The organism is Stenotrophomonas sp. AG209 (assembly GCF_003550055.1).
In the GTDB taxonomy this organism is placed as follows: Bacteria; Pseudomonadota; Gammaproteobacteria; order Xanthomonadales; family Xanthomonadaceae; genus Stenotrophomonas.
In genome coordinates this window covers 530,479-641,886 of the sequence record NZ_QXDB01000001.1, presented here as the reverse complement: position 1 = coordinate 641,886, position 111,408 = coordinate 530,479, and the positions used below count along the sequence as shown (strand labels likewise).

Sequence of the window (111,408 nt, the reverse complement as noted above, 5' to 3'; positions counted from 1 at the left end):
ATGCCGGCGGCAATCCGAACTATCGCCGGGTCACGCTCGGCGCAGGCACCGGCACCACCACCATCGGCAACCTTGCCGCCGGTGCGGTCACCGCAGGCAGCCTGGAAGCGGTCAACGGCGGCCAGCTGGCGGCGACCAACAGCGCCATCGCCAGCTTCTTCGGTGGCCGCGCGGCCTTCGATCCCGCCAGCGGCATCTTCACCGCACCGCTGTTCGAGATCAGCACGATCTCCACCGGCGGCGCCATCGCCAAGGGCCTGTACACCAACGCCACCGATGCCTTCGCGGCGGTGGATGGCTCGCTGGTCAACCTCAACTCGCAGATCACCGATATCCGCAATGGCGGCACCAAGTACCTGCGGGTGAACTCGACCGGCACTGAAGCGGTGGCCAGTGGCACCGATTCGATCGCGGTCGGCACCAATGCGCGGGCGACGGCGGCCAACAGCATCGCGGTGGGTGCCGGCAGCCTGGCCGATCGTGCCAACTCCGTGTCGATCGGCGCCGCCGGTGCCGAGCGCCAGGTCACCAACATGGCGGCCGGTACCGCGGCGACCGATGCGGTCAACCTGGGCCAGCTGCAGGCCTCGGAGCAGGGCGCGTTGCGCTATGACGTCAATGCCGATGGCAGCGTCAACTACGCCAGCGCCACGCTGGGCCAGGCCGGTACCGCCACCACGCTGCGCAACCTTGGCCCGGGCCAGGTCAGTGCCACCAGCAGCGAGGCCATCAACGGTGCCCAGCTGTTCGCGGCCAACCAGGCCGTGGCCACCCACCTCGGCGGTGGCGCTGCGGTCAACGCCAGCGGCGTGCTGACCGCACCGACGTACTCGATCAACAACGTTGCCGCCAACGGCACCGTGACCAAGGGCAGCTACAACGACGTCGGCACCGCCTTCGACGCGGTCAGCAATTCGCTGGCCAACGTTGCCGACCAGACCGGCGAGATCGACAAGCTGGCCGTGAAGTACGACGTCGATGGCAGCGGCAATGTGATCAACAGTGTGACCCTCAAGGGGACCGGCACGGGCGCAGTGAAGGTGACCAACGTTGCCGCGGGCAGCATCCTGGCCGGCAGCAGCGACGCCATCACCGGCGACCAGCTGTTCAGCACCCACAGCACCATCGCCAACTACTTCGGCGGCACCACTGCCTTCAACGGCACCACCAATGTGTGGACCGCGCCGACGTTCAGCATCTCCAGCATCGCCACCGATGGCACCTTCTCCAGCGGCGATTACAACAACGTCACCGCCGCCTTCACTGCCGTCGATGGCTCGCTGAAGGTCCTCAACCAGCGCATCACCAACGGTGGCGGTGGCAGTGCCTACCTGGCGGTGAACTCGACGGCAGCCGCAGCTACCGCGGCCGGTGCGGAAGCGGTTGCGGTCGGTCCGCAGGCCAGTGCAGCCGGTGCCAACAGCGTGGCGGTCGGTAACGGCGCCAGCAGCAGTGCCGGCAACAGCGTGGCGCTGGGTGCCGGTTCGGTGGCCAGTGTCGGTGCACAGAGCGGCTACACCGGCGCCTACGGCCAGACCGGTGCCAGCAACTCCGCTGGCGAGGTGTCGATCGGCAGCAGCGGCAGCGAGCGCAAGATCACCCATGTTGCCGATGGCTCGGACGACCACGATGCGACCAATGTCGGCCAGCTGAAGAATGGCGTGAACTACGCCATTGACCAGTCCAAGTCCTACACGGACCAGAAGATCCAGAACATCACCAACGTGGCCGGCAGCTTCCGTGCCAACAACACCAACAACCTGGCCGACCCGTCCGCCAGCGGCGCCAACTCGGCCGCCGGTGGTGCAGGCTCCACCGCCGCCGGTGCCAACTCGACCGCGCTGGGCAATGGTTCGCAGGCGCAGGCCGACAACTCGGTGGCGCTGGGTGCGGGTTCGGTGGCGAACCGGGCCAACACGGTTTCGGTGGGCGCCAGCGGTGCCGAACGCCAGGTGGTCAACGTGGCCGACGGCTCGCAGGCTACCGATGCGGTCAACGTGCGCCAGTTGCAGGCCTCTCAGCAGGGCACCATCCGCTACGACACCACGGTCAACGGTGCCACCAACTACAACAGTGTCACCCTGGGCAGCACCAGCAGCGGCCCGACCACGGTCCGCAACGTTGCCGCCGGCACCGCCGGTACCGACGCAGTCAATGTGGACCAGCTGAAGTCGGGCATGGCGCAGACCCTGGACTGGTCGAAGGCCTACACCGACGAGCGCATGGGCGGCTTCGAGCGCGACCTGCGCAAGACCGACAACCGTGCCTCGGCCGGTATCGCCTCGGCGATGGCCACCGCGGCGCTGCCGCAGCCCAGCGAGGCGGGCCGCAGCATGGCCTCGATCGCCGCTGGCAGCTACAACGGCGAATCGGGCGTGGCGCTCGGTATCTCCGGTGTCTCCGAAGGCGGCCGCTGGATCTACAAGTTCAGCGGTTCGACCAACAGCCGTGGCGAGGCCGGTGTGGCCGTCGGTGCCGGCATCCAGTGGTGATCCCCGCCGCCGGGCCGCACGCGCGGCCCGGCATCGCGGAAACGTCTACAGGGGGAATGACATGAAACAGCATCGCATCGCCCGCGCCGGCCAATGCGCCACCACGCTGGGCCTGATCCTGGGGATGGGCCTGCTGGCCGCCTGCCGCAGCCATGCGCCGGCCGCCGAGGGTCCTGCCGAAGCCACCGCCGTGCACTTCCCGGAGGCCTCGAGGGCCTCGCTGAAGGAGGGCATCTATCCCGACGTCGCCGACCTGCGCCGCTTCGCGCCGGGCATGAGCAAGCGGCAGCTGTACACGCTGCTGGGCACGCCGCATTTCAATGAAGGCATGTGGGGCGTGCGCGAGTGGAACTACCTGTTCAATTTCCGCACCGCACAGGGCGCGGAGTACTTCACCTGCCAGTTCCAGGTCCGCTTTGACAGCAAGGGTATTGCCCAGGCGGGCTACTGGAAGCCGGAATCGTGCGCGGCCGTGCTGGAGCCGCCGCGTCCACCGGCCCCGCCGGCACCGGTACCGGCACCGCTGCCGGAACAGCCGCTGCGGCTGTCGGCCGATGCGTTGTTCGGTTTCGACAGCGCGGTGCTCAGCGCCGAAGGCCAGCATGCGGTGCAGGGCATCCTGGCGCAGGTACGCGAAGCCGCGCAGGTGCAGTCGATCCGGGTAACCGGCTACACCGACCGTATCGGCAGCGCCAGTTACAACCAGACGCTGTCGCAGCGTCGCGCCGAGGCCGTACGCAGCGCGCTGGTGCAGGGTGGCGTGCCTGCAGCCAGCATCAGTGCCGAAGGACGCGGCGCGGCCGAGCCGATCGTGCAGTGCGGGCAGCGCAACCGGCGCGAGCTGATTGCCTGCCTGGCGCCGAACCGGCGCGTGCAGATCGCCGGGATGGCACTGCCACGTTGACCTTCCTGCGCCGGGGCGATGCCCCGGCATCCCGAGTCCCCCCTGACCGCCGGCAGGCGTGGCAACGTCTCCCCCGTCGTCCACGCCTGCCTGCGGCTCAGGTTTTCAAACGGTGCACGCGATGAATGCCCAATTCCTGCCCCTCTCCATGAAGACGGAAGCCACTCTCAGCGTGTACGGCCAGCTCGGCAACCATGCCGTGGTGCGCATCCCCGGGCGACGCCTGCCGGGCCTGATCCTGCAGGCCGATACCGTGGCAGGGTTCCTGGCCCAGCTGCAGGAAGCCCAGGCCTGCCTGCGCAGCGGCCGCGCACAGCGCACCGATGCCGAACTGGACATGCTGATCGACGTGCTGCAGCAGTGGTACGCACTGATCGAATCGCGCCTGGCCGACGCCGGCGAGGCGCTGTAGAAGAAAAAGGGGACGGAGGGGATTAAGTCGTTTCCGGCACACCCGGGGCGAGAACGACTTAATCCCCTCCGTCCCCTTTTCCTAGGCGCGGGCGCGGACCAGCCAGCAGGCGGCATCCACGCGTACACGGTCGCCTTCGATGAACGGTGCAAATGCAGCCAATGCCTTTTCGCGAAGCGTCGCGGCGCGATCTTCCGGCATTGCGCGCAGGGCCAGCCCCAACGGGCCCAGCTGGCCGACATAGGTCGGCAGGTCTTCGCGGGCGATCGAGCAGGGCAGGTCTACCGCAACCAGCTCCACATCCTTCCAACCGGCGGCCTGCAGCAGCCGCTGTACCTGCCCGCCATCGGCAAAGGCGAATTGTCCCGGCGCGCCGGGCACCCGGGGCGGCAGATCCAGTGCATCGCCAATGGCGCGCTCGGCCGTGGTCATGAATGGGTTCTCGTCGGCACTGCGCCAGGCGATGAAGCGCAGCCCCGCGCCCGGTGTCGAGGCACGATGCAGGTTGGCGAAGGCAGCCTGGCTGTCCTCGAAGAACATCACGCCCAGCCGCGACTGGATCCAGTCGAAGTGCGCGGACGGCAGCGGATGCCGCTGCGCGTCTGCCACGATGAAGTCCGCGTCCAGTCCCACCGCCTCGGCGCGCTGGCGGGCCAGCGCCAGCATCGGCGCGGAGATGTCGAGACCGGTAGTGTGGGCGGCCGGGCGTGCCGTGGCTGATGCCAGCAGGCTGGCGCCGGTGCCGCAGCCGATGTCGAGCAGTTGCGTGACGGTCTCCGGAAGTTCGGCGACCAGCAGGTCGGCCATCGGCTGGAACAGTCCATCGAGGATGGCCTGCTGGGCGACCCAGATCTGGCCGCCAGGGCCATTCCAGAGCGTATTCTGATCAACGGGGGATGTACTGGCCATGGCCTTGTCCTGCCGGGAAGTTGCCCATAGGTTGGTGCTTGAAGGCGACTTGAGGTCAAGCCCGTGCGTGAACTGGATATCGGCGAGGTGGTGAAGCGCAGTGGCGTGCCGGCCTCGACCCTGCGCTACTACGAGCAGCTGGGGTTGTTGCAGGCCCTGGGTCGTCGCGGCTTGCGCCGGCAGTACGACGAGCAGGTGCTGGAGCGGCTGGCGCTGATCGGCCTCGGCCAGGCGGCCGGGCTGTCGCTGCAGCAGATCGGGGCATCGCTGCCGCCGCAGCGCGGATGCCTCACGCTGGATCGTGAGGCCCTGCTGGCGCAGGCTGATGTGCTGCAGCAACAGATCAGCCAGCTGCAGCGGATACGCCGTCACCTGCAACGCGCCGCGGCCTGCCCGGAAGCGCAGGATGCACGCCAGTGCGGTTCGTTCCGCAGGTTGTTGAGGGCCCAGCAGCGCATCGCGGGAGGGTGAGAGAAGAGCATCCACGCATGGCGTGGATCTACTGCACCACGCTATGCGTGGGTGAATCAATCGCGGGTGCTGACTTCCCAGGTGGCATGCAGCACGCCCGGCACGTGTTCCATCCGTGCCAGCACCACGTCCAGCTCGTCGGCACTGACCGCCGTACTGACCAGCACCGCGATCACATCGGTGGGCGCGTCGGCATGCTCGACCACCTGCACATCACCCACCGGGTACTGCGCAGCCTCCAGCGCATCGACCAGGCGCTCGCGCACCCGCGGCACGGCTTCGGCATCCACGCTCAGGCGCACCTCGTAGGTGGCTTCGGTCGCCGTCTCGTTGATCGGGATACGGTTGATCGCATTCACCAGCGGCCGCAGCAGGGTGTTGCCGGCGATGATCAAGACCGTCAGCAGCACGCCTTCGGCCAGCATGTCCGCACCGGTGCAGCTGCCGACCGCCGCCGAGCACCACAGGGTGGCGGCAGTATTCAGGCCGCGCACGTTCATGCCTTCCTTCATGATCACGCCGGCGCCGAGGAAGCCGACCCCGGAGACCACGTAGGAGATCACCCGCACCGCCTCGGCGCTGCCGGCGATACGCATGCCCAGGTCGACGAAGGCGGCTGCACCCACCGCCACCAGCACGTTGGTGCGCAGGCCGGCGGTGCGTTGCCGGTACTGGCGCTCGGCGCCGATCAGCGTGCCGAGCACGAAGGCGGCCAGCAGGCTGACCACGGTGTCGGCGAAGGGGCCGGCCTGGAAGGTTTCAATGAAGCGCATGGCGGGAGTCTACCCGGTCGAAGTGACAGTAGATCCACGCCATGCGTGGATTTCCAGCGTGCCAGAAACGACTTAATCCCCTCCGTCCCCTTTTTGCGGGTCAGTCGCTGTCCTCGACGCGCTCGCCCATCAGTTCGCGCTGGCGCTTGTCCAGTTCCTCGGCGTAGCGCTTGCGCACGAAGGCTTCGGAGACCACGCCCAGCACCTGGCCGTCGGCGGCGACCACCGCCAGTTCGTCGGCCTGGGTCTGGTCGAAGCGTTGCATCACGCTGACCACGTCGGCGGCCGGTGACAGTGACACGTCACGGTTCTCGGCCAGCTCGCCGATGATGGTCTCCGGTTTCACGCCATCGCCGTACACGCGTGGGATCTGCACGATGCCGGCATAGTGGCCTTCGCCATCGATCAGCACCACCCGGCTGCCCGAACCCAGCGGGAAGCGCTGGCGGAACGCGGCAGCGTCGAGGTCGGCCGGTGCGGTCGCCACGCCCTTGCGCATCAGCCGGCCGGCATTGAGGTTCTGCACCCAGCCGACGTCGCGTGCGCTCTTGATGGTCTCGCCGCGCAGGTGCATGCGCCAGGTCGAGAACGAATAGCCGAACCACTGCCGCACCAGCGTGCTGGAGACCAGCACCGCACTCATCACCACGCTGGTCAACAGGAAGTCATGGGTGCCTTCCAGCACCAGCATGGCCATGGTCATCGGTGCGCCGACCACGGCGGCGGCCAGCGCCGCCATCCCGGCCAGGGCGGCCGAAGTTGCATCAATCACCGGCACGCCGGTGGCCATCGCCAGCAGGCCGGCGAACAGGGCGCCGACCAGGGTGCCCATGAACAACGAGGCGAAGAACAGTCCGCCCCGGAAGCCGAAGCCCAGCGAGATGCCGGAGGCCAGGCACTTCAGGGTCAGCAGCCCGCCGATCCAGATCAGCGGCAGATGCGTGGTCAGGTCCAGGTGCAGCGCGCCATGGCCGGACGACAGCACCTGCGGGCTGGCCAGCGCCAGCGGGATCAGCAGCAGGCCACCCACCACCGGCCGGCCCCACAGCGGCAACGGACTGCGCTTGACCGTGCCCTCGATCGAGGCAATCAGCCGCATCACCGCGATGCCGACCATCGCGCAGCAGCAGCCGAGCAGGCCGTAGATGGCGTAGTCGGCGGCGCGGACATCAATCGTCGAGGCAGCCGGCAGCAGGTAGGCCTCGATGCCGGCCTGGTCGGCCACGAATGCACCGGCCAGGGCGGCAACGGCCACCGGGGCCAGCGCGGCCGGGGTGTAGGCGCCGATGACGATCTCGAACGCATAGAACGCACCCGCCAGTGGCGCCCCGAAGGCGGCCGCGATGGCGCCGGCGGCACCGGCGCCGACCAGGATGCGCACGTCGTTGCGGCGCAGGCGCATCACCCGGCCCAGCTGCGAGCCGCTGCCCGCGCCCATCTGCGTATACGACGCCTCCAGCCCGACCGAGGCGCCGCAGCCGTTGGACAGCAGGGTCTGGGTCAGCACGATCAGGTTGTCGCGCATCGACATGCGGCCGCCATGAAGGGCATTGGCTTCCACCGCATCGAGCAGGGGCCGCTTGAGCCGGGTCGCGGCCAGGCTGACCAGCCCGACCAGCAGGCCACCCAGCGGCAGTACCAGCAGCGCGGTCCAGGTCAGCGAGGGCAGGGAACTCAGGCGCATGCCGTCGTCCAGCCCGTACAGGGTGCCCTGCAGCCAGCGTGCGATGCCGGACTGCAGCAGGGTCAGGTAGCCGGCGATCAGGCCGACCAGCAGGGCAAGCGCGATGAACCACAGGTCGCTGCCGCGCAGGCGCAGGCGCAGGCCCTGGAAGGCCAGATGCAGGCGCGATGGCGAAACAGGCAATGACATGGTGGCGGCATGATACGCCGCCACCGTGATCGCCGCCGTCACTGCATCGGGCGGTTACTGCGTCAGAAGCGGTAGCGGCCCTGCACGTAGAAGGTGCGCGGCGCGGCCACCACGCGGCCGGCATTGCCATCGACGTTGCGGGTGTACCAGCGCTTGTCCGCCAGGTTGTTGACGCCCAGCGCGATCTCGCTGTCGGCCAGCCCCGGCACCTGCCAGGCCACCTGCGCATTCCACAGGCGTACGCCCGGCACGCGGCCCACGCGTGCGTCGGCGGTCTCATCCCAGGTGTTGGCCGCATCGGAAAACTGGCCGCTCTGGTGGGTGCTGGAGACATTGAAGGTCCAGCCGGCCAGCGCGTAGCGGGCGCCGACGCTGTCGGTGTCGCGCGAGTAGAACGGCACGTCCAGGCCACGGTTGTCGCCGGACTGCTGGATCGCCTTGGTCCAGGTGTAGTTGGCGTACAGCTCCAACCCGGCCAGTGCGCTGTCTTCGCTGAAGTGGTACTCCAGCGCGCTTTCCACGCCCTTGTGGTCGGTGGCGCCGATGTTCTGGAAGGTCGGTGGGGTGATCCCCGGTACCTGCAGGATCTGGTTGTCGAAGCGCATCTTGAACACGGTCACTTCCGCGCGCAGTGCGCCGTCCTGCCAGCGCGCACCGAGCTCAGTGGTCCTGGCGATTTCCGGGTTCAGCGGGTTGCTGGCGGTCTGCGAATTCAGCTGGATGTTCTGCACCGGCCCGAACGAGGTGGTGTAGTTGCCGAACACGGTCAGCTGCGGGGTCAGCAGGTAGGCGATGTTGAGCGAGGGCAGCGCCTTGTCGTTGCGGCTGCTGAAGGTCGCCGCGCCACCCGCCTGGCGGCGGTCCATGTCGATCCATTCCATGCGCACGCCCGGGGTGATCCGCCACTGGCCGATCGCGATGCGGTCGTCGATGTAGAAGGCGTGCGCGTCGGTGGCGTTGTCGAAGCGGGTGGTGGCGCTGGCCGCGCCGGTGCGGCGGGTGACGGTGTAGCTGCGGTCGTTGCCGCGCTCGCGCAGGAAGCGGTAGCCGGTGGTGATGTCATGCACCGTACTGCCCCACTGCAGGCGCTGGGTGTAGCGCGGCTCGATGCCGAGCACGCGGTAATCGCGCGGCTGCACGGTCAGCTGGGTACCGGCCGTGTTGATCAGCGAGCTGGCACGGCTGCTCTCGTTGTAATAGGCCAGCACCTCGAACTCGCTGTTGTCCGACAGCGTGTTGGTGTAGCCCAGGTCGATGCCGGTGCGGTGGCCCTTCCAGAAATCGGTCGGGCGGGTGTTCTGGAACGGGTCGGCCTCGTACTGCGCGCGGGTCAGGCCGCCCGGGGTCAGCGAGCGCACATCGTAATAGGACAGCTTGGCACGCAGTTCCTGCTGTTCGTCGATGGCGTACGCGAACTTCAAGGCGAGATCGTTGAAGCGGTCATCGCTGCCCTGGCGCCAGCCGCGGCCGTCCTGGCCGGAGTACAGCAGGGCGGCGCCCAGCCCGTTGTCGCCGGTGCCGCCGAGGAAGGCGTTGTACTGGGTGCTGTCACCGCCGCCGTGATCGTAGGCGGTGTAGCGCACACCGGCCCCACCGTGCAGGCCGGTGCCGGTCGGAATGGCGCGAGTGCTGAAGTTGATGATGCCGCCCACGTTCTGCGGCCCGTAGCGCACCGCGCCGCCGCCGCGCACCACGTCGATCGATTCGATGTTGGACAGGCTGGTCGGCGCGAACGACAGCTGCGGCTGTCCATACGGCGCCACCGCCAGCGGTACGCCGTCCAGCAGCACGGTCGAGCGCGGCGAGTAGCGCCCGGTCAGGCCGCGCACGCCGATGTTCAGCGACACCGAGCTGCCGGCGGTACCGGAGTTGTCGGTGACCTGCACGCCGGGAATGCGGCGCATGGCATCGCCGATGCTGGCCGCCCCGCTGGCCTCGATGCGCTGACGGTCCACCACGGTGCGCGCGCCAGCGAAGTTCTTCACGCTGTCGTGGAGGCCGGTGCCCAGCCAGCTGCCGGAGACCTGGATGCTGTCCAGCGTGGTGGCGCCGTTCTGGGCGAAGGCGCTGGCGGCCGGAAGCAGGCACAGGGCGAGGGCGGCGGCCAGGGGCAGGCGGGCCGGTCGGAGGGCGTTGATGGGCATCGGTGCAGGTTGTGGAAGGTCATAAATGAGAATTATTGCTGATTCCATTCGCCAATGGAATGCGTCTGCGGTTTCTGCCGGCGGGCCGGTGGTAAAGTGCGTGATTGCTTCCTGACTCGCTGAGATCCGCCATGTCCCAAGCCGCTTTCTACCCCGTCGGAACCCCTGGCCAGCCGTGGGGAACGGCGGAACGGGAGGCGTGGCGTGGCCGCCAGCAGCGCCTGCGTCGCTACGACGAGGAGGTGCTGCCGCGTATCGAAGCGCTGGCCCCGCGCTTCGACAAGATGGCCTATGGCCAGCTCGATTACGCCGGCGAGACCTACACCCTGTTCGCCCTGCGCAGCCGCGACTGGAACCCGGCGCTGCCGGCTGCGCTGGTCACCGGTGGCGTGCACGGCTACGAGACCAGCGGCGTGATGGGCGCGCTGGAGTTCCTCGAAAAGCACGCCGCCGACTATGCCGGCAAGGCCAACCTGCTGGTGGCGCCGTGCGTGAATCCGTGGGGCTTCGAGCGCATCAACCGCTGGAACTTCGATGCGATCGACCCGAACCGCAATTTCCGCGCCGATGGCCCGGCCCGCGAGTCGACCGCCCTGATCGAGCTGATCGCACCGATCAAGGACCAGTTCGTGCTGCACATCGACCTGCACGAAACCACCGACAGCGACGAAAGCGAGTTCCGCCCGGCGCTGGCGGCGCGTGATGGCAAGCCGTTCGAGCCGGGCCTGATTCCCGATGGCTTCTATCTGGTGGACGACAGCGAGAACCCGCAGGCGGCCTTCCAGCAGGCAGTGATCGCCGCGGTGGAGAAGGTCACCCACATCGCCCCGGCCGACGATAAGGGCGAGATCATCGGTTCGCCGGTGGTGGCCCATGGCGTGATCGAGTACCCACTGGTGAAGCTGGGCCTGTGCGCCGGCATTACCGGCGCGAAGTACACCACCACCACCGAGGTCTACCCGGACAGCCCGCGCGCGACCCCGCAGCAGTGCAACGAGGCACAGGTGGCGGCGGTGTGCTCGGCGCTGGATTACGCGCTCGCCCATCGCTGATCGGTTCGGTAGTGCCGGCCGCTGGCCGGCAGCCACGGGACAAAGAGATTGCCGGCCAGCGGCCGGCACTACCTCAGCCCAGCGCGTCTGCCCACCACAGTGCGGCTGGCCCTGGCGGCGTGTCGCGGCGCCACAGCAGGTCGCTGTGGATGCGCCGTGGCCAGCCGGGCAGCACCAGTTCCAGCAACCGCCCGCGGTCGTAGCGCTGTACCAGCGCCCGCGGCAGTTCGGCCCAGCCGATGCCGTCCTCGGCCATCTCCATCACCATCAGGTAGTCGGTGGCGGTCCACGCCAGGCCGGTGACCACGCGCGCGTGGTCGACCTCGGCGCTCAAGCGCACCTGCCGGTGCCGCGCCAGCTGTGCGGCGGCGCGACGGCCGGCGCTGGCCAGCGGATGCTCGCGCGCTACATACACCGACAGTTCGCTATGGTGGGCCAGCGGCCGTGCCACCAGCCCATCCGGATAGTGCTCCTGCCGTGGCAGCAGGCCCAGCGCGGCGCGACCGTTGCTCACCAGTTCCAGCACGTCCTCGCCCTCGGCATCCAGCCATTCCAGTTCGATCTCCGGGAACGCTTCGGCGAAGCGCTGCAGGATCCGCTGCTCCGGGTCCAGCTGGTAGACATCGGAGAACGCCACGGTCAGGCGCGGTTCGACCGGCGCGGCCAGGCGCACGCTCAACTGCTGCAGGCGGCCATCGGCGGCAAGGATCTCCTGCGCGTGGCCCAGCACCTGGCGGCCGGCCTCGGTCAGCTGCGGGTAGCGCCCGCTGCGGTCGAACAGGCTCACGCCCAGGTCAGCTTCCAGGTGGGCAATGGCGGTGCTGACCGTCGACTGGGTCTTGCGCAGGCGTCGCGCCGCCGCCGAGAACGAGCCCAGCGCGGCGGCTTCGACGAAGGCCTGCAGGGATTCAGGGGAGTAGGGCATTGATCCATCGCTCCTGTCGATGGAATCCATTTTGATACCACCGTAAAAGACGATGATACTGGCTTCCGTCGCCCCCGTCTGCGGGGCGTTCCGGACCCTCCACGCACGGCGTGGATCCATTGATGAGGCGGCGCGGTCCCCGCCCTGCAAGGAGTTTCACATGTCCCGTACTGTTTCCGCCCGTGGCGCGCTGGTCGCCTGGGCCTGCCTGACCGTGGCGATCGTCGCCGAAGTGGTCGGCACCTCGTTCATGGCCCATGCCGCCCGCGATGGCGGCTGGACCGGCTACCTGATCATGGCCGGCGCGCTGGCGCTGTCCTACTTCTTCCTGGCGCAGTCGGTGCGCCGTATCGCCGTTGGCGTGGCCTATGCAGTCTGGGAAGGCCTCGGCCTGACCCTGCTGACCGTGGTCGGCCTCACCGTCTTTGGTGAAAGCCTGTCGCTGCAGCAGCTGGCCGGCCTGGTGCTGGCGGTGGTCGGCATCGTCTGCGTCACCCTCGGGGAGGCGCACTGATGAATACGCTCGCTCTGTTTTTCGTGATCTGTTCTGCGCTGATCGACGTCGCCGCCAACATGATGGTGGCCAAGTCGGAAGGCTTCCGCCGCTGGCGCTGGGGCGTCGGCGCGATCGTCATGGTCTGGATCGCCTTCGCCCTGTTGGGCCAGGCGGTGCGCTACATGGACCTGGCCACCGCCTATGCGATGTGGGGTGCGATCGGCGTGATCGGTACCGCTACCTGCGGCCGCCTGTTGTTCGGCAACCGCCTGCGTCCGATTGGTTGGATCGGCATCGCGCTGGTCACTTTCGCGGTGCTGCTGCTGAGTACCGCGAAGTAACGCGTCGCTGTGCCAACCAAGGTTGGCACCCACCTGTGCGGAGTCGCGGTGCCAACCCAGGTTGGTATCTGCCAGAGCGTGAGCCGCCGCAGGCAAGCGCCCCGGGGATGATCTCCCCGGGGCGGAGCTGTTTCTGAAGCACTCAGAAGCGTGCGGTGAAGTTCAGCCGCGTGGTGCGACCCGGGCCCGGCATCAGGCTCATCGCCAGCGTGTCCATGTAGTAGGTGTTGCGCAGGTTGCTGACCACCAGCTCCACTTCGCTGCGCGGGGTGAACTGCCAGCGTGCGTAGAAGTCATAGATCGCGGTCGGCAGGTAGATGTTCTGCAGGCCGGTCGAACCGGTGGTGTTCCAGGGCTTGTCCAGTTCGTGGGTGGGGCCGCTGTTGTAGGTGCGGCGGATGCCGGTATCCAGCCGCTTGTCGAACAGGCGGAAGCCCAGCGTGCTGTGGATCGAGTACTTCGGCGGGTTCTGTGCGTTGACGAACGAGGTGCCGAAGCCGCCATCCACGCAATCCGGCGTGGTGTCCAGCTTGCTCCATTTCGCATACGGGTCTTCGCGCAGGCGCTTGGCGGTGGCCGCATCGCAGGTGCGCGCGCGCTGGTAGTAGCTGGCCGACAGGTCCAGGTAGGCGATGCCGGCGTCATAACCGGACTGCAGCTCGTAGCCGGACACCGTGTAGTTGTCGACGTTGTCGACGTAGAACCCCCAGTTGCTGGAATCGAAGCGGCGGGTGATCGCGTTGTGGATATCGTTCTTGAACCAGGCGACCTTGAACGCCAGGCGATCACCGTCGCGCCACAGGTCCTGCTTGAGCAGGCTGAAGCCGATGTCCCAGGAACGGTTCTTCTCCGGCTTCAGGTCAGCCACCGGCGCCGAGGTGCTGTTGCCCAGCGTCGACTCGAACAGGCTGGGCATCTTCCAGCCCTGCGCGTACTTCACGTAGAAGAACATGTCCGCGTCGAGGTTGAAGCGTGCTTCGGCATAGGGCGCGAAGCCGTGGCCGGAGCGCCGGATCGCCGGCTTGTAGCCCCAGGCGGTGGGAATCTGCTTGGTATAGAAGCCGTTGGCACCGCGCGGATCAGGAATGAAGCCGTCGAAGTCATAGGCCTGGCCCAGCGTGCTGTCGCCGTAGGGCGTGGCGCGCAGCGAGTCATAGGTGTAGTTGCCCTGTGCATCGGGGTACCACTCCTTGTACCAGCCCGGTAGCAGCTGTCCGCCCTTGCTCAGGCGCGCGAAGGTGTAGCGCAGGTCGCGCGATTCGCTGACGAAGGCCACGCGGTTGCGGTCGCGGGTGCGGTAGTCGATGAAGCGGCCGCCGGCGGTCAGCGACAGCCAGTCCCACGGCTGCCACTGCAGCGACGCCACCACGCTGGCCTCGCGGCGCGTGCCCGAGCGCAGGTAGCGGTTGTTGTTGTAGTCCACCGGCAGCACCGGCGAGTTCGGTGCGGTGTCCTCGTGCTGGAAGGAGGCGCCATAGCGCAGCGTCCAGTCACCCAGGCCGTTGCTGAAGCGCGTGGTGTTGCTGCTGTCCACGCCCCAACGCTGGGTCTTCACGTCCGACTGCAGGCCGGGGCCGTAGGTCTCGCCCAGCGTGTCGGGCATCTGGTCGGAGGCCATTTCCTTGAACAGCGGCGTGTTGGCGATGTTGCTGTTGAACATGCGGCTGGTGGCGGTGGTGAACCACAGGGTGCTGCTCAGATCCAGCCATGGATGTGCCTCGGGCCGGTAGCGGTGGCGCAGCGAGGTGGCGTTGACCCGCATTTTCCCCGGCTCGAACTCGAACATGGTGTTGGCCTTGTCCACGTAGGTCACCCATTCGCTGGACTCGCCCACGCGACCGATCGCCGACGGCATGATCTCGCCGAAGCTCGAATTGAAGTAGCGGTGGCTCAGCTCCAGGCGCTGGTCGGGGTTTGGGGTCCAGGTGAATTTCAGCAACGCCGATTCGTTGTCGGTGTGCGTGTTGAGTACCTCATCGCCGGGGTGGTACATGTCCGAGACCGCCTGGCTGGACATGCCCGTGCCGCCGCTGGACAGGTGCTGGTCGTCGTAGCGATGTGCACCGTTGCTGCCGGCGAAGTAGTTGCCCTGGCGGCGCCGCGCATAGGCCGCGACCAGCTGCCAGTCTTCGCCGCGCTGGGCGAAGGCCACGCTGCCGTTCCAGTCGCGCGGGTCACGCAGGCTGTTGCGGTTCTCGCTGCCACGCGCCACCTGCTTGAACACGCGCGTACGGTCGATGCTGTTGTCGGCCACGCCGCCGCGCACGCGCAGGCCCCAGGCCTGGTCGTCGTCGAGGATGTCATCGACATTCAGCGTTTCCATGTAGACCACGCCACCGATCGCGCTGGCCGCGTTGGCGGCGAGGCTCGGGCCCTTCTCGATGCTGACCGCGCTGATCAGATCGGGGTCGAGATAGCTGCGCTGCTGCACGCCGGCATAGCCGCGGTACACGTCGATGGCCTGCTGGCCACCGTCGATGATCACCGGCACCCGGTTCTGGCCCTGCAGGCCGCGGATGTTGACGTCGAGTGCGCCGCCATTGCGCACGTCTGCGGTATGCACGCCGACCGCACCGGCCAGCACATCGCCGATCGACTGGCCGCGGAAGCGTTCCAGCTGCTGGCGGTCCAGGTGCACGCGCGAGCCGCTGTCACGGTAGACCGCATCGGCATCGGCCAGCCCCCACGGCGAAGCACCTTCGCTGGCCTGGCCGGCCACGCGCAGCGTGCCGATCTGGCGCACGCCGGCTTCAGCGTCGGGTGCCGTCTGCAGCACCACGCCATTGGCGTCACGCTGGAAGGTCAGGCCGGTACCGGCCAGCAGCTGCGCCAATGCGGTGTCCGCGCCGAGCGTGGCCTCCACGCCGTTGCTGTGGCGGCCGCGGGTGAGGCGCGCGTCGGCGGCGATGGACAGGCCCGATTGCTGGCCGAACGCGGTCAGGGCCTGGTCGAGCGCACCGGCTGGAATCTGCCAGCGAACCGCAGCGGCGGTCTCTTGTGCATGGACCGTGGCAGGCAGCAGGCAGGGGGTCGCCAAGGCCATGCACAAGGCGATGGCCAGGGGACGAGGGGAGGGGCAGGGCAGTTTCATGGGGGCGGCAACATCCGCAATGGGTTCCCTTGTAGGGCCCGGTGAGCGCGCAGAAAGGGAACCGCGATTTCAAAGCGGACGCACGACGGTCCACCACGGCCAGCGCTGCTCGATGCGGATCGGCAGGGCGCGGGCCAGCAGTTGCAGAGCCTGCAGGCTGTCCAGGCGCGGCAGTACAGCGGTGACATTCAATGCGGCGAGCGCCGGATCACAGCCCAGATAGCCCTGGTGGTGGCGGGCCAGTTCGTCGATGACGCGGATCAAGGGTGCGTGCTGCACCTGCAGTCGGCCGTCCTGCCAGTCGCCACGCAGTGGATCCGCATCGACCGTCGACAGTCCACCCATCGGGCCGATCCGTGCCGCCCCGCCTGTGGGTACGTCAAGGGTCGCGCCGAACAGCGGCAGGCAGCGCACCACGCCCTCGAACACATCCAGGCGACTGCCCTGCGCCTCGCGGCCTACCGCGAAACGGGTGCCGATCGGCTGCAGGCGCGCGCCCGGCACGTGCACGGTCAAGGGCAGGCCGGCATGGGCGGGGTGGTGGCCGGTCTGCAGCAGCAGTTCGCCGCGCAGCAGATGCAGGGCGCGGCGGCCGTTTCCGATGTCGATGGTGACTTCGCTGTCCGCGTTGAGCCACAGCTGGCTGCCATCCATCAGCGTCCAGTGCCCGATATACCCGGCAGCGGTGAGCTGTGTCTGCAGGCCGCGTTGTTCGCGCAGCCCGTGCAGGCCGAGCAGGGAAACCGCACCGATGCCGAGGGCGCCGCCGAGACTGCGAAGCGCGCGACGGCGGCGACGTCCGGCAGCATCGAGCGCCGTGGCAGCAGCCGGTGCAGACAGCGGGGCGAATGATTGCCAGACCGACTCGACCCGGCGCCATGCATCGGCATGCCCGGCATCGGCCTGCAGCCAGGCGTGCCAGCGCTGCTGGTCGCTGTCACTCCAGCCCTGTTGGCGCAGCGCGAACCATTCTGCCGCCTGCTCCAGCGCCGGGCTGGCCAGTGCGGCATTCATGCCGTGGCATCGCCGGACAGGCGCAGGCAATGCAGCATCGCCTGCGCCATGTACTTCTTGACCATGCGCTCGGACACGCCCAGTTGTTGGCCGATCTCCGCATAGCCCAGGCCAGACAGTCGTGCCAGCAGGAACGCACGGCGTGGGCGTTCGGCCAGGCCGGACAGCATGTCGGCGATGGCGTGCAGCAGCTGCAGTGCCTGCGTGCGTTCTTCCGCGGATGGATGCACTGGCTCCGGTTGCGCGGCCAGTGCGGCCAGGTAGGCACGCTCCAGGTCCGCACGCTGCCAGTGGTTGACCAGCAGGGCGTGCGCGATGGTGCTGAGATAGGCGCGTGGCAGGCGCAGTTCGGATGGATCGACGCGACGGCTGAGCAGGCGCAGGAAGGTGTCCTGGGTAAGGTCGGCAGCGCAGTCGGCGTTGTGCGTGCGGCGGCGCAGCCAGCCCAGCAGCCAGCCATGGTGTTCGCGGTAGAACCCCGCCAGTGCAGTGCTGGAGGCGGCGGGCACGGCCATCGGCATCGGTCATTAATGAGAATGATTCCCATTATAGAATGATCGAGCGGCGCACGACAAACCCTGCGCACGCAGCAGCAGGCCGGAGGCGTGCATTTGCGATGCCCGCCGGGCTCGCCGACACTGCGGTTTTCCACAAGGAGTGCCCGCATGTTCAGCCACATCACCGTTGGAACGAACGACATGGACGTCGCGCATCGCTTCTACGATGCCCTGTTCACCGCATTGGGCGCCCGTCCGGGTGTCTTCGATGACAAGGGTCGGCTGGTGTACTTCAAGGATGGCCGCATGTTCATCGTCACTGCACCGATCGATGGGCAGCCGGCATGCCATGCCAACGGCGGCACCATCGGGTTCACCCTCGACAGCGCCGAGGCCGTGCGTGGCTGGCAGGATGCGGGCGTGGCCCATGGCGGCACCGCCATCGAAGACCCGGCCGGCATCCGCACCATGGCCGGCCGCCAGCTGTTCCTGGCCTACCTGCGCGACCCGGATGGCAACAAGCTGTGCGCGGTACATGTGATGTCGTGATTGGACAGTATGCGCGTGGCCGCGATGCACGCGGTCCGCGCGCGGCTGCGCTCGCAGGCAGGCTTCGGCGCGCGCGTGATAACACGGATTGATGGGCCGGGCCTGTGACCACGGGCCGCAACTTCATGCTCTGTCCACTGCGGTTCAGCCAGAATCGGTCGGCTAACCCTTTGATCTACCGGAGAACGCCGCCCCATGGAAGTACTGGAGCCGCAACAATCCCCGGTGCGCACCCTTCGACCTGTGTTCGCCTTCGCGGCGATCGTTGTCGTGGCGTTCGCGCTGTTCGTCAGCCTGTTCCCGCTCGGTGCGGGCCGCCTTCTGGTCAAGGCGCAGGACTGGGCCGCGCTCAACGTCGGCTGGTACTACCTGCTGGCGATGACCCTGTACCTGGTGTTCGTGGTCGGTGTGGCGCTGTCCAAGTATGGTGGCATCAAACTAGGCGCAGACCATGACGAGCCGGAGTTCAGCTATCTCTCCTGGGCCGGCATGCTGTTCGCCGCCGGCATCAGCATCACCCTGTTCTTCTTCTGCGTTTCCGAACCGCTGACCCATTACCTGCAGCCGCCGCAGGGCGACCCGGCTGCGGGTGAGGCTGGGGCGCGCCAGGCCATGCAGTTGCTGTTCCTGCACTGGGGCCTGCATGGCTGGGGCGTGTTCGCGCTCGCTGCGATGGCGATGGCCTACTTCGCCTACCGCCACAACCTGCCGCTGGCGCTGCGTTCGGCGCTGTACCCCCTGATCGGCAAGCGCATCAACGGCCCGATCGGCTACACCGTGGACGCGCTGGGCATCGTCGCCACCGTGTTCGGCATCGGCGCCGACATGGGCTTCGGCGTGCTGCACCTCAACGCCGGCCTGTCGCACCTGTTCAACATCCCGCACTCCAACCTGGTGCAGATCATCCTGGTGGTCAGCATGATGGGTGCGGCGGTGGCCGTGGCCGTCTCCGGGGTGGAGAAGGGCGTGCGCTGGATGGCCAACATCAACATGCTGCTGGCGATCGCGCTGGTGCTGTTCATGCTGTGCGCCGGCCCCACCCAGTACCTGCTCAGCACGCTGATGCAGAACCTGGGCGACTACCTCGGCAGCGTGGTTGGCAAGAGTTTCGACGTGTACGCCTATGGCGGCCGACCGGAATGGCTGGGCGGCTGGACGGTGTTCTACTGGGCCTGGTGGATCGGCTGGGCGCCGTTCGTCGGCCTGTTCATCGCGCGCATCTCGCGTGGCCGCACCATCCGCGAGTTCGTGTTCGGCGTGCTGCTGATCCCGCTCGGCTTCACCCTGGCCTGGCTGTCGATCTTCGGCAACAGCGCGCTGGACCAGGTGCTGCATCACGGCCAGCAGCAGCTGGCACAGCTGGCGGTGGATGACCCACCGACCGTGTTGTATGCACTGCTCGATGGCTACCCCTGGAGCCGCACGGTGATTGCGGTGACGGTGCTGGTCAGTTTCATCTTCTTCGTGACGTCGGCGGATTCGGGGGCGGTGGTGTTGTCCACGCTGTCCTCGCACGGCGGTGCGCCGGAGGATGATGGTCCGCGCTGGCTGCGCGTGTTCTGGGGCACGGTGATCGCCGTGCTGACCGCCGGGCTGCTGCTGGCCGGCAGCATCGATGCGCTGAAATCGGCGGTGGTGCTGGCGTCGCTGCCGTTCTCGGCGGTGTTGTTGCTGATGATGTGGGGCCTGACCCGCGCCTTCAGTGACGAATCGCACCGCAAGCGCGCGCTGCAGTACCGGCCCTCGCCGCTGATCGGTGACGACCGCCACCACCAGGGCTGGCGCCAGCGCCTGAGCCAGGCCATGCACTTCCCGGTGCGCGACCAGGTCTACCGCTTCATGGACGACACGGTGAAGCCGGCGATGGAAGCGGTGGCCGAGCAGCTGCGCGGGCAGGGTTGGGACGTGGCGACGCGCTTCGAGGCCGGCGACATGGAGCTGACGGTGAACCACGGCGAGCAGCAGGACTTCCTGTACCGGGTGATCCTGAGTGGCTACCTGACGCCGTCGTTCGCCGCGCAGCAGCTGCGCAACCAGCGCTACTACCGCGCTGAAGTGCACCTGTTCGAAGGCAGCCAGGACTACGACCTGGTCGGCTACAGCCGCAAGCAGATCATCAACGACATCATCAGCCAGTACGAACGGCATCTGCAGTTCCTGCACCTGAGCCGCTGATGCACGACCGCCGGGCTTGCCCCGGCGGTCGGTGGTAGTGCCGGCCACTGGCCGGCAGCACAAATGGGGCGGCACATCACCGCCGCCCCGGCACCGCGTCAGAACCGGTAGCGCGCCCCCAGCGAGACGAACTGCCCGCGCAGGTTGTACTGGCTGATGTCGAAGCCATTGGAGCCACCGGCCGGGTCGAACGGCGGATCCTTGTCGGTCAGGTTCAGCACCGACAGCGACAACGTGGTGTTCGCGATGCCTTCGTAGGCCACGTACAGGTCCAGCTGGTGATACGGCTTGATGCGGTCGCGCAGGCCCGGGTTGCTGGTCGCTGTCGCCACGCGCTGGTCGTAGCCGCTCACGTACTGCAGGCTCAGCGTGCTGCTCCAGTCGCCCACCGCCCAGTTCAGCGAGGTGGTGCCGCGGGTACGCGGCAGCGCGCCGTGGCGGTTGTTGCCGGCCCCTTCGTACGGTGCCTGGCCGGCCACCAGCGGCTGCTTGAAGCTGAGCAGGTGGGTCCAGCTGCCGGCCACGGTGAAGCTGCCCCAGCCCTCGGTGCGGAAGGTGTGGTTGGCGTCCAGGTCCAGGCCCGAGGTGGTCAGTTCGCCCTGGTTGGCGTACTGGTTGGTGATGAACTGGATGCGCCCCTGTGCATCGCGCTGCACGCGCCCCGGGAACAGCGTCGGGTTGTCGACGATGAACTGCGCGCTGTCCGGCTTGACCAGGTTGTCCTGCTCGATGCGGTACCAGTCCAGGCCGATGCTGGTGTCGCCATCCGGCGACCACACCGCGCCGACGTTGAAGTTGCGCGAGCGCTCGGCCTTCAGGTCCGGGTTGCCGGTGCGGATGTTGGTCACGCCACGGCTGCCACCGGGCTGCAGCGGATCCAGCGGATCGATCACCGAGCCGTAGCTGACGGTCTGGCCCGGTGCGATCTCCGGCAGCGAAGGCGCGCGGAACCCACGCGAGAACGAGCCGCGCAGCAGCAGGCTGTCCAGTGGCTGCCAGCGCAGCGCCACTTTCGGCGAGAACGCTTTGCCGAAATCATCGTAGTGGTCGCCGCGACCGGCCAGCTGCAGTTCCAGCGTGCGGAGCAGCGGCACGCTCAGTTCGGCGTAGGCGGCACTGACCTGTCGCTCGCCGTTCACCACGTTGATGGCCGGGCGCAGTTCGGTGCCCGACAGTACCTGCGCACTGGTACGCGCATCCAGCGATTCCTTGCGGAATTCGGCACCCCAGGCGAAGCCGACCGTGCCGGCCGGTAGTTCCCAGAGCGAGGTCGATGCTTTGACGTTCAATGAGTGCAGCTTGTACCAGCCCGGTCGCTTGGTCTGCAGGCGCAGGGCATCCAGCGCCCCCGGCGTGCTGGACGGGTTGAGGAAGTTGTAGCTGCCATCGCGCAGGATCTGCTCGAACGCGTAGCGGTTGACGAAGTTGTCCACGTACTCCCGCTGCGCGCTCTGCGAGGTCAGTGCCGCCACTTCCCAGTCCCAGCGCTCGCCGCTGCCACGCACGCCGGCCAGGGCGCGGTAGAACACCTGCGTGTTGTCCTTCAGGCGCGGGCCGAGGTCGAAGAAGGTGTACTCGAACGGCAGCGGCGTGCTGCCCGGGTTGTTCGGATGGCCGACCGGCAGCACCGCCGGTACGTCGATCAGGGTGCCGGTGGCCGGGTTGTACGCGCGCAGGCCGGGGCCGACGGTCAGTGGCGCGCTGAAGATCTGGTCGGCCTTGTTGTGGCTGTACAGCACGTCGGCGAAGGCCTCGACGCTGTCATTGAAGCGGTAGGTCGCACTCAACGACGCCTGCAGGCGCTCGGCGCCGGGCTGCAGGGTCTTGAACGGTTGCGCGTTGAAGGCGCAGGCCTGGCCGGGCAGGGTGCTGCCGAAATCGCTGTAGGGGCGCAGCTGGCTGCCCTCGGGGCAACTGGCGAACGGCTGCGGTGCACGCGGGTTGGACAGCCAGTTGCCGCCGGCGGTGGACCAGCCGGCCAGGCGGCCGCCCGGCTTGTCGCGGAAGTCGCCGCTGCGGGTATAGGCGCGGTCATCGCCATCGAGGCGGTCGCGCTTGAGCAGGTCCAGCCCGAACAGCACGTTCCAGCCCTGCTGTTCGAGGTCGCCGAAGCCGGCCAGCAGGTTGGCCTTGCGCTCATCGAGGCCGCCCTGGGTGGCGGTACCGAAGCCGCCGCCCACTTCCACGCCCTGGAAGTTCTTGCGCAGGATGATGTTGATGACGCCGGCGATGGCATCGGAACCGTACACCGCTGAGGCACCATCCTTCAGCACTTCGATGCGTTCGACTGCGCTGATCGGCAGCGCGTTGAGGTCGACGAAGGTGTCCTGGGTATTGAGTGCGAAGCCGAAGTTGGAGACTCGATAGCCGTTGACCAGTACCAGCGTGTTCTTCGGCGACAGGCCACGCAGGCCGATCGACGCCGAGCCGGCGGCGAAGCTGCCGGTGTACTGCTCGTCGAAACTGTTGCCGGCATTGGCCGACAGGTTGCGCAGCACGTCGGTGAGGGTGGAGCGGCCGGTCTGTTCGATCTGTTCGCGGCTGACGATCTGCACCGGGTTCGGCCCGGCGGTATCGCTGCGCTTGATGTTGGAGCCGGTCACCAGCACGGTGCCCAGGGTGGTGCTGTCCTTGCCGGTGTCGGCGGTTTCAGCGGCGCCGGCAGCGCCGGCGGTGAGGCCCAGCGCGATGGCGCCGGCAAGCAGGTTCAGGGTGGTGCGGTACATGGAAGCGACAACGCCGAACGGGGGAGGAGCCGTCAGTACCGCACGCAGCCGCGTGCACCTTCCAATGACGAAAGCGCATTCAGTTATACATCACAGGTTCTTAACGAAATGAATGCTTCCTGCTCGCGGTGGGTGCGGACCGTTGGTCCGCACGTTCCTGTAGAGCCGAGCCTACGCTCGGCTCCGCCCACTGACCGGAAAGCAGCCGAGCATGGCTCGGCTCTACAGAAGGCAATGCCAGCCCATCAAGGGCGCAGCAGCACCTTGCCATTGCGGCCCGAACCCGCACCGGCCTTCACTGCCTGGGCGATGTCGTCCAGTGCGAAGACCTGCTCCACCGGCAGCGTCAGCTCACCACTGGCCGCACGCTTCAGCAGTTCGCCAACCAGCCGGCGCTTGTCCTCCACCGCCATCGCCTGGCTGACCTTGCTGCCCCAGAAGCCCTTCACCGTGGCCTCCTTGTAGATCAGGCCGCCGGCGGGAATGCGCATCGGCTCGCCGCTCATCACCCCGAACGAGACCAGGGTGCCGTGGTGGCCGAGCAGGTCGATCAGGTCACCGCTGGCATCGCCACCGATGGAATCCACCGCGGCCGCCGCCTGTGCTTCGCCGGTGGCGGCGCGCACGCGATCCTTCCAGCCGTCCACCGATGTATCGAACACGTGATCGATGCCCAGCGCCTGCAACTGCGCGACCGCGTCGGCGTTGCGCACCAGGTTGGCCACGTGCACGCCGCGCGCCCGCGCCAGCATCGCCAGCGACTTGCCCACCGCGCCGTTGGCGGTGTTCTGCACGATCCACTGGCCCGCTTCGACGTCCAGGAATTCCAGCAGCATCAGCGCGCTCAGCGGCATCGCGATCAGCTGTGCGGCCATTTCGTCGGGGATCGCGTCCGGCATCGGAATCACCATGCGTGCCGGTGCAATGAACGCTTCGGCCCAGGTGCCGTGCACCGAGGCGGCGGCAACCCGCTGGCCGATCTGCAGGCCGTCGACGCCTTCGCCAAGCGCATCGACCACGCCCAGCGCTTCACTGCCACCGATGGCCGGCAGCGTCGGCTTGTAGCCGTAGAGGCCGCGCACGGTCAGCAGGTCGTGATTGTGGATGGACGCCAGCACGGTGCGGATGCGCACCTCGCCGGGGCCGGGCTGGGGCAGGGCGGCGTCAGCAATCGAAAGGACGTCGGCCGGGTCGCCGAAGGAAGGGTACTGGGCAGCGCGCATGGGCGATGTTCCGGGGAAAGTGGATGTTGTATCGAAATGGGGACGCTGGGGGTGTCGACAAGGCGTCGCCACTGCAACACGGCATCCTGCGACGGATCGTCGCGTCATGTCGTGATTACCGCATCTTGTGTTGACGGCTCGGAACATCCCCACTATGTTGTGGCTGTCACTCCCGGTCAGCCGCCGCCGCCGGACATGCAGCAAACGTCCCGCGGCCCGCCCCTGAAGGCTTGCCGTGTCGACGCGGCCGCCATCGTGCGGACACAGGTCGCCCCCACGGCCCGGATACCGGCCGCAGGCGTAGGCGCATGCCGACGACCTGGTGTTCCCGCGCTTTGGCATCCCACCCCGATCGCCCCGTGCGCCGGTATCGCGTGCAGGGCTGCCACGGCATCGACGCCACCGCGCGTGCGAGCCTGGAGACGCAGGACCATGACCGACAACACCTACCGCGCGGCCGATCTGGCCGGCGCCGGCGACGCTTTGCGCGCTGGTGGCGAGCGCGTGCCGACCTGGATCACCAAGGAGGCCGGCAACCGCCGCCTGCCGTTCGATGCCGAGCGCCTGCAGCGCAGCATCGATGCGGTGCATGCCGAGTTCCCGCAGCTGGATGTGAGCGACTACCGCCGCGTGGTGCAGGCGATGGTCGAGCGCAAGCCGAGCATCAGCGCCGACGACCTGGTCGATCTGCTGATCCGCGAGGCCGAATCGCGCGTGGACCTGGTCGCGCCGGAGTGGGAGCAGTTCGCCGCGCGCATCTACCTGCGCCGTCTGTACAAGCGTGCCAGCCGCAACCGCTTCTACGACGTCAGCCTGAAGTACGGCTCCTACGTGGGCCTGCAGGAAAGCCTCGCCGACCGTGGCATCTACAGCAACGACATCCTGCGCTGCTATTCGAAGGAAGAGCTGCAGCAGGCCGGCGAGATGATCGACCCGGACCGCGACCGCCTGTTCGCCTACAACGGCCTGTACCTGCTGGCCACGCGCTACCTGGCCAGCGACCGCAGCCGCGAGGTCTATGAGCTGCCGCAGGAGCGCTGGCTGACCATCGCGCTGTACCTGATGCAGGAGGAAAAACCGCGCGAGCGGCGCATGCAGCTGGTCGGCGAGGCGTACTGGGCGCTGTCCAACCTGTACATGACCGTGGCCACGCCGACGCTGGCCAATGCCGGCAAGGTCGGCGGCCAGCTGTCCAGCTGCTTCATCGACACGGTGGACGACAGCCTGCAGGGCATCTATGACTCCAATACCGACATCGCGCGCGTGTCCAAGCACGGCGGCGGCGTCGGTGCTTACCTCGGTTACGTGCGCAGCAGCGGCGCGCCGATCCGTGGCGTGGCCAATTCCTCCGGCGGCGTGGTGCCGTGGATCAAGCAGCTCAACAACACCGCAGTGTCGGTCGACCAGCTCGGCCAGCGCAAGGGCGCGGTGGCGGTGTACCTGGACATCTGGCATCGCGACATCGAAGCCTTCATGGACCTGCGCCTGAACAACGGTGACCAGCGCCTGCGTGCGCACGATGTGTTCACCTCGGTCTGCGTGCCCGACCTGTTCATGGAAGCGGTCGAGCGCCGTGCCGACTGGTACCTGTTCGACCCGCACGAGGTGAAGCAGGCCAAGGGCTGGTACCTGCAGGACTTCTACGATGAGAAGCGCGGTGCGGGCAGCTTCCGCGACCGCTATGCCGAACTGGTGGCCGATGAGCGCATCAGTCGCCGCACGGTGAAGGCCATCGATCTGTTCAAGCGGATCATGCTCAGCCAGCTGGAGACCGGCAACCCGTTCCTGTTCTACCGCGACGAGGTCAACCGCCGGAACCCGAACAAGCACGCGGGCATGATCTATTCCAGCAACCTGTGCACCGAGATCCTGCAGAACATGAGCCCGACGCGGATGATCCAGGAGATCGTCAGCGGCGACCAGATCGTCACCACACGGCGTGCCGGTGACTTCGTGGTCTGCAACCTGTCCTCGATCAACCTCGGTCGGGCGATCAGTGCGCCGGATGACCTGCTGGCCACCGATGTGCTGGAGCGCCTGATCCCGATCCAGGTGCGCATGCTCGACAACGTGATCGATCTCAACGCATTGCCGGTACCGCAGGCCACCATCACCAACCGCAAGTACCGCGCCATCGGCCTGGGCACCTTCGGTTGGCACCACCTGCTGGCGCAGCAGGCGATCCAGTGGGAATCGCCGGATGCCGAACAGCTGGCCGACCGCCTGTATGAGCGCATCAACTTCCTGACCATCCAGGCCAGCATGCAGCTGGCAAAGGAGAAGGGCAGCTATCCGATGTTCGCCGGCAGCGATTGGCACAACGGACGCTACTTCAGCGACCGCGACTACAGCGGCGCGGCCTGGGACAGCCTGGCCCGCGAGGTTGCCACGCACGGCCTGCGCAACGGCTGGCTGCTGGCGGTGGCGCCGAACATGAGCACCGCGCAGATTGCCGGTTCCACTGCATCGATCGATCCGATCTACAGCGCGTTCTACTACGAGGAAAAGAAGGACTTCCGGCGGCCGGTGGCCGCACCGGGGCTGTCGCTGGAAACCTGGCCGTACTACGAGAAGGGCGCCTACAAGGTCGATCAGTTCGCCAGCGTGCGCCAGAACGCGCGCCGCCAGCGCCATGTCGATCAGTCGATCAGCTTCAACCTGTACGTGCCCAGCACGATCCGCGCCAGCACCTTGCTGGAGCTGCACCTGAGCGCCTGGCGCGAAGGCCTGAAGACCACCTACTACGTGCGCTCCAACGATATCGACATCAGCGAATGCGAGTGGTGCTCCAGCTGACCGCCGGCGACCCACGGTAGTGCCGGCCGCTGGCCGGCAACCCCGCGATCTACGGTAGTGCCGGCCGCTGGCCGGCAACACGATAGAAAGAGAACGAAGGCAGAAACCCATGGCAACCCCCCTCGACCGCATCAAGATCCTCGAACCGCGCCATCCCAACCGCAGCACCGGCATCATCAACGGCCGCACCAGCGGCATCCTCAACTGGAACGACATTCCGTACCCGTCGTTCTATCGGGCCTACAAGGAGCTGTCGACCAACTTCTGGATTCCCGACGAGGTCGACATGAAGCTGGACGCCCGCCAGTACGGCGAGCTCAACGCGCGCGAGAAGAACGCCTACGACTCGATCATCGGCCTGCTGGCCACGCTGGATTCACCGCAGACGCGCTTCATCTACAACGTGGCCGAGTACATCACCGACCCGGCCGCGCATGCCAATGCCGCGATCATCGGCCAGCAGGAAGTGATCCACAACGAGAGCTACAGCTACGTGCTGGCCTCGATCACCGACCTGCCGAACCAGAACCGCGTGTTTGAACTGGCGCGCACCCATCCGACCATCATCAAGCGCAACGCACCGATCATGGGCGCGTATGACGACTTCATGCGCGAGAAGACCGCTGAGACCCTGCTGAAGTCGCTGATCCAGTCCTCGATCCTGGAGGGCATCAACTTCTATTCCGGGTTTGCGTACTTCTACAACATGGTGCGGCAGAACCGCATGACCGGCACCGGCAAGATCATCAGCTTCATCAACCGCGACGAGCTGGCCCATACCAAGTTCATCAGCGAGCTGATCCGCGCCATCATCGGCGAGAACCCGGAGCTGCAGACCAACGAGCTGACCGCCTATGTGCACCAGGCGTTCGAGCACGCCATCGAACTGGAGACCCAGTGGTCGTCGGAGGTGCTGGACGGTATCGATGGCATCGACGTGGACGAGATGGTGCGCTACGTGAAGTACCGCGCCAACAAGATGGCCGGCATGCTCGGCATCGAGCGCCTGTACAGCGACACCACCGACAACGTGATGCCGTGGATCAAGGCCTACGCCGACAACTTCACCGAGACCAAGACCGACTTCTTCGAGATGCGCAATGCAAGTTACAAGAAGACCAACGTCGACAACGGCTTCGACGACCTCTGAGCCCGGCGCTGCGCTGCGCATCCTGCTGGTGGTGGCCTCGCTGAGCGGCAATACCCGCGAGCTTGGTCGGCAGATTGCCGAGCGTTGCCGCGCTGCGGGTCATGCCGTGCATTGGCAGGAGGCCGACGATCTGCGCCAGGCGCCTCCCCTGGCGGCCGACGAGGCCGACCTGGTGCTGCTGGGCTGCTGGACCGACAACGCCGGCCGCACGCCAGCGGAGATGAAGGCGTGGGTGGCCAGCATTGCCGAGCGCGGCGAGCGGCCACGGCAGCTGGCGGTGTTCGGCACCGGCGAAACGCAGTGGGGGCAGGAGTACTACTGCGGTGCCGTGCACCGGCTGATCCGCTATTTCCGCAGCGACTACCCGCCGCTGGAGATCGAACAGATGCCGCATGGCGAGCGCCATGCCGGGGCCATCGAGGCCTGGACCGACGAGGTCCTGGCCCATTACTGGAGCACCACCGATGCAGATCATCGACGCCACCACGCCTGAGCAGTTCCAGCAGCTGCTGGCCGAACACCCGCGGGTGCTGGTGGACTTCCACAAGGACCAGTGCCCGGGATGCCGGATGCTGGAAATGTCGCTGCACCGCGTGGCCAACAGCGTGGCGGGGCAGGGCACCACCTTGCTGCGCGTGCAGCTGGAAGTACTGGGTGAGGCGTTCTTCAGGGAACTGGGGCTGCGGCAGACGCCGACGCTCTCGCTGTTCCGTGACGGCGACGAACGCACCCGCCTGGCCGGGTTCCAGTCGCCGCAGCAGATCGAGGCCGCGATCGCGTTGCATCTGTAGCGTGGAGATGCCGGGGTCGGATCCCTTGCCAGCGGCAAGGGCTCTGACCCCCACGCCGCGTAAAGTCATCCATGCATGGCGTGGATCTACTGGGGCAGGACCGACCCCGGCAATTGGCATCACCCGCCGCTGAAGGTATCCACCAGCAGCTTTACGTTCAACACCACGATCACCAGCGCGATCACCCAGGCGATCGCGCCCAGCCAGCGCGGTGCCACCAGCGCCCCCATCGTCACCTTGTCGGTGACGATCCGCACCAGCGGGATGATCGCGAACGGCAGCTGCATGGACAGCACCACCTGGCTCAGCACCAGCAGCTTCACCGCGCCCTGGTCGCCGAACAGCATGATCACCACCACCACCGGAATGATCGCCAGTGCACGCGTGATCAGTCGCCGCAGCCACGGTGGCAGGCGCAGGTGCAGGAAGCCTTCCATCACGATCTGGCCGGCCAACGTGGCCGTCACCGTCGAGTTCAGGCCGGAGGCCAGCAGCGCGATCGCAAACAGCGTCGCTGCCGCGCCGACGCCCAGCATCGGTGCCAGCAGCTGGTGCGCCTGCTCGATGTCTTCCACGTCGAATCGGCCATTGGCATGGAACACCGCCGCCGCCAGGATCAGGATGCTGGCGTTGATGAACAATGCGAGGGTCAGCGCAATGGTGCTGTCGGTCACCGCCCAGCGCAGCGCGCTGCGGCGGCCTTCATCGGTACGCGGATAGGCGCGGGTCTGCACGATGGACGAATGCAGGTACAGGTTGTGCGGCATCACCGTGGCGCCGATGATGCCGATCGCGATGTACAGCGCATGCGGATCGGTCACCACCTGTGCGCGCGGTATGAAGCCGCCCAGCACCGCCATCACCGGCGGCGCCGCCATCGCGATCTGCACCACGAAGCACGCGAAGATCACCATCAGCAGCGCGATCACGAAGGCTTCCAGTGCACGGAAACCTCGGTTCATCAGCAGCAGCACCAGCAGCGTGTCCAGCGCAGTGATCACCGCGCCCCACAGCAGCGGCAGGTCGAACAGCAGCTTCAAGGCGATCGCAGTGCCGATCACCTCGGCCAGGTCGCAGGCGATGATCGCGGCCTCGCACAGCGCCCACAGCGCCAGGTTCACCGGCTTCGGGTAACGCGCGCGGCAGGCCTGCGCCAGGTCCATGCCGGTGGCGATGCCGAGCCGCGCCGACAGCGCCTGCAGGATCACCGCCATCAGGTTGGAAATCAGGATGACCGACAGCAGCAGGTAGCCGAAGCGCGAACCGCCGGCGAGGTCGGTGGCCCAGTTGCCCGGGTCCATGTAGCCGACCGAGATCATGTAGCCCGGGCCGAGGAAGGCCAGCAGGCGGAACCACCAGTGTCCCTTGTCGGGCACCGCGACCGAGCCGTTGAGCGCACCGAGGCTGGCCGGAGTGGAGGCCGAAGGGTCGCGGGGCGCCAGGGTGTTCATGGGTCCGAATATAGCTCCTGCTATAGTCATTAGCAATGTGAAACAATCGTCTTTATCGCGTTACTGGTCCAGAATTCAGGTTCAACACCGGAGTACACCGGAAGGACAGGCGCAGGCGTGGGCAAGACCGACGATTCGACATCGCTGAAAAGCACCCCCTTGATCGAGGCCGAGCGCCAGGTCGAGAGCTTCCGGCAGGTACGCGAGGCGCACCGGATGGAGCTGGTGGAGGACTATGTCGAGCTGATCTCGGACCTGCTGGCCGACGGCGGCGAGGCCCGCCAGGTCGACATCGCCACCCGCCTGGGCGTGGCCCAGCCCACCGTGGCGAAGATGCTGCGGCGGCTGGCCCGTGATGGCTGGGTGGTGCAGCGGCCGTACCGAGGCGTGTTCCTGACCCCGGAAGGCGAGGCGCTGGCGCATGCCAGCCGCCAGCGTCATCAGACCGTGGAGCGTTTCCTGCTGGCGCTGGGCGTGGACCCGGATACCGCACGGCGTGATGCCGAGGGTATAGAACACCATGTAAGCGAGCAGACGCTGGCGCTGTTCGAAGCGTTCGTGCGCAAGGCGGAGGGCGGGGCGCCGTAACGGTTGCGTCGGGCCATGCCCGGCGGCATTTCGCGCGATCCTACAATCCAGGCGGGCAGCGTGCGTGCTGCTGCGCGCACGCGCGTTTCGTCCATTCCTTCAACACCGGCTGCAGGCCATCGTAGCGGCGCCCGTGCCAGCCATTGGCAAGTACATTTCCGTCGGCATCAATCAGCACCAGGTTCGGTGGTGCCATCCCGGCCAAGGCCTGCAGTGCCGGCATGCGCGCGGCGCGGCGCGGGTCCAGCACCGGCCACGGCATGTCCTGTGCGTGCATGTAACGGCGCAGTGCGGCCTCGCTTTCATCCAGGCTGACGTACACCACCTCGGTATCGGCGCCGGCCTCGCGCAACGCATCACGCACGCTGCGGAGGGTGGGCACGAAGGCATGGCAGGGCGCGCACCAGTCGGCGCCGAAGTACAGTGCAACCAGTTTCGGTGGCGGCGACCACTGCATCGGCCGCAGCGAGCGCTGTTCCGGCCGCATCAGCGAGGCCGAGACCTGCGCATGCAGGTCCGCAGCCATCGCCGGTGCGGCCAGCAGCACGGCACAGGCCAGCAACAACGCTCGATGCAGCTCAGAACGCATAGCGCAGGTTGACGTACCACGAGCGCGCGAAACGCGGCCCGTAGACATAGTCGCTGTCGCGCAGCGCGCCCACTTCCAGATCCTTCTGTCGCTGGTCGAAGACGTTCTTGACGCCTGCGGCCACCGACACTTCCTGTTGCGCCTGCGCGCCCAGATGCCGGTGCCAGCGCGCCCCGAGGTCGGTGACCAGGAACGAGCGCGTGCGGTGCAACTCGCCCAGCCGGTTGTTCAGCACCGACATCGGGCCCGTGTGGCGCAGCGCGACGAAGGTCTCCCACGGCTCGGCCGGCATCCAGCTGAGCTGGGCCAGGCCGGTCCAGCGTGGGGTCTTCAGGTAGTCGCGGCTTTCGATCACGGTGTCGCCACCGTCGCCGGTGTCGTCGAAGATGCGCTGCGGTTCGCGGAAGCGCGAGCGGTACCACGAGGCACCGGCGGTCAGGCGCCACTGCGGCGACGGCTGCCAGCCGAGGTTGGTTTCCGCGCCCAGCACATTGGAGCCGGAGGCGTTGTAGCGCAGCTGGCTCAGTTGTCCGTCATCACCGCGCTGGATCTCGCCCAGTGCGAAGGTGTCGCGGATACGGGCGTATGAGGCGGTGGCATCCCAGCTCCACACCGGATTGGCCGGGTCCGAACGCCAGTCGAAGCCGAACAGGGTGGTCAACGCGCGCTCTTCCTTCAGGCCGTCGATGTTGCGCACACGCACCTGTTCGCCACCCAGGGTATCGACATGCACGTCCTCGACGAAGATTTCCGGTGCACGGAAGCCAGTGGCAACGCCTGCCCGCCACTTCAGGTTCGGCGTGGCCTGCCAGGCCAGCGCGATGCGCGGCGAGAACACCGCGTTGTCCAGCTCCGAGCTCTTGTCCACGCGTGCGCCCAGCACCAGGTCGACGTTGTCGCGCAGGCTCCATTCGTCCTGGATGAAGGCGCCCAGGTTGTGGAAGGTCGCATCCTCCAGCACGGCGAGACGCTGCCCGTCACCGGTGCGGTTGTCGTCGCGCAGCGCCTCGTGCTTGTACTGCACGCCGAAGGCGAGCGCGTGCGCGCCCAGCCGCCAGTTCAACTGGCTGTCGATGTAGTGCAGCGGGTTGTGGGTGCGGCCGTACTGGCGCCACGAACGCGAAGCCGCGCTGCCGGCGACGTTGGGGTCCAGCTGCGACGGGTCATAGCCAGGGGCAGAGGGATCGGTGACCACGTCACCCAGACCGCCATAGAAGCTGTCACGGTCGATGTCGGCGAAGGCGTAGGCCAGGCGGAAGTCGACGTCGGCATTGATCTCCTGGTCCCACGACACGCTGCCGCGCCGGTACTTCGTATCCAGCGATTCGGCGATGTTGGCCAGGTATTCGGGCTGGTCCAGGCGGTTGCCGCCGCGGCGGGTTTCATCGGTCACCTGCAGGTCCAGGCGAAGCCGCGTGCCCGGCGTGGGCGCATACCAGGCCTGCAGCCCGCCGACCTTGAGGTTCTTGCGGGTGATCTCGGTGTAGCCGTCACCGTTGTAGTCGATGCCGCTGTTCCAGTTGCGCTGGGCAATCACCGACAGGCCGGCGTCTGCGTCCTTGGCGACCAGGTCCAGCCGCGCGTCGGCGTTCTTCTGCGGTGTTCCCTTCAGTACATCCACGCCGGCCTGCACATGGCCACCGCTGCGCGCCGGCAGCGGCGGGATCAGGTTGATCACACCGGCAACCGCGCCTGGGCCGTACAGCGCCGAGCCGCCGCCCTTGACCACTTCGATGCGGTCGACGAACCCGGCCGGGATCTGTTCCAGGCCGTACACGCTGCCCAGCGTGGACAGCAGCGGGATGCCATCGAACAGCAACTGGTTGTAGGCACCGGGCAGGCCCAGCAGCTGCACTTCGCTGGTGTTGCAGTTCTGGCAGTTGCTCTCCACGCGCAGGCCGTTGATCAGCTCGGCGGCACGCGAGAAGTCGGTGGCCGCACGTAGTGCGATGTCTTCCTTGCGCAGCACTTCGGTGCGGATCGGCACGTCCGACAGCAGGCGTTCGCTGCGGGTGGCGGTGCTGACTTTCACCTGCACCCGATCCAGTTCGGTCGGTTTCGGGGTGGCTGCCACTGCGGGCAGTGGCAGGGTGAGGGCAATGGCGGCAGCCAGTGGCAGGCGGCGAAGGAGGGAAACGGGCATGAGGCGTCGTCCTTGGGGAGGGAGGGCGGCGAGGGCGACCTGGCTGGCGCATATGAAAGCAGTGGCTTATCAATATAGCAAGAGCTATATAACGAAGCCGCGGCAATTCGGTGAGGAGCACTCATCCAGGTGGATCATGCTGGTGTTATAACATTACATTAAGCGACCACAACCCTGCCGGTGGTCATGCACGGAGAATGGCGTTGCCGTGTGGCGCAGGGAGACGGGGTCAGAGCCCTTTCCTTTGGAAAGGGATCCGACCCGGGAAGCGGGATGTCAGCCGCGGCGGAACGCGGCGGGGGTACGCGCGCCGACGATGATCATGCGGATCATCGTGGAGATCTGCTCGACCAGCTCCGGATCCTTCTCCGGCGGCAGGTCCATGGCGGTGGCGCCCATCGCGAACACCAGCCGGGTGATGGCCTTGGCCACCAGTTCCGGCGCATGCAGTACCGCGCCGTCCAATGCAGCCAGGCGCACCAGGTCGTGCTGCAGCTCTTCCTCGAAGTAGTGCAGCTCGCGTTCGACCGCGTGCTTGAAGTCGTCCGAGCCGACCGCGCCCTCGCGCAGCAGCACGTGCAGCAGCTTGTCGTCGGCGCGCAGCTGCTCCATGAAGGTCTCCACCGAGACCCGCACCACGCTGGTGGCGGTGGAGGTGGCACGCTGGCGGGCCTCGCCGATGATGGTGCGCAGCGAGCGGCCGGCCGCATCGATCAGCGCCACGGCCAGTTCGTCCATGTCGCGGAACTGCCGGTAGAAGCTGTTCGGCGCGATGCCGGCCTCACGTGCCACTTCGCGCAGGCTGAGCGTGGACAGGCTGCGGTGCGGCCCGATCAGTTTCAGGGCGGCGGCCAGCAGATCCTCGCGGCTCACCGTACGGCGGGCCGGGCTGTTGGCATCTTCGGGCGTCGACAAGGCGGTGGCAGCGGCCATGGGGGTTCCGGTGGGGCGAGGCTGAATCATACCCAATCCGGTTCAATATACACATGTATACACAGGTGTATGTGCGCCCGTATAGTTCGCCCATGAGCGCTGTCGTCCGTCCGTCCCTGTTCTCTCCTTACCGCTGGGTCTCGCCGTCGCTGTTCGATTTCTGGGCGGGCCAGCTCAATCCCCTGTGGACCCTGCGCGAGCCGGTGGCCCGCCTGGTCCGGCGCGAGCCGGCCGGCGAGGGCGCGGCAACCCTGGTCCTGCGCACCAACCGGCACTGGGCCGGCATGCGCGCTGGCCAGCACGTCACCCTGGGCGTGGAGATTGAAGGGCGCCTGTGGCAGCGCAGCTACAGCCCCACCGCACTTGGCCCGCGCGAGCTGGCGATCACCGTCAAGGCGGTCGACGGCGGCCGGGTCAGCCAGCACCTGGTCAACCATGCGCAGGCGGGCGAGCTGTTCCGCCTCGATTCCGCCTTCGGTGAATTCCATATGCCGGCCGCGGCGCCGGTGCTGCTGCTGGCGGCCGGCAGTGGCATCACGCCGATGCGCAGCCTGTTGCGCGAAGCCTGCCAACGCCCGCTGGCCGCCCCCGTGGATCTGTTCTACTGGGAGCGCAGCGCTGCCCACCTGCAGTTCCGTGATGAGCTGCAGGCATTGGCCGCCAGCCAGCCGAACCTGCGTGTGCACCTGCTGACCACCCGCGAAGGCGATGTACCCGCCGCACGCATCGATGCCCACGACCTGCAGGTGGCCGGCGATGACACCCCGCTGGCGCAGCGCCATGTACTGGCCTGTGGCCCGGATGGATTCGTTGCCGTCGCGCGCGAACGCCTGGCGCACCAGGTCGCCGGTTTCCAGGCAGAAGCGTTCACTCCGCCGGCACCGCTGCGTGACGCCAGCAGTGAAGGGCAGGTGGTGCTGACACTGGCGCGCAGTGGCCGCCAGCTGAGCGTGCCGCGTGGCAGCTCGTTGCTGGAAAGCCTGGAAGCGCATGGCATCAAGCCCAAGCATGGCTGCCGCATGGGCATCTGCAACACCTGCAGCTGTGACCGCGTCAGTGGCGCCACCCGCCACCTGCGCACCGGCGACCTGCAGTCCGAATCGGCACAGCCGGTGCGGATCTGCGTGAGCGCACCGACCACCGACCTGACCCTGGATCTCTGAGGACGCCTGCCATGACCCGCGCTACCGACCGTGCCCTGAGTACTGCCGAGATGCATGCCTTCGGTGAGGAACTCGACGCGATCCGCGACCGTGTGATCGGCAGCCTCGGCGCCTCCGATACCCGCTACATCCGTCGCGTGGCCGCTGCCGTGCGCTGGTTCGGCGTGGGGGGCCGTGGCCTGCTGTTCCTGGCGGCGTTCTCGCCGCTGTTCTGGATGCCGCTGCTGTGGCCGGCCGCGATCACCGGCACGCTGCTGCTGGCGCTGTCGAAGATCCTGGAGAACATGGAGCTGGGCCACAACGTCATGCACGGCCAGTTCGACTGGACCGGCGACCCCAAGCTCAACGGCAACACCTACGAGTGGGACATCGTTGCCACCGCCGACAACTGGCGCAAGACCCACAATTTCCGCCACCACACCTACACCAACGTGCGTGGCATGGACGATGACATCGGTTATGGCCTGCTGCGCATCTTCCCGGAGCAGCGCTGGAAGCCGTTCTACCTGCTGCAGCCGATCATCGCGCCGATCTTCGCGCTGCTGTTCCAGTGGGGCGTGGCCGCGCAGGACCTGCGCCTGGGCCGCTGGCTGAAGGGCCGCATGAGTGCCCGTGCGATGTGGCTGCAGACCCGCCCGGTGGCGCGCAAGATGCTGCGCCAGGTGCTGAAGGACTACGTGTTCTTCCCGCTGCTGGCCGGCCCGTTCTTCCTCACCGTGATGCTGGGCAACCTGGTTGCCAACGGCCTGCGCAACATCTGGACCTACGTGATCATCTTCTGCGGCCACTTCACCGCCGAATCGGAAACCTTCCCGAAGGAATGCCTGCGCAATGAATCGCGCGGCCACTGGTACCTGCGCCAGCTGCGCGGTTCGTCCAACATCAGCGGCGGCTTCCTGATCAACGTGCTTTCGGGCAACCTCAGCCACCAGATCGAGCACCACTTCTACCCGGACCTGCCGGCCAACCGCTACGCGGCCATCGCCAAGGAAGTGAAGGACATCTGCCGCCGTTACGGCCAGCACTACAACAACGGCTCGCTGCCGCGCCAGTTCGGCCAGGTGGTCTGGCGCATCCTGCGCCACGCATTCCCGAGCAAGCCGCGCCGCCTGCCGATGTCGGACATCATGTCCGCACCGGCATCGGCCAACGCGGGCTGATCGACTCAGCCCGCTTTCGCCAGGTCCGCCTGCTCGCGGTCCAGGCGCCGCAGGAACACCTGCATTTCCTTGCGTGCCTGCTGGTCGCCCTTGCTGCCGGCCACGCTCAGCCCGCGCTGCCATGCTTCGCGCGCGGCCTGCGGCTGGCCACTGGCCAGCCAGGCCTTGCCGAGCAGCTTCCACGCCGCTGAATACTGCGGATCAAGCACCACGCAACGGCCAAGATGGGTCGCCGCACGCACCGGGTTGCCGGCATCCAGCCAGCCTTTGCCCAGGCCGAAGCGCAGCAGCGCGCCGTCCTTGCCGGCGGCGAGCATGCATTCCAGAGCCTCGATGTTCATCCGCGCACCTCCACCAGCAGTTCGGCCGGTCCGGGCTGGAAACGGCCGCGATGGAACAGCAGCGGCGCACCGCCGTTCTCGTGTACCTCGATGATGCGACCGGCCAGCAGCAGGTGATCACCCACCGGCCACTGCGCGTGGCGGGTACAGGTGAGATGGGCCACCGCACCGGCGATGCGCGGTGGTGCGTCTTCGTCGTCGTCCAGCAGTGGCAGGTCGTCGAAGCGGTTGCGTACCTGCGGATCGGCGAAGCGCCGTGCCAGTGCTTCCTGGTCGGCCGCCAGCACGCTGATCGCAAAGCGGGTGGCGCGCTGGAAGGTGGACAGGCTCTGCGCGTGCAGCGCCAGGTTCCACAACACCAGCGGCGGCTGCAGCGACACCGGCACGAACGAGTTGATGGTCAGGCCGACCGGTTTTCCCTGCGCATCGCGTGCGCAGACGATGGCGACGCCGGTCGGGAAATGGCCGAGCAGCCGCCGCAATGCACGCGGCGGCATCTCGACCGACGGCACCGGGGCCGGAGCGGGGAAGACCCCCGCCCACGGCCCGGCGTACGGCAGTGTCTCGCCGCTCATGAGGCCCGGGCCTGGCGGTAGCGCCGGCCGACCTCGGCCCAGTTGATGATGTTGAAGAAGGCGCCGATGTAGTCCGGGCGACGGTTCTGGTAGTGCAGGTAGTAGGCGTGCTCCCAGACGTCCAGTGCGAGGATCGGGGTATTGCCGGACAGGCCGACGGCTGCACCCATCAGCGGGCTGTCCTGGTTGGCACTGCTTTCCACCTGCAGGCCGCCATCACGATCGCTGGTCAGCCAGGCCCAGCCACTGCCGAAACGGGTCTGCGCAGCCTTGGTGAAGGCGTCCTTGAAGGCGTCGAAACTGCCGAGGTCACGGTCAATGGCCGCGGCCAGCTCGTCATCGGGCGCGCCGCCGTCGGTGCTGAGCACGGTCCAGAACAGGCTGTGGTTGGCGTGGCCGCCGCCGTTGTTGCGGACCGCGCCGCGCTGCGCCTCGGGCACGGCATCGAGGTTGGCGATCAGCGCCTCGACCGGTTGTTCGGCGATGCCGGCCTGCTCGATGGCGGCATTGAGGTTGTTGACGTAGGTCTGGTGGTGCTTGCTGTGATGGATTTCCATCGTGCGCGCATCGAAATGCGGCTCGAGGGCGTCATAGGCGTAGGGGAGCGGGGGGAGCGAGTACGACATCGAAGCAATCTCCGTGGGGAAGGCCAGGGGGTTGGCCGTGCGGAGATCGTTATCGCACCTCAACATTGGTTTAGGTCAATAGATCAAGAGGTCAAGACGGAGGCATGGTAGTGCCGGCCGCTGGCCGGCATTCAGCGACGGTCGGGTTGCCGGCCAGCGGCCGGCACTACCAGAACCCGCTTTCCGAACCCTCACCGGCGCGCTGATGCGCTGCCCGCGCTCGCAGGAAACTGTCAGGAGGGGGCGGGGGCCGCTGGACAGGACCGTTGGCGCCAAGGATGGCGCCATCGAGCACCATGGAGGGGCTTTTTCGTGTCCTGGCCAGCGGCCCCCGCCCCCTCCCACACGGATCAACAAAAGCGCCGGCCGGCGAACCAGCCGCCAGCGCTTTCATCAACTCAGCTCAACCAGTCCTTACAGGCGCCATCCACCTGGTCACCGCACGCCTGCTGCATCCGCTGCTGCAGCCGTGCCAGCGTCTCCGCACCCTGGTGCTTGCTGCTCCACGCCTTCAACTGCCCGGCCAGGCGCTCGAAGCGCTGGCGGGTGCGCTGGTGATAGCCCGAAGGCTGTGCTTCCAGTTCGGCGATCAGCGAGGCGGTAGCCTGCTCGATGCGCGGCGCATCGTCCGGCGCCAGCCTGAGCAGGCCCTCCACGTACAGCACGCCCCACTGCACGCGCGTCGCGGGGCCCTGCGCACCATCGTAGGCGCGCTTCAGCCACTCCAGCGCCCCGGCGGTGTCGCCACGCTGCTCGGCCAGTTCGGCCAGCTCGGGCATGTAGTAGTACGGCTGCTCGCTGCGCTTCAGTTCGGCCAGTAGCAGGGCCTCGGCACCGGCGTCGTCACCGACCTCGCGCAATGCGTACACCGCGCTGCTGATCGTGGCCTGGCGTGCATGCGCATCGGTGGCGGCGGCATCGGCCGCGGCCACGCGCTGCTTGACCCGCTCCACGAGTGCTGCGGGCAACGCGCCCTTCGGTTGCTGCTGGCGGGCCAGCGAAACGTCGGTCAGCGCGCGCGACAACGCATCGTCGGCGCGGTCGCCGCGTTCGGCATCTGCCCGCTCCAGTGCAACCAGCAGCTGCTGCCCCAGCGTGTTGGACGTGGCCGGGCCCGCGCTGGCCCGCTTTACGAGCTTGGCGCCGGCATAGCCCAGCAGCTCGCGGTTGCGACGCACCTCTGCAGGTTGCGCCAGCACGGCCTGCAGCAGCTCGCGCACTTCGGTGGGCGAGGCATCGGGCTTTTCGGCTGTAGCCAGGGCCAGCAGCGCGAAACGGCGCTGCAGGGCGGCGTCGGGTGCGGCCTTGGACAGCTGGCGCAGCACGTCCTGGCTGTTTCGCTCGCCGGCCAGGCGGTTGGCGTCGACCTCCCAGCCGTAGTCGCCAAGCACCTGCCAGTCTTCGGCGGCCAGTCGGTCCGGCGTTGCCAACGCGGTGGCCAGGGTGGCAGCAACAGCACTGCGGCGGCCTGCGGCCACGGTCAGGGCCCGGGTCAGTTCGGCGGCGTCATTGCCACCGGCGACGCGGGTGATTTCGTTGCGTTGCGGGTCCAGCACGATCAGCGTCGGGTAGCCGCGTACGCCGAAGCGCTCGCCCCAGGCCTGCGCACCTTCCTCGTCGCCATCCAGGTAGACCGGCACGAACTTGCTGGTCAGCGCGATGAACGCCGGGTCCTTGAACAGGCCGGCCTTGAGCTGGTTGCACGGCGGGCACCAGACCGCGCCCCAGTACAGCAGCACCGGCTTGCCGCTGTCGGCGGCCTCGGCGAAGGCATCGTCGACGTCACCCTGGCGCCAGGCGATGGAGCTGGCCGGCGCGGGCGCCTCGGCGGAACTGGCGGTGGAAACCGGGGCCGGAGTGCAGGCGCTCAGCGCCGAAGCCAGCAGCAACACGGAAAGCGCGACGCGCATCGGCAGCATCTCGAAGGGCGGGGTGACAGGCCATTGTAGGAACGGCCGGCGCAGGTGCTGATTCAGTTTGCTTATATCGGACACGCTGCAGGGAATGTGGGCCGGAGGTCAATGCGGACCAGGGGCTGCCCCTGCCGAAGGCGGCGCCGCCCGCACCATCTGCTGGTACACCAACCCGTTGAACTCGCCGACTTCGCCATCCAGCACGAAGCCATAGCGCAGGTAGGTCGGCACCGCATTGAGCGAGGCACGCACGGTCAGCATCGGTTCGCGCACCTGCGGCAGCACCGCCTCGAACAACGCATGGCCGATGCCCTGGCCCTGGCAGGCGGGATCGACGAACAGCATCGCCAGGTGCCGGCCCTCCTTCAGCTCGACCACGCCGACCACGCGCGCATCCTGCTCGGCCACCAGGATGTGGTTGTCACCCTGCAGGCGCGCAGCGAACGCATCGGCTGCAGCGACACTGCCGAAGGTGGCGATGCCGGCCGCGCCGAGCGACGGTGCCACTGCCTCGTTGAACGCGGCCAGGCACACCGCACTGATCGCAGGCAGGTCATCGACATGAGCGGGGCGGATCTTCGGCATGCAGCGTTCTTCCTGTGGTGTGTGGCGTGTCATCGTCGCCGGGTACCTGCACGCTAAGCTGGTGGCATGAGTGAATTCAATCCCGCCTACGCATCGTTGTTTCCGCAACAGGGACTGAGCCTGGGCCTGATGACGCCCGTTGCGGCGCACGGGCTGGCCGATCCGCGCGAGGCGCGGCGCATCGCACGGCTGGCCGACGATCTTGGCTTCGCCGCGTTGTGGACGCGCGACGTGCCGCTGATGGTCCCACAGGGACCAGACGCGACAGCGAGTGCACTGGACGATCCGTTCCTGTGGCTGGGCATGCTGGCGGCCGCGACCGGGCGCATCGTGGTCGGCAGCGCAGCGATCGTGCTGCCGTTGCGCCAGCCGTTGCAGGTGGCGAAGTCGGCACTGAGCCTGGACCGGATCAGTGATGGGCGCTTCGTGCTGGGCCTGGGTTCGGGTGACCGCCCAGAGGAGTTCGCCGCGTTCGGCGAGGACCTGGAGGGCAGGGCGGCGACCTTCCGTGAGCGTTGGTCGTTGCTGCGCGCGGCGCTGTCCCCCGATACGAACGAACGGGCGACCGTGCTGGAGGCGACCGGCGGCTTCGATGTGCTGCCCGCGCCGGCCACGCGCATCCCGATGCTGGTGGTGGGCACGGCACGGCAGAGCCTGCAGTGGATCGCGCGCGAAGCCGAGGGCTGGGCCACCTATCACCGCGAGGAAGCTGCGCAGGAGGGACGGATCGGCCTGTGGCAGCAGGCGCTGGTGCAGCGTGGTGGTCCAGGCAAGCCGTTCGTGCAGTCGATGTTGCTGGACCTGCAGGCCGATCCGCAGGCGCCGGCCGAGCCACTGCCGCTGGGCCTGAAGGTCGGCCGCGATGGCCTGCGTGACTACCTGCTGCGCGTACATGCGCAGGGCGTGGCGCATGTGATGTTCAATCTGGTCGACAACGGGCGGCCGATGGATGCAGTGCTGCGCGAGATCGGCGAGCAGGTTCTGCCGCATATGCTCCGGTAGGTGTCCACCTTGGTGGACACGCTCCTGCCGTTGCGCTCGCTGAACTGCTGATGCTCTCCTTCAGCTGCCGAGGCAGAAGCAGTCGAGCATGGCTCGACTCTACAGAGTGTGCGCATCTGCGTATCATTCGCATTTGATATCCCGATGCCGGAGCCCCGCGTGACCCAACGTTCCCCCATGCACCCGACCGGACGCCTGTTCGCGGCGGTCGCTTTCATCGAGGCCGTGACCTGGGCCGGCCTGCTCATCGGCATGTGGATGAAGTACGGCCCCATGGCGAACGTGGCGCTGGTGAAGCTGTTCGGGCCCCTGCACGGTGTGGCCTTCCTGGTCTACGTGGCGGTCACCCTGTTCGCGGCGGTACGCCTGCGTTGGCCGTGGTGGGCCAGTGCCCTGGCCCGGCTGGCGGCCATCCCGCCGCTGGTGACGCTGCCGCTGGAATGGTGGTTCAAGCGTCGTGGCCTGCTGGGCCTGCGCGCCGTGCGCTGAAGTCGCTGTTGCGTGCCCGTTCAAGAGAATGGGTATCAAATGCAAATACGAGCCGTTATCATTTGAGGCTGGCGTCCGGTCCTGAACAGGGCTGGTGCCAGGCAGGGCGCAGGTGCGCCCGGCGATCCCTCCCCGTTACGGCTGGTGTTCCATGCATGCACGTCCCGTCGTTCCCGGCTTGCCGGCGCTGGTGTTGGTCGCCCTGATCGGCACCATGGCGATGATGTCCTTCGTCGCCGTGATCGGCCCGGTGGTCCGCATGCTCGGTCTGTCCGAGTGGCACGCTGGACTGTCGGTGACCGCTGCGGGCGTGCTGTGGATGCTGGCGGCCCGTCCATGGGGTCAGCTCAGCGACCGCATCGGCCGCAAGCGCGTGCTGATGCTGGCGATGAGCGCGTACACCGTGGTCTACATCGCGCTGGCGGTGTTCATCGACGTCGCCCTGCAGGCGGTGCCGCCGGTACTGGTATCGGTGCTGGTGCTGGTCGGTGCGCGTGGCCTGATCGGCCTGTTCTATGCGGCGGTGCCGCCTACCGCTGCCGCGCTGATTGCCGACAAGGCGCCGACCGGGCAGCGCGCCCGCTTCCTCGCCCGTCTGGGCAGTGCCAACGCGCTGGGCATGGTGCTGGGTCCGGCCGCTGCCGGCTGGCTGGCCTATACCAATCTTTCGCTGGCGCTGTACGTGGCCGCGTTGCTGCCGTTGCTGGCACTGGCATTGCTGGCCTGGCGGCTGCCAGCGACGCCGCCGGTGCTGGGTGCTTCCGCGCAGCGCCGCGCGCCGATGAGCCGTCTCGACCCGCGCCTGCGCCTGCCGCAGCTCGCGGCGTTCATCGCAATGGTCTCGGTGACCATCGCGCAGGTGACGGTGGGCTTTTTCGCGATTGATCGCCTTGGCCTGGATGCGGCCGCCGGTGCACGCATGGCCGGCATCGCGCTGACCGCGGTCGGTGTCGGCCTGATCCTGGCGCAGGCGCTGGTAATGAAGCTGGACGTGCATCCTCACCGCTGGATCATCCTCGGCGCCTTGATTTCCGGCATCGGCTTTGCCTCGGTGGCGGGCGTGCAGCAGGCCTGGCAGTTGCCGGCGGCGTACGCGCTGGCCGCGTTCGGCATGGGCTTCGTGTTCCCCTCGTTCCAGGCGCTGGCCGCCGACGCGGTGGAAGCGCACGAGCAGGGTGCCGCCGCTGGCACCGTCGCGGCTGCGCAGGGCCTGGGCATGGTGGCCGGGCCGATGCTGGGCACGCTGTTGTATCGCGGCGGGCCCAGCCTGCCATACCTGCTGGTCGGCGCGCTGCTGCTGTTGCTGTGCGCGCTGGCGGCTGCGCATCGGATGAAGGAGACCCCATGAACGATTCCCTGATGCAGGGCGCGTGGCCGGAGGCTGCGCCGGCGCCGCTGGAAAACACTGACGACGCGTCGCTGTTCCTGCTGCAGCATGCCGGCCAGCACGTGCACGCACGTGGTTGCCGGGCCGCGCTGCCGAATGGCGCGCTGGCAACCCTGGCTGAGCGGGTTGCGGCGTTCTTTGCCCAGCAGCGTGGCGGCCCGGGGCTGCTGGTCGGTGCAGTGCCGTTCGAGCCGCGTGCCGACGATGCGCTGTACCAGCCCGAGCGCCTGTTGCCGGCCCTGCCGCTGCAGCCGCAGGCGGCACCGGCGCTGCAGGGCGGGCTGCAGGCGGAGCCCGCAGCGCAGGACTATGCCGCTGCGGTTGCCGCGGCAGTGAAGGCGCTGCGCGCGCCCGACCAGGACCTGCACAAGGTGGTGCTGGCGCGCAGCCTGTTGGCACGCACCCGCGAGGCGTTGTCTCCGGACGTGCTGCTGGCACGCCTGGGCGCGGATCCCTCGGTGGCGACCTATGCGGTGCCGCTGCCGGTCGAGCTGGGGCAGGCACCGGCCTGGCTGGTCGGCGCAACGCCGGAACTGCTGCTGCGCAAGCGCGGTGCGGAGCTGCTGTCGCATCCGCTGGCCGGGTCCGCGCGGCGCAGCGCCGATGCCGCCGAGGACGAGCGTGCCGCGCAGGCATTGCTGGCTTCAACCAAGGACCATGACGAGCACCGCCATGTGGTCGAGGCCATCGTCGAGGGCCTGGCACCGTATTGCAGCCACGTCGATGCACAGCCGCGTCCAGCGCTGCATGCCACCGCCAGCATGTGGCATCTGGGCACCCGCATCCATGCCACCCTGAAGGATCCGCAGACATCGGCGGCCGAGCTGCTGGCGCAGTTGCATCCCACGCCGGCGGTCTGCGGTACGCCGCGGCTGGCGGCACTGCAGCGCATCCGAGAGCTGGAGCCGGTGCCGCGTGGCTTCTATGCCGGCGCAGTCGGCTGGCTGGATGCGCAAGGGGATGGCGACTGGTACGTGGCGATCCGCTGCGCACGCCTGCAGGGTACGCAACTGCGCCTGTACGCCGGCGCCGGCATCGTCGCCGAGTCGCAGCCCGAGGCCGAGGTGGCCGAGACCGCAGCGAAGTTCGCTGCCCTGTTGAACGCGCTGGGTGTCCATGAATCCGCGCCTGCCATCGAGCCTGCCGCATGAACACGCCTACTGTTTCTTACCGCCTGCCACTGCAGCAGGTATGGCCCGATGCACTGATGGCGCGCTATCGCGAGGCGGGCCACTGGCGCGGTGAGACCTTCCCGGCGTTCCTGCGTGAGCGTGCGGAACGCTACGCGGATGACATCGCGGTGGTCGCTGGTGACGTGCGCCTGAGCTATGCGCAGCTGTGGCACGAAGCCGGTCGCATCGGTGCCGGACTGTTGGCACTCGGCCTGCAACCGGGCGAACGCGTGCTGGTGCAGCTGGGCAACACCGCCGGGTTCATCGCCACGGTCTGCGGGCTGTTCCGCGCCGGACTGGTGCCGGTGTACGCGCTGCCTGCGCACCGCATCACCGAGCTGGTGCACTTCGCCAACAAGGCCGAGGCCAGTGCCTACATCACGACCGACCTGCACGATGGCTTTGATCATCGCGGGCTGGCGCGGGCGCTGGAGGCCGAAGTGCCGGCTGTGCGCCATGTGGTGATCGACGGCGATGCGGCGGAGTTCATCGCACTGGAGGCGCTGCAGGGAGACCGCAGACAGCTGCCGGCCGACCCGGACCCGCAGTCGGTGGCGTTCCTGCAGATTTCCGGAGGCAGCACCGGGCTGTCCAAGCTGATTCCGCGCACCCACGACGACTACATCTATTCGTTCCGTGCCAGCAATGACCTCTGCGGCATCGACCGCGACAGCGTCTACCTGGTCGCGCTGCCGGCCGCGCACAATTTTCCGATGAGTTCGCCCGGCTTCTTCGGCGCGCTGTATGCCGGTGCGCGCGTGGTGCTCAGCCCTGGCCCGGGTCCGGATGCGGCGTTCCCGCTGATCGCCCGCGAAAAAGTGACCTGCTGTGGCCTGGTGCCGCCGCTGGCGTTGCTGTGGGCACAGGCCGCGGCTACGAGCAAGCATGACCTGTCCAGCCTGCAGGTACTGCAGGTAGGCGGCGCCAAACTGGTGCCGGAAGCCGCGCGGCGCGTGATCGACGGCCTGGGCTGCACCTTGCAGCAGGTGTTCGGCATGGCCGAGGGCCTGGTCAACTACACGCGCCTGGATGATCCGGAGGAACTGATCGTGGCCTGCCAGGGCCGGCCGATCAGTCCGGATGACGAAGTGCGGGTGGTCGACGACCATGATCAGCCGGTGGCCGAAGGCGAAGTGGGGCATCTGCTCACCCGTGGCCCGTACACCATCCGTGGCTACCACAACGATGCGGTGGCCAATGCACGTTCGTTCACCGACGACGGCTTTTACCGCACCGGCGACCGCGTACAGCAGCTGCCCGGTGGCTACCTGGTGGTGCAGGGCCGCGCGGGCGACCACATCAACCGGGCCGGTGAGAAGATTTCCGCCGAGGAGATCGAAGACCATCTGTTGGCCCACCCGGGCGTGTTCGACGCCGCCGTGGTCTCCATTCCCGACGAGTATCTCGGTGAGCGCAGCTGCGCGTTCGTGATCCAGCACGGTGAGCCGATCAAGGCGCCGGCACTGAAAGCCTGGATGCGTACGCGCGGCCTGGCCGCCTTCAAAGTGCCGGACCAGGTCGTGTTCGTCGACAGTTTCGATACCACCGCGGTCGGCAAGATCAGCCGCCGCGAACTGCGCGCGCAGCTGCGCGCGCGTCATCTGCAACAGACAGGAGGAACGCGCTGATGGCGCTGCCCCGTATCACCGATTACCCCTTGCCGACCGTCGCCGAACTGCCGCAGGCCCGTGGCCCGTGGCGCCCACAGCGCGGTCGAATTGCGCTGCTGGTGCATGACATGCAGCGCTACTTCCTGGCCGCCTTCGACGCCGGCAGCACGCCACTGCGGCCGGCGGTGGACAATATCGTGCGCCTGCTGGCGCATTGCCGCGCGCACGGCATTCCGGTGTTCTACACCGCCCAGCATGGCGACCAGGATCGCCGTGACCGTGGCCTGCAGGCCGACCTGTGGGGGCCGGGAATGCGTCGCAGCGCCGACCATGAACCGATCATCGAGGCGCTGGCACCGCAGCCGGGCGAGCACGTGCTGGTGAAGCACCGCTACAGCGCATTCCAGCGCAGCAACCTGGAAACGCTGATGCGGGTGCGTGGGCGCGACCAATTGCTGGTGACCGGCGTTTACGCCCATATCGGCTGCACCGCGACCGTGGTCGAGGCGTTCCAGCGTGATGTCGAGGCCTTCATCGCCGCCGATGCGGTGGCGGACTTCTCGCGCGCCGACCACGATCAGGCGCTGCACTGGATCGCGCGCACCTCCGGTGTGCCGATGACCACCGATCAGCTGCTGGAGGTGCTGTGATGGCTGCCACGGGTGAGATGCTGGATCTGGAGCGGATGCGTGCCGACGTGGCGCGCGTTCTGGAATGTACGCCGGCCGAGATCGGTGACGACGACAACCTGATCGATCTGGACCTGGATTCGATGCGCATGCTTGGCCTGGTCCTGGCCTGGGGCAACACCGGCCTGCCGCTGGAGTTCTCGCAGCTGGCCGAACACACCACGCTGCGCCAGTGGTGGGGTGTGGTGCAGACGCTGCAGGCCGCGCAGAACGCATGAACGCCGCCGCGCTGGCCACGCCGGTGGCACTGACCGAGGCCCAGGCCGGACTGTGGTTCGCACAGCGGCTGGCACCGGACAATCCGTCGTTCAATACCGCACATGCGGTGTGGATCGACGGTCCGCTGGATGTGGCCGCGTTCGTCGCCGCGGCGGACCAGGCTGCGGATGAGGCCCAGGCCTTGGCACTGCGCTTTGCCGAGGGGGCCGACGGCCAGCCTCTGCAGTGGCATGACCCGGCGCATGTGCCGCGGCTTTCGGTGCGTGATGTTTCTGCCGAGGCGGATCCCGCCGCTGCGGCCCGCAGCCTGATGCAGGCCGACCGCCTCAGCGCGGTCGATCCGACCCGCGACCGGATCAGCCAGCAGGTGTTGTTCGATCTGGGCGGACAGCGCTGGGTCTGGTACCTGCGCGTGCATCATCTGGCGGCCGACGGGTATGGCATGGCGCTCTTCGCTGATCGGGTGTGCGCGTTGCATGCCGGCCGCATGAGTGAGCCATTGCCAGGACTGTCCGGTGTGCTCGCGGATGATGCCGCCTACCGTGCCGATCCGCGCCGTACGCAGGCCGGCCACTGGTGGCGCGAGTACATGCAGGGCGCACCGGCAGGCGTAGGCCTGGCGGGTACCGTGGCGGCCAGCGACGATGCGCTGCGCTGGGTGCAGCCGCTGGATGCGGGGTTCCGGGAGCAGCTGCTGCAGGCCTCGGTGCGCTGGTTGCAGCCGTGGCCGGATGTACTGGCCGCGCTCGCCGCCGAGTATCTGCGACGGATGAGCGCTGCCGATGAAGTGGTGCTGGGCGTGCCTTACATGGGGCGGCTCGGCAATGCGTCGGCGCGGGTGCCGGCGATGGTGATGAATGTGTTGCCGCTGCGCGTGGCGGCTGGCGAGGGCAGCGTCGAGGCCTTTACCCGTGGGCTGGGCCGGCAGCTCAGCCAGGGTCGCAAGCACGGCCGCTACCGCGGAGAGCAGCTGCGTCGTGATCTCGGTCTGGTCGGCACGCAGCAGCGGCTGCATGGTCCGCTGGTGAATGTGCAGCCGTTCTACAAGCCGCTGGCCCTGCCCGGCGTGCAAGCGGCGCTGCAGGTGCTGTGCACCGGGCCGGTGGATGACCTGACGCTGGGTTTCCGTGGCGATGGCCAGGCGCTGCTGGATCTGGAGATCGAGGCCAATCCCGCGCTGTACAGTCGCGAGGATGTCGAGGCGCACGCGGCGCGGCTGTTGCATTTCGTGTCGGCGGCGCTGCAGGCTGACGATATCGCAGCCGTGCCCCTGGCGACGCCCGAGGAGGCGCAGCAGGTGCTGCAGGAATTCAATGCCACCGCGCACGCGCTGCCGGAGACGACCCTGGTCGAGCTGCTGCAACAGGGCATGGACCGCGATCCACACGCACCCGCGCTGGTGTTCGGAGACGCTGCGTTGGATTACGCAACGCTGGAAGCGCGTAGCTTCGCACTCGCCGCGCAGCTGCGCGCGATGGGTGTCGGCCCGGGCAGTGTGGTGGCAGTGGCATTGCCGCGCTCGCTGGAACTGGTGATCGGGCTGGTGGCGGTGCTGCGCGCGGGCGCCGCCTACCTGCCGCTGGATCTGGCGCATCCTGACGAACGCCTTGCCCGCATCCTGGCCTCGGCGCAACCGGCCTGCGTGCTGGCAGCGGCGGACGTGCAGCCGCGACTGGCCGGGGTGCCGGTGCTTGCCCCTGAGCAATGGACCGCGTTGAGTTTCGCAGCGCCGTGGGCCGATCCGGCGCCCAGCGATGCAGCCTATGTGATCTATACCTCCGGCTCGACCGGCGAGCCGAAGGGCGTGGTCATCGAGCACCGTGCCATCGTCAATCGCCTGCTGTGGATGCGCGAGCACTACGGTATGCGCGCAGATGACCGCGTGCTGCAGAAGACCCCGGCGACCTTCGATGTCTCGGTCTGGGAATTCTTCCTGCCCCTGTTGTGCGGGTCTACGCTGGTGGTCGCCGCGCCGGATGCGCATCGCGATCCGACCGAGCTGGCGCGGCTGATCCGCGATCATGGCATCACCACGGCGCACTTCGTGCCCTCGATGCTCGACGCCTTCCTCGCCGCGCCGGCTTCCGAAGGCCTCCAGCTGCGCCGCGTATTCACCAGTGGCGAGGCGCTGGACGCATCGCTGCGCGACCGCTTCCATGCGCGCGTGCACGCCGAACTGCACAACCTGTACGGCCCGACCGAAGCCGCGGTGGACGTCAGCTACTGGCCGGCCTCGGCCCAGGACCATTCGCGGCCAGTGCCGATCGGGTTCCCGGTGTGGAATACCCGCTTGTATGTGCTGGACGCGCGGATGCAGCCGGTGCCGGTCGGTGTGGCCGGCGACCTGTACCTGGGCGGCGTGCAGCTGGCACGTGGCTACCTCGGCCGCGATGATCTGACCGCCGAGCGCTTCCTGGCCGATCCCTTCCTGCCGGGCGAGCGGATCTACCGCACCGGCGACGTGGCGCGCTGGCGCCCCGATGGTGCGGTCGAATACCTCGGCCGCAGCGACCACCAGGTGAAACTGCGCGGCCTGCGCATCGAGCTCGGCGAGATCGAGGCTGCACTGCGCGAGCTGCCGGGCATGGAGCGCGTGGAAGTGCTGCTGCGCCAGGACATGCCGGGCGATGCGCGGCTGGTGGCCTATGTGCCAGCGGCGCTTGCCGATGCCGTGATGCTGCGCAGCCACCTGGCCACCCGCGTGCCGGACTACATGGTGCCCTCGGCGTTCGTCGGTGTGGATCACTGGCCGGTGACCGTCAACGGTAAACTCGACCGCAATGCCTTGCCGAAGCCGCCGCAGAACGAGGTTGCCGGGCTGGCGCCGCGCACGCCGCTGGAGCAGGAACTGGCCGTGCTGTTCGCCCAGGCGCTGGGCCGCGATGCGCCCGTGGCGGTGGATACGGACTTCTTCAGCCTCGGCGGCGACTCGCTGTCCGCGGTGCACCTGCTGCTCGCGATCGAGCAGCGCTGGCGCTGCGACCTTGGCCTGGGCGCTTTGTTCGCGCAGCCGACCGTGGCCGCGTTGGCGACGCGCATTGCCGAGCCGCCGGCGCTGGCCGACCACGCGTTGGGGCCGGTGATCTCGTTGGCTGCGACTGATGCTGACGGGCCCACTCCGTTGTTCGTGCTGCACCCGGCCGGTGGCATCGCCTGGAACTACCGCAGCCTGGCGCGCGCCCTGCAGCCGGTACGCCCGGTGTACGGCCTGCAGTCGCCCGCGCTGGATCCGAAGCAGCCGTTGCCGTCCAGCATCGAAGCCATGGCCAATGACTACGTGCAGCGGGTGGTTGCGCTGCAGCCGAAGGGACCGGTGCATCTGCTGGGCTGGTCGGTGGGCGGCATCCTCGCCCAGGCGATGGCCGTGCGCCTGCATGAAATCGGGCGTGAAGTCGGCGAACTGGTGCTGCTGGACGCCTATCCCAGCGAATGCTGGCGGGCCGAACCTGAGCCCGATGCCATCGCCGCATTGCGCGCACTGCTGGCGATTGCCGGCCATGACCCGGATGCGCATCCGGAGCTGGACAGCCGCGAACACATTCTTGGTTTTCTGCGCCGTGGCGGCAGTGCGCTCGGCAGCCTGCCGGACGTGGTGCTCGATGGCGTGGTGCGCGCGGTGACTGGCACCAACCGGCTGATCCGCGAACACATCCACCGTCCGTTCGACGGCACGCTGGTGCATGTCCGTGCTGGCCGGGACCATCAGGCGCGGGCACAGTTGCAGTCGGCGCTGTGGCGCGAGCACGCACGCAAGGTGCAGGCGCTGGAACTGCCGTTCCTGCATGCCGAGCTGACCGGGCGCGATGCGGTGGCGCAGCTGGCACCGTGGCTGTCGGCGCGCCTGCGCCACTGGGATGAGCAACAGGAGATCGCAACATGCAGTTGACCGGCTTTGAAGGTCGCGTGGCACTGGTGACCGGCGCCGCCGGCGGCATCGGCGAGGCACTGGTACGGCTGTTGGCCGAGGCCGGCTGCACGGTGGTGGCGACCGACCGCGAGGCGCCCGCGGTAGTGGATGCACGTGTGCAGGCGTTTGCGCTCGATGTGACCGACAGCGTAGCGGTGGACGCACTGGTGGATTGTGTAGAAGCCAGCATTGGGCCGATCGGTCTCGCCGCAAGCGTGGCCGGGGTCCTGCACGTGGGCGAGGTGACCGGGACTACCGATGCCGATTGGCGCCGAGTGTTCGCAGTCAATGCCGATGGCGTGTTCCATGTCGGGCGTGCGCTGGCGCGGATGATGTCACCGCGAGGCCAGGGCGCGATCGTCACCGTCAGTTCGAATGCCGCCGGCGTGCCGCGGCACGGCATGGCCGCCTATGCCGCGTCCAAGGCCGCCGCCACGATGTTCACCCGCTGCCTCGGGCTGGAGCTTGCGCCGCTCGGCATCCGCTGCAACATCGTCGCCCCGGGTTCAACGTTGACCCTGATGCAGACCGGCATGTGGCAGGACGAACATGGCGCAGAGAGGGTGATCGCCGGGAGCCTGGAGACGTACAAGGCCGGCATCCCGCTGCGCAAGCTGGCCACCCCGGAAGACATTGCCCATTCGGTGATGTTCCTGCTCTCCGAGCAGGCTGGGCACGTGGCGATGAGCGACCTGTACGTGGACGGCGGCGCCACCCTGCGCGGCTGAGTCCTGTCGATACCGGCCGGCAACCCATGGCCCCGGTAGTGCCGGCCGCTGGCCGGCAATCCAATTTCCCTGGTAGTGCCGGCCGCTGGCCGGCAATCCAATTTCCCTGGTAGTGCCGGCCGCTGGCCGGCAACCTCATTCAACTTCAGACAACTCCGAACACCCCTCGAGGCATGGCCTGACGTTCAACGCGCAACGATCGCTCCACCATGGGGCATGAGCAGCCATCGCCTCCGCCTGGGCCGGCGTTCCATTGTCGGTCAGGTCTACGTTCTGACAACGACTACACATCTGCGCCGCCGGCTCTTTGAAAGCGAAGCTGCAGTGGCATGTGTAATCGACCAGTTTCATTACATCGAGCGGCGGGGGCTGGTGCAGTCACTCGCATGGGTCGTCATGCCGGATCACCTCCACTGGATGTTCGAGCTACGTGCAGCTCACCTTCCAGACATTGCACGCCGAATGAAGTCGTCGAGCGCGCTTGCCCTGAATCGCCTACAGGGTCGTCGAAGTACGATCTGGCAGTCTGGCTACTTCGATCATGCCATGAGGGCGGAGGAGTCGCTCGCGCGGCAAGCCCTGTACATCCTCGGGAATCCGGTGCGCGCTGGTCTTGCTGGGCAGATTGGCGAGTACCCGCATGCGTGGTCGGTCTGGGCGTGATGCCGGCCAGCGACCGGCACTACCCGTTGCGTTGAGGGCTGAGGAGTCGCTGGCGCGGCAAGCCCTGTACATCCTGGGGAATCCGGTGCGCGCTGGTCTTGCCGGGCAGATTGGCGAGTACCCGCATGCGTGGTCGGTCTGGGCGTGATGCCGGCCAGCGGCCGGCACTACCCGTTGCGTTGAGGGTTGAGGAGTCGCTGGCGCGGCAAGCCCTGTACATCCTCGGGAATCCGGTGCGCGCTGGTCTTGCTGGGCAGATTGGTGAGTACCCACATGCGTGGTCGGTCTGGGCGTGATGCTGGCCAGCGGCCGGCACTACCCGTTGCGTTGAGGGCTGAGGAGTCGCTGGCGCGGCAGGCCCTGTACATCCTGGAGAATCCAGTCCGCGCTGGTCTTGCCGGGCAGATTGGCGAGTATCCACATGTGTGGTCGGCCTGGTCGTGATGCCGGCCAGCGGCCGGCACTACCAGGCTTTCGAGCGAGACGGTTGCGGCAGTACCCGTTGCAGTCAAGGTAGCGTCAGTCGGTAGACCAGCACGCGGTTGTCGTTGTCGTACGGACTGTCACAGGCCTGGCCCTGCATGCGGCAGTGGCGGGCGATGAAGTCGTTGTCGTTGCCGATCAGCAACAGCACGTCGTTCGGATGCTGCGGGTCCAGCGCTGGCAGCACGTCCATGGCTTCCCACTTTTCCGAGAGCAGTCCGGCATGCGAGCCGCGCTTGGTGTCCAGATCCAGCCCGGCACGGGCCAACTGCGGGCGGTCCAGCAGGTTCAGCAGTTCGTCGCTGCGTGCGGGCACGATACCGTCCTTCAAGACGGTGTCCGCCGGGTCGGCCAGCACCGAGGCGGTACCGGACTCATAGTTGCTTCCCGCCAGGTTGCTGGCATCGGCCAGATCCACCAGCAGCACCGACTTGTAGACGATCGGGTCTTCGCCATCCTTGCCCAGACCGTTGCCGTCGCGGGCCAGCAGCAGGAAGCGGTGGGCATCCACTGCGCGCAGTTCGCTCTGCGCGGCGGTGCGGTCCAGCTTTCCCTTGCCGTCGTGCGCGTAGGCGGGCAGGGCCATCACGTAATGGCCGATCGGCTGCTGTGGCGTCGGCGAGGCCGTCACGTCGTAGACCAGCACGCGGGTGTTGATGCGTCCGGCCGCATTGCCCTGCGCGCTGTCCTGCAGCGTCGCGCTTTGCAGGGCGACAAACAGGCGGCTGCCGTCGGGCGACAGGCTCATGCCTTCCACGCCCTGGTTGTTGCGGCGGCCGGTCTGCGGTGGCGCCAGTGAACCGAACGCTGGCTTGCCCTCGCGCTGCGGCCGGATCGCGGGCGGCGCCACGATCACACCCTGCAGCTGACCCTGCGCATCGAAGTAGTAGACGTTGGCGGTGTACTCGTCGCCGATATAGAAATGGCCATCAGCGGTGAACTGCAGCGACTCTGCATCCAGCGAGACCTTGCCCGCGCCTGCGCCGCTGGCCGGCGAGGGCAGCACCACCCCGCGCTGGGTGATCGTGTGCTCACCCGGGTCGGCACCGGTGAACGGCTGCCCGTTGAAGTCCTTCAGCACCACACCCTTGTCCGGCACCATCGTCAGCGTACCGAGCGCACCGGGCTTTCCACGGGTAACGTCGATGCGCAGCTGCATGCGCTCCACGCGTCCAGCGTAGTCGTAGAACAGGCCGGCCTCGGGATCGTTGCGGCCGCGGTCGGGCAGGGTCCAGAGCACGCCTTCGTAGCCCTTGGTGGTGCGCTTCCAGGTGCCGGGCTGCACCGCCAGCGACGAGAACGAGCCCAGCGTGTCGCCGAGGAAGTCCACCGTGCCCGCCGGCAGCCGCCCGGCGGCGACCAGGCCTTTGTCCATATAGGTGCGACCGCCCAACTGCAGGGTGCGCGGCGGTGCGCCCGTCGCCTCATGCGGAGCGGAGTATCCGCTGGCAGAGAGGGTGGCCAGCAGCAGGGCGGTCGTGAGCATCAGTGGACTCCGGTCGGTCAATCAGAAGCGAAGGTCGATCGTACCGAACACCTGGCGCGGTGCCGAGGCATGGAACACATACAGCTTGCCGGCCGGGTCACTGGGTGCGAACACGCTCGAATCCAGGTTGCTGGCGTAGCGCTTGTTGGTCAGGTTGGTCACGTTGAACGACAGGCGCATGCCCTTGGCGAAGCCGACCTGGCCGAAGTCATAGCCACCGGCCAGGTCGAATACGGTGAAGCCGCCGAAGCCCTGGTCGTTGGTGTAGGTGTAGAAGCGCTCGCCGGTGTACTTGCCACGCAGGCTGGCGAACCAGCCGTTGTCGCGCCAGGTGATCTCGGTGGCCAGCAGCTGCTTGGGCGTATCGGTCTGGATCTTGCCCTTGATCTGCTGCTCGACACCGGCCTGCACGTAGTTGGAGGCGTAGGTCGAACGGTTCAGCGAGGCCGAGGTGTACCAGCTGAAGTGCTCGTTCGGGGTCCACAGTACGGTCAGCTCGGCACCGCGGCTGTCGACGCCGCCGACGTTGTAGAAGCGGTTGCCGCAGGTCGGGCCGACCGGCTGCCGCGAATCGCAGGGGTTGTACTGCAGCAGGCGGTTGTCGAAGCGCACGCTGTAGGCCGCAATCGACGCCTGCAGGGTATCGGCGACGAAGCGGTAGCCGGCCTCCAGCGAGCGCGATTCCTCCGGCTTCAGATCGCCCTGTGCGTTCCAGGTGGCCTGGCTGACCGCCTGTGGGCCCAGCTTGAAGCCGCCCTGGAACATGGCGATGTTCTCGGCATAGCTGGCGAAGAGTTCGTGGTGCTCGGCCAGGCGGAAGTTGGCGCCGATGCTGGGCAGGAAATTCTTGCTGGCCTTCAACGAACCGGTGGCGAACTGGTTGTTGGAGGTCGGCGAGATTGGCGTTTTCGCGTCGCCCGGCAGTGCCTGTGCATCGGAGGTGGCGTGCGGGCTCTTGGCGCCGAACTCCAGGGTCAGGCGATCATCAAGCAGGCGCCAGGTGTCCTTCAGGAAGAACTGGTGGGTCTTCCAGCGCGTGCGCTGGGCGAACACGCCGACATCGGAGGGCAGGGTGTTCATGCCGCTCAGGTCACGCGGGCCGTCCACGGCGGTCTGGTAGCGCTCGGCGCTGCTGGTATTGCGCTCGTACCAGACGCCGCCTTCGATGCGGTGCGCGCCCAGCTCCCAGTCGAACGACAGCGTGCCGCCATCGCGGTCGATGGTGTAGATGGTGTTGCGGAAGATGATCGGAATCTCCTGCGCGGTGCCCTTGTTGGACCACGCGCCGCTGTTCCAGTTGTGGCCTTCGCCACGGTCATCGTGGTGGTAGGCCAGCGCCCGCAGGCTGAAGCCATCGGCCAGGAAGAAGTCGCCGGCCAGGTAGTACAGGTTGTCATCGCGCAGGATCTGGCCGGCGGTGAAGGCACCGTCGGCATCCTTGTCCGGGCCGCTGTTGTCGCACTTCTTCGCATTGAAGCTGGCGGTGTTGCAGTAGGCCTTGGCCACCGCCTTGTTCCAGTCCGGTGCGTAGCCGCCCCAGTCCCAACCGAGGCCACGCGACATCTCGTCCTTGGACAGATAGAAGTAGTCCGCCTGGGTGGTGCGCGAGGTATCGACGAAACCGGTGATCTGGCCGCGGCCAAAGTTCCACACGCCCTTGGCGTTGAACTGCTTGGTGGTGGATCTGTTGTAGGCGGTCTGGTCGTTCCACAGATCGGAGACGGCATTCATGCCGGCAACGTAGCCGGAGAAGCCGTTGTACTCGCCGCTGTCCACGCGCACGAAGGTGCGGCGGTTGGCATCGCTGCCGAAGGTCTGCACCACGCGGCCGCCGAGTTCCTGCGCCGGGCGGTCGGAGGTATAGGAAATGGTGCCGCCGAGGTTGCTGGTGGACGGCGTGCCGAGGCTGCCGATGCCCACCGCTAGTTCGGCGCCGGCCATGTTCTCGCTGATCAGCGCACGGTTGATGGTCAGGCCGTTGTAGTTGTTGTACGCGCCATCGCCCAGCGGCACGCCGTCGAGCGTGTAACCGAGGCGGGTGGAGTTGAAGCCGCGCAGGCTGAGGGTCATCGACTGCTCGTTGGTGCCCAGCGCATCGGCCGACTGCGCGTTGACGCCCGGCAGCAGGTTGAGCGTCTTCTGCAGGCTGGTGCCCGGCGGCAGGATGTCGAGGTTCTCGCGGGTGATGCGCTGCACCTGGCGCGCTTCACCGCTGCCGATCACAGAGACCGCATCGAGGTTGGTGGCGGAGGGGGTGCTGGAGGTCGGGGCAGCATCCTGCGCCCAGGCCGCGGGAGCGAGCGCGATCGACAGCGCAGCGGCCAACAAAGTCTTCGTCATGTTACGGACACTCAGGCAGGCACGAGCCACCGCACGGGCGCGGAGCTCATGGAGTTCAAAAGGGGAGACAACCGATGCGACCGGCGGGCGCTGCAGGCGCCTTGGATCAACGTGAAAATGGTGCGCTAGACAGATGACTGTCTGGTGACACCGCTACACGCGTGCATACCGACGCGTGCATTGGTAGATGCCAACCTTGGTTGGCATGCGCGGCATGTTTGGTGGAGCGCCAACCAAGGTTGGCATCTACCAGGAGCGCGGAACAGGATTGTCGTATCCAGGGGTGCCGAACGAGGTCGGCATCAACGCGCGATCAACCCGCGTTGCGCGGCTTGCGCGTGCGCTTCGGCTTCGCGGTATCACTGCCGCTGGCGGCGCCATCCTGCAGCGCCTGCAACCAGGACAGGGTGTCCACGTAGTCGATGAAGTGGCGCAGGTAACCGGGGCTGGTGGCCTGCATGGTGTCCAACATGCGCTGCACCAGCACCGCCGAGTTCAACGGGCCGCCGTCGGCCGGGGCTTCGGTGCGCAGCGAACGGCGTACCTGCAGCTCGCTGCGCAGCTCCGACCATTCGCGCTGCACCTGCTGCAGCATCGGTACGTGCGGGTAATGCGGCAGCGAGCGCGACCCCGCATCGAGGTCGCGCACCAGTGCGCGCAGGCCCTCCAGTGCGGGCGGCTTACTTGGCATCCGGGGCCTTGGGCTTGGGAATCGGCGCGATTTCCACGCGCCGGTTGCGCGCGCGGCCGTCTTCGCTGGCATTGGAGCTGACCGGCTGCTCGCTGCCGAACGCGGCGGCGAACACCGCGTCGGCCGGTACGCCATCGGCGATCAGGGTGCGGGTCACGGTCAGCGATCGCTGTGCGGACAGCTCCCAGTTGTCGGCGAAACGCCGGTTGCCTTCGCGCACCGGCGCGTCATCGGTGAAGCCGCTGACCATCAGGATCTCTTCGCGGCTACCCAGGTAGGCGGCCAGCGGTGCGGCCAGGCTGCGCAGCAGCTCCTGGCCTTCCGGCTGCAGCTGGTCGGAGTTCAGCGCGAACAACACGCTGCCACTGATGCCGATGCGGCCATCGACCAGGGTCACGCGACCGGCCGCCAACGGGCCGGCCAGCGCCTGTTCCAGGGTCTGCAGGCGCTTGGCTTCGGCCTGGCGCTGCTTCACTTCCTGGTCCAGCCGCTGCGACAGCTCCAGCTGCACGGCGACCACACCGACCAGTATCAGCACGAACGCACCCAGCAGCACCGACATCAGGTCGCCAAAGGCCGCCCAGATCGGGGCGTGCGAACCGCCATCGACCTCCAGCTCGTCGCTCATGCGCTGCCGGCCTTGCCGCGGCGCGTGGCCAGCTGCTGCAGTTCTTCCATCACCTGCTTCTGCGACAGCAGGCTGAGGTCGACCACCTCGCGCGCCTGCGCCACGTAGTAGGCCAGCTGCTCGTCGCTGCGGGCCAGCGAGGCATCCAGTGCGCCACCGATCTGTTCCAGGCGGCCGGACAGCTCGGTGGAGGCGCTGCCGAACTGCGCGACCGCCTCACCGAAGGCGCCGGCCAGCTGGCCAACGTCGCCCGCGCTGCCGCTGAGCGCTGCGGCAATGCCATCCAGCTTGCCCGTCTCGGCGGCGATATGGTCGGTGAAGCGGTTGCCGACGCGTTCCAGCAGCTCGGCCGAACCGCCGACCAGCGCGTCCACCGCGGTGCGCTGCTCGTGCGAAGCATGGTTGATCGCATCCAGCAGGGTCTGCACGGTGGCCAGCAGGCGGCCGCGCTCTTCCAGCATCGCGTTGTCGCGCACCAGGCTCTCGGAGAGCGTGCTGCGCAGCTCGTTGATGACGTCGGCGGCGGCCTTCGGCGCAGCGGCGGCGGTCTGCAGCAGGGTGGACACTTCCGCCAGCGTGGCGCTGGCCTGGGCGCGACCGTTCTCGCCGATCTGCTGCGCGGTTGCCGCCAGCGTGTCGCAGACCTGCTGCTGCTGGGTGGCCAGGCGTTCGCCGTTGGCCTGCAGGCGCTCGGCCAGATCGGTGGAAACATGCTGCAGGGCATCGCTCCAGCGCTGCAGGCGCTGTTCGTCGCCGGCCTGCAGCTGGGCCTGCAGCGCGGCGTGGGCCTGCTGCAGTTCGGCACTGACCGCATCCCAGCGCGCCTGGCGCTGCTGCTCGCGGCTGTCCAGGCTGGCCTGCAGTTCGGCGTGCGCGGTGGCGGTGGCGGCCTGCGCGGCCTGCCACTGCTGCGAACGCTGCAGTTCGTGGTCCTGCAGCAGCGCCTGGCTGGCGCTGTGGTGCTGTTCCAGTGCCTGCAGCAGCGCCTGCGCACGCGCGTCCAGATGCTCGCTGGCGTCCAGCAACGCCTGCTGCTGGCGTTCGACCAGCGCGGTATTCAATGCCTGCTGCTGTTCGGCGGCGGCGCGCCAGGCCTCGGCATTGCCGCTGGCATCGGCCTGCAGGCGCTCGCCGATGCGCACGACCAGTGCTTCGGCCTGCGTGCCCTGGCCATCGCTGAAGGCCTGCAGGTGCTGACGCAGATCACTCACCAGCGCCTGTTGTGCCTGGGTCTGCTCGTTCACCACCTTGGCCCAGCTGGCTTCGGTGGCGACGCGGCTGCGCTCGAAACCGTCGCTCAGGCCAGTCAGCTGCTGCTGCACCGCCTGCTCGACACGGGCATGCAGCGCCTCACCATGGTGGGCCAGGCCGGCCAGCGTGGTTTCGGCCATCGGCTGCAGCGCGCCACCGATGGCGGCGGCGCTGGCCTCGGCGCCTTCGCGCAGCGACTGCTGCAGCGAGACCGCCAGGCGTTCCTGCAGCGCCTGGCTCTGGGTCAGGAACTCGGCCTGGCCGGCCAGCAGACGCTCATTGGCGGCCGCACTGTGCTGTTCGAAGGTGCTGGTCATCGCCTGCAGGCGGTCGACCAGCGCCGGCAGCGCGGCGGACTGTGCCTGCAACAGTCGCAGCGATTCAGCGCGCTGCCAGGCCTGCGAGTAGGGGTGCAGGTCGCCGGCAATGGCACGGTCCAGCTGCTGCACGGCCTGCAGGCGGTCACGGCGCAGCAGCGCCGCCAGCAGGCCGAGCATGGCCGAACTGGCAACACCGGCGATCGAGGTGCCGAACGCCACCGCCAGGCCCTGTACTGGCGACGCCAGCGAACCGCGGATGGCGGCCATGTCGGTTGCGCTCTGCAGGGCCAGGCCGGTGCCGCGCAGGGTGTCCATCATGCCCAGCAGGGTACCGAGCATGCCCAGCAGTACCAGCAGGCCAACCAGGTACGGGGTCAGCACCGGCGCGGGCAGGGCGGTGCGTTCGCCTTCCACGCGCAGGCGCACGGCGTTGCGCAGGCCCACCGGCACGCGCTCCAGCCAGGGGGCGAGGCTTTCCTTCGCGCTGGACAGGTCACTCAGCGCGCTGCGCAGGCCGTTGCTGGCCTGGCGGTAACGGTACAGCTCCACGCCGCCAGCGATGTAGCAGGCCGCGATGATCGCCGCCACCGCTGCACCCAGCGGATGCACCGAAACGTAGCCAATGCCGATCCAGCACACGGCCAGCAGGCCGACAAGGAAAACAACGACATGGAAAGCAGTTCTGGACATGGTGTTCCGGTCAGTGGGAGCGCAGGGCGTCTTGCAGCCCTTCGATCGGGTGGAAGCGCAGCTGCAGCTCGGCAAGCAGCAGGGTGCGCATGTCATGGCGGAAGGCCGCGCGCCAGCCGGGCTGGCCGTGCACGCGTTCAAAACGGGCGCCGAGCACCGCCGGCGCAGTGGCCAGCAGGCTGTGCTCACGCGGGGTGAGGGTCTGTTCCATCACCGCATCGACCTCGGCCAGCCGTGCCAGCTCGGGCGAAACCTGCACCAGCTGGTCGCGCAGGCGGCCGCGCAGGCGCCCGGTGGCGGTCTGGATGGCCTGCTGCAGCACCCGGTAGCGCTGGCGCAGCGAGGCGAAATTGGGTGCGGCGGCGGCTTCGGCCAGGTCCAGCAAGCGCTCGGCCTCGGCGTCCTCGCGGATCGAGACCAGCAGGCTGGCATGGGCCTGGGCGCAGTCGTCCAGCACATCCCCGGCCGCTTCGGCGGCCTCACCCGGCTCGGGCAGGCGCCCGCCGAGCGCCCCGGACAGGGCCACGGCACGGCTCCAGTCCACCCACTGGCCGAGGCGATCGGTCAGGGCGGGACTGCTGGCCGGCATCGCGCCGTCGCTGAGACGGGCGAGCAGGCGGAGGAATTCCGGTCCACCCAGGACCGGCTGCGCTGCGTTCGCCATCAAGGGGTGAGGGGCCAAAAACCGTTGATTTTACAACCAGATGACCCGGCCTGGATGAAGGCGGGGCCGGGGGAGGGTACCCGCAGGCGCGACAGGGCTTAGAATGTCCGGCTGCACCCATCCGTTCGACCCTTGGAGTACCCCATGACTGTTGCGCAGTTCTACCCGATCGGCACCCCCGGACAGCCCTGGGGCGACGCGGAACGCGCACAGTGGCGGGCCCGCCAGCAGCGCCAGCGCAGCTACCACGACGACGTAGTGGCCGCGCTTGAACGCCTGGACGATAGCTTCGACGTGATCCAGTACGGCCAGCTCGACTACGCGCCGGACCATTACCCGCTGTTCGCCGTGGTCAACCACGACTGGAACCCGGCGCTGCCGACCGCGCTGATCACCGGCGGCGTGCATGGCTACGAGACCAGCGGCGTGCATGGCGCCCTGCAGTTCCTGGAACAGCAGGCCGAGCGTTACCTGGGCCGGTTGAACCTGATCGTGGCGCCGTGCGTCAGCCCGTGGGGCTACGAGCGCATCCAGCGCTGGAACCCGGATGCCATCGACCCGAACCGCAGCTTCCGTGACGGCGGCCAGATCGAGGAAGCCGCCGCGCTGATGCGCTGGGTGGCCGAGCGCAAGCCGAACCTGCTGGTGCACCTGGACCTGCACGAGACCACCGACAGCGACCTGCACGAGTTCGATCCGGCCCGCTGCGCGCGCGACGGCAAGCCGTTCGAGCGCGACACCATTCCGGATGGCTTCTACGTGATCGGCAACAGCGAAGATCCGCAGGCCGAATTCCAGAAGGCACTGATCACCGCCGTGGCCCCGGTCACCCATATCGCCCCGGCCGACGCCGAGGGCAATCTGGTCGGCCTGCCGTTGCAGTCGCCGGGCGTGGTCTGGGGCGAGTCGCGCTCGATCGGCGCCTGCGCCGGCTTCACCGACGCGCGCTTTGCCACCACCACCGAGGTCTACCCGGACAGCCCGCGCACCAACCCGCAGGAATGCAACGACGCCCAGGTGGCGGCGGTGTGTGCGGGTCTGGATTTCGCCCTGGCCACGCAGTAATACCTCCGTCCAGGGGCGCGCCGGGTCATGCCCGGCGGCTCGGGCGTGCGCTAGCCCAGCAGGATCACCCCCCACACTGTGCCGACCATCAGCAGTGCGGTGGTCTGTGCGGCGCTGCCCATGTCCTTGGCGTTCTTGGACAGTGGGTGGTGGTCAAGCGAGATGCGGTCGACCACCGCTTCGATGGCCGAGTTGAGCAGTTCCACCAGCAGGCTGATGAAGCAGACTGCCAGCACCACGGCGCGTTCGACCCGACTGATGTCCAGCAGGAACGCGGTGGCGATCAACAGTGCATGCAGCAGCAACAGCTGCCGGAAGGCCGCTTCGCCACGGAAGGTGGCGATGAAGCCATCGCGCGAATGGATCAGCGTATGGAAGATGCGGCGAATCCCGGTCTTGCCGTGCGGGTACTTGCCGCTGTCCCTGGGGTGAGGTGGCTGCATGCCGGTCCTGCCATGAATTGACCTCACGACAGGATGGGCAGGCGGGCGTCGGGAAAGCGTCGGACGCCCGTTGGATTTTCCTTCAGCCGGCCTGGCGCTGCGCCTGGATGGCCTGGTCGAGGGCATCCAGATCATCCGTCGGCGAGGCCAGCCATGCCGGGTACGCCTCGGTCTCGACGAAGGCGGAGGATCGCAGCACGTCATCGAACGCCGGATTGTCCTTCTCCGCATGGCGCAGCAGGCCGGACATCAGCCCGCAGATGCGGACGGCCGCCTGGAAGGCGCCCTGCAGCGATCCGGCCGGCTCGGTGACCGTATTGAGGAAGGCCGCATAGGCCGGCCCATCGAAGACGAAGTCCTCGCGCTGCTGGAAGGCGTCGCCGCTGAGGTTGGCTTCGCCGGAGACGTGCCGCGAAAACCCCCAGGACCAGATGTCGAGGAAACGGAGGTCATCCAGCATCCGGCGCGCACCGTCATTCAGTGGTACGGCACCGGACAGGGCGTGTTCCAGCGTGGCCGCTGCGAACGGTTCGGTGCCTTCGTGGGCCAGGAAATCGCTCAGGCAGCGCAGGGCGCCGGGATGGTCTGGATCCAGCTGCAACGCCCGGTAGATCACGCGGGCGCCTTCCACGTGGCGGCCCTGGGCGATGAAGATGTTGAGCGCGTGGTGGGCGAGCTGGTCGGCGTTGAGGTCGGCAATCCGGGTCATCGGGGTCTGGCTGGCATGGACGGACGGTGGGTACCAGTCTGACAGATCACTCATTCGGCCGGGCTGCGTGAATCGCGGATCGAATAGATCACCGAGAAGATCTTCCAGCCCTGTTCGGTGCGGATCAGCTGCCACATTTCCTTGCCCCAGTTGGTCTTCACTCCATCGTCGTGGAAGCTGTAGTCAAACGATACCGAGGCCACATCGCCATCCGTCTCGATCTTCGTGTTGGAGAATGTCTCCTCCTTCGGTTTCGGCGAGGCCACCGCCCCGTCGATCAGTGCGGTGAAGTTGTTGGCGGGAATCTGCCGTGCCTTGATCGCATCGGGCTTGGCCTTGCGGATGTCCTGCAGGCGCACATCCTCGGAGACGTACTGCCAGCCAATGTCTTCCGGTTTGTCCGAGAAGAACAGGCCCATGTAGGTCGGCTTGTCCTTGTTGATCAGCGAGGTGCGGAACGATTCGACCACCTGTTCGATGGCCTTGACGTCGGCGGGGGCGTTCTGCGCGGCGTATGCCGGCAGGCACGCCGGGAGCAAAAGGGCGAGGGCGGCGAAGCGTGCACGTGCGTTGGGCATCATGGGGTCCTGGGGAGGAGTGAGGTGGCGCTAACGCATCACCGCGCGTAAGTTCGCCAGAAAAGCACGTGGTCTTCGGTCCTGTTGATGGCGACGAAGACTGATTTTCCGGATTCGGGCGCGCAGTGAAAGACGCGGTACGACGCGCTGAGCGTCGCGTTGCCAGGCCACCAGTATCGATCGAACGCAACAGGATCGCTGTTGTTGAATGTGGTTGCCTGGCAATCCGCAGGCAGCTGCAGTGGTATCGCAGGGGGCTTGGTGAAGGCCAGCGCGCTGGTGTTTGAGTCGAGGTCGTGCACCTCGCGCAGGTCGGTTGCCTCGTGGGGCACCCAGCTGGGAATCCATCCCTTGTTCACCATGTCGGCGTCGATGGCCTGCTGCTGGGTGTCGAACGAACTGTCCATTACCAGGCCGCAGGCGCTGAGCACGCTACAGAATGTCACGACGATCGCGCGCCTGGCTATTCCGGCGGGGCTAGTCATCGTCGTCCTCTTCTCCGGAAAGCAGCCTACCCAGTTCTTCCGGTGGCAAGCGCTTGAGCCGCTCTTCCAGTTTCCGATCGTACGGCCGGTCGTTGGGTTCGGTATGGCGCTGGGCCTTGCGCGCGTACTGCTGCATGAACAGGCCGATCTCCTGCGCGATCCTGTCCTTCCGGCTCTTGCCTGCCATCGACGGGCGTCCCTGTGTTCATCCTGAATCATCGGTCGGCGCACGCTAGCACGGATGCCGGGCGCTGCAACAGGCCCGCTTGTCGAGGTTTGACGTTGCAGAAGGTCTGCGCGGATGATGCGCGGGCGCGTGGCGCAGGAGGGGATCCGTCAATGAAGACACTGATGTGGGGGCTTGCCGGCGTGTTCGTGGCGTACGTTGCCGGTTGCTCGGCGATCTCGGCGTGGCATTCCCATGCGCTTGCCTCGGTCCCGGTCGGGGCGGGCAGGGCCGAGGTACTCTGGGCGCTGGGGCAGCCTGACGTGGTGGAGCACGCCGGTGCTCCCTTCAGCCGCTATGCCAGCAGGGGATGCAGTGGTCGCTGTGCGCAGCGATGGTGGTATGAGAACCGGTTGGGCCTGGATACCGAAGCCTGGTCGGTGGAGCTGGATGCTTCCGATCGCGTGCTCGCAACGTCGCGCTGGACATCGCCCTAGAAGACCGCGACGAGCGCATGCGCATCCATCGACCTTTCATCTTCATCGCAAGCCTGGCCCTGATGGCGTTGTGCGGGCTGATGGGCGCACTGGTGCTCATCTATGGCTTCAACGAACAGGGCCTGCGCTGCGGCAGGCTGTGCTCGCTGGAGATCTCCATCCGCCTGCTCTTTGGTGATCGCGGATTCGAAATGCTGGTGGCGATGGGGCTCTTTGCTGCGGCGTTGATGTGCGGGAGTATCGCACTGCGGCCCGGCATGAATGCCGGGCCGCCTCGCAAGCAGGTGCGGCGCCGTGGGCGCAAGCACCGACGATCGGGTCGGCCCCGGTCGTAAGGTGTCTGCACCGGGGTAATTCGCCGCGTGTGGAGACGCAGCAAGTCGCTTCAGCGATGCAGCGCGTCGATGATCAAACCGGTGGCGATCTCCACCAACAGGTACTCGTTATCGGACTGGCGCACCCAACGCCGGTCGCGGCCCGGCTCGCGCAGGTGATAGCGCGCGTAATCGTCCACCCAGTAGCGGCGGTCCACTTCCGCCCATGGCAGGCGCTCGCCGCGACGCCAGGCCTTCTTCTGCCAGCCCGGCGGTGGTGCATCACGGTTGTGCGGGCCACCGGCGTGCGGCGGTGGCCCGTTGCCGCGCGCATGGTGCGGCGGATCGGCGAAGGCGGGTGCCGCAGCCAGTGCGGCAGCCGTGGTCAATGCAATGGCGAACAGGCGTGTGGTGTTCATCGCAACCTCCGGGCTTTGCCGCTGCATGCGGCGTGGTGCCGTGGAGTATGGATCAAGGAACGTGAACGGACTTCTGAACTGTCACCTTCGTAGCAGGGCGCTTTCCACTGCGCTGCAACTGACGGCTCGGGCGCGACGCCGCCGCCTCCGGCATGGCCGCCTCAAACACGCTCGCGCGCCTCATACCAGTCGCGTGAGCGGTTCACGATCTTCACCACCGAAAGCATCACGGGCACTTCAATCAGCACCCCCACCACCGTAGCCAGCGCCGCACCGGAGTGGACACCAAACAGGCCCACGGCCGTCGCCACCGCCAGTTCGAAGAAGTTGCTGGCGCCGATCAGTGCCGACGGCCCGGCCACGCAGTGCGCCACACCCAGGCGCCGGTTGAGCAGGTAGGCCAGGCCGGAGGTGAAATAGACCTGGATCAGGATCGGGACCGCGATCAGCGCGATCACCAGCGGCTGCTGCATGATCTGCTGGCCTTGGAACCCGAACAGCAGCACCAGCGTCAGCAGCAGTGCCGACAGTGACAGTGGCCCCAGCCGGCGCAGCGCCGCCTGCAGCCCGGGCTGGCCATGGCGCGACAGGATCCAGCGGCGCAGCAACGCGGCCACCAGCACCGGAACCATGATGTACAGGCCGACCGACAGCAGCAACGTATCCCACGGTACGGTGATGGCCGACAGCCCCAGCAGCAGCGCCACCACCGGCGCATAGGCCACCACCATGATCGCGTCGTTCAGTGCCACCTGGCTCAGTGTGAAGTTGGCATCGCCGCGGCACAGGTTGCTCCACACGAACACCATGGCTGTGCAAGGCGCGGCGGCTAGCAGGATCAGGCCGGCGATATAGCTGTCGATCTGGCCGGCGGGCAGCCAGTCCGCAAAGACGTGGCGCAGGAAGAGCCAGCCCAGCAGCGCCATCGAGAACGGCTTCACCGCCCAGTTGATGAACAGCGTCACCCCGATGCCTTTCCAGTGCTGCCCCAGCTGGCGCATCGCACCGAAATCCACCCGCAGCAGCATCGGGATGATCATCAGCCAGATCAGCACCGCCACCGGCAGGTTGACCTTGGCCACTTCAGCCGCCGCCAGGGAGGCGAAGGCACCGGGCAGGAAGTGCCCGAGCAGCGTGCCGGTGATGATGCACAGCGCGACCCAGAGCGTCAGGTGGCGCTCGAACAGGCCCATGGGTGCCGCTGTGCTCATGGCGTGCGCGCTGCCGGCAGCAGATGGCCGATCTGGTCCAGCGCCTGCTGCAGCATTCCGCGGTCTTCCCACACGTGCCCGGGCAGCGCCAGCAGGGCCCGCACGCGTGCCTTCACGATGTCATGCGCGTGGGCGAAGGCGGCAGCCTTGTCGGCATCGCTGCCCTCTGCCTCGGCCGGGTCCGGCAGGCCCCAATGGCTGCGGATGAAGTCACCGAACACCACGGGGCAGGCTTCCGCTGCCGCCGCATCGCAGACGGTGATCACAAGATCCATGGGGGCGGCATCAGCGAACTCATCCCAGGATTTGCTGCGCAGTCCCGCGACCGGGATGCCTTCTGCGCGCAGCTGTGCAAGCGCGAACGGATTGACCTGGCCGGTCGGGTGGCTGCCGGCACTGTAGGCCGTGAAGCGGTCGCCGCCCCATGCGCGCAGGGTGGCTTCGGCCAGCACGCTGCGGGCGCTGTTGCCGGTGCAGAGAAACAGGATGGAGCGGGACATGAAGGCGTTTCCGTATCAGCAGCTGCAGGGATTGCCCGACGGCGTGCACTGTTCGCTGGGCGAACCGGCGCAGCAGTTGTGCGTGAGGTACTCGATCAGGCCGGTCATTGCGCTGAAGTTCGCGCGGTAGCAGACGTGGCGGCCCTGGCTCTCGCTCTCGACCAGGCCGGCCTGTACCAGTTCCTTCAGGTGGAAGCTGAGGGTGGCGGGAGGAACCTGGAGGGCTGTGGCGATGTCGCCGGCCATGCGACCGGCCGGGCCGGCTTCGACCAGCAGGCGGAAGGCTGCCAGGCGGGTGGCGTGGCCGAGCGCGGTGAGCGCAGTGATTGCATTTGACGTTTCCATATTTCTAGAATAGTCGAATGAATAAGCCGACCACAAGTCCTTCGTTGCCCCATCTGAGGGAAGCCTCGCTTCCCCAGCCTGATCACCAGCGGTTGGCCGCCGAACGCCAGGGGCCGCCACGTATCCTGCTGCTGTACGGCTCACTGCGGCCGCAATCGTTCAGCCGCAAGCTGGCACTGGAGGCCGAACGCCTGCTGCAGCATCTGGGCTGCGAAACGCGCGTGTTCGATCCACATGCCTTGCCGCTGCTGGACAGCGTGGACAAGGAGCACCCGGAAGTGCAGCGGCTGCGCGAGTGGTCGCACTGGTCGGAAGGGCAGGTGTGGGTCAGCCCGGAGCGGCACGGTACGGTGACCGGCGTGTTCAAGAACCAGATCGACTGGCTGCCACTGGAAGACGGCAGCGTGCGGCCGACCCAGGGCAGGACGCTGGCGGTGATGCAGGTCTGCGGCGGTTCGCAGTCGTTCAACACGGTCAATACGCTGCGGGTGCTGGGCCGCTGGATACGCATGCTGACCATTCCCAACCAGTCGTCGGTGGCCAAGGCCTGGCAGGAGTTCGACGAAGACGGGCGGATGAAGCCCTCGCCCTACTACGATCGTGTGGTGGATGTGGTCGAAGAACTGGTGAAGTTCACGCTGCTCACCCGCGGCCGTGCCGACTACCTCGTGGATCGTTACAGCGAGCGCAAGGGCGATGCGTTGGCGGTGGAGCTGGCGCGGGCGGCGGGAGCGAGCGGCGTCTAAGGCGGATGCCGAATCGCGTGCGGTTCCTGCTCAGTTAGCCGGCGTAGGCTGCAGGGCTTCCAGTACCTGGCAGTCGGCCAGGCGCCCGCCGGGGCAGTTGCCGATCATCCGCTGCAGTTCGTCCTGCAGCGCCTGCAGGTCGGCAATCCTGCGCGCGATGTCGGCAATGTGTGCCTTCACCACGTCATCCACCGAACCGCATTGGTGCTCGCGTTGTTCGCCGAAGGCGATCAGCTCGCGGATCTGCTCGATGGCGAACCCCAGCTCGCGCGCACGACGCACGAATGCCAGCCGCCGTTGGTCCTGTGCGTCGTAGCAGCGGTAGTTGCCCTGCGAGCGCAGCGGCGGCTGCAGCAGCCCGATCTTTTCGTAATAGCGGATGGTCTCTGCCTTGGTGCCTGTCTGGCGGGCCAACTGGCCGATGGTGAGTGGGGCTGTCATGGGCTTGACCTTGTAGGGGCTACAAGGTTGATAAAGGCAGCTCCCTTTCATTTCAAGCCCGGGCACGCCCGGCGGAGCGCCCCATGGACCAGTGCTGCGGCCACAAACGCCAGGAGCTGGCATCGATAGCGCTGCACAGCGCCCAACGGCGGGTACTGGTGGCGGTGCTGGCAATCAACCTGGCGATGTTCTTCATCGAGTTCGGCGCGGGCCTTGCCGCGCGATCCAGCGCCCTGCAGGCCGACGCGGTCGACATGCTGGGGGATGCCATCGTCTATGGCCTGAGCCTGTGGGCGGTAAACCGGGGCGCGCGCTGGGAGGCGGGCGCGGCGCTGGCCAAGGGCCTGCTGATCCTGGCCTTCTTCGTGTTCATCGTGTTCGAAGTGGCCGGCAAGCTGGTCAATGGGGTGCCACCGTCCAGCACGCTGATGCTGGTGTTCGGTGGCATTGCCCTGGTGGCGAACCTCACCTGCCTGGCGCTGCTATGGCGGTTCCGCAGGTTGAACATCAACATGAAGAGCACGTTCGAGTGCTCGCGCAATGACGTGGCCGCGAACCTGGGGGTGCTGGTGGCCGCAGGTGGCGTGGCCATGACCGGGCGCGGCTGGCCGGATATTGTCGTCGGCGCAGTGATCGCCCTGTTGTTCCTGAGGTCGGCAGTGAGCGTGATCGCTGAAGCGTGGCCGGCATGGCGGGCAGCACGCCACCAGTGATTCAGTTACGGTGGTGCCTGCTTGGGCAGATCGCCACCTGTTGTGAGCGAATGCGTCGTGGAGTTCGGCAGGAAGACTTTTGGGGCGCGTGGCCGTGGTGACGACTGTGTGGGAGGGGCTCTGGGATATCGGCTCCATGGTCTATTGTGGCCGCAGCGCAGGCGGTGGATAGAGGCGAATGGAAACGAGAGGCAAACTGAGAGAAAGGGAGGCGCTGTCGCCAACTGGCTTCTATGACCAATACTATGCGGAAAGTGGCCTGGATCAGGAAACCGTAATGGAGCTGCTGGAGCACGTTGCAGATGAGCTTCGATTGCCTTCCGGGAAGCTCCGTCCCGCAGATCGGTTTTCGAAGGAACTGTCGCCTGGTGAAGCTCATAACTGGGACTCGGGGTATGGAGCTTTAATATTCGAGTTTCAATCGCTCGCTAAGGAACGTGGTGTTACAGTCGATCGGCGGGTGGACTCGCTCAACGACTACATTCGTATCATGGCGGGTATCTATTGATGAGATTGATGCGTCCTTGAGCGGCTATCGGCGTGAGATTTCACAGTGCGTACTGAGGACTCGGGGATGCCAAAGGTGAGGTGTGCCGCCGCTGTCATTACCGGCCTGGTTCTGGCGGGCTGTGCAACATCGGGTGGCGATATGATCGTGCGCGTCTCGGGAAGCGTGCCGCCAGGTCAGGGTGACGTTCGCGCTCTCGATTGTGAGCTGAGCATGCTTGGGGAAGGCGAAGGCGTAGTTTCGTCGAAACCGGTTGGAAGCACATTCTCGGTCCCCATGATGGTCGTTGCAGGGCCGGAACCCAGAAGCTACCAGTTCGCCGTCGAATGCAGGGACGGTCGAAGGTTCGCATCCAGGGAAGTTCAGATCAGTAGTCGGCGGTCCTATGCCAGGGATCTCAACCTTGGGGAGCTTCAGGAGTGATGAGAGAGAGGAAGGGTCGACCGAGGTCGCACCGCCGTCGTATGCATCTGACGGATTCCAGTAGATGAATGAAGATTTCAACGCGCTCGAATGGTGTGACGCCACCTTGCTGGCCATCAACATCGACAGAAGCAATCCTGGCGTATGTGATGAGGTAAAGGTGCAGGTGCGCTGGCCGGATGGCCGGCAGGCAACCGTTTGCTTCCCGGAAGCCTACGGGTGCTCGGCGCTCATGAACTTCGGCGTGCTGGGTGAGGAGGGAATAGAGTTCGCCAGGGTCGACGATGACGAGCCGGGACTCGCCGATCTTCTTGATCGTTGGAAGGCGGTCGGCTATCCGCTGTCCGGCCTGAAGTGTTTCCGTATCGAGACCAGCTCGACCGGAAGCGTCATTCTCATCTACGCCAGGACATGGCGGATCGAGCATCTGCCGATGGTGGATGCAGTGCCCTGAAGGACATCCCATGCCCAGATTCCTCACCCCCGACGAGGTCTCCCTCATCCACAGGCTGCTGCCGGAGACGACCGAGCTGTCCGAACGGTTGTTGAAGGATCTGGCGCTCGCTCAGGTGGAGGATGTGGGTGTCGTCGGATTCGGGGGCGTGGTGTTCCTGTCCAGCACGACCCGGCTTTTCGGCAGTGACATTGCTACGGCCATGCTTGCCGATGCTGACGGCGTGCCGGTGAGAGTCACCCTGTGCCTGGATAATCACGATCAGCTCTTCGAGCTGGAGCTGTGGAAGGTGGACTTCTCGCCGATCATCGGCGTCGATCTGAGAAGCGCTTTCAGCGAGCACTGACGCCTGTTGAAGGCGGTCCTCACTGAAGGCCGTTGCGCATGGCGTTCACCCTTCGGGCTGCAGCCGCCCCACCGCCTGCGCGCACAACGACTGGCAGGCCATCACCAACCCCTCCATCACTCGGTCGCCCACGTATTGCTCGGGTTCGCCGTTCTGGCGGGTGCGCTCCGCCGCCAGCAGCATTTCCAGCACCACCCGCAATCCACTCAACGCGCAATCGGCATCGGCCAGGGCCAGGCAGCGGCCGGGCAGTTGATGCCGCTCCGGCCAGGGTTGGCCATCGGCCGCCGCACCGGAGCCGATGCGGTGGAGGTTGGCAATGAAGGTGTTCCTGTCCACTGCGGGCGCAGCCTGTGGCGAACCGTCGTCGTGGGCGGTGCTGCGGTAGGCGTGGATGCGGGAAGTCCGATTCGTTCATGGCAAGGCTCCGTGCAGGGCAATCGGTAGCCGCCACTCATAAAAGTGGCGGACGGTACGTGGTTCGAACACCGGGTTGATGTCAGTCCGGCGGGCCCGAAGGCCCCCACGCACCGCCCGCCATAGCCGGCAGACGGATTGCCAGCCGGCGCCACGCTGAGGTGACGCCGGCTGGCAAGCGCATACATCAACATCAACTCGGGTGTTCGAAGCCCGGCCACCCTTTTCCGGTGGCACGCCATCTGAGCCCCTGGCGCTGTGCAATGCCAATCAGAAGAGTTGCAAACATCACTCGATTGGAGACGCTTTCGGCATTCTCCCACGCTGTTAAGCACCGCCAGCGCTGGCTGGCGTGGTGATCCGCCCGAACCGTGCAATCTGCGACAGGTGTCGAGGTTGGGGGAGGGAAGGGCGCGGGTGGGAAGGGGCGATGGCGACAGGCTCCGCAGGGGCCTGAGTCGAGCATCGCTCGACGCTACAGACGCCAAAGCGTGACGTGCGACTCGGGTTGACGTTCCCAGCCACCAAGCGCAGGCTGGTCCGGCACGTTTCCTAACCAGAAGGAGACTTATGACCGCCACCGCTTCCCTGCATCCGACGCCCGATACCCCGGGGCGTTCACGGCTCTGGAGTGTGTTCTGGCTGCAGGGCGTCATTCCCAGCAACATTCTGTGGGCGGTAGCCCTCTGGGCCCTGGTCAACCAGCGCACCACGCTGCTGCTGGGGGTCTTTGCCGTGCTGCTGCTCTATACCGGCTGGATCATCCCGGCGGTCTGGCGGGCGGCGCCCACCGCGCGCACCCCCAACCTGGGCGTGGCCGCGCGCGGGCTGACCGTCGCCTGGGGCCTGAACACCGTGCTGGTGATCTTCTTCCTGACCCTGCAGCTGGTGGCTCAATAGAACTGAACAGGCTCGCCGCCCCGGTCGAAGGCGGCGAAGCGGCCGATCTGACCGTCATGGATGGCGTTGACCATCAGCTGCAGCGGGCGCGCGGCTTCGTCGCTGTTGGGCGCGAAACCGGCGCGGCCGTCCAGCGCCGCCACGAAGACCAGGTCCCAGTCGATGCCGGTGGTGGTCGATTCGGTGGCCAGCGCCTGGAAGCTGGACACCTCGGCCGGCAGCTTGTCCACGCACAGCACCGGCGACAGGGTGCCGCCCTCGCGGCGGTCATGCCGGTCGCGCTGGTCGTCGGTGGGCGATTCGGGCAGCTCGGCGCGCACGAATACGAACAGCAAGCGTTGCGGTTCAGCCTGCTGGCCTGCGGCGTGCAGCAGTTGCTGGAAATCGTTCATCATCATGAGGGTTGTCACACGCCCGCTGCACGGAAAGCCGCATGCTGCCATAACGCCTGCCGCGCGGGGCCGAAGACGATTGATTTAAGTCATGCCCATGGAACTGACTGCCGCGTACTCTGGCAATCGTTCCAGCAGACGAGGGTTTCCGGGCCGTTCCGGGCACAGGCAAGACGGTGGAGCAACAAGGTGGACCAGCCATGAGCCAACTCACCGACGGTTTCGGACGCAGCTTTCCGTACCTGCGCCTGTCGTTGACCGAAGCCTGCAACTTCCGTTGCAGCTACTGCCTGCCCGACGGTTACCAGGCCGATGGCCGCCCGCGCTTCCTGCAGGTGGATGAAATCGCGCGCCTGGTGCGCGCGTTTGCCGCGCTGGGCATGAGCAAGATCCGCCTGACCGGTGGCGAGCCCAGCCTGCGCAAGGACCTGGACGAGATCATCGCCACCGTGGCGGCGGTGCCGGGCATCCGCAAGGTGGCCATCACCACCAATGGCACGCTGCTGCCGCGGCGCCTGCCGGGCTGGCACCGCGCCGGCCTGACCGCGCTGAACGTGAGCATGGACAGCCTGCAGCGCGAACGCTTCAGGACCATCACCGGGCATGACCGCCTGCCGGAGATCGAACAGGGCCTGGCGCTGGCACAGGCGTTGGGCCTGCCCGCGATCAAGCTCAACGCGGTACTGCTGCGTGGCCTGAACGACAACGAGCTGCCGCAGTGGATGGACTACCTGCGCGACCGCCCCTTCAGCGTGCGCTTCATCGAACTGATGCGCACCGGCGACAACGAAGCCTATTTCCAGCGCCACCACCTGCGCGCCGACCTGGTGATCGAGCAGCTGCTGGCGGCCGGCTGGCACGAGCGTCCGCGCGCGGCCGATGCCGGCCCGGCGCGTGAGTTCGGGCATCCGGACCATCGCGGCAGCATCGGCATCATCGCCCCGTATTCGCGTGACTTCTGCAAGGGCTGCAACCGCCTGCGGGTGACCGCCAAGGGCGACCTGCGGCTGTGCCTGTTCGGCGAGTTCGGCGTGCCGCTGCGCCCGCTGCTGCAGCGCGACGATGACCACGACGCGTTGCTGGCACGCATCACCACACAGCTTGGCCTGAAAGCGGCCGGGCATGGACTGCACCAGGGCCAGACCGGGCTGACCCCGCACCTGGCCTCCATCGGAGGATGAGCAACACGATGAGTGGGGAATTGAATGCGGCCTTCCATATGGCCGATGTCCGCGACAAGCGCATCACCCGCCGCCGTGCGGTGGCGGTGGGCGAGCTGCATGCCGGTCCGGTGGCCTATCCGCTGATCGTCGAGCGCCGCCTGCCCAAGGGCGATGCGCTGGTGATGGCCGAGATTGCCGGCCTGCAGGGCGCCAAGATGGCCTCGATGCTGATGCCGCTGTGCCACCCGTTGCCGCTGGAGCTGGTGCAGGTGTTCTGCGCGGCGGTACCGGAACGGCAGGCGATCCGCGTGTGGTGCGAGTGCGCCAGCGAGGCGCGCACCGGCGTTGAGATGGAGGCACTGGCTGGCGTCAACGCGGCGCTGCTGACCCTGTACGACCTGAGCAAGCCGGTGGAACCGGCGCTGCGCATCGAGGGCATCCGCCTGCTGTTCAAGGAAGGTGGCAAGCGCGGCGTGTGGCTGCACCCGGATGGCATGGACGATGCCGAGCGCGCGCGCTTCAAGCCGCGTGCGCCGAAGGGGCTGGAGGGCGCGGCCTGTGCAGTGATCACGCTGAGCGATCGCGCCAGCGAGGGCACCTATGAGGATGTGTCCGGCCCGACCCTGGTCGCCGGCGTGAAAAAGCTGGGCGGCGAGGTTGTGGCGGCCGAGGTGTTGCCCGATGGCATCGAGCCGTTGGCGGGCCGCCTGCAGGCTCTGGCGGCCGAGGGCGTGCGCCTGTGCCTGTGTACCGGCGGTACCGGGCTGGGCCCGCGTGACCTGACCCCGGAGGCGCTGCGTTCCTTGAACGCGCGGCCGGTGCATGGCCTGGCGCAGATGGTGCGGGCACTGAGCGCACAGCACACGCCGATGGCCTGGCTGAGCCGCGCCGAGGTGGTGCAGCTGGGCAACATGCTGGTGTTCGCGCTGCCGGGCAGCCCGAAGGCGGCGGCGCAGTGCCTGGATATCCTGGCGCCGGTGCTGGGCCACGCCTTGGCGATGGTCGACGGTGGTGGCCACTGATGATTGCCTATAGCGAAGCCTTGCAGCACCTGCTGGATGCGGCCACGCCGCTGCCGGCCGAGCGCCTGCCGCTGCATGAGGCCGGCGGCCGCACTCTGGCCAGTGACATCATCAGTGAGCAGTCGCTGCCGCCGTTCGACAATTCTGCGATGGACGGCTTCGCGCTGCGCGCCAACGGCGCGACGTTCGAAGCCGGTACCGAATTCGCGGTGCAGGGTTGGCAGGCGGCCGGCGATGCCGGCGCCGAAGGCGGCGAGGGTGCCTGGGAAATCATGACCGGCGCGCGCATGCCGGTTGGGCTGGATACGGTGGTGCCGGTCGAGAACGTGGACGTCCTCGCCAGCGAGGATGGACGCCCGATCCGCATCGCCTTGAAGGGCACGGTCAAGCCGGGCCAGAACGTGCGCCTGCGCGGCCAGGATGTGAGCGACGGCGAACGTGTGCTGCAGGCCGGGCAGGTGCTGGACATCAATGCGCGCACCCTGCTGCATGCCATCGGCGTGGGCCAGGTGGCGGTGGTGGCGCGGCCGAAGGCGGCAGTGATCGCCACCGGCAAGGAGCTGGTGACCGAGGCGGCGCAGACGCTGGAATCCGGCCAGATCCGTGACAGCAACCGGCCGTATCTGGTCGGCCGCCTGCAGGCTGCGGGTGCCGAAGTGGTCTGGCAGGGCACCGTGGGCGATGACGTGGCCGCGTTCAATGCGGTGCTGGATGAAGCGCTGGCTGCCGGCGCGCAGCTGCTGATCAGCACTGGCGCCGTGTCGGCCGGTCGCTACGATTTCGTTCCCGATGCACTGCGTGGCCGTGGTGCGCGCATCGTGTTCCACAAGGTAGCGATCCGCCCCGGCAAGCCGCTGCTGTTTGCGGTGCTGCCCAATGGCGCGCTGTATTTCGGCCTGCCCGGCAACCCGGTCTCGGCCGCCGTGGGCCAGCGCTTCTTCGTCGAGCCGGTGCTGCGGCGTCTGCTGGGGCTGGCACCGGAAACCGTGTTGCAGCTGCCGCTGCAGGCTGACGTGCGCAAGCCGCCGGGCCTGCGCTTCCATGCGCGGGCGCGGGTGGAAGTGGACGGTCAGGGGCGCCTGAGTGCGCGCGTGCTGTCCGGGCAGGAGTCGTTCCGTTTGATGTCCATGCTGCAGGCCAACGCCTGGGTGGTGCTGGAGGCCGAGGGAGACCTGGCCAACGCTGGCACTTACGTGCGCGTGCAGGGCTGGGGTCACCATGACCCGGTGCAGCTGGCGAGCCAGGAGTCATGATGAAACAGGTGAATCTGCAGTTGTTTGGTGCGTTTTCCGATCTGGATGCCAGCCGCGAAATCGCGGTGGAGGTGGCCGGTAGCACCGTGGCCGACTTGCGCCAGGCACTGCGCGAGCTGCTGCCGACGCGTTGGCCGGGTTTCCGCGCCGGCCTGCTGGACTACTCGGCATTTGCCGACCAGCAACGCGTGCTGCGTGACCACGAAGCGCTGCCCGACGATGGCCGGGTGGCGATCCTGCCTCCGGTGAGCGGGGGCTGAGCGATGAGCGAGAAGATCATCGCCAAGGTGGTGGACCGCGCGCAGGCGGCGATCGATCCGGCCGAGGGCATCGCTGCGGTGTCCGATCCGGGGTTCGGTGGCATCGACGTGTTCATCGGCAAGGTGCGCGACGTCAACATCGGCCGGCCGGTGACCGGGATCACCTACGACCTGTTCGAGCCGTTGGTGTTGAACGAGTTCAAGCGCTTGGCCGCCGAGGTTGAGGCTACGTTTGGACCGAAGCTGAAGCTGTATGTGGCCCACGCCAAGGGCCGCCTGGGTATCGGCGATGTGGCGGTGGTGGTGGCGGCGGGCAGCCCGCACCGTGACGAGGCGTTCCGTGCCTGCCGGCAGTTGATCGAGGTGGTGAAGCACCAGTGCCCGATCTGGAAGCAGGAGCATTACGAGGACGGCGACAGCGAGTGGAGCGAGGGCTGCAGCCTGTGCCACGCGGACAGCGAGCCCGCACATGCCCATGACCATGCGCACGACCACCAGCATTGAGTCCGCTGCAGCCACGCATGGCGTGGCTCTACTGCGGGGTGCCCGGGCGATGCCATGCGTGGATGCTTCTGCGGTGGATCTGGCCGGTGCAGCCACGCATGGCGTGGCTCTACCACCGAATGTCTGGATGGCTGCGGGGTTCAGTAGATCCACGCCATGCGTGGATGTGGCCTTCCCGATGAATCCGGCCGACGCAGCCACGCATGGCGTGGCTCTACTGCGATGAGCATCAACGGCATCGTGCTGGCCGGCGGCCTGTCCAGCCGGATGGGCCGCGACAAGGCGCTGCTGCCGTGGCAGGGGCGCACGCTGCTGGAACACATGCGTGGCCTGCTGCTGCAGGCCGGCGTCGAACGGGTGTGGGTGAGCGGCGACTATCCGGCCTTCGGCGGCATCCCCGATCAAGTGGCGCGCTGCGGTCCCCTGGGTGGACTGCACAGCGTGATGCAGCAGATGCCCGATGGCCCGGCCTGGGTGGTAGCGGTGGATACGCCGTTGCTGGCGCCGCGGCTGCTGCAACGGCTGGGTGCCGAGGGGCAGGGCGCATGCACGATCTTTGACGGGCATCCCTTTCCCATGCTGTTGAATGTGGACAATGCCACTCGTAGCGTGCTGGCCGCGATGCTGGATGATGCGGACGGACGCCGCTCGGTACAGGCCTTCCAGCGCCGCCTGCAGATGCACGCGCTGCCGCTGGAAAGCGTTGACGAAGCCTGCCTGGTCAACTGCAATACCCCCGAACAATGGGAGGATGTTGCGTCATGAAAGTGCAGTTGCAGGACCAATCGGTACGGCTTCGCCTGGACGAGGCCGAACTGGCGCGCCTGCTGGCCGGTGAATCGGTCGAGAACATGACCCGCTTCGGCGGTATCGAGGGCTGGGGCATGGCGGTGTCGCTGCATGGCGGCGATCAACCGGTGCTGCTCGATGGTGGCACCTTCTGCCGCCTGGTACTGCCGCGCCCGGCCGTCGAGGCCTTGGCGGCGCGGTTGCCGTGCCGGGATGGCCTGCCATTCGACATTGCCCTGGAAGACGGCAGCCAGCTTCAGCTGCAGTTCGATGTGGACGTGCGCGACAGCGTGCGCCAGCGCGGGGTGACCCGCCGCAACACCGCTTCACCGGTTTGACATTTGTCAGGGGCACGGCGGAAACCGGCCCCTGATTGATCCAGATCAACCCCGTCGTTGTTGCTGCGCGGCTTAATGGCTGCATGACGACGGGTCACAACTTGAAAGCAATACCCACGTCATTCCACAGCCTTGGAGCCATGTATGACCGTCGGTAGCGATCCTGTTGTCCGCAGCACTGCCCGTCCGGGTCGCGTCATCAGCGACTGGACGCCGGAGGACCCCGGCTACTGGGAGCGCACCGGCAAGCGGGTCGCCACCCGCAACCTGGTCATCTCGATTCCCTCGCTGCTGCTGGCCTTCTCGGTCTGGGTGCTGTTCTCGGCGGTGTCGATCAGCCTGCCGAAGATCGGCTTCAACTTCGGTACCGACCAGCTGTTCTGGCTGGTGGCGCTGCCCAGCCTGTCCGGCGCCACGCTGCGCATCTTCTATTCGTTCGTGATTCCGATCTTCGGTGGCCGCCGCTGGACTGCGCTGTCCACGGCCTCGCTGCTGGCGCCGACGCTCTGGCTCGGCTTTGCGGTACAGGACCCGGCCACGCCGTACGGGGTGTTCGTGGCCATCGCGATCCTGTGCGGCTTCGGTGGTGCGAATTTCTCGTCGTCGATGTCCAACATCTCCTTCTTCTACCCCAAGCAGAAGCAGGGCCTGGCGCTGGGCCTGAACGCCGGCCTGGGCAATGTGGGCGTGTCGGTGGCGCAGGCGGTGATCCCGCTGGTCATCACCGTGGGCGTGTTCGGTGCGCTGGGTGGTGCACCGCAGTCCACGGTGGAGGGTGGGGCACCGCTGTTCCTGCAGAACGCCGGCTTCATCTGGGTGCCAGCGATTGCGCTGTGCGCCATCGCGGCCTGGTTCGGCATGAACGACCTGACCAGCGCCCGCTCGTCGTTCTCCGAGCAGGCGGTGATCTTCCGCCGCAAGCACAACTGGCTGATGTGCTGGTTGTATATCGGCACCTTCGGTTCCTACATCGGCTTCTCGGCCGGCTTCCCGATGCTGGTGAAGAGCCAGTTCCCGGAGGTGAACCCGCTGGCCTACGCCTTCATCGGCCCGCTGCTGGGCGCACTGATGCGCTCGGTGGGCGGCAGCATGGCCGACCGCTGGGGCGGTGCACGCCTGACCTTCTGGGTGTTCGCGCTGATGATCGCGGCCGTGTTCGGCGTGCTGCACTTCCTGCCCAGCCATGGCCAGGGCGGCAACTTCCATGGCTTCCTGCTCAGCTTCATGGCGCTGTTCGTGCTCAGTGGCATCGGCAACGGCACCACGTTCCGCATGATCCCGGTGATCTTCCGCACCCTGCATGAGCGCTGGTCGGCCAACGACAACGCCGAGGGCAAGGCCACGGCTGCTCACCAGGCCAGCATCGAGTCGGCCGCGGTGGTCGGCTTCTCCGGTGCGATCGGTGCCTATGGCGGCTTCTTCATTCCCAAGAGCTACGGCTCGTCCATCACCTTGACCGGCAGCCCCGACATGGCGCTGTACGGATTCGTTGTTTTCTACGTCACCTGCCTGGCCGTGACCTGGTGGTGGTACTACCGGCGCGGTGCTGAGACACCCTGCTGACGACATGAAAACGCACCGCAGCCAGATGACACACACAGCCACGATGCCGATGTCCGCAAAGGGAGACCCCCGATGAGTTATTTCCTCGATCGCTTGCAGTTCTTCAAGCGTGACCCCCAGACCTTTGCCGATGGCCACGGATTCGCCAAGAGCGAAGGCCGTGACTGGGAAAACAGCTACCGCGCCCGCTGGCAGTACGACAAGATCGTGCGTTCCACCCACGGCGTGAACTGCACCGGCTCCTGCAGCTGGAAGATCTACGTCAAGAACGGCCTGGTCACCTGGGAAACCCAGCAGACCGACTACCCGCGCACGCGCCCGGACCTGCCCAACCATGAACCGCGTGGCTGCCCGCGTGGCGCCAGCTATTCCTGGTACCTGTACAGCGCCAACCGGCTGAAATACCCGCTGATCCGCGGCACGCTGCTGCGCCTGTGGCGCGAAGCGCGCAAGAGCAAGGCGCCGGTCGATGCCTGGGCCAGCATCGTGGAGGACAAGGAGAAGGCGCGTTCGTACAAGACCCGCCGCGGCATGGGCGGGTTCGTGCGCCTGCAGTGGGAAGAGGCCAACGAGATCATCGCCGCCTCCAACCTGTACACGGTGAAGCAGTACGGCCCGGACCGCGTGGTCGGCTTCTCGCCGATCCCGGCGATGTCGATGGTGTCCTATGCCGCCGGTGCGCGCTACCTGTCGCTGCTGGGCGGCGCCTGCCTGTCGTTCTACGACTGGTACTGCGATCTGCCGCCGGCCTCGCCACAGATCTGGGGCGAGCAGACCGACGTGCCCGAATCGGCCGACTGGTACAACAGCCGCTACATCATCGCCTGGGGCTCGAACGTGCCGCAGACGCGCACGCCCGATGCGCACTTCTTCACCGAGGCGCGCTACAACGGCACCAAGACGGTGGCGATCTGCCCGGACTATTCCGAGCTGGCCAAGCTGACCGATCATTGGCTGCACCCGAAGCAGGGCACCGATGCGGCGCTGGCCTTCGCCTTCGGCCATGTGATCCTGCGCGAGTTCCACGTCGATTCCCCCTCGCAGTATTTCCAGGACTACTGCCGCCAGTACTCGGACATGCCGATGCTGGTGCGCCTGGAGCGCCGCGACGACGGCCGCCTGGTGCCGGGCCGTTTCCTGCGTGCCAGTGAACTGGGCGGGCTGGGTGAAGCCAACAACCCGGACTGGAAGACCCTGGCCTATGACGAGACCAGCGGCCAGATCGTGGTGCCGAACGGCTCGATCGGCTTCCGCTGGGGCGAGAAGGGCAAGTGGAACATCGAGGAGAAAGAAAGCAAGGGCGCCGATACGCGCCTGCGCCTGAGCCTGGCCGATGGCCATGAGGGCATCGAAGCGGTGAGCTTCCCGTACTTCGGTGGCATCGAGACCGATGGCTGGACCGCTGCGCCGGCCGACGACGTGCTTGAGCGCAACATCCCGGTGCGTCGCCTGGCCCTGGCCGATGGCGGCGACACCCTGGTGGCCACGGTCTACGACCTGCTGCTGGCCCAGTACGGCGTGGACCGTGGCTTTGGCGGCGGCAACGTGGCATCGAGCTTCGACGACATGGTGCCGGGCACGCCGGCTTGGCAGGAGCGCATCACCGGCGTGTCGCGCGCCGAGGTGATCGAGATCGCCCGCGAGTTCGCACGTACCGCCGACAAGACCCATGGCCGTTCGATGATCATCGTCGGCGCGGGCATGAACCACTGGTTCCACAACGACATGAACTACCGTGGCCTGATCAACATGCTGATCATGTGCGGTTGCGTGGGCCAGACCGGTGGTGGTTGGGCGCATTACGTGGGCCAGGAGAAGCTGCGCCCGCAGACCGGCTGGCAGCCGCTGGCGTTCGGCCTGGACTGGAGCCGCCCACCCCGCCACATGAACGGCACCTCGTTCTTCTACTTCAACACCGGGCAGTGGCGCTACGAGAAGCTGCAGGTGGATGAGCTGCTGTCGCCGCTGGCGGACGCGAGCAAGTACAGCGGCAGCCTGGCCGACCTGAACCTGCGCGCGGTGCGCATGGGCTGGTTGCCGTGTGCGCCGCAGCTGGACCGCAACCCGCTGCAGCTGGCACGCGAGGCGGACGCGGCGGGCGTTGCCCCGGCCGACTACGCGCTGGGCAAGTTCAAGGACGGCTCGCTGGACTTCGCGTTTGCCGACCCGGATGCACAGCAGAACCACCCGCGGATGATGTTCATCTGGCGCTCGAACCTGCTGGGTTCCTCGGGCAAGGGCCACGAATACATGCTGCGGCACCTGCTCGGCACGCGCCATGGCCTGCAGGGCAAGGACCTGGGCGAGATGGGGGCGATCAAGCCGGAGGAGGTGAAGTGGCGTGACGAGGCACCGGAAGGCAAGCTGGACCTGCTGGTCACGCTCGACTTCCGCATGTGCACCACCGCGCTGTACTCGGACATCGTGCTGCCCACGGCCACCTGGTACGAGAAGGACGACCTCAACACCTCGGACATGCACCCGTTCATCCACCCGCTGTCGAAGGCGGTGGACCCGGCCTGGGAATCGCGCAGCGACTGGGAGATCTTCAAGGAGGTCGCCCGCACGGTGAGCGAGATGGCGCCGGGCGTGCTGGGCGTGGAGAAGGACCTGGTGCTGGTGCCGACCCTGCACGACACCCCGAACGAGCTGGGCATGCCGTTCGGCGTGGCCGACTGGAAGAAGGGCGAGTGCGAGGCCATCCCGGGCCAGACCATGCCGTCGATGACGGTGGTGGAGCGCGACTACCCGAACCTGTACCGCAAGTTCACCTCGCTGGGACCGCTGCTGGACACGCTGGGCAACGGCGGCAAGGGCATGAGCTGGGACACGAAGCACGAGGTCGAATTCCTCGGCAAGCTCAACCACACCGTGCACGACGCGGGCGTCAGCCAGGGTCGACCGGCCATTTCGACCGCGATCGACGCGGCCGAGGTGATCCTGCACCTGGCGCCGGAAACCAATGGCCACGTGGCAGTGAAGGCCTGGGAATCGCTGGGGACCTTCACCGGCCGTGAGCACACCCACCTGGCGGTGGGCAAGGAGCACGAGGCGATCCGCTTCCGTGACATCCAGGCACAGCCGCGCAAGATCATCTCCTCGCCGATCTGGTCGGGCCTGGAGGACGACAACGTCAGCTACAACGCTGGCTACACCAACGTGCACGAGCTGATTCCGTGGCGCACGGTGACCGGCCGCCAGCAGTTCTACCAGGACCACGAGTGGATGATCGACTTCGGCGAGGCCTTCATGGGCTACCGGCCGCCGGTCAACACACGCACGGTGGAGCCGCTGCTGAACCAGCGCCCGAACGGCAACAAGGAGATCGTGCTGAACTGGATCACCCCGCACCAGAAGTGGGGCATCCACAGCACCTACAGCGACAACCTGATCATGCAGACACTGTCGCGCGGTGGTCCGATCGTGTGGTTGAGCGAGGATGACGCGCGCAGTGCCGGCATCGTCGACAACGACTGGATCGAGCTGTTCAACGTCAACGGTGCGATCGCCGCGCGTGCGGTGGTCAGCCAGCGCGTGATGCCGGGCATGGCGATGATGTACCACGCCCAGGAACGCATCATCAACGTGCCGGGCTCGGAGATTTCCGGGACCCGTGGCGGCATCCACAACTCGGTGACCCGCATCGTGCTCAAGCCCACCCACATGATCGGCGGCTACGCGCAGCTGGCCTACGGCTTCAACTACTACGGCACCTGCGGCACCAACCGCGACGAGTTCGTGATCGTACGCAAGATGGACAAGATCGATTGGTTGGACGATGAGCAGCCCGCTGGTGCTTCGGCATCGGCCAGCAAGGAGGTGGTGTGATGAAGGTCCGTGCACAGATCGCGATGGTGCTGAACCTGGACAAGTGCATCGGCTGCCATACCTGCTCGATCACCTGCAAGAACGTCTGGACCTCGCGCGAGGGCGTCGAGTACGCCTGGTTCAACAACGTGGAAACCAAGCCGGGCATCGGCTACCCCAAGGAATGGGAAAACCAGGACAAGTGGAACGGCGGCTGGGTGCGCACCCGCGCCGGCAAGCTGGTGCCACGTGCCGGTGGCCGCTGGCGCATGCTGGCCAAGATCTTCGCCAACCCGGACCTGCCGCAGATCGACGACTACTACGAGCCGTTCGATTTCGACTACCAGAACCTGCACACCGCCAAGGACAGCCAGCACCAGCCCACTGCGCGGCCGCGTTCGCTGATCAGTGGCGAGCGCATGCAGAAGATCGAGTGGGGCCCGAACTGGGAGGAAATCCTCGGTTCGGAGTTCAGCAAGCGCTCGCGCGACTACAACTTCGACCAGGTGCAGAAGGAGATCTACGGCGCCTTCGAGAAGACCTTCATGATGTACCTGCCGCGCCTGTGCGAGCACTGCCTCAACCCGGCGTGCGTGTCGGCGTGCCCGTCGGGTGCGATCTACAAGCGCGAGGAAGACGGCATCGTGCTGATCGACCAGGACAAGTGCCGTGGCTGGCGCATGTGCGTGTCGGCGTGCCCGTACAAGAAGATCTACTACAACTGGAAGAGCGGCAAGTCGGAGAAGTGCATCTTCTGCTACCCGCGCATCGAGATGGGCGAGCCGACGGTGTGTTCGGAAACCTGCGTGGGCCGCATCCGCTACCTGGGCGTGATGCTGTACGACGCCGACCGCATCGCCGAGGCGGCTTCTGTGGCCGCCGAGAAGGACCTGTACCAGGCCCACCTGGACATCTTCCTGGATCCGAACGATCCGGCGGTGATCGCCGCCGCGCGCAAGGAGGGCATCCCGGACAGCTGGCTCGATGCGGCCAAACAGTCGCCGGTGTACAAGCTGGCGATCGACTGGAAGCTGGCGCTGCCACTGCACCCGGAGTACCGCACGCTGCCGATGGTCTGGTACGTGCCGCCGCTGTCGCCGATCCAGTCCGCCGCCGAGCGTGGCCGCGTGGGTATGAGCGGCGAACTGCCGGACGTGGCCTCGCTGCGCATCCCGATGCGCTACCTGGCCAACCTGCTGACGGCGGGTGACGAGGCGCCGGTGGTGCGTGCGCTGGAACGGCTGATGGCGATGCGTGCCTGGCGCCGGGCCAAGAATGTGGACGGCGTGGAAGACACCGCCGTGCTGGAACAGACCGGACTGAGCATCGCCCAGGTGGAAGAGATGTACCGCTACCTGGCCATCGCCAACTACGAGGACCGTTTCGTGATTCCGACCGGCCACCGCGAGTACGCCAACGATGCCTTCGGCGAGCGCGGCGGCTGCGGCTTCACCTTCGGCAACGGCTGCAATGGTGACAGCCCGGCCGATCTGTTCGGCCAGCGCAAGAGCACCACCTTCGTGGTGGACAAGGGCCCGAACCACCGCCGCAAGGAGGTGGTGTGATGAGCGTGCTCAAGCTGGTCGGGGTGCTGCTGGATTACCCACGTGAAGAACTGTGGCAGCACGGCGAGGAACTGCTCGCCGCCTGCGACGACCCGGCGCTGAGCGCCGCCCGCCGCCAGCAGCTGCGCAGCTTCGTGCAGCAGCTGCTGGACACCGATGCGCTGGACGCACAGGCCGCATGGCTGGCCAGTTTCGACCGCGGCCGCTCGATGAGCCTGCTGCTGTTCGAACACATCCATGGCGAGTCGCGCGACCGCGGCCAGGCCATGGTCGATCTGGTCGAGACCTACCGCCGTAACGGCTTCGAACTGGATGCGCGCGAGTTGCCGGACTACCTGCCGCTGCTGCTGGAGTTCCTGGCCCATCGCCCCGGCAGCGAGGCCCGCGAGTGGCTGCATCACATCGGCCACATCGCCGGGATGCTGGCGGCACGTGCCGCCGAGCGCGAGCTGCCGCACCGGGTGCTGTTCGAGATCCTGGTCGAAGCCGGTGACGGCAAGGCCGATCTGCAGGCGCTGCGCCAGCGTGCCAGCGAAGAAGTCCGCGACGATACCGCCGAGGCCATAGACCGCTTGTGGGAGGAGGAGGCGGTGCGCTTCGGCGCCGAAGCCCCTGCCGAAGACTGCAAGCCGCCCGTGCGTTCGCCGGCCCGTCCTTCGCATCGAGAGGTCCAGCCATGAGTTACTCCCTGCATCAATTCGCCTTCCAGTACTACCCGTACATCGCCGTGGCGGTGCTGCTGATCGGCAGCTGGGCGCGCTATGACAAGGCCATGTACACCTGGCGCACCGGCTCCAGCCAGATGCTGTCGGACAAGGGCATGCGGATCGGCAGCAACTGCTTCCACATCGGCATCCTGGCCATCCTCGGTGGCCACCTGGTCGGCCTGCTGACCCCGCACGCGGTGTACGAGCACTTCATCACCTCGTCGCAGAAGCAGATGCTGGCAATGGTGGTCGGCGGTGTGTTCGGCGCACTGTGCTTCATCGGCATCAGCATCCTGCTGGTACGCCGCTTGTTCAATGCGCGGGTACGGGCCACCGGCAGCTTCGGTGACACGCTGGTGCTGGTGCTGCTGTTCGCCCAGCTGTGCCTGGGCCTGTACAGCATCCGCATCTCGTCCGGCCACCTGGACGGTGGGGTGATGGTGCAGCTGGCCGAATGGGCGCAGCACATCGTGACCTTCCGTGCCGGTGCCGCCGACTACATCGAGGGCGTCAGCTGGGTCTACAAGATGCACATCTTCCTGGGCCTGACCCTGTTCCTGATCGCGCCGTTCACCCGCCTGGTGCACGTGTGGAGCATTCCGATCAGCTATCTGTGGCGGCCCTACCAGGTGGTGCGCCGCCGCCAGGCCACGCTGCGCTACGGTCCGCGGGAGTAAACCATGGGCAGCCTGCCGAAATTCCTGCCGATCACCGTGATCGACTCCGCCGCACCGGTGCCTGCCGAGGCGCATTCGCATCACCACGACGCGGCAGAGCAGGGGCCGCGCTCGCTCGGGCAGCCGGCGCCGTGCCGGCTGTTCGTGGACGAGACCGCGATCAGCGAGGCCGACATCGCCCGCGAGATGCAGCACCATCGGGCGATGCGCCCGGAACAGTCACGCGCCGAAGCGGCGCGTGCACTGGTGGTGCGCGAGCTGCTGCGGCTGGAAGCGCAGCGGCTGGGCCTGCAGGCACCGGAGGGCAACCGCGTAAGCGACGAGGAAGTGCTGATCCAGCAGCTGCTGGAAGACGCGATCGAAGACCGCGTGCCGACCGACGAGGACTGCCGCCGCTACTTCGAGCAGAATCCGGAGCGATTCCGCTCGCCCGATCGCGTGCGCCTGCGCCATATCCTGCTGGCCGCGCCGGCCGACGACGTGGCCGGGCGCTTCGCCGCGCGCACCGAAGGCGAGCGGCTGGTCGGACTGCTGAAGGCGTCGCCGCACCTGTTCGCCGATTTCGCCCTGCGCCATTCGCGCTGCCCCTCCAGCAGCGAGGGCGGCGACCTGGGCTGGTTGCAGCGCGGGCAGACCACGCCGGAGTTCGACCGCCAGGTGTTCCGCCTGCGCGAGGGCCTGGCCGGTTTCCCGGTGGAATCGCGCTGGGGCTACCACGTGGTCTGCGTCGATGCCCGCGAGGAAGGCCAGCCACAGCCGTTCGAGGCGGTGCTGCCACAGCTGCGTGATTACCTGGAGCTGCAGGTGCGGCAGCGTGAGGTGCAGGCCTACCTGCTGCAGCTGCAGGAACGCTACCCGGTGCGCGGGCTGGACGAGATCGACGCCGAAGCGGATATCGGCTGACCCCCATTGAACGAGGAGACCCCATGAACCAGGCCCTTGCCCCCGCCAGTGCCGGGCAGCAGCAGCGTGCGCTGTGGCTGAGCACGTTCGCCTTCACCGTGTGCTTCGCGGTGTGGATGATCTTTTCAATCATCGGCATCCAGATCAGCCAACAGCTCGGTTTGAATGACACCCAGTTCGGCCTGTTGATCGCCACGCCGGTGCTGACCGGTTCGGTCAGCCGGGTCTTCCTCGGCATCTGGTCCGACCAGTTCGGTGGCCGCAAGGTGATGGTGCTGGTGATGCTGTGTGGCGCCGTGGCCACCTGGATGCTGACCTATGCGCAGACCTACACCCAGTTCCTGATCGCCGCGCTGTGCGTGGGCATCGCCGGCGGCAACTTCTCGGTGGGCGTGGCCTACGTCTCGAAGTGGTTCCCGGCCAGCAAGCAGGGCACCGCGCTGGGCATCTTCGGTGCCGGCAACATCGGCTCGGCGGTGACCAAGCTGTTGGCGCCGCTGGTGATGGTGGCCGCGGGTTGGACCATGGTTGCCAAGGTCTGGGCGGTCGCGCTGGCCGTCACTGCGGTGCTGTTCTTCCTCTTCAGCAAGGAAGACCCGTCGCTGGAGCAGCGCCGCCGCGAGGGCGTGAAGCCGGTGCCGTTCGCCGAGCAGATGGCACCGCTGAAGAACCTGCAGGTGTGGCGGTTCTCGCTGTACTACTTCTTCGTGTTCGGCGGCTTCGTGGCACTGGCGCTGTGGCTGCCGCACTACCTGGTGGGCGCCTATGGCATGGACGTGGGCCACGCCGGCATGCTGGCGGCGTGCTACTCGATCCCGGCCAGCCTGTTCCGCGTGGTCGGTGGCTGGATGTCGGACCGGATGGGGGCGCGGCGGGTGATGTACTGGACCTTCGGCGTGTCGGCCATCTGCACCTTCCTGCTGGCCTACCCGGATACCGAGTACGTGGTGAAGGGCATCCATGGCCCGATCCATTTCCATCTGGCCATCGGCGTGGTGATGTTCACCGTGCTGGTGTTCGTGCTGGGCTTCTTCATGTCGCTGGGCAAGGCGGCGGTCTACAAGCACATTCCGGTGTACTACCCGCAGCACGTGGGTGCGGTGGGCGGTGTGGTCGGCATGATCGGCGGCCTGGGGGGCTTCATCCTGCCGATCGTGTTCGGGGCATTGAACGATGCCGTGGGCATCTGGAGCAGCTGTTTCATGCTGCTGTTCGTGCTGGTGGCTGCTGCACTGGCGTGGATGCACTTTGCGATCCGTCGCATGGAGCGCCGTCACTTCCCGCAGATCGACCGCGAGACCGACCTGCCAGAAGCCATCGATGCGGCCGCCGCCGAGCGGGTGCGCGGCAGGTGAACGGGGTTGCCGGCCAGCGGCCGGCACTACCGGGTAGCGGGGGAAAGGTAGTGCCGGCCGCTGGTCGGCATGAACCTGCCGATGCGCCACGCTTGATTTCAATCAGGGCCACGCGAAGAGGAACGCCCGAAGATGTGTGCCATGAGCTTCCACGTCGATGAGAGTGAGGACACTGCGCTGCAGGCGGCATTGCTGCGGCAACCCCGGCATGTGCTGTTTCCGGCGGCTGACCAGTTCAGCACTGGGTTTGGTGAAAGCGGCTGGCGCGCCGCCGTGCGTGCCAGCAACGAGCATCTGATCCCGCGTGGCTTGACGCTCGGCTTCCAGGCCGGTCGTGGCGGGCGCGATGTGCCGCCGCAGGCGTATCTGGACACGTTGCTGCTGGCCCTGCAGCTGCAGGCCGATGCCCTGGCCGAGGACCGCGAAGTGGTGGCGATGGTGTTGCAGCTGGGATTGGCCGAGACGTTGCCGCCGCCGCAGCTCGGCCAGCTGCTGGACGCCGTGCCGCAGCACCTGCGCACGGTGGCGCGGCCACAGGTGGAGGTGCGGCTGGATGCAGGCAGCGCGCTGTCACCAGCGCAGCTGCGTGCGGTGGGCTGCACCCGCCTGAATGTGATCGACCGTGCCGATGCGCCGGGGCCGACCCTGCTGGCACAGGCGCGGCAGGTCGGCTTCACTGCGCGCTACTACCAGCTGCGCGTGCCCGGCAGTGAGGACACCGGCTTCATCGAGCGTCTGCATGAGGTGCTGGCCGAAGCACCCGAGCGCATCCTGTTGCCGGCGCCGTGTGCGCTGCCGCAGCATCCGTCCGCCGCAAACTGGCTGCAGGCCTGGCGCCTGCTGCGCGCGGCCGGTTACGAACCGATCGGTGGTGATCACTACCAGCGCGGCGACCTGCCCAACCCGCATGGCCCGGGCGACGGCCAGCGCCATTGCGACCTGGCGGGTGTGCCACGGCGTGACCGCAGTGATTTTATCGGGCTTGGCCTGTCCGCCTGCAGCCAGATCGGCGAAGTGTTCTACCGGCTGGAGGACGAGCTGGGCGAATGGCGGGCGCGGTTGCAGTCCGGTCACATGGGCGTGGCCGCGGGCCTGATCCTGTCCGAGGACGAGCGGATGGCGGCCGAGGTGGCACAGAGCATCGCCTGCGACCATGCGCTCGATGCGGCTGCATTCGAGTGGCGTAATGATGAACCGTTCGAGGACTGCTTCGCCGAGCAGCTGCCGGCGTTGTCGCCGTTGCTGGCGCGCGGCTGGGCGCAGTGGGATGCACGCGTGCTGCGGCTGGCCGAAGAAGGACGGTTGCTGTGGCGTATGATGGCCGCATGCTTCCGGCCGGCGGCCGCCATCGCTTGAGTCCTGCCTCGATGTCTTCGAATCCGCCTTCCCAGGGCCGTCTCGGCCGGGCCATGCCGAACCCCGCTGCCGCCGATGATGGCGACGCGCTGCACTTCTGCAGTACCTGTGCGTTTTCCGATGCCTGCATGTCGCAGGGCTATGACAAGACCGCGCTGGGCGACCTGCATGTGCTGGTCGACCACGTCGGTCCGTTCCATGCGGGTGACTACATCTTCCGCGCCGGCGAATCGTTCGATTCGATAGCCGCGGTACGCGCCGGCATGGTCAAGACCTTCGTTGATGACAGCCAGGGCAACGAGCAGGTGCTGGGCTTCAGCCTGCCGGGCGAAGTGATCGGCCTGAATGCGATCCACGGTTCGCGCTTCCCCTGCAATGCGGTGGCGCTGGACACCGTGCACCTGTGCCGCATCTCGTTCCCCAAGTTGAGCCTGCTGGCCACGCGCATGCCGGGGCTGCAGGCCAAGCTGTTCAGCCTGCTCAGTGCGGAGATCGGCAAGGTCGCCACGCTGGCTGCCAACCACCGTACCGAAGAGCGCATGGCGGCGTTCCTGCTGGACATGTCCGAGCGTTACGCGCGGCGCGGCTTTTCCGCCACGCGCTTCAACCTGACGATGGCGCGTACCGAGATCGCCAATTACCTGCGGATGGCGCCGGAAACCGCCAGCCGCGTGCTGCGCCGCCTGAGCGATGATGGGATCATCACGGTGAAGCAGCGCGAGATCCTGCTGCTGCAGCCCGAGCGCCTGGCGGCGCTGGCGGTGGCCGACGAATCCGATCCGAACTGAACCTGGCCGGGAGCCGACGATGATGCGAGCTGGACTGTTGTTGCTGGGACTGCTGGCCACGGTGCCAGCCTGGGCGGCCGAGCTGACGGTGTCGGCGGCATCGAGCCTGACCGAGAGCTTCCGCGAGCTGGGCACCGCCTATGAGAAGGCGCACCCGGGGACCAAGGTCGATTTCAACTTCGCCGCGTCCGGCGTGCTGCTGCAGCAGATCAGCCGCGGCGCGCCGGTGGATGTGTTCGCGTCGGCCGATGAAACCACGATGGACCAGGCCCAGCAGCAGGACCTGCTGGTGGCCGGTACCCGCGAGGTGTTCGCGGTGAACGCGCTGTGGGTGGTGGTGCCGCCGCAGGCCAAGGCCGCGCCGCGTACCTTGAAGGACCTGGCCGGTGCCGGCGTACAGCGCATCGCGCTGGGCAACCCGGACAGCGTGCCGGTCGGCCGCTACGCCAAGGGCGCGCTGGAGGCGGCGGGCCTGTGGCCGTCGGTGCAGGGCAAGACCATCACCACGCAGAACGTGCGCCAGTCGCTGGATTACGTGGCGCGCGGTGAGGTGGATGCCGGCTTCGTCTACGCCACCGATGCGCAGGCGATGCCCGACCGGGTACGCCGTGCCTTCGCGGTGCCGGTGGCGGGGCGCATCGCCTATCCGCTGGCGGTGACCAAGGCCAGCGCGCAGCCGGCGGAGGCCAAGCGGTTTGCCGCCTTCGTACGTTCGGCGCAGGGCCAGGCGATCCTGGCCAGGCACGGGTTCGGCAAGCCCTGAGGCATGGATCTCGACTGGAGCGCACTGGGGTTGTCGCTGAAGGTGGCCGGTTGGGCCACCGCGATCAATCTGGTGCTGGGCGTGGCACTGGGCGCGCTGCTGGCGCGGCGGCGATTTCCCGGCCGTGAGCTGCTGGATTCGCTGCTGACCCTGCCGATGGTGCTGCCACCGACGGTGCTGGGGTATTACCTGCTGGTGCTGATCGGCCGCAACGGACCGATCGGTGCGTGGCTGCAGTCGTGGTTCGGCGTCAACCTGGTGTTCACCTGGCAGGCGGCGGTGATCGCTGCGGCGGTGGCTTCGCTGCCGCTGGTGTTCAAGCCGGCGCGCGCGGCGTTCGAGGAAGTGGACGGGCAGCTGGAGCAGGCCGCACGCACGCTCGGGGTGACCGAAGCAGCGGTGTTCTTCCGCATCACGCTGCCGCTGGCCTGGCGTGGCATCCTCGCCGGGCTGCTGCTGGCGTTTGCACGTGCGATGGGCGAGTTCGGCGCGACGCTGATGGTGGCAGGCAGCATTCCCGGCCGCACGCAGACGCTGTCGATCGCCATCTACGAGGCGGTGCAGGCCGGCCAGGACGGCAAGGCCAATGCGCTGGTGATCCTGACCTCGGTGGTGTGCATCGTGATCCTGCTGCTGGCCGCGCGGCTGGTGGGCGGGCATCGCCGGGAGCTGCGCGATGTGGCTTGATCTGCAGGTGCAGCGTCGGCTGCAGGCGGCCGGCCAGGATTTCGTGCTGGACGTGTCGCTGCAGTGCACGCAGCGGCAGGTGGTGCTGTTCGGACCCTCCGGTGCGGGCAAGAGCCTGACCCTGAAGGCAGTGGCCGGGCTGCTGCGGCCGGGCCAGGGCCATGTGCGCCTGCAGGGTCAGACCCTGTTCGATGCGGCCACCGGTGTGGATCTGCCGCCGCAACGCCGCCGGCTGGGCTACGTGTTCCAGGATTACGCTTTGTTCCCGCACCTGAGCGTGCGCCAGAACGTGGCGTTCGGTCTGCAGAAGGGGTGGTTGAATCCGCGGGTCGGCCAGCGCTTCGATGTGGTGGAGCAGTGGTTGCATGCATTCCGCATCGACGCGGTGGGTGATCTGTTGCCTTCCCAGGTGTCCGGTGGCCAGCGTCAGCGCACTGCATTGGCGCGCGCCCTGGTGACGCAGCCGCAGGCGCTGCTGCTGGATGAGCCGTTCTCCGCGCTGGACCATGACCTCCGCCAGCACCTGCGCCAGGAGCTGGAGACCGTGCTGGACAAGACTGGTATCCCGTTGCTGTTGATCAGCCACGATCCGCAGGATGTGGCCATGTTCGGCCAGCAGGTGGCGCGCATGGTGGACGGTCGCATCGTCGGCGGTTGATCGGTGATGGACGCACGGGCGATGGTTGGTTACATCTGATGGTAGTGCCGGCCGCCGGCCGGCAACCGTGGAATCCGGAGCAGCCGGCCAGGGGCCGGCCCTACCGGTTCAGAGGTTCCACGACGCTCAGGCGATGAATGGTTGCATCTGATGGTAGTGTCGGCCGCTGGCCGGCAACCGTGGAATCCAGAGCAGCCGGCCAGCGGCCGGCTCTACCGATCCAGGGTTCGTACGGTCCAGTGGTGATGGATCAATACAACTCGCAGTGCGTGCGGCCTTCGCCACGCAGCGCGTCCCAATGGCCCTCGCCGAGGATGGCATCGATGGCCCCGCGCACCGCGCCTTCCAGATGGCTCTTGTTGCCGCACAGGTACAGATGCCCGCCGCGGGCCAGTACGTCGCGCACTTCATCGCCGCGCTGCTGCAGCACATGCTGCACATAGACCTTTTCGGAGCCATCGCGCGAGAACGCGGTATGCAGGCCGGCCAGCACGCCACGCGCGTGCCAGTCCTGCAGCTGCTCGCGATACAGGTAGTCGTGCTGGCTGTGCTTCTCGCCGAACACCAGGTGCACTTCGCGTTCGCAGGCACTGGCCTGCAGCTCCTGCATCAGGCCCATCAACGGTGCGATGCCGGTGCCGGTGCCGACCAGCAGCAGCGGTGCCTCGCCGGTATCGGGCAGATGGAAGCCAGGGTTGGAGCGGCAGTACACACGGGCATGGTCAGCGCCATGCAGCAGGCTGCCGGTGGCAGTGCCGAAGCGCTCGCGCCCGCGGAGGGTGTAGCGCACTTCGCGCACGCACAGGCTCAGCTGGTCGTTGCAGGGGTGCGAGGCAATCGAATAGGCGCGCGGCAGGCGCGGTGACAGCAGTTCGCGCAGGCGGGCCAGCGGCACGCTGTCCGGCGTGGCGTGGTCCTGCAGCACGTCCAGCAGGTCCAGCCCGTGCAGGTAGGCGTCCAGCTCGCGCTTCTGGCTGACCTTCAGCAGGCCCTTCAGCACCTCGCTGCCACCGAGCCTGGTCAGTTCGCGCAGCACCCCCTTGCTCAGCAGGCGCAGCTCGCGGTCATGCAGGGTGGCGACGGCAGTGGCGTCGCCGTACCAGGTAGCCAGCGACTGCAGCAACACGGGGTCGTTCTCCGGCACCACGTGCAGGGTGTCACCGGCGCGATACGCCATGCCACTGCCGGCGATATCCAGCTGCAGGTGCCAGGCGGCCGGGTCGCTGCTGTTCAGGCGGCGGCGTTCGATAATGGGGGCGGCAAAGGCATTGTCTTCGCCATAGGCGGTGACCTGCAGGTGCAGGTCCTGGCCAGCGTTGAGGTCGCCATCCAGCACCTGGCCCAGCACCGGCTGCCATTGCTGGAAGAACTGCTCGTAGCCCAGGTCGGCGTCCACCCGATGCAGCAACGGCTGCGCCTGGCGCTCGCTCAGCGCCGCGTCCAGCGCCTTGGTGAAGCCACAGAAGCTGGGGTAGCCGGTGTCACCGAGGCCGAATACTGCATAGCGCAGGCCGCTCAGCGTCGAGGTCTGGCGCAGCGTTTCGAAGAACTGCTCTCCGTTGGCCGGCGGTTCGCCATCGCCGAACGAGCTGGAGATCGCCAGCAGCACGTCGCCGTGGCCGAGGCTGGCCACGTCGATGTCGTTGAACGGGAGCACCTGCGGCGCGTGCGGCTGCAGGTCCGCGCCCAGGCGCTGGGCCAGGGCGCGGGCATTGCCCGACTCGGACGCGAAACCCACCAGCAGGCGGCTGAAGGGCGTACTGGTCGGGAGGGCGTTCACGCGGCCTCGTAGAAATCGTCGAACTTTTCCTTGCTGAATTCGACCAGGTCGTAGTTCTGCATCAGATCGTTCACCACGCGGCGGATGCTGATGTACGAGGTGATGTTGCCGTCGGCGTCGAACAGCGGCTGCACGGTGGTGTCGACCACGTAGAGCACGCCGCCCTTGCCGAGGTTGGGCACGATGCCGGTCCAGGTCTTGCCGGCCTTGATGGTGTCCCACATGTCCTTGTAGACCGCCTTGGGCACGTCCGGGTGGCGCACGATGCTGTGCGGCTGGCCGATCAGCTCCTCGCGGGCGAAGCCGGTGAGCGTGCAGAACAGGTCGTTGGCGTAGGTGATGTTGCCCTGCAGGTCGGTGGTGGAGATCACCATGACGTTCTGCATGGCGTTCAGCAGCTGGGCGTTGTCGGGGGTGTAGCTCATCGCAGGGTCCTTGTGGATGCCGGTAACGCCGGCGTGTTCGGGTCCTGCATAGAAATACGCCCGCACGGCGGCGGGCGGTTTGACATTGATCAAGTAGGTGGCGCGATGACCTGCGACCGGGTGTCGCAGGGAGCGTTCACTGCTGCTGGGGAAATCCGATCGTCTCGTGGCAATGCTGCACGAGGTGGCGACCTCCTTCATTGATGTGCAAGGTGTCTGCGTCACCGAAGAACCGTAGCAGTGCTGCCCCGGTCGTACTGCCGGCATGCGCAGAGCGCCTGGCGGCGGATGGCAGGAACGGATCAGCTCGCGGATCGTGTCCGTCCGGGAGGTTCGCGCGCGCAAGGGTGCCCTCGATCAGTAACTGCGCACATGCACCTGCCAGATAGGCGTCTGGTTCCCGCTGCCCGCTACGCCGCGGCTGCCCTGACAATGCGGTGGCGATATGCTGGAATTCATGCGCGGTGGTGGCGATCACCCGCCTGCGCAGCGAATCAGCGTCCGGGCTGGAGGGAAACCAGAAGCTGACCACCTGGCCCGGCCGCTCTGGTCCTGGCAGTTGTCGCCAGATACCGCCGCCGTCACTCACGATCGTGAGCTGATAGCGCACAGGCGTCCGTTCCTGCCCATTGGCCTGGAGCGGCAGTCCAGCGGATCGTGCAGCCGCCTCGCAGAGCCGTGACGCCTGCATGGCCGAAAGCGCTCCATCCGCCCAGAAAACCCGGGTTGCAATGGATGATCGCCCGCACTCGATGGATCGGTTGGGATACTCCGAGCTTTCCGGGCCGGGTAGCACTGACACTGTGCTGATCTTCAGATGCGAGGAAGGGCCTCGCAGCAGGGTGGCATACCCTCCATCGGTGCTGACCAGGTTCCGGGCAGGCAGCTGGAGGGATTGGCACGCACTTGTGGCCACAAGGATTGCCGCCAGCCCAGCGTAGTGCCCGACGATGGAGCCCGGTTGGGTACGCCTGGACTGGCGGCGCTGCATCAGGGGGTCAGCCCGCATTGATACGGCGATGGATACTTCGTACAGACTTGAAATTCCGAGACTGAAGCCGCCCGGGTGGCTCCGCCGTATCGAGAGGCCGCCGCGATGGTGTTTGGTCCAGGGGCTGCACCTACATCGAATGCTGCGAGGTCGTATCTCAACTCGGTCGCTGGACCGGACGCAGATGCGGCCCAGGCGTTCGCACCATCCGGATCGACAAGCCGGAGGACGGTTCCTGTTCGATGCCATTGGAACTGCTTGGCGGCGATGGTGGCTCCTTGCCGGCCATCAAACAACAGCAGGGTTACAGATCCATTGGCTGGGAAGGCTATGGATGAACCCGAGACGTCGATCTCGAACTGCGCGGCATCTGGTACTTCTGATGTCGACGCCAGCAGAACTCGCTCGAACCAAGGTAGGCCATCGCGTTCGCCTCCGCCGATCTTGCCTCCAATCCTGCCTTCTATCCGGCACTTCTTGGTTTCTTCGCACGATGCGCTCAACTGCCACTCCATCGGCCCGCAGCCAGCAGAGACGAGGGTGATACCGATTGCTACCACGACAACTCGCAGATTGCTCATTGGTAATCTCCACGTTGGACGTCGATTGACCGATCAGCTCAACCTGCTGATTCGGCGGTCGATCCGTACCGGCTCAGGCTCGATCAGGCAATCGGAATTGTTTCAAGGACCTCCGGTAGCTGGCTCCGGGCCTCATTCGACGCGCCAGACACATGCGCAGGTCGCGCCAATGGCGACACTTGCGCCTCCAGTCACACCACGTGGGGAACTCGCGGGCGCATCAGCCCATCAGATAGCGCAGCACACCCGCCGAGACCACGCCGATCAGCACCGTCGGCAGCATCGACAGCCGCGTGGCGGCCAGCAGGGTGATCGCCAGCGCGGCGAGGTCGGCGGGCTTGTCGGCGACGAAGTCGGGCGCGATCACCGAGATCAGCACGCAGCCCGGCGCGGCTTCCATCACCGTTACCACGCGCTTGCTCAGCCTGCGGTTGCGCAGGGCGAGGAAGCCGACGATGCGGGTCAGGTAGGTGGCGGCGGCCATCAGCACGATGGTCAGCACCGAGGTCCAGTGGATCATGCCGTTGAAGATCAGGCCGTTGAAGATCATGCTGCGTCCTCCGCCAGCAGCCAGGCCGCGGCCAGGCCCGCCAGTGCGCCGCTGGCCACGTACCACGCACCCGGGATCAGCAGGTAAGTGGCCGCGGCCACCACCAGGCTGACCAGCCACGGCCGCGCCGCCTTCATGCCTTGCCACATGCCGCGTAGCAGCACCAGGAACACGGCTGGGAAGGCCATGTCGAAGCCATAGGCGTGGATGTCGCCCAGCATCGGGCCGACGATCGCGCCCAATGCGGTGCAGCCCACCCAGACCGTGTACAGGCCTGCCGACACGCCCAGGTAATAGGCCAGGCTGAAGCCGAGCGCACGGCGGCGCGCATCGGCCACGCCCATCGCCCAGCTCTCGTCGCACATGAAGAACAGCGCCGGCAGCACGCGGCGGCGCGGCAGGTGCTGCAGCAGCGGGGCCAGGCTGGCGCCCATCAGCAGGTGGCGGCTGTTGACCAGCGCGGTGATCGCCACGATCAGCGCGATGTGCGGCGGCGAGGTCCACAGTTCGACGGCGGCGAACTCCGAGCCGCCGGCGAAGTTGAGGCCGGTCATCAGCGGCACTTCCAGGGCGCTGAGGCCCTTCTGGGCCGCCTGCGCGCCGAGCACCAGGGCGAAGGGGATGAAGCCGATCATCACCGGCACGGCGGCGCGCAGGCCACGCAGGAATTCGGCACGCGGGGCGGTATCGCAGGTGTCGGGCAGGGGGAGGGTGGTACGGGCGTCCATCGAACGGCACAACAAGGTGGGGGTGGCCCATGCTAGCGGCCTGATCGCGAAATCGGGTTGCGTTGATGCCATTCGATTCGGGAATATTGAGATTCCATGCGGCCAATGTCGCCAACGGTGAAATCCCATGCAGTATCAGCTCGACAACCTTGATCGCCGCATCCTCGACGCCCTGCAGCGTGACGGACGGCTGCAGAACCTGGAGCTGGCCCGGCTGGTGGGCCTCTCGCCCTCGGCCTGCCTGCGACGGGTGCGGCTGCTGGAGGAAGGCGGCTACATCGACCGCTACGTCGCCCTGCTGAATGAGGCCAAGGTGGGCCGTGGCTTCACGGTGTTCGTGCGGGTGTGGCTGCGCGGGCAGGACGAGGACACCACCAACCACTTCATCAACAGCATCAAGTCTTTCCCGGAAGTGCTTGAATGCCAGCTGATGGCCGGCGACTGCGATTTCCTGCTGCGGGTGGCGGTGGCGGACCTTGATGCCTACCGGCAGTTCCAGATGCAGCACCTGAACCGGATTGCCGGGGTGCAGAACACAAAGACCGAGATCCCGATGCAGCGGATCAAGCAGACCACCCAGCTGCCGCTTTGAGGATGGGTGGTTTCCGGCCGGGTTGCACCCGGCACCCGCGGCAGTGCCGGCCGCTGGCCGGCAACGTCAGGAGCAACGGCCGAAGCAACAGCGTGCATTCCGTGGGACGGCGGGGTGGGTCCGGTTGCAGGGGACGCCGTAAACCCGTCCATGGGGGCTTGGCCGCGGCATCCATGCCGAGGACACCCCTGCAACCGGACCCACCCCGCCTTCGACAGATTTCCGCTTTCTGTCGGAACGGCATGAGCTGCTCTTGGTGGGTGTCGACCTTGGTCGACACGTTCTGGCCGGCACGGGGTCGGATCCCGTTGCTGTGCAACGGGCTCTGACCCCACGCCTGGAGGACATGGTCTGTTCGACTCGTTGATGCCTGATCCGTGACTGGCTCCAGGAAGGCTGGCCTGACGGTCGGCTGTAGGCGGCGGTCATCGCAATGACATGTGCCCCCGGTACGGTTTGAGCCCGCTTGCTGGTCGCGCGCGGGCCGGGGTTCCGGTCGTGCCGCGCGTCCACTGCAGCTGCTGTCGCTGCCGAGGGTCATGTGTTCTACGTCAGGGGGCTGAATGGACACCATGCGGTCAGAACTTGGAAGGTGGCCATCGCCGCATGGCTGCTGCTGTCCTTTGCCGCTGTGGCGCAGGACGGTGTTCATGCCTACGACATCCCCGCGCAACCGCTGGAACAGGCGGTCGAGCGCTTCAGTGTCATCAGCGGGTGGTCGGTGATGTACCCGGGCGACCTTGCCGCAGGCCGCAACAGCCATGCGCTGCGCGCCAGCCTGGCGCCGCTTCCTGCGCTGCAGATGCTGCTGCAGGACACCGGTATCGAGGCCGAGGTGATCGGCGAGCAGCGCGTGGTGCTGCGCCGGGGCGGGCAGTCGGCGGCCGAGGCGGATGTTGGCACCGGCCTTCCCGAGGCCGAGCGTCGGCGCCGCTATGGCGGCCTGCAGCAGCGCCTGCGCGCGGCGTTCTGTGACGACCCCGAGATCGTGCCCGGCCGCTATGCCGCAACGCTGCGCTTCCGCGTCGACGGCGAAGGCCAGGTGCAGCAGCCCGAGCTGCTGTCCGGCAGTGGCAGTGCCCGCCGCGATGCGCGCCTGCTGCAGGCGCTGCAGGGCCTGGTGCTGGCGCCGGAAGCCGCTGCGCTGCCGCAGCCGGTGACCCTGCAGATCCGTCCTTCCGGCACCGACCACGACTGTGGCCGGCGCGCGCCCCTTCCATGACTTCAAGGATTCGAACATGAGCAACGGTACGGCTGGGGCAGTTGACCTGATGGACCACCTTCTGGGTGCCTACGACGAGCTGAAGCGCCGACTGGTGCGCAAGCTGGGCTCGGAAGAGCTGGCCGGCGACGCGCTGCAGGACACCTGGATGCGCCTGAGTGCGCGCCGTGACCGCCTGGATGCGGTGCAGAACCCCGCGGCCTACCTGCTGCGCATGGCGATGAACACCGTGATCGACCGCCAGCGTGCTGACCACCGCCTGCTGAGCCTGGAAGAGGTGGAGACGTTGATGGACATGGCCGACCCGGCACCGGGCCCGGCGCAGGCGGCCGAACTGGACTTCGCGCTGGAAGACATGGTCGGTCTGCTGCAGCGCATGCCCGAGCGCCGTCGCCGCATCCTGCTGGCGATCCGCGTCGACGGTCTGCAGCAGCGCGACGTCGCCGATCACCTCGGCGTGTCGCTGCGGTTGGTGCAGCGTGAGTTGAAGGCGGCCCAGGACTATCTGGCCGAGCGCAGCGGGCAGGGGCGCCAGGTGCGGTTCTGAGCGGCGGCATCCGTCTACACTTTGACGCCGAGCAGAACCCCGCAGCGTGCGGGTCCGGCATGAGCCCCCATGGATCCTGACGATCGCCCGCAACGCCCGCTGGATGCCGTCGAGCGTCAGGCCCACGCGTGGGTGGTGCGGCTGACCTCGGGCGAGGCCACTGCGGCCGACGGGCGCAGGTTCCGCGCGTGGTGCGAGGCCGATCCGCGTCATCGCGAAGCATTCGGCCGGGCGCGCCAGCAATGGGAACAGGTGCGACTGGCCGGTGAGCAGCTGCCTGCCGCAGCACGGCAACCGGTCGCGCCGACACCGGCCCAGCGCTGGAGCCGGCGTGCCTTCCTGGGCGCCGCGATTGCCGCACCGGCCAGCCTGGTGGTGGTGGCGGCGATCCGCCCGCCGCTGGGATTGTGGCCCTCGGTGACGGCGATGGCGGCCGATTTCCATACCGGTACCGGTGAGCGCCTGCAGATTGCACCTTCGCCACAGCTGAAGATCGAGCTGGATACGCAGAGCAGCCTGCGCCGCCGTGCGGACGCGCGGGGCGAAGGCTTCGAACTGGTGCAGGGCCAGGCCGCGATCGAAACCCAGGCCGGGCTGCGCCTGGCCCTGTTCGCAGGGCCGGGTTGCGTGATTGCCGATGAAGGTGCGGTGCGCCTGGACGTGCGCAACACCCACGGCCAGGTGCGGGTGACCTGCCTGCAGGGCAGCGCCCGCATCGAGCATCCGCAGGGCCGCCTGCAGCTGCAGGCGGGCCAGCAGACCCAGTACGACGAGCGCCTCAGTGGCGTGGTGGCCGAAGCCGTGGCCTCGGAAGTGAGTGCCTGGACCGAAGGCATGCTGGTATTCCGCCGCGCTCCATTGCGCGAGGTGGTGGATGAAATCAACCGCTACCGCCGCGGCAAGGTGCTGCTCGGCGAATCGGCGTTGGCGCGCGCCCCGGTCAGCGGCCGCTTCCGCATCGATGATCCGGACGCGGCGCTGGAGCAGCTGCGACTGACGATGTCGCTGGATCTGCGTCGCTTTCCGGGTGGCGTTGCCGTCCTTGGTTAGATGAAGACGCTGGCCGTGCGCGCCGCGCAGGGCTGTTGCAAGCAAGGAGACGCCAAGGATGCGCAACGAGACCATCGGTGTGCTGGATCTGCGCCGCAATCTGTCGGCGTTGCTGGAAACCACGCAGCGACGGCCCTTGATGGTGCACCGCTACGGCTCGCCATGGGTGTGTGTGGTGTCCGACGCGCAGTGGCAGCAACAGGCTGTGCTGCTGGACTTCGATCCGCAGTCGCACCCGCTGGCGATGCTGTTGCGCCTGCAGCAGCAGGTGTTGCCGCTGGCTGAAACCGGTGCGTTGCCGCCTGCGGCGCTTGCACGCGCACTGCTGCTGATGGACATGCATGGCATCGAGGATCTCGCGCAGCTGCACGAGCAGGTGCTGCACCATCGGCTGTGGCACTGGTTCGTGGCGGGCACCCGCGGGGTGATGGACGGCTGGCAGCTGCCAGCGGTGCGCATTGCGATGGCGTCATGGTGCGATGACGTGGACATGACCGATGCGCTGGTCGCGTTCGCCGCGCGCAGCGACGTGGCGGTACTGGCCCGCCGCTGCGGCGGTGACGCACCGCGCCTGCAGCGCGAAGCCTTCAGGCGCATGACGTTGCGATGACGTTGCCGATGAAGCACCACCCAGCGCACAGACTTGCATTCGCGCTGTCGCTTCACCTGCCTTGCTGACGTCTTCTCCAGAGTACGACGCACCACGCGTCGCGGAGCACGGGCGACGCAGATGGCAGACAGTCGCAGGATCAGCATGCTGGAGCTGGATCGCCACCTGAGCCAGTCACTGGAGCAGGCGCGGCACACGCCCTTGAACGTGCAACGTTACGGGCACTCGTGGGTCTGGGTGCTGTCCAGTGATGCCTGGGCCGATGCGGCGCGCTGGGCGGCACTGGACAGCAGCGCGCATCCGTTGGCGGCGCTGCGGCGCGCCCTCGATCTGCAGCTGCGGCCCTGGCCCGAAGCGGCCATGAACGCGCTGCCGCTTGATGCAGGCGATGTGCGGCTGCTGCAACGTGCGGCCCTGCTGGTGGTCGTGCGTGATCTCAACAGTGCGCAGCGCGTGTACGACGATCTGCGCTATCACCAGGCCTACCGGACGTTCATCGGCCTCGACCATGGCACCGCGTGGTCGCCGATGCAGTGCGTGCGCCTGCTGCAGGCGTGCGCGCATCCGCTGCTGCGCGGCTGCATCGACGAAACGCTGGCCAGTGTGCCACCCCACCTGTTCGAGGCGGCACGCGTACCGGCTGCCCCTGCGCCCGCGCAGGCACATGCGCAGCGAATTGCCGGCGGATGTTTATCGTACTGACACATGCACCGCTGACCATGGCGCAGCGGTCTCTTCCAGGATGACGAGGGCGGAACAATGGCAAGGCAGGTGGGTGGTCGCAGGGCTCGGCAGCAGGGTTTCAGCCTGATCGAGATCATGGTGGTGGTGGTGATCATCGGCATTCTCGCGGCATTGATCGTGCCGCGGTTGATGGACCGTCCCGACCAGGCGCGCGTGGTGGCGGCGCGCCAGGACATCGCCGCGCTGATGCAGGCGCTGAAACTGTTCAAGCTGGACAATGGTCGCTATCCCAGCGCCGAGCAGGGCCTGCAGGCGCTGGTGAAGCCGCCGCAGGGCAGCGGTGCGATGCCGGTGACACCGTATCTGGATCGCCTGCCGAATGACCCATGGGGCCATCCGTACCAGTACCAGATTCCCGGAACCCATGGCGACATCGATGTGTTCTCGCTGGGTGCGGACAGCAAGCCCGGTGGCGACGCCGGGAACGCGGATATCGGCTCCTGGCAGCTGTGAGGCGTGCTGATGACAGCCCGGACGCGTTCGGTCCCGTGCGCCCGCCAGCGTGGCATGGCGGTGATTGTCGCCCTGCTGGTGGTGGCACTGGTGGCGGTGATTGCCACTGCACTGCTGACCCGGCAGTCGGCGCAGCTGCGCGCGCTGCGTAGTGACCAGCTGCGCGCACAGGTGCGCATGGCGGTCGATGCCACCCTGGAGCGGGCGGCGCAGCAGCTGCGTGAGGATGTAAGGGAGCAGCTGACCACGGTGCGCAGCGGACGCTGGGCGCGTCCGCTGACGCTGCAGGCGCCGTTGCCGGTGCAGCTGCAGCTGGTGGATGCGCAGTCGATGTTCAACCTGCGCAACCTGCTGGCGCATGGCCGGCCGGACCCCGAGGCGCGACGCGCGTTCATCGCGTTGTGTGCTGCACAGGGGCTTGGCCAGGGCGCCTGCGCATCCGCGGTGGACCACATCCAGGCGCGCCTGCGCGACGGTGACATCCAGGCGCAGGCCCCACTGCCGCGCGAATCACTGATCGCGCAGGCACTGGCCGGTGCCGATCCGGTGGCACTGCAGGCGCTGGCGCGGCGCACCGTGGTGCTGCCGGCGCAGACCCTGGTCAACGCCAACACCAGCGACCTGAGCGTTCTGCAGGCGGTGACGCCTGCGGTCGAGCCGGCACGGCTGCAGGCGCTGCTCGGTGAGCGCGACGGCGGCCATTGGCTGCTCAACCGCGGCGACATCGCCAATCGACTTCAACTGAGCAACGAACAGATGGCCGTGCTTCCCTTGGGCATCCATAGCGAGTGGTTTCTTGCGGTCGGCCAGGTGCAGGCCGATGGCAGTGCGGTCGAGTTCCGTGCGTTGCTCTGGCGCGAATACCGCGACGATGGAGCGCGCGTGCAGCGCGTGTGGACGAGGATCGGCGCATGAACATGCAGCTTCGGGTGCGCCTGCCGGCGCTGGAGTGCCTGCGCGCCGACAGCACGGTGGAGTGGGTTCAGCTGCACAAGGGCGAGGTAGTGGCACACGGCCGCGACACGCTGGCGGCACTGGGCCTGCGGCATCCGCAGGCTGCGGTGCGGGCCTGCCTCGATCCGCACGACCTGATCCTGCTGGAACTTCAGCTGCCGCCGTTGTCCGGGCGCCGCCTGCAGTCGGCGCTGCAGGGCGAGGTGGAGGCGATGCTGCTGGATGATCTGCAGGAGGTGGCGCTGGCGCACGGTGCGCAGGCGGCTGACGGTACCGTTCCGGTGGCCTGGCTCGGCCAGCAGGCGGTCCTGCAGGCGCAGCAGCTGCTGGCCTCGTGCGCACTGCAGCTGCAGGCGCTGTATCCGACGCCGCTGCTGCTGCCGTGGCAGGACGGACAGGCCACGCTGCAGGTCAGCGGCGAGCACCTGCTGGTGCGCAGCGGGCGCGATCGTGGGTTCGTCCAATGGTATGGCGGACGCGACGCATGTGCCGTGATGCAGGCCCTGGCCGTGCGCCTGCAGCAGGCCGGCGTGCAGGCCGTGCAATGGATCGACAGCGTGCCGCCGGCGTGGCCGGACAGCCTGCCGGCCACCGCCGTCACGCATGAACGGCAGGCGTGTGGCCCTCTGCCGGGGTGGTCATTGCCGCTGCCCGGTGCGGGTCGGCAAGCGCCACGACTGGCGATCGGCCTCGCGTTGGCGGCAGTGCTGCTGGCCGTACTCGGCCTGCAGCTGCAGGTCTCGCGCTGGCGGATCGAGGGCGAGGCGCTGCAACAGCACATGGCGCGGCAGTTCAGCGCACGCTTCCCGGAGATCACCGATGTGGTGGATCCGGTGCTGCAGGCACGGCGTGCTCTGGCGGTGCCACCGCCGGCGCCGCCGTTACCGCCGTTGCAACGGCAGGTCGCCAGCACGCTGCAGGCCGTTCCGGAGCTGGCGGGGCAGGTGCGCAGCCTGCATTACCAGCCCGGCCAGCTGGACATGGAGCTGGATGCCGATGCCCAGGCGTTGGCCGATGATCCTCAACGCCTGGAGCACTGGCAGCAGGCGGTGCAGGTGCAGGGCCTGCAGCTGGCGCGCGACGCCGGTGGGCGCCTGCGGGTGAGCGGAGCGGGACAGTGACCGCCCGTACCCTGCGGCTGGGCGAGGGAGTGGCGGGCCTGCAGCAGCGCTGGCAGCGCCTGCCATCACGCGACCGGCTGATGCTGTGGGTGATGGTGGTGGCGCTGCTGGCAGCGGGCCTGTGGTCGTTGTGGCTGGAGCCCCTGCTGAAGCAGCGCACGCACTGGCAGGCCGAACTGCCACGGCTGCAGGCGCAGTCCCGCGCACTGGCGCCGCTGCTTCGCGCCCGTGAGCGCCAGCAGCAGGCGCAGGGCCAGCACCCGACGCTGGCCAGCCTGCGGGACGGAATCAGATCCGCCGGCCTTGCCGACGGCCTGCATATCGAATCGCGCGACGGGCGCTGGCACCTGCAGGTGCAGGCGGTGCCCGCCGACGCGCTATGGAACTGGCTGCTGCCGCTGCTGGCCGACCCGGCCATCGAGCTGCAGCAGCTGCAACTGACACGCACAGGGGATGCGAACATGCCGGCGGCACGGATTTCCGGAAACATCGTGATGGTGGCCACTGCGGGTGCCCATCCATGAGGGCGATGCGCAGCCTTGCCTGCAGTACTGCATTGGCCCTGATCGTGGGCATGGCCCACGTGCCTGCGCCGGTGGCGGCGCAGGACACCCGCGATGAGCCGGTGCAGCTGAACCTGGTGGATACCGATATCGGTGGCGTGCTGCGCATGGCAGCACGGTTCACCGGCCGCCAGTTCTTGGTCGACCCACGGGTGACCGGCAAGATGACGGTGGTCTCCGATGGCCCGGTCAGCCGTATCCAGGCCTATCAGCTGCTGCTGGGCGCGCTGCGCATGCGCGGCTTCGCCGTGGTCGAGAACGGCGGCGTCAGCCGGGTGGTGCCGCAGGCCGACGCCAAGCTGCTCGGTGGCCGCGTGGGCAGCGGTGGTGCAGGGGGCGAGATCGCCACGCGCACCTTCGCGCTGCGCTACGAGAACGCGGCCGCGCTGGTGGCAGTGCTGCGGCCGATGATCAGCCCGGACAATCCGATCACTGCCAACCCGGGCAACAACACCCTGGTGATCACCGACTATGCCGACAACCTGGAGCGCATCGCCCGGGTGATCGCCAGCGTCGACACGCCGGCCGGCATGGACACCGATGTGGTGAAGCTGCAGCAGGGCATTGCCGTTGACGTGGCGGCGATGGTCGCGCCGCTGCTGGATGCGCAGGGCGCCGAACCGAGCCAGAAAGTGGTGGTGATGGCCGACCCGCGCAGCAACAGCGTGCTGCTGCGTTCCAGCAGTCCCGGCCGCACCCGTCTGGCGCGGCAGCTGGTGGAGAAGCTGGACCGCGCGCAGGACGAGTCCGGCAACCTGCATGTGGTCTACCTGCGCAATGCCCAGGCCAATCAGCTCGCCGGTGTGCTGCGCGGCGTGGTGGCCGGGCAGAGCGATGCACCGGCAATGGGCAGCAACGAAGGCATCACGCCACTGCCCGGCGATGCAAACCGTTCCACACCCGCCCAACCGTCGCAGCCACAGCAGGCCAAGACCGGTGGCAATGCGCTGGCATCGCAGCGGCTGGACCCGAACCGCCGCGACCCGATCGACGCCGGCAGCACCGGCTTCAGCCAGAACGGTATTTCGGTGCAGGCGGACGTGGCCACCAACACGCTGCTGATCTCGGCGCCGGAACCGGTGTACCGCAACCTGCGGCGGGTGATCGACCAGCTGGACCAGCGCCGTGCACAGGTGCTGGTGGAAAGCCTGATCGTGGAGGTCAACCAGACCGACGCGGCCGAACTGGGCGTGCAGTGGATGCTGGGCAATGGCCGCACCTTCGGCGGCACCCACTTCGGCGGCACCACCGGCGGCAGCGGGCTGAACACCACCGCACGCACCACACTGGACGTGCTGCCCAAGGACGGCCTGAAGATCGGCGTCATCGACGGCACCATCAACCTGCCCGGTGTCGGCCAGATCCTCAACATGAAGGCGCTGGCCAACGCGCTGCAGAGCAAGGGCGGCGCCAACATCCTGTCCACGCCGAACCTGATGACGCTGGACAACGAAGCGGCCAGCATCATGGTCGGTCAGACCGTGCCGTTCGTCAGCGGCCGCTACGTGACCGACGGTGGTGGTGGCAGCAACAACCCGTTCCAGACCATCGTGCGCGAGGACGTGGGCCTGAAGCTGCGGGTACGCCCGCAGATTTCCGAGGGCGGCACGGTGAAGCTGGACATCTACCAGGAAGTCAGCAGCATCGACGCGCAGAGCGCGAACAGCACGGCCGGCATCATCACCAACAAGCGGGCCCTGGATACCAGCGTGCTGCTGGACGACGGCCAGATCATGGTGCTGGGCGGCCTGCTGGAAGACAGCGTCAGCCATGGCCGTGATGCGGTGCCGGGGCTGGGAAAGATCCCGGTGCTGGGTGCCTTGTTCCGCAGCGACACGCGCAAGCGCGCCAAGACCAACCTGATGGTGTTCCTGCGCCCGCACGTGGTGCGTGACCCGGCCGCCGGCCAGCGCCTGACCCGCGACCGCTACGACTACATGCGCAACGCGCAGGCCGGCGCGCAACCGGTGCAGAGCTGGGCATTGCCGGCGCTGTCGGCACCGCAGCTGCCGCCGCAGGACCTGTCTGTACTCGGCCAGGGCAATGCGCGCGATGGCCAGGGCCAGCCGCTGCAGAACAGCAGCCTGGCGGCGCTGTACCCGTCCGGTGACGGCGATGCGCAGCTGGTGCAGTTCGCACAGGGGCTGGACCCGGCCCGTGCCAGCCAGGGCGTGGCACAGGTGCGGGCACTGGGTCTGCAGGCCTATGCCGAAGCGACGCCCGGCGAGAGCGGGCAACGCCTGCGGGTGCGATTGCCACGCGATCCGGCGACGCTGGACCCGGCGCTGCAGCAGTTGCGCGGACTCGGCTACACGCCGGAACTGGTGATCGGGCCGTGAGCGCCGCCGCGCCACTGCCGTACGCCTGGGTGCGCAGCCATGGCGTGATGCTGTCCGAAGTTGGCGGCGAGCCGGTGCTGCTGGGCACCGCCGACACCGCGGCGTGGGCCGTGGCCGAACTGCGCCGACGGCATGGCCCGCTGCCGTTCCAGGCGCTGGATGCCGCGACGTGGCAGCAGCGGCTGGGTGAGCAGTACCGTGACGGCGGCGATGCCGCTGCCGTGGTCGGTGCCGCCGAAAGCGAAGTCGATCTGGACCGGCTGATGCAGGACATGCCGGAAGTTACCGACCTGCTGGATGCGCAGGACGATGCGCCGGTGATCCGCATGATCAACGCGCTGCTGGCACAGGCCGCGCGTGATGGCGCCAGCGACCTGCACATCGAACCCTTCGAGACCCACTCGGTGGTGCGTTACCGCGTGGACGGCACCCTGCGCGACATGGTGCAACCGCGGCGCGCACTGCACGCGGCGCTGGTGTCGCGCATCAAGATCATGGCTCACCTGGACATCGCCGAGAAGCGGCTGCCGCAGGACGGGCGCATCGCGATCCGCGTGGGTGGGCGTCCCTTGGACATCCGTGTCTCCACGGTGCCGACCGGGCATGGCGAGCGTGCTGTGCTGCGCCTGCTGGAAAAGGATGCCGGCCGGCTGCAGCTGCAGCGCCTGGGCATGGCCGATGACACCCTGGCCACGTTCACCGGATTGATCCGGCAGCCGCATGGCATCGTGCTGGTCACCGGGCCGACCGGCAGTGGCAAGACAACGTCGCTGTATGCGGCGCTGGGCCAGCTCGACAGCAGCACCAGCAACATTCTCACCGTGGAGGACCCGGTGGAGTATGACTTCGCCGGCATCGGCCAGATCCAGGTCAACGCGCGTATCGGCATGAGCTTCGGCACGGCGCTGCGCGCGATCCTGCGCCAGGACCCGGACACCATCATGATCGGTGAGATCCGCGACCTGGAGACCGCACAGATTGCGGTGCAGTCGTCGCTGACCGGCCATGGCGTGCTGGCGTCCCTGCACACCAACGACGCGATCTCGGCGGTGACCCGCCTGGCCGATATGGGCGTGGAGCCGTTCCTGCTGGCCTCGTCGCTTCGCGGCGTGCTGGCGCAGCGGCTGGTGCGGCGGCTGTGCACGCAATGCCGGCGTGCCGAGGTGGATGGCGACGGCCGTACCGTGTGGCGCGCGGTGGGCTGCGCGGCCTGTGCCAACAGCGGCTACCGGGGGCGTACCGGCATCCACGAGCTGTTCGTGGTGGACGATCGCGTGCGCGCGCTGATCCATGAAGGGCAGGGTGAACCTGCGCTGCGCGAGGCCGCGCGGCGTGCCGGCATGCGGACCTTGCGGCAGGATGGCCAGCGCTGGGTCGACAGCGGGGTGACCACGCTGGAAGAGATCCTGCGCGTCACCGGCGACGATTGAGGCCTGCATGGCACTGTTCGACTACCAGGCCGCCAACGCGCAGGGCCGCATCGAGAAGGGCCAGCTGGACGCCGACAGCCCGCGCGGGGCGCGCCAGGTGCTGCGCGGTCGTGGGCTGACGCCCGTGCAGGTCAGCGCGGCGCGCAGTGCGGGCAGTGGCTGGGGCACGCGCCGGCTGTCCGCCAGCGAACTGGCCTGGGCTACGCGCCAGCTGGCCAGCCTGCTGGCCGCGAGCCTGCCGTTGGAAGGTGCATTGAGTGCGGTGATCGAACAGGCCGAGCGCCCGCATGTGGCCCAGGCACTCACCGCCGTCCGCGCCGACGTGCGTGCCGGCCAGCGCCTGACCGTGGCATTGGCTGCACGGCCACGTGATTTTCCGCCGATCTATCGGGCGCTGGTGGGCGCCGGTGAGGACTCCGGCGATCTGGCACGGGTGATGGAGCGCCTGGCCGACTACATCGAAGAGCGCAATGCGCTGCAGGCCAAGGTGCTGACCGCCTTCATCTACCCTGCGGCGATCAGCCTGGTGTCAGTGGCGATCGTGATCTTCCTGCTCAGCTACGTGGTGCCGCAGGTGGTGACCGCATTCGTGCAGGCGCGGCAGACGCTGCCGATGCTGACCCAGGTGATGCTGGCGGCGAGCGCGTTCGTGCGCAGCTGGGGCGTGTGGGCAGGGCTCGGCATCGCTGCGCTGGTGGTGGCATGGCGGTTGGCGTTGCGCCGGCCCGGACTGCGCCTGCGCTGGGACGCGATGCTGCTGCGGGTGCCGATGATCGGACGCTTCGTGCTGGGCGTGAACAGTGCGCGCCTCGCATCGACGCTGGCGATCCTGCTGGATGCCGGTGTACCGCTGCTGCGTGCACTGGAAGCAGCGCGACAGACCCTGGGAAACGCGCTGCTGGCGCGCTGTGCCGATGATGTGGCTGCACGCGTACGCGAAGGCGCGGCACTGGGTGCGGCGTTGAAGGTGCAGAAAGTGTATCCGCCGATCCTGGTGCACCTGGTGGCCAGCGGCGAGAAGACCGGTTCGCTGGCGCCACTGCTGGACCGCGCCGCACAGACGATCTCGCGCGAGATCGAGCGTCGCGCGATGGCACTGACCGCACTGCTGGAACCGACCATGATCCTGGTGATGGGCGGCGTGGTGTTGACGATCGTGCTGGCCGTGCTGATGCCGATCATGGAAATGAACCAGCTGGTGCAGTAGA

The 111,408-nt window shown here is 67.4% G+C and carries 109 protein-coding genes and 3 pseudogenes (1 of these 112 only partly in view); 69 read left to right on the top strand and 43 right to left on the bottom strand.

The features are described 5' to 3' along the window. The 3 genes from DFO63_RS02970 to DFO63_RS02960 form a co-directional block, all read left to right on the top strand. On the top strand, positions 1-2,492 hold the 3' end of the coding sequence (locus DFO63_RS02970; RefSeq protein ID WP_119006413.1) for an ESPR-type extended signal peptide-containing protein. 2,890 nt of this gene lie to the left of the window's left edge; 2,492 of the gene's 5,382 nt are visible here — the last part of the coding sequence; its start codon lies beyond the left edge, outside the window; the stop codon is at positions 2,490-2,492. 61 nt (positions 2,493-2,553) lie between these two features. Next, the gene (locus tag DFO63_RS02965; protein ID WP_119006412.1) at positions 2,554-3,396 is read left to right on the top strand and encodes an OmpA family protein; all 843 of its coding nucleotides are present in this window, start codon (positions 2,554-2,556) and stop codon (positions 3,394-3,396) included. Positions 3,397-3,517: 121 nt separating this feature from the next. Further along, positions 3,518-3,808, top strand: coding sequence for a hypothetical protein (locus DFO63_RS02960; RefSeq protein WP_014037513.1), 291 nt, complete (start codon positions 3,518-3,520; stop codon positions 3,806-3,808). Positions 3,809-3,889: 81 nt separating this feature from the next. Here the strand turns inward: DFO63_RS02960 and DFO63_RS02955 are convergent, their stop codons facing one another. Beyond that, entirely contained in the window at positions 3,890-4,717 is an 828-nt protein-coding gene (locus DFO63_RS02955) for a class I SAM-dependent methyltransferase (protein WP_101765647.1), read from the bottom strand. Between the two features lie 63 nt (positions 4,718-4,780). Here DFO63_RS02955 and DFO63_RS02950 point away from each other — a divergent pair, with 63 nt between their 5' ends. After that, positions 4,781-5,188, top strand: coding sequence for a MerR family transcriptional regulator (locus DFO63_RS02950; protein WP_119006411.1), 408 nt, complete (start codon positions 4,781-4,783; stop codon positions 5,186-5,188). A 56-nt stretch (positions 5,189-5,244) separates the two neighbouring features. On the opposite strand, the gene DFO63_RS02945 is transcribed toward DFO63_RS02950, so the two are convergent. The 3 genes from DFO63_RS02945 to DFO63_RS02935 all read right to left on the bottom strand — a co-directional run bounded on the left by DFO63_RS02945 (position 5,245) and on the right by DFO63_RS02935 (position 9,978). Continuing rightward, positions 5,245-5,961, bottom strand: a complete 717-nt coding sequence (locus DFO63_RS02945; RefSeq protein WP_024957423.1) for an MgtC/SapB family protein — start codon at positions 5,959-5,961, stop codon at positions 5,245-5,247. Positions 5,962-6,061: 100 nt separating this feature from the next. Beyond that, positions 6,062-7,834, bottom strand: a complete 1,773-nt coding sequence (locus DFO63_RS02940; RefSeq protein WP_259337394.1) for a chloride channel protein — start codon at positions 7,832-7,834, stop codon at positions 6,062-6,064. Between the two features lie 62 nt (positions 7,835-7,896). Further along, positions 7,897-9,978, bottom strand: a complete 2,082-nt coding sequence (locus tag DFO63_RS02935; protein ID WP_119006409.1) for a TonB-dependent siderophore receptor — start codon at positions 9,976-9,978, stop codon at positions 7,897-7,899. A gap of 131 nt (positions 9,979-10,109) precedes the next feature. Between DFO63_RS02935 and DFO63_RS02930 the strand changes: the two genes are divergently transcribed. Then, positions 10,110-11,030 (top strand): M14 family metallocarboxypeptidase, encoded by a 921-nt coding sequence (locus tag DFO63_RS02930; protein ID WP_119006408.1) that lies wholly within the window; start codon positions 10,110-10,112, stop codon positions 11,028-11,030. A gap of 73 nt (positions 11,031-11,103) precedes the next feature. Here the strand turns inward: DFO63_RS02930 and DFO63_RS02925 are convergent, their stop codons facing one another. Beyond that, complete coding sequence (locus tag DFO63_RS02925) at positions 11,104-11,955, bottom strand: LysR family transcriptional regulator (protein WP_119006407.1); 852 nt, start codon at positions 11,953-11,955, stop codon at positions 11,104-11,106. A 160-nt stretch (positions 11,956-12,115) separates the two neighbouring features. Here DFO63_RS02925 and DFO63_RS02920 point away from each other — a divergent pair, with 160 nt between their 5' ends. Then, entirely contained in the window at positions 12,116-12,469 is a 354-nt protein-coding gene (locus tag DFO63_RS02920; RefSeq protein ID WP_101765641.1) for an SMR family transporter, read from the top strand. Then, the gene (locus DFO63_RS02915) at positions 12,469-12,792 is read left to right on the top strand and encodes an SMR family transporter (RefSeq protein ID WP_119006406.1); all 324 of its coding nucleotides are present in this window, start codon (positions 12,469-12,471) and stop codon (positions 12,790-12,792) included. The genes DFO63_RS02920 and DFO63_RS02915 overlap by 1 nt, the downstream gene beginning before the upstream one ends. Positions 12,793-12,934: 142 nt before the next feature. On the opposite strand, the gene DFO63_RS02910 is transcribed toward DFO63_RS02915, so the two are convergent. The 3 genes from DFO63_RS02910 to DFO63_RS02900 all read right to left on the bottom strand — a co-directional run bounded on the left by DFO63_RS02910 (position 12,935) and on the right by DFO63_RS02900 (position 17,412). After that, positions 12,935-15,883, bottom strand: a complete 2,949-nt coding sequence (locus tag DFO63_RS02910; protein WP_119006405.1) for a TonB-dependent receptor — start codon at positions 15,881-15,883, stop codon at positions 12,935-12,937. A 69-nt stretch (positions 15,884-15,952) separates the two neighbouring features. Further along, positions 15,953-16,897: a FecR domain-containing protein gene (locus DFO63_RS02905; protein ID WP_119006404.1), complete on the bottom strand. Its 945-nt coding sequence runs from the start codon at positions 16,895-16,897 to the stop codon at positions 15,953-15,955. After that, entirely contained in the window at positions 16,894-17,412 is a 519-nt protein-coding gene (locus DFO63_RS02900) for a sigma-70 family RNA polymerase sigma factor (protein WP_101765637.1), read from the bottom strand. The genes DFO63_RS02905 and DFO63_RS02900 overlap by 4 nt, the downstream gene beginning before the upstream one ends. A gap of 150 nt (positions 17,413-17,562) precedes the next feature. Here DFO63_RS02900 and DFO63_RS02895 point away from each other — a divergent pair, with 150 nt between their 5' ends. Continuing rightward, entirely contained in the window at positions 17,563-17,943 is a 381-nt protein-coding gene (locus DFO63_RS02895) for a VOC family protein (RefSeq protein WP_106468284.1), read from the top strand. A gap of 195 nt (positions 17,944-18,138) precedes the next feature. Continuing rightward, positions 18,139-20,118: a choline BCCT transporter BetT gene (gene betT, locus DFO63_RS02890; protein WP_014037501.1), complete on the top strand. Its 1,980-nt coding sequence runs from the start codon at positions 18,139-18,141 to the stop codon at positions 20,116-20,118. 98 nt (positions 20,119-20,216) lie between these two features. Here betT and DFO63_RS02885 read toward each other — a convergent pair whose 3' ends face one another. Together DFO63_RS02885 and DFO63_RS02880 are read right to left on the bottom strand one after the other, a co-directional pair. Further along, a complete protein-coding gene (locus tag DFO63_RS02885; protein ID WP_119006403.1) occupies positions 20,217-22,844 on the bottom strand; it encodes a TonB-dependent receptor in 2,628 nt (875 codons plus the stop codon). A 245-nt stretch (positions 22,845-23,089) separates the two neighbouring features. Continuing rightward, positions 23,090-24,067 carry a zinc-binding dehydrogenase gene (locus DFO63_RS02880; protein WP_119006402.1) on the bottom strand — a complete coding sequence of 326 codons (978 nt, stop codon included), beginning with the start codon at positions 24,065-24,067 and terminating at the stop codon, positions 23,090-23,092. Between the two features lie 432 nt (positions 24,068-24,499). Between DFO63_RS02880 and DFO63_RS02875 the strand changes: the two genes are divergently transcribed. The 4 genes from DFO63_RS02875 (at position 24,500) to DFO63_RS02860 (ending at position 28,804) form a co-directional block, all read left to right on the top strand. Next, positions 24,500-26,863 carry a ribonucleoside-diphosphate reductase subunit alpha gene (locus tag DFO63_RS02875; protein ID WP_119006401.1) on the top strand — a complete coding sequence of 788 codons (2,364 nt, stop codon included), beginning with the start codon at positions 24,500-24,502 and terminating at the stop codon, positions 26,861-26,863. A 109-nt stretch (positions 26,864-26,972) separates the two neighbouring features. After that, positions 26,973-28,013 (top strand): ribonucleotide-diphosphate reductase subunit beta, encoded by a 1,041-nt coding sequence (locus DFO63_RS02870; RefSeq protein WP_119006400.1) that lies wholly within the window; start codon positions 26,973-26,975, stop codon positions 28,011-28,013. Positions 28,014-28,026: 13 nt separating this feature from the next. After that, complete coding sequence (locus tag DFO63_RS02865; protein WP_182474411.1) at positions 28,027-28,506, top strand: flavodoxin; 480 nt, start codon at positions 28,027-28,029, stop codon at positions 28,504-28,506. After that, the gene (locus tag DFO63_RS02860) at positions 28,478-28,804 is read left to right on the top strand and encodes a thioredoxin family protein (protein ID WP_005409967.1); all 327 of its coding nucleotides are present in this window, start codon (positions 28,478-28,480) and stop codon (positions 28,802-28,804) included. Before DFO63_RS02865 ends, DFO63_RS02860 begins: the two co-directional genes overlap by 29 nt. Positions 28,805-28,923: 119 nt before the next feature. On the opposite strand, the gene DFO63_RS02855 is transcribed toward DFO63_RS02860, so the two are convergent. After that, the gene (locus DFO63_RS02855; RefSeq protein WP_101765631.1) at positions 28,924-30,255 is read right to left on the bottom strand and encodes an Nramp family divalent metal transporter; all 1,332 of its coding nucleotides are present in this window, start codon (positions 30,253-30,255) and stop codon (positions 28,924-28,926) included. A gap of 117 nt (positions 30,256-30,372) precedes the next feature. Here DFO63_RS02855 and mntR point away from each other — a divergent pair, with 117 nt between their 5' ends. Further along, entirely contained in the window at positions 30,373-30,843 is a 471-nt protein-coding gene (gene mntR / locus DFO63_RS02850) for a manganese-binding transcriptional regulator MntR (RefSeq protein ID WP_014037494.1), read from the top strand. Between the two features lie 40 nt (positions 30,844-30,883). On the opposite strand, the gene DFO63_RS02845 is transcribed toward mntR, so the two are convergent. The 3 genes from DFO63_RS02845 to fabR form a co-directional block, all read right to left on the bottom strand. Beyond that, on the bottom strand, positions 30,884-31,432 hold the full coding sequence (locus DFO63_RS02845) for a thioredoxin-like domain-containing protein (RefSeq protein ID WP_101765629.1): 549 nt from the start codon (positions 31,430-31,432) through the stop codon (positions 30,884-30,886). Beyond that, complete coding sequence (locus DFO63_RS02840) at positions 31,422-33,575, bottom strand: TonB-dependent receptor (protein WP_119006399.1); 2,154 nt, start codon at positions 33,573-33,575, stop codon at positions 31,422-31,424. The genes DFO63_RS02845 and DFO63_RS02840 overlap by 11 nt, the downstream gene beginning before the upstream one ends. A gap of 276 nt (positions 33,576-33,851) precedes the next feature. Next, the gene (gene fabR / locus DFO63_RS02835) at positions 33,852-34,508 is read right to left on the bottom strand and encodes an HTH-type transcriptional repressor FabR (protein ID WP_005409961.1); all 657 of its coding nucleotides are present in this window, start codon (positions 34,506-34,508) and stop codon (positions 33,852-33,854) included. Positions 34,509-34,600: 92 nt separating this feature from the next. Between fabR and DFO63_RS02830 the strand changes: the two genes are divergently transcribed. Both DFO63_RS02830 and DFO63_RS02825 read left to right on the top strand, forming a co-directional pair. Next, entirely contained in the window at positions 34,601-35,671 is a 1,071-nt protein-coding gene (locus tag DFO63_RS02830) for a ferredoxin reductase (RefSeq protein WP_182474384.1), read from the top strand. Positions 35,672-35,682: 11 nt separating this feature from the next. After that, the gene (locus DFO63_RS02825) at positions 35,683-36,831 is read left to right on the top strand and encodes an acyl-CoA desaturase (protein WP_075677930.1); all 1,149 of its coding nucleotides are present in this window, start codon (positions 35,683-35,685) and stop codon (positions 36,829-36,831) included. Between the two features lie 5 nt (positions 36,832-36,836). Here DFO63_RS02825 and DFO63_RS02820 read toward each other — a convergent pair whose 3' ends face one another. The 5 genes from DFO63_RS02820 to DFO63_RS02800 form a co-directional block, all read right to left on the bottom strand. Continuing rightward, positions 36,837-37,172, bottom strand: coding sequence for a tetratricopeptide repeat protein (locus DFO63_RS02820; RefSeq protein WP_005409958.1), 336 nt, complete (start codon positions 37,170-37,172; stop codon positions 36,837-36,839). Beyond that, positions 37,169-37,747 carry a flavin reductase family protein gene (locus DFO63_RS02815; protein WP_101765626.1) on the bottom strand — a complete coding sequence of 193 codons (579 nt, stop codon included), beginning with the start codon at positions 37,745-37,747 and terminating at the stop codon, positions 37,169-37,171. The genes DFO63_RS02820 and DFO63_RS02815 overlap by 4 nt, the downstream gene beginning before the upstream one ends. Further along, the gene (locus DFO63_RS02810) at positions 37,744-38,373 is read right to left on the bottom strand and encodes a superoxide dismutase (RefSeq protein ID WP_075677934.1); all 630 of its coding nucleotides are present in this window, start codon (positions 38,371-38,373) and stop codon (positions 37,744-37,746) included. The genes DFO63_RS02815 and DFO63_RS02810 overlap by 4 nt, the downstream gene beginning before the upstream one ends. 398 nt (positions 38,374-38,771) lie before the next feature. Further along, a complete protein-coding gene (locus tag DFO63_RS02805; protein ID WP_101765624.1) occupies positions 38,772-40,292 on the bottom strand; it encodes a thioredoxin family protein in 1,521 nt (506 codons plus the stop codon). A 99-nt stretch (positions 40,293-40,391) separates the two neighbouring features. Continuing rightward, on the bottom strand, positions 40,392-40,871 hold the full coding sequence (locus DFO63_RS02800) for a GNAT family N-acetyltransferase (RefSeq protein ID WP_101765623.1): 480 nt from the start codon (positions 40,869-40,871) through the stop codon (positions 40,392-40,394). Between the two features lie 66 nt (positions 40,872-40,937). Here DFO63_RS02800 and DFO63_RS02795 point away from each other — a divergent pair, with 66 nt between their 5' ends. The 12 genes and pseudogenes from DFO63_RS02795 to DFO63_RS22285 all read left to right on the top strand — a co-directional run. Further along, positions 40,938-41,873 carry a TIGR03571 family LLM class oxidoreductase gene (locus DFO63_RS02795; RefSeq protein ID WP_119006397.1) on the top strand — a complete coding sequence of 312 codons (936 nt, stop codon included), beginning with the start codon at positions 40,938-40,940 and terminating at the stop codon, positions 41,871-41,873. Between the two features lie 177 nt (positions 41,874-42,050). After that, positions 42,051-42,362, top strand: a complete 312-nt coding sequence (locus DFO63_RS02790) for a DUF3817 domain-containing protein (RefSeq protein ID WP_119006396.1) — start codon at positions 42,051-42,053, stop codon at positions 42,360-42,362. Between the two features lie 151 nt (positions 42,363-42,513). Next, positions 42,514-43,710 carry an MFS transporter gene (locus tag DFO63_RS02785; RefSeq protein WP_119006395.1) on the top strand — a complete coding sequence of 399 codons (1,197 nt, stop codon included), beginning with the start codon at positions 42,514-42,516 and terminating at the stop codon, positions 43,708-43,710. Further along, a complete protein-coding gene (locus DFO63_RS02780) occupies positions 43,707-44,900 on the top strand; it encodes an isochorismate synthase (protein WP_119006394.1) in 1,194 nt (397 codons plus the stop codon). Before DFO63_RS02785 ends, DFO63_RS02780 begins: the two co-directional genes overlap by 4 nt. Beyond that, a complete protein-coding gene (locus DFO63_RS02775; RefSeq protein WP_119006393.1) occupies positions 44,897-46,549 on the top strand; it encodes an AMP-binding protein in 1,653 nt (550 codons plus the stop codon). The genes DFO63_RS02780 and DFO63_RS02775 overlap by 4 nt, the downstream gene beginning before the upstream one ends. Then, a complete protein-coding gene (locus tag DFO63_RS02770; RefSeq protein ID WP_119006392.1) occupies positions 46,549-47,181 on the top strand; it encodes an isochorismatase family protein in 633 nt (210 codons plus the stop codon). The genes DFO63_RS02775 and DFO63_RS02770 overlap by 1 nt, the downstream gene beginning before the upstream one ends. Then, positions 47,181-47,438: a phosphopantetheine-binding protein gene (locus DFO63_RS02765; RefSeq protein WP_119006391.1), complete on the top strand. Its 258-nt coding sequence runs from the start codon at positions 47,181-47,183 to the stop codon at positions 47,436-47,438. Before DFO63_RS02770 ends, DFO63_RS02765 begins: the two co-directional genes overlap by 1 nt. After that, positions 47,435-51,325 (top strand): enterobactin synthase subunit F, encoded by a 3,891-nt coding sequence (locus DFO63_RS02760; RefSeq protein ID WP_119006390.1) that lies wholly within the window; start codon positions 47,435-47,437, stop codon positions 51,323-51,325. The genes DFO63_RS02765 and DFO63_RS02760 overlap by 4 nt, the downstream gene beginning before the upstream one ends. Continuing rightward, the gene (locus tag DFO63_RS02755; protein WP_119006389.1) at positions 51,316-52,074 is read left to right on the top strand and encodes a 2,3-dihydro-2,3-dihydroxybenzoate dehydrogenase; all 759 of its coding nucleotides are present in this window, start codon (positions 51,316-51,318) and stop codon (positions 52,072-52,074) included. The genes DFO63_RS02760 and DFO63_RS02755 overlap by 10 nt, the downstream gene beginning before the upstream one ends. Positions 52,075-52,290: 216 nt before the next feature. Beyond that, positions 52,291-52,737 (top strand): transposase, encoded by a 447-nt coding sequence (locus tag DFO63_RS02750; RefSeq protein ID WP_119006388.1) that lies wholly within the window; start codon positions 52,291-52,293, stop codon positions 52,735-52,737. Between the two features lie 176 nt (positions 52,738-52,913). Next, positions 52,914-53,033: pseudogene (locus DFO63_RS22290) on the top strand (transposase); the annotation flags it as partial. A gap of 28 nt (positions 53,034-53,061) precedes the next feature. Then, positions 53,062-53,181, top strand: a pseudogene (locus DFO63_RS22285) (transposase); the annotation flags it as partial. Positions 53,182-53,245: 64 nt separating this feature from the next. Here DFO63_RS22285 and DFO63_RS02745 read toward each other — a convergent pair. The 6 genes from DFO63_RS02745 to DFO63_RS02720 form a co-directional block, all read right to left on the bottom strand. Then, on the bottom strand, positions 53,246-54,706 hold the full coding sequence (locus DFO63_RS02745; RefSeq protein ID WP_119006387.1) for an esterase-like activity of phytase family protein: 1,461 nt from the start codon (positions 54,704-54,706) through the stop codon (positions 53,246-53,248). Positions 54,707-54,727: 21 nt separating this feature from the next. Continuing rightward, on the bottom strand, positions 54,728-57,046 hold the full coding sequence (locus DFO63_RS02740) for a TonB-dependent receptor (RefSeq protein WP_119006386.1): 2,319 nt from the start codon (positions 57,044-57,046) through the stop codon (positions 54,728-54,730). A 313-nt stretch (positions 57,047-57,359) separates the two neighbouring features. Continuing rightward, a complete protein-coding gene (locus DFO63_RS02735; RefSeq protein ID WP_220452924.1) occupies positions 57,360-57,809 on the bottom strand; it encodes a DUF2894 domain-containing protein in 450 nt (149 codons plus the stop codon). Beyond that, positions 57,727-58,365, bottom strand: a complete 639-nt coding sequence (locus DFO63_RS02730; protein WP_006449800.1) for an OmpA family protein — start codon at positions 58,363-58,365, stop codon at positions 57,727-57,729. The genes DFO63_RS02735 and DFO63_RS02730 overlap by 83 nt, the downstream gene beginning before the upstream one ends. Continuing rightward, a complete protein-coding gene (locus DFO63_RS02725; protein WP_119006384.1) occupies positions 58,362-60,626 on the bottom strand; it encodes a DUF802 domain-containing protein in 2,265 nt (754 codons plus the stop codon). The genes DFO63_RS02730 and DFO63_RS02725 overlap by 4 nt, the downstream gene beginning before the upstream one ends. Before the next feature lie 10 nt (positions 60,627-60,636). Further along, entirely contained in the window at positions 60,637-61,290 is a 654-nt protein-coding gene (locus DFO63_RS02720) for a DUF3348 family protein (RefSeq protein ID WP_049444637.1), read from the bottom strand. A 144-nt stretch (positions 61,291-61,434) separates the two neighbouring features. Between DFO63_RS02720 and DFO63_RS02715 the strand changes: the two genes are divergently transcribed. Beyond that, positions 61,435-62,355, top strand: a complete 921-nt coding sequence (locus tag DFO63_RS02715) for a M14 family metallocarboxypeptidase (RefSeq protein WP_006371858.1) — start codon at positions 61,435-61,437, stop codon at positions 62,353-62,355. Between the two features lie 50 nt (positions 62,356-62,405). On the opposite strand, the gene DFO63_RS02710 is transcribed toward DFO63_RS02715, so the two are convergent. The 5 genes from DFO63_RS02710 to DFO63_RS02690 all read right to left on the bottom strand — a co-directional run bounded on the left by DFO63_RS02710 (position 62,406) and on the right by DFO63_RS02690 (position 64,757). Next, complete coding sequence (locus DFO63_RS02710) at positions 62,406-62,798, bottom strand: diacylglycerol kinase (RefSeq protein WP_012511296.1); 393 nt, start codon at positions 62,796-62,798, stop codon at positions 62,406-62,408. A gap of 82 nt (positions 62,799-62,880) precedes the next feature. Then, positions 62,881-63,561, bottom strand: coding sequence for a hypothetical protein (locus tag DFO63_RS02705; RefSeq protein WP_259337391.1), 681 nt, complete (start codon positions 63,559-63,561; stop codon positions 62,881-62,883). After that, a complete protein-coding gene (locus tag DFO63_RS02700; RefSeq protein WP_049444643.1) occupies positions 63,558-64,088 on the bottom strand; it encodes a nuclear transport factor 2 family protein in 531 nt (176 codons plus the stop codon). The genes DFO63_RS02705 and DFO63_RS02700 overlap by 4 nt, the downstream gene beginning before the upstream one ends. A 35-nt stretch (positions 64,089-64,123) precedes the next feature. Then, positions 64,124-64,570, bottom strand: a complete 447-nt coding sequence (locus DFO63_RS02695) for a hypothetical protein (protein ID WP_049444645.1) — start codon at positions 64,568-64,570, stop codon at positions 64,124-64,126. Further along, on the bottom strand, positions 64,563-64,757 hold the full coding sequence (locus DFO63_RS02690; RefSeq protein ID WP_032129968.1) for a hypothetical protein: 195 nt from the start codon (positions 64,755-64,757) through the stop codon (positions 64,563-64,565). Before DFO63_RS02690 ends, DFO63_RS02695 begins: the two co-directional genes overlap by 8 nt. A gap of 152 nt (positions 64,758-64,909) precedes the next feature. Between DFO63_RS02690 and DFO63_RS02685 the strand changes: the two genes are divergently transcribed. Together DFO63_RS02685 and DFO63_RS02680 are read left to right on the top strand one after the other, a co-directional pair. Then, entirely contained in the window at positions 64,910-65,233 is a 324-nt protein-coding gene (locus DFO63_RS02685; RefSeq protein WP_049444648.1) for a hypothetical protein, read from the top strand. Between the two features lie 17 nt (positions 65,234-65,250). Beyond that, positions 65,251-65,568 carry a hypothetical protein gene (locus DFO63_RS02680; protein WP_049444650.1) on the top strand — a complete coding sequence of 106 codons (318 nt, stop codon included), beginning with the start codon at positions 65,251-65,253 and terminating at the stop codon, positions 65,566-65,568. A gap of 50 nt (positions 65,569-65,618) precedes the next feature. Here DFO63_RS02680 and DFO63_RS02675 read toward each other — a convergent pair whose 3' ends face one another. The 4 genes from DFO63_RS02675 to DFO63_RS02660 all read right to left on the bottom strand — a co-directional run bounded on the left by DFO63_RS02675 (position 65,619) and on the right by DFO63_RS02660 (position 68,022). Further along, positions 65,619-65,966, bottom strand: coding sequence for an RcnB family protein (locus tag DFO63_RS02675; protein WP_049444652.1), 348 nt, complete (start codon positions 65,964-65,966; stop codon positions 65,619-65,621). A 161-nt stretch (positions 65,967-66,127) separates the two neighbouring features. Further along, positions 66,128-67,159 (bottom strand): ACR3 family arsenite efflux transporter, encoded by a 1,032-nt coding sequence (gene arsB / locus DFO63_RS02670; protein WP_049444654.1) that lies wholly within the window; start codon positions 67,157-67,159, stop codon positions 66,128-66,130. Positions 67,160-67,173: 14 nt separating this feature from the next. Continuing rightward, positions 67,174-67,677, bottom strand: coding sequence for an arsenate reductase ArsC (locus tag DFO63_RS02665; protein ID WP_119006382.1), 504 nt, complete (start codon positions 67,675-67,677; stop codon positions 67,174-67,176). 15 nt (positions 67,678-67,692) lie between these two features. Continuing rightward, positions 67,693-68,022: a winged helix-turn-helix domain-containing protein gene (locus DFO63_RS02660; RefSeq protein WP_119006381.1), complete on the bottom strand. Its 330-nt coding sequence runs from the start codon at positions 68,020-68,022 to the stop codon at positions 67,693-67,695. A gap of 17 nt (positions 68,023-68,039) precedes the next feature. On the opposite strand from DFO63_RS02660, the gene arsH reads away from it, so the two are divergent. Next, the gene (gene arsH / locus DFO63_RS02655; protein ID WP_119006380.1) at positions 68,040-68,768 is read left to right on the top strand and encodes an arsenical resistance protein ArsH; all 729 of its coding nucleotides are present in this window, start codon (positions 68,040-68,042) and stop codon (positions 68,766-68,768) included. A gap of 30 nt (positions 68,769-68,798) precedes the next feature. Here the strand turns inward: arsH and DFO63_RS02650 are convergent, their stop codons facing one another. Further along, positions 68,799-69,209, bottom strand: a complete 411-nt coding sequence (locus DFO63_RS02650) for a helix-turn-helix domain-containing protein (RefSeq protein ID WP_119006379.1) — start codon at positions 69,207-69,209, stop codon at positions 68,799-68,801. 83 nt (positions 69,210-69,292) lie between these two features. Between DFO63_RS02650 and DFO63_RS02645 the strand changes: the two genes are divergently transcribed. From DFO63_RS02645 to DFO63_RS02635, 4 genes are all read left to right on the top strand, one after another. Continuing rightward, the gene (locus tag DFO63_RS02645) at positions 69,293-69,922 is read left to right on the top strand and encodes a cation transporter (protein ID WP_119006378.1); all 630 of its coding nucleotides are present in this window, start codon (positions 69,293-69,295) and stop codon (positions 69,920-69,922) included. 277 nt (positions 69,923-70,199) lie between these two features. Continuing rightward, on the top strand, positions 70,200-70,430 hold the full coding sequence (locus tag DFO63_RS21935; RefSeq protein WP_147416387.1) for a hypothetical protein: 231 nt from the start codon (positions 70,200-70,202) through the stop codon (positions 70,428-70,430). A gap of 487 nt (positions 70,431-70,917) precedes the next feature. Then, positions 70,918-71,307 (top strand): hypothetical protein, encoded by a 390-nt coding sequence (locus DFO63_RS02640; protein ID WP_049444663.1) that lies wholly within the window; start codon positions 70,918-70,920, stop codon positions 71,305-71,307. A 10-nt stretch (positions 71,308-71,317) separates the two neighbouring features. Continuing rightward, positions 71,318-71,653 carry a hypothetical protein gene (locus DFO63_RS02635; protein ID WP_049444665.1) on the top strand — a complete coding sequence of 112 codons (336 nt, stop codon included), beginning with the start codon at positions 71,318-71,320 and terminating at the stop codon, positions 71,651-71,653. Positions 71,654-71,698: 45 nt separating this feature from the next. Here DFO63_RS02635 and DFO63_RS02630 read toward each other — a convergent pair. Beyond that, positions 71,699-72,071 (bottom strand): annotated as a pseudogene (locus DFO63_RS02630) (hypothetical protein). 569 nt (positions 72,072-72,640) lie between these two features. Here DFO63_RS02630 and DFO63_RS02625 point away from each other — a divergent pair. Next, on the top strand, positions 72,641-72,970 hold the full coding sequence (locus DFO63_RS02625) for a hypothetical protein (RefSeq protein WP_119006377.1): 330 nt from the start codon (positions 72,641-72,643) through the stop codon (positions 72,968-72,970). Here DFO63_RS02625 and DFO63_RS02620 read toward each other — a convergent pair. Next, positions 72,964-73,368, bottom strand: a complete 405-nt coding sequence (locus DFO63_RS02620) for a ribonucleotide reductase subunit alpha (protein ID WP_119006376.1) — start codon at positions 73,366-73,368, stop codon at positions 72,964-72,966. The two genes, DFO63_RS02625 and DFO63_RS02620, sit on opposite strands and share 7 nt — an antisense overlap. 194 nt (positions 73,369-73,562) lie before the next feature. Here DFO63_RS02620 and moaA point away from each other — a divergent pair, with 194 nt between their 5' ends. From moaA to DFO63_RS02525, 19 genes are all read left to right on the top strand, one after another. Next, positions 73,563-74,543 carry a GTP 3',8-cyclase MoaA gene (moaA, locus tag DFO63_RS02615; RefSeq protein WP_049444670.1) on the top strand — a complete coding sequence of 327 codons (981 nt, stop codon included), beginning with the start codon at positions 73,563-73,565 and terminating at the stop codon, positions 74,541-74,543. An 8-nt stretch (positions 74,544-74,551) separates the two neighbouring features. Then, complete coding sequence (gene moaCB, locus DFO63_RS02610) at positions 74,552-75,547, top strand: bifunctional molybdenum cofactor biosynthesis protein MoaC/MoaB (protein ID WP_049444745.1); 996 nt, start codon at positions 74,552-74,554, stop codon at positions 75,545-75,547. Continuing rightward, on the top strand, positions 75,547-76,800 hold the full coding sequence (gene glp, locus DFO63_RS02605; protein WP_049444671.1) for a gephyrin-like molybdotransferase Glp: 1,254 nt from the start codon (positions 75,547-75,549) through the stop codon (positions 76,798-76,800). The genes moaCB and glp overlap by 1 nt, the downstream gene beginning before the upstream one ends. After that, the gene (locus DFO63_RS02600) at positions 76,800-77,060 is read left to right on the top strand and encodes a MoaD/ThiS family protein (protein ID WP_049444672.1); all 261 of its coding nucleotides are present in this window, start codon (positions 76,800-76,802) and stop codon (positions 77,058-77,060) included. Before glp ends, DFO63_RS02600 begins: the two co-directional genes overlap by 1 nt. Before the next feature lie 3 nt (positions 77,061-77,063). Next, positions 77,064-77,564 carry a molybdenum cofactor biosynthesis protein MoaE gene (locus DFO63_RS02595; RefSeq protein ID WP_049444673.1) on the top strand — a complete coding sequence of 167 codons (501 nt, stop codon included), beginning with the start codon at positions 77,064-77,066 and terminating at the stop codon, positions 77,562-77,564. Between the two features lie 222 nt (positions 77,565-77,786). Further along, complete coding sequence (locus DFO63_RS02590) at positions 77,787-78,329, top strand: molybdenum cofactor guanylyltransferase (protein ID WP_049444674.1); 543 nt, start codon at positions 77,787-77,789, stop codon at positions 78,327-78,329. Then, positions 78,326-78,691: a hypothetical protein gene (locus tag DFO63_RS02585; RefSeq protein WP_049401273.1), complete on the top strand. Its 366-nt coding sequence runs from the start codon at positions 78,326-78,328 to the stop codon at positions 78,689-78,691. Before DFO63_RS02590 ends, DFO63_RS02585 begins: the two co-directional genes overlap by 4 nt. Before the next feature lie 144 nt (positions 78,692-78,835). Beyond that, positions 78,836-80,254 (top strand): NarK family nitrate/nitrite MFS transporter, encoded by a 1,419-nt coding sequence (locus DFO63_RS02580; protein WP_049444675.1) that lies wholly within the window; start codon positions 78,836-78,838, stop codon positions 80,252-80,254. A 72-nt stretch (positions 80,255-80,326) separates the two neighbouring features. Continuing rightward, the gene (locus tag DFO63_RS02575; protein WP_119006375.1) at positions 80,327-84,082 is read left to right on the top strand and encodes a nitrate reductase subunit alpha; all 3,756 of its coding nucleotides are present in this window, start codon (positions 80,327-80,329) and stop codon (positions 84,080-84,082) included. After that, on the top strand, positions 84,082-85,626 hold the full coding sequence (narH, locus tag DFO63_RS02570; protein WP_012511273.1) for a nitrate reductase subunit beta: 1,545 nt from the start codon (positions 84,082-84,084) through the stop codon (positions 85,624-85,626). Before DFO63_RS02575 ends, narH begins: the two co-directional genes overlap by 1 nt. Next, positions 85,626-86,306: a nitrate reductase molybdenum cofactor assembly chaperone gene (gene narJ, locus DFO63_RS02565; RefSeq protein ID WP_119006374.1), complete on the top strand. Its 681-nt coding sequence runs from the start codon at positions 85,626-85,628 to the stop codon at positions 86,304-86,306. Before narH ends, narJ begins: the two co-directional genes overlap by 1 nt. Beyond that, on the top strand, positions 86,303-87,010 hold the full coding sequence (gene narI / locus DFO63_RS02560; protein ID WP_010485313.1) for a respiratory nitrate reductase subunit gamma: 708 nt from the start codon (positions 86,303-86,305) through the stop codon (positions 87,008-87,010). The genes narJ and narI overlap by 4 nt, the downstream gene beginning before the upstream one ends. A gap of 3 nt (positions 87,011-87,013) precedes the next feature. After that, on the top strand, positions 87,014-87,913 hold the full coding sequence (locus DFO63_RS02555; RefSeq protein ID WP_014037438.1) for a peptidylprolyl isomerase: 900 nt from the start codon (positions 87,014-87,016) through the stop codon (positions 87,911-87,913). A gap of 23 nt (positions 87,914-87,936) precedes the next feature. After that, positions 87,937-89,268: a nitrate/nitrite transporter gene (locus DFO63_RS02550; protein ID WP_014037437.1), complete on the top strand. Its 1,332-nt coding sequence runs from the start codon at positions 87,937-87,939 to the stop codon at positions 89,266-89,268. Positions 89,269-89,409: 141 nt separating this feature from the next. Further along, positions 89,410-90,624, top strand: a complete 1,215-nt coding sequence (locus DFO63_RS02545; RefSeq protein ID WP_119006373.1) for a coproporphyrinogen III oxidase — start codon at positions 89,410-89,412, stop codon at positions 90,622-90,624. A gap of 11 nt (positions 90,625-90,635) precedes the next feature. Beyond that, positions 90,636-91,412 (top strand): helix-turn-helix domain-containing protein, encoded by a 777-nt coding sequence (locus DFO63_RS02540; RefSeq protein ID WP_119006976.1) that lies wholly within the window; start codon positions 90,636-90,638, stop codon positions 91,410-91,412. 19 nt (positions 91,413-91,431) lie between these two features. After that, positions 91,432-92,175 (top strand): molybdate ABC transporter substrate-binding protein, encoded by a 744-nt coding sequence (gene modA / locus DFO63_RS02535; protein ID WP_049444681.1) that lies wholly within the window; start codon positions 91,432-91,434, stop codon positions 92,173-92,175. Between the two features lie 3 nt (positions 92,176-92,178). Further along, complete coding sequence (gene modB, locus DFO63_RS02530; protein ID WP_119006372.1) at positions 92,179-92,862, top strand: molybdate ABC transporter permease subunit; 684 nt, start codon at positions 92,179-92,181, stop codon at positions 92,860-92,862. Then, a complete protein-coding gene (locus tag DFO63_RS02525) occupies positions 92,852-93,520 on the top strand; it encodes an ATP-binding cassette domain-containing protein (protein ID WP_101765588.1) in 669 nt (222 codons plus the stop codon). The genes modB and DFO63_RS02525 overlap by 11 nt, the downstream gene beginning before the upstream one ends. A 250-nt stretch (positions 93,521-93,770) precedes the next feature. Here DFO63_RS02525 and DFO63_RS02520 read toward each other — a convergent pair whose 3' ends face one another. From DFO63_RS02520 to DFO63_RS02500, 6 genes are all read right to left on the bottom strand, one after another. Next, positions 93,771-95,300 (bottom strand): sulfite reductase flavoprotein subunit alpha, encoded by a 1,530-nt coding sequence (locus DFO63_RS02520; RefSeq protein ID WP_119006371.1) that lies wholly within the window; start codon positions 95,298-95,300, stop codon positions 93,771-93,773. After that, on the bottom strand, positions 95,297-95,725 hold the full coding sequence (locus DFO63_RS02515; RefSeq protein ID WP_005409905.1) for a PAS sensor domain-containing protein: 429 nt from the start codon (positions 95,723-95,725) through the stop codon (positions 95,297-95,299). The genes DFO63_RS02520 and DFO63_RS02515 overlap by 4 nt, the downstream gene beginning before the upstream one ends. Positions 95,726-95,861: 136 nt before the next feature. After that, positions 95,862-96,335 (bottom strand): hypothetical protein, encoded by a 474-nt coding sequence (locus DFO63_RS02510; protein WP_119006370.1) that lies wholly within the window; start codon positions 96,333-96,335, stop codon positions 95,862-95,864. Between the two features lie 380 nt (positions 96,336-96,715). Further along, positions 96,716-97,297: a hypothetical protein gene (locus DFO63_RS21930; RefSeq protein ID WP_147416385.1), complete on the bottom strand. Its 582-nt coding sequence runs from the start codon at positions 97,295-97,297 to the stop codon at positions 96,716-96,718. Between the two features lie 220 nt (positions 97,298-97,517). Then, a complete protein-coding gene (locus DFO63_RS02505) occupies positions 97,518-97,832 on the bottom strand; it encodes an AzlD family protein (protein WP_119006975.1) in 315 nt (104 codons plus the stop codon). A gap of 11 nt (positions 97,833-97,843) precedes the next feature. Further along, a complete protein-coding gene (locus tag DFO63_RS02500; RefSeq protein WP_119006369.1) occupies positions 97,844-98,575 on the bottom strand; it encodes an AzlC family ABC transporter permease in 732 nt (243 codons plus the stop codon). A gap of 127 nt (positions 98,576-98,702) precedes the next feature. Between DFO63_RS02500 and DFO63_RS02495 the strand changes: the two genes are divergently transcribed. The 13 genes from DFO63_RS02495 to gspF all read left to right on the top strand — a co-directional run bounded on the left by DFO63_RS02495 (position 98,703) and on the right by gspF (position 111,407). Next, a complete protein-coding gene (locus DFO63_RS02495) occupies positions 98,703-99,167 on the top strand; it encodes an Lrp/AsnC family transcriptional regulator (protein ID WP_119006368.1) in 465 nt (154 codons plus the stop codon). Between the two features lie 541 nt (positions 99,168-99,708). Next, positions 99,709-100,389: a TonB C-terminal domain-containing protein gene (locus tag DFO63_RS02485; protein ID WP_119006367.1), complete on the top strand. Its 681-nt coding sequence runs from the start codon at positions 99,709-99,711 to the stop codon at positions 100,387-100,389. Positions 100,390-100,405: 16 nt separating this feature from the next. Continuing rightward, entirely contained in the window at positions 100,406-100,936 is a 531-nt protein-coding gene (locus tag DFO63_RS02480; RefSeq protein WP_032961748.1) for a sigma-70 family RNA polymerase sigma factor, read from the top strand. 69 nt (positions 100,937-101,005) lie between these two features. Continuing rightward, positions 101,006-101,986: a DUF4880 domain-containing protein gene (locus DFO63_RS02475; protein WP_119006366.1), complete on the top strand. Its 981-nt coding sequence runs from the start codon at positions 101,006-101,008 to the stop codon at positions 101,984-101,986. Between the two features lie 58 nt (positions 101,987-102,044). Continuing rightward, the gene (locus DFO63_RS02470; RefSeq protein ID WP_119006365.1) at positions 102,045-102,596 is read left to right on the top strand and encodes a hypothetical protein; all 552 of its coding nucleotides are present in this window, start codon (positions 102,045-102,047) and stop codon (positions 102,594-102,596) included. Positions 102,597-102,740: 144 nt separating this feature from the next. After that, complete coding sequence (locus DFO63_RS02465) at positions 102,741-103,298, top strand: hypothetical protein (RefSeq protein WP_246864293.1); 558 nt, start codon at positions 102,741-102,743, stop codon at positions 103,296-103,298. 57 nt (positions 103,299-103,355) lie between these two features. Continuing rightward, on the top strand, positions 103,356-103,793 hold the full coding sequence (gene gspG, locus DFO63_RS02460; protein WP_014037416.1) for a type II secretion system major pseudopilin GspG: 438 nt from the start codon (positions 103,356-103,358) through the stop codon (positions 103,791-103,793). 9 nt (positions 103,794-103,802) lie between these two features. Beyond that, positions 103,803-104,708: a type II secretion system minor pseudopilin GspK gene (gspK, locus tag DFO63_RS02455; protein WP_119006974.1), complete on the top strand. Its 906-nt coding sequence runs from the start codon at positions 103,803-103,805 to the stop codon at positions 104,706-104,708. Next, positions 104,705-105,868, top strand: coding sequence for a type II secretion system protein GspL (gene gspL, locus DFO63_RS02450; protein ID WP_119006364.1), 1,164 nt, complete (start codon positions 104,705-104,707; stop codon positions 105,866-105,868). Before gspK ends, gspL begins: the two co-directional genes overlap by 4 nt. Then, on the top strand, positions 105,865-106,392 hold the full coding sequence (gene gspM, locus DFO63_RS02445; RefSeq protein ID WP_119006363.1) for a type II secretion system protein GspM: 528 nt from the start codon (positions 105,865-105,867) through the stop codon (positions 106,390-106,392). Before gspL ends, gspM begins: the two co-directional genes overlap by 4 nt. Further along, positions 106,389-108,770 carry a type II secretion system secretin GspD gene (gene gspD / locus DFO63_RS02440; RefSeq protein WP_119006362.1) on the top strand — a complete coding sequence of 794 codons (2,382 nt, stop codon included), beginning with the start codon at positions 106,389-106,391 and terminating at the stop codon, positions 108,768-108,770. The genes gspM and gspD overlap by 4 nt, the downstream gene beginning before the upstream one ends. Beyond that, complete coding sequence (gene gspE / locus DFO63_RS02435) at positions 108,767-110,200, top strand: type II secretion system ATPase GspE (RefSeq protein WP_071227951.1); 1,434 nt, start codon at positions 108,767-108,769, stop codon at positions 110,198-110,200. The genes gspD and gspE overlap by 4 nt, the downstream gene beginning before the upstream one ends. A gap of 7 nt (positions 110,201-110,207) precedes the next feature. After that, positions 110,208-111,407, top strand: coding sequence for a type II secretion system inner membrane protein GspF (gspF, locus tag DFO63_RS02430; protein ID WP_119006361.1), 1,200 nt, complete (start codon positions 110,208-110,210; stop codon positions 111,405-111,407). The last annotated feature ends 1 nt before the right edge of the window (position 111,408 follow it).

Bases quoted from the DNA above. Each gene is read 5' to 3' on its own strand.
- DFO63_RS02515 (WP_005409905.1), bottom strand. From the start codon at position 95,725: ATGAGCTACACCCCCGACAACGCCCAGCTGCTGAACGCCATGCAGAAC.
- DFO63_RS02585 (WP_049401273.1), top strand. From the start codon at position 78,326: ATGAAAGTGCAGTTGCAGGACCAATCGGTACGGCTTCGCCTGGACGAG.
- modA (WP_049444681.1), top strand. From the start codon at position 91,432: ATGATGCGAGCTGGACTGTTGTTGCTGGGACTGCTGGCCACGGTGCCA.
- arsB (WP_049444654.1), bottom strand. From the start codon at position 67,159: ATGGGCCTGTTCGAGCGCCACCTGACGCTCTGGGTCGCGCTGTGCATC.
- DFO63_RS02660 (WP_119006381.1), bottom strand. From the start codon at position 68,022: ATGGAAACGTCAAATGCAATCACTGCGCTCACCGCGCTCGGCCACGCC.
- DFO63_RS02815 (WP_101765626.1), bottom strand. From the start codon at position 37,747: ATGAGCGGCGAGACACTGCCGTACGCCGGGCCGTGGGCGGGGGTCTTC.
- DFO63_RS02635 (WP_049444665.1), top strand. From the start codon at position 71,318: ATGCCCAGATTCCTCACCCCCGACGAGGTCTCCCTCATCCACAGGCTG.
- DFO63_RS02725 (WP_119006384.1), bottom strand. From the start codon at position 60,626: ATGTCCAGAACTGCTTTCCATGTCGTTGTTTTCCTTGTCGGCCTGCTG.
- gspK (WP_119006974.1), top strand. From the start codon at position 103,803: ATGACAGCCCGGACGCGTTCGGTCCCGTGCGCCCGCCAGCGTGGCATG.
- DFO63_RS02700 (WP_049444643.1), bottom strand. From the start codon at position 64,088: ATGATGCCCAACGCACGTGCACGCTTCGCCGCCCTCGCCCTTTTGCTC.
- DFO63_RS02895 (WP_106468284.1), top strand. From the start codon at position 17,563: ATGTTCAGCCACATCACCGTTGGAACGAACGACATGGACGTCGCGCAT.
- DFO63_RS02925 (WP_119006407.1), bottom strand. From the start codon at position 11,955: ATGCCCTACTCCCCTGAATCCCTGCAGGCCTTCGTCGAAGCCGCCGCG.
- DFO63_RS02770 (WP_119006392.1), top strand. From the start codon at position 46,549: ATGGCGCTGCCCCGTATCACCGATTACCCCTTGCCGACCGTCGCCGAA.
- DFO63_RS02645 (WP_119006378.1), top strand. From the start codon at position 69,293: ATGGACCAGTGCTGCGGCCACAAACGCCAGGAGCTGGCATCGATAGCG.
- DFO63_RS02915 (WP_119006406.1), top strand. From the start codon at position 12,469: ATGAATACGCTCGCTCTGTTTTTCGTGATCTGTTCTGCGCTGATCGAC.
- gspF (WP_119006361.1), top strand. From the start codon at position 110,208: ATGGCACTGTTCGACTACCAGGCCGCCAACGCGCAGGGCCGCATCGAG.
- gspD (WP_119006362.1), top strand. From the start codon at position 106,389: ATGAGGGCGATGCGCAGCCTTGCCTGCAGTACTGCATTGGCCCTGATC.
- narJ (WP_119006374.1), top strand. From the start codon at position 85,626: ATGAGCGTGCTCAAGCTGGTCGGGGTGCTGCTGGATTACCCACGTGAA.
- DFO63_RS02845 (WP_101765629.1), bottom strand. From the start codon at position 31,432: ATGCGTTCTGAGCTGCATCGAGCGTTGTTGCTGGCCTGTGCCGTGCTG.
- DFO63_RS02465 (WP_246864293.1), top strand. From the start codon at position 102,741: ATGCTGGAGCTGGATCGCCACCTGAGCCAGTCACTGGAGCAGGCGCGG.
- DFO63_RS02495 (WP_119006368.1), top strand. From the start codon at position 98,703: ATGCAGTATCAGCTCGACAACCTTGATCGCCGCATCCTCGACGCCCTG.
- DFO63_RS02545 (WP_119006373.1), top strand. From the start codon at position 89,410: ATGAGCTTCCACGTCGATGAGAGTGAGGACACTGCGCTGCAGGCGGCA.
- DFO63_RS02685 (WP_049444648.1), top strand. From the start codon at position 64,910: ATGAAGACACTGATGTGGGGGCTTGCCGGCGTGTTCGTGGCGTACGTT.
- DFO63_RS02875 (WP_119006401.1), top strand. From the start codon at position 24,500: ATGACCGACAACACCTACCGCGCGGCCGATCTGGCCGGCGCCGGCGAC.
- DFO63_RS02730 (WP_006449800.1), bottom strand. From the start codon at position 58,365: ATGAGCGACGAGCTGGAGGTCGATGGCGGTTCGCACGCCCCGATCTGG.
- DFO63_RS02760 (WP_119006390.1), top strand. From the start codon at position 47,435: ATGAACGCCGCCGCGCTGGCCACGCCGGTGGCACTGACCGAGGCCCAG.
- DFO63_RS02880 (WP_119006402.1), bottom strand. From the start codon at position 24,067: ATGCGCGCTGCCCAGTACCCTTCCTTCGGCGACCCGGCCGACGTCCTT.
- DFO63_RS02945 (WP_024957423.1), bottom strand. From the start codon at position 5,961: ATGCGCTTCATTGAAACCTTCCAGGCCGGCCCCTTCGCCGACACCGTG.
- DFO63_RS02575 (WP_119006375.1), top strand. From the start codon at position 80,327: ATGAGTTATTTCCTCGATCGCTTGCAGTTCTTCAAGCGTGACCCCCAG.
- moaA (WP_049444670.1), top strand. From the start codon at position 73,563: ATGAGCCAACTCACCGACGGTTTCGGACGCAGCTTTCCGTACCTGCGC.
- DFO63_RS02690 (WP_032129968.1), bottom strand. From the start codon at position 64,757: ATGGCAGGCAAGAGCCGGAAGGACAGGATCGCGCAGGAGATCGGCCTG.
- gspG (WP_014037416.1), top strand. From the start codon at position 103,356: ATGGCAAGGCAGGTGGGTGGTCGCAGGGCTCGGCAGCAGGGTTTCAGC.
- DFO63_RS02550 (WP_014037437.1), top strand. From the start codon at position 87,937: ATGAACCAGGCCCTTGCCCCCGCCAGTGCCGGGCAGCAGCAGCGTGCG.
- DFO63_RS02955 (WP_101765647.1), bottom strand. From the start codon at position 4,717: ATGGCCAGTACATCCCCCGTTGATCAGAATACGCTCTGGAATGGCCCT.
- DFO63_RS02780 (WP_119006394.1), top strand. From the start codon at position 43,707: ATGAACGATTCCCTGATGCAGGGCGCGTGGCCGGAGGCTGCGCCGGCG.
- DFO63_RS02800 (WP_101765623.1), bottom strand. From the start codon at position 40,871: ATGCCGAAGATCCGCCCCGCTCATGTCGATGACCTGCCTGCGATCAGT.
- DFO63_RS02680 (WP_049444650.1), top strand. From the start codon at position 65,251: ATGCGCATCCATCGACCTTTCATCTTCATCGCAAGCCTGGCCCTGATG.
- DFO63_RS02765 (WP_119006391.1), top strand. From the start codon at position 47,181: ATGGCTGCCACGGGTGAGATGCTGGATCTGGAGCGGATGCGTGCCGAC.
- DFO63_RS02830 (WP_182474384.1), top strand. From the start codon at position 34,601: ATGAGCGCTGTCGTCCGTCCGTCCCTGTTCTCTCCTTACCGCTGGGTC.
- DFO63_RS02555 (WP_014037438.1), top strand. From the start codon at position 87,014: ATGGGCAGCCTGCCGAAATTCCTGCCGATCACCGTGATCGACTCCGCC.
- DFO63_RS02715 (WP_006371858.1), top strand. From the start codon at position 61,435: ATGACTGTTGCGCAGTTCTACCCGATCGGCACCCCCGGACAGCCCTGG.
- DFO63_RS21930 (WP_147416385.1), bottom strand. From the start codon at position 97,297: ATGAGCAATCTGCGAGTTGTCGTGGTAGCAATCGGTATCACCCTCGTC.
- DFO63_RS02745 (WP_119006387.1), bottom strand. From the start codon at position 54,706: ATGCTCACGACCGCCCTGCTGCTGGCCACCCTCTCTGCCAGCGGATAC.
- DFO63_RS02805 (WP_101765624.1), bottom strand. From the start codon at position 40,292: ATGCTGCCGATGCGCGTCGCGCTTTCCGTGTTGCTGCTGGCTTCGGCG.
- DFO63_RS02620 (WP_119006376.1), bottom strand. From the start codon at position 73,368: ATGATGATGAACGATTTCCAGCAACTGCTGCACGCCGCAGGCCAGCAG.
- DFO63_RS02475 (WP_119006366.1), top strand. From the start codon at position 101,006: ATGGATCCTGACGATCGCCCGCAACGCCCGCTGGATGCCGTCGAGCGT.
- DFO63_RS02910 (WP_119006405.1), bottom strand. From the start codon at position 15,883: ATGAAACTGCCCTGCCCCTCCCCTCGTCCCCTGGCCATCGCCTTGTGC.
- DFO63_RS02920 (WP_101765641.1), top strand. From the start codon at position 12,116: ATGTCCCGTACTGTTTCCGCCCGTGGCGCGCTGGTCGCCTGGGCCTGC.
- glp (WP_049444671.1), top strand. From the start codon at position 75,547: ATGATTGCCTATAGCGAAGCCTTGCAGCACCTGCTGGATGCGGCCACG.
- DFO63_RS02935 (WP_119006409.1), bottom strand. From the start codon at position 9,978: ATGCCCATCAACGCCCTCCGACCGGCCCGCCTGCCCCTGGCCGCCGCC.
- DFO63_RS02820 (WP_005409958.1), bottom strand. From the start codon at position 37,172: ATGAACATCGAGGCTCTGGAATGCATGCTCGCCGCCGGCAAGGACGGC.
- DFO63_RS02840 (WP_119006399.1), bottom strand. From the start codon at position 33,575: ATGCCCGTTTCCCTCCTTCGCCGCCTGCCACTGGCTGCCGCCATTGCC.
- gspL (WP_119006364.1), top strand. From the start codon at position 104,705: ATGAACATGCAGCTTCGGGTGCGCCTGCCGGCGCTGGAGTGCCTGCGC.
- DFO63_RS02540 (WP_119006976.1), top strand. From the start codon at position 90,636: ATGTCTTCGAATCCGCCTTCCCAGGGCCGTCTCGGCCGGGCCATGCCG.
- DFO63_RS02885 (WP_119006403.1), bottom strand. From the start codon at position 22,844: ATGTACCGCACCACCCTGAACCTGCTTGCCGGCGCCATCGCGCTGGGC.
- DFO63_RS02755 (WP_119006389.1), top strand. From the start codon at position 51,316: ATGCAGTTGACCGGCTTTGAAGGTCGCGTGGCACTGGTGACCGGCGCC.
- DFO63_RS02735 (WP_220452924.1), bottom strand. From the start codon at position 57,809: ATGCCAGCGAAGACGGCCGCGCGCGCAACCGGCGCGTGGAAATCGCGC.
- DFO63_RS02790 (WP_119006396.1), top strand. From the start codon at position 42,051: ATGCACCCGACCGGACGCCTGTTCGCGGCGGTCGCTTTCATCGAGGCC.
- DFO63_RS02525 (WP_101765588.1), top strand. From the start codon at position 92,852: ATGTGGCTTGATCTGCAGGTGCAGCGTCGGCTGCAGGCGGCCGGCCAG.
- DFO63_RS02900 (WP_101765637.1), bottom strand. From the start codon at position 17,412: ATGGCCGTGCCCGCCGCCTCCAGCACTGCACTGGCGGGGTTCTACCGC.
- moaCB (WP_049444745.1), top strand. From the start codon at position 74,552: ATGAGTGGGGAATTGAATGCGGCCTTCCATATGGCCGATGTCCGCGAC.
- narI (WP_010485313.1), top strand. From the start codon at position 86,303: ATGAGTTACTCCCTGCATCAATTCGCCTTCCAGTACTACCCGTACATC.
- narH (WP_012511273.1), top strand. From the start codon at position 84,082: ATGAAGGTCCGTGCACAGATCGCGATGGTGCTGAACCTGGACAAGTGC.
- arsH (WP_119006380.1), top strand. From the start codon at position 68,040: ATGAATAAGCCGACCACAAGTCCTTCGTTGCCCCATCTGAGGGAAGCC.
- DFO63_RS02705 (WP_259337391.1), bottom strand. From the start codon at position 63,561: ATGAGTGATCTGTCAGACTGGTACCCACCGTCCGTCCATGCCAGCCAG.
- DFO63_RS02480 (WP_032961748.1), top strand. From the start codon at position 100,406: ATGAGCAACGGTACGGCTGGGGCAGTTGACCTGATGGACCACCTTCTG.
- DFO63_RS02810 (WP_075677934.1), bottom strand. From the start codon at position 38,373: ATGTCGTACTCGCTCCCCCCGCTCCCCTACGCCTATGACGCCCTCGAG.
- modB (WP_119006372.1), top strand. From the start codon at position 92,179: ATGGATCTCGACTGGAGCGCACTGGGGTTGTCGCTGAAGGTGGCCGGT.
- DFO63_RS02905 (WP_119006404.1), bottom strand. From the start codon at position 16,897: ATGAATGCCGCACTGGCCAGCCCGGCGCTGGAGCAGGCGGCAGAATGG.
- DFO63_RS02625 (WP_119006377.1), top strand. From the start codon at position 72,641: ATGACCGCCACCGCTTCCCTGCATCCGACGCCCGATACCCCGGGGCGT.
- DFO63_RS02500 (WP_119006369.1), bottom strand. From the start codon at position 98,575: ATGGACGCCCGTACCACCCTCCCCCTGCCCGACACCTGCGATACCGCC.
- DFO63_RS02650 (WP_119006379.1), bottom strand. From the start codon at position 69,209: ATGACAGCCCCACTCACCATCGGCCAGTTGGCCCGCCAGACAGGCACC.
- DFO63_RS02855 (WP_101765631.1), bottom strand. From the start codon at position 30,255: ATGAACACCCTGGCGCCCCGCGACCCTTCGGCCTCCACTCCGGCCAGC.
- DFO63_RS02595 (WP_049444673.1), top strand. From the start codon at position 77,064: ATGAGCGAGAAGATCATCGCCAAGGTGGTGGACCGCGCGCAGGCGGCG.
- DFO63_RS21935 (WP_147416387.1), top strand. From the start codon at position 70,200: ATGGAGCTGCTGGAGCACGTTGCAGATGAGCTTCGATTGCCTTCCGGG.
- DFO63_RS02665 (WP_119006382.1), bottom strand. From the start codon at position 67,677: ATGTCCCGCTCCATCCTGTTTCTCTGCACCGGCAACAGCGCCCGCAGC.
- DFO63_RS02675 (WP_049444652.1), bottom strand. From the start codon at position 65,966: ATGAACACCACACGCCTGTTCGCCATTGCATTGACCACGGCTGCCGCA.
- DFO63_RS02580 (WP_049444675.1), top strand. From the start codon at position 78,836: ATGACCGTCGGTAGCGATCCTGTTGTCCGCAGCACTGCCCGTCCGGGT.
- DFO63_RS02930 (WP_119006408.1), top strand. From the start codon at position 10,110: ATGTCCCAAGCCGCTTTCTACCCCGTCGGAACCCCTGGCCAGCCGTGG.
- DFO63_RS02600 (WP_049444672.1), top strand. From the start codon at position 76,800: ATGAAACAGGTGAATCTGCAGTTGTTTGGTGCGTTTTCCGATCTGGAT.
- DFO63_RS02750 (WP_119006388.1), top strand. From the start codon at position 52,291: ATGAGCAGCCATCGCCTCCGCCTGGGCCGGCGTTCCATTGTCGGTCAG.
- betT (WP_014037501.1), top strand. From the start codon at position 18,139: ATGGAAGTACTGGAGCCGCAACAATCCCCGGTGCGCACCCTTCGACCT.
- DFO63_RS02795 (WP_119006397.1), top strand. From the start codon at position 40,938: ATGAGTGAATTCAATCCCGCCTACGCATCGTTGTTTCCGCAACAGGGA.
- fabR (WP_005409961.1), bottom strand. From the start codon at position 34,508: ATGGCCGCTGCCACCGCCTTGTCGACGCCCGAAGATGCCAACAGCCCG.
- DFO63_RS02740 (WP_119006386.1), bottom strand. From the start codon at position 57,046: ATGACGAAGACTTTGTTGGCCGCTGCGCTGTCGATCGCGCTCGCTCCC.
- DFO63_RS02785 (WP_119006395.1), top strand. From the start codon at position 42,514: ATGCATGCACGTCCCGTCGTTCCCGGCTTGCCGGCGCTGGTGTTGGTC.
- DFO63_RS02640 (WP_049444663.1), top strand. From the start codon at position 70,918: ATGAATGAAGATTTCAACGCGCTCGAATGGTGTGACGCCACCTTGCTG.
- DFO63_RS02775 (WP_119006393.1), top strand. From the start codon at position 44,897: ATGAACACGCCTACTGTTTCTTACCGCCTGCCACTGCAGCAGGTATGG.
- DFO63_RS02870 (WP_119006400.1), top strand. From the start codon at position 26,973: ATGGCAACCCCCCTCGACCGCATCAAGATCCTCGAACCGCGCCATCCC.
- DFO63_RS02940 (WP_259337394.1), bottom strand. From the start codon at position 7,834: ATGTCATTGCCTGTTTCGCCATCGCGCCTGCATCTGGCCTTCCAGGGC.
- DFO63_RS02965 (WP_119006412.1), top strand. From the start codon at position 2,554: ATGAAACAGCATCGCATCGCCCGCGCCGGCCAATGCGCCACCACGCTG.
- DFO63_RS02825 (WP_075677930.1), top strand. From the start codon at position 35,683: ATGACCCGCGCTACCGACCGTGCCCTGAGTACTGCCGAGATGCATGCC.
- DFO63_RS02695 (WP_049444645.1), bottom strand. From the start codon at position 64,570: ATGACTAGCCCCGCCGGAATAGCCAGGCGCGCGATCGTCGTGACATTC.
- DFO63_RS02860 (WP_005409967.1), top strand. From the start codon at position 28,478: ATGCAGATCATCGACGCCACCACGCCTGAGCAGTTCCAGCAGCTGCTG.
- DFO63_RS02960 (WP_014037513.1), top strand. From the start codon at position 3,518: ATGAATGCCCAATTCCTGCCCCTCTCCATGAAGACGGAAGCCACTCTC.
- DFO63_RS02710 (WP_012511296.1), bottom strand. From the start codon at position 62,798: ATGCAGCCACCTCACCCCAGGGACAGCGGCAAGTACCCGCACGGCAAG.
- DFO63_RS02590 (WP_049444674.1), top strand. From the start codon at position 77,787: ATGAGCATCAACGGCATCGTGCTGGCCGGCGGCCTGTCCAGCCGGATG.
- DFO63_RS02720 (WP_049444637.1), bottom strand. From the start codon at position 61,290: ATGGCGAACGCAGCGCAGCCGGTCCTGGGTGGACCGGAATTCCTCCGC.
- DFO63_RS02470 (WP_119006365.1), top strand. From the start codon at position 102,045: ATGCGCAACGAGACCATCGGTGTGCTGGATCTGCGCCGCAATCTGTCG.